Here is an 89,003-nt window from a genome sequence, read left to right as displayed (position 1 = left end):
CGATCTCGCCCAGCTCGATACGGAAGCCGCGCAGCTTGACCTGCTGGTCGGCCCGGCCCAGGTAGCGCAAGGTGCCGTCGGCCCGCCAGCAGACCAGGTCGCCACTGCGGTACATGCTGCCGCCGTTGAACGGGTCCGCCAGGAAGCGCTCGGCAGTTAGCTCAGGCTGGCCCAGGTAGCCCAGGGCCACGCCGTCGCCGCCGATGTACAGCTCGCCAACGGCGCCCACCGGCAGCAGTTGCTGACGGGCATCCAGCACATAGCAACGTGCGTTGCCAATCGGCTTGCCAATTGGAATGCTGCCCCCGCCTACCTGGGTGATCTCGTGGGTGGTGCTGAAGGTAGTCGCCTCGGTCGGGCCATAGCCATTGAGCAGGTGCTGCGGCGCACCGTCGCGCAGTACGCGGGCGATCACCGCCGGGTCCAGCACATCGCCGCCCACCATCAGGTAGCGCAGCTGCCTGAAGGCCGGCAGCAGGTCGTCGGCGAACTGGTGGAACAAGCCCGCCGTCAGCCACAGCACCGTCACGCCCTGGCTCAGCAGCGCCTCGCGCAAGGCCTGGCGCGACAGCACCTGGTCCTGCTCGATCACCACCACCGCGCCACCATTGAGCAGCGGCGCCCAGACTTCCAGGGTGCTGGCGTCGAACGCCGGGTTGGAGGCGAAGGCCACGCGGTCCTGGCTGTTGAAATCGGCAAAGCCGTTGTTGATCACCAGGCGCACGATGGCCCGGTGCGGCACCTGCACACCCTTCGGCGTGCCGGTGGAGCCCGAGGTGTACATGATGTACGCCGCACTGCCGGCGTCTGCCATGCGTTGCGGCGCTTGGTCCGGATAGCCATCGAGCACGAGCTGGTCGAGTTCGACCCGGCGCGCCACATCGATCACCGCCTGGTCGCTGTGGGTCAGCAGCAGCCGCGCCTGGCTGTCACTGACCATGAACGCCTGGCGCTCCAGCGGCGCATTGCCATCCAGCGGCACGAACACCGCCGCGCACTTGCTCACCGCCAACTGCGCCGCCAGCAGGTCGAACGAACGTGGCAACAGCAATGCCACCCGCTCGCCGGCCTGCACGCCCAGTTCCACCAGGTGCTGGGCCAGGCGATTGGCCTGGGTCTCTAGCTCGGCGTAGCTCCAGCAGCGCTCGCCATGCATCACCGCCAGCGCCGCTGGGGTGCGCACGCAATGGGCCTCGAACAAGCGATGCAGGGGCTGCTCGCGTGGGTAGTCGCGCGCCGTGGCGTTGAAACCACACAGGACCTGCTCGCGCTCGGCTTCGGGCAGGCCATGCAGGCTGTGCAAGGCGCTGTCGGGGGTCAGCTCCAACGCGGTGACCAGACGCACCAGGGCCATCTGCAACAGGTGGCAGACCTGCTCGCCATCGACCGCCGCCACGGCCTGGACGGACAGGCGCAGATCGCTGCCGTAGTCGTCGACGTTGACCACCAGCGGGTAGGTGCTGCGCTCCTCGGCGGCGAGCAACTCGATGCCTTGCCAGCGCGGGCCCTCGGCCTGCCCGGCGCTGCTGTGGCGGTAATTGAGCAAGCTGGTGAACAGCGCCTGCCCGGCCGCAACCCCACTGCAGCGCTGGGCCAGGGCCAGCGAGGCCTGCTCGCGTTCGAGCAGGCGCGCCAGGCGCTGGTGGGTCAGGCGTACGCCCTCGGCGACGCCGAGCGCGCCGACACTGACCCGCAGCGGCAAGGTGTTGATGAACATGCCCAGGGCCCGGTCGGCGCCCTCGCCGCCTTGCAGGCGGCCGAGCAACACGGTACCGAACACCACCTCCTCACGCCCGGACAACTGCGCCAGCACTTGCCCCCAGCCCTGGTGGACCAGGCTGGCGACACTCAGGCCCAAGCCCCGTGCCTGCTCGCGCAAGCGTCTGGCCAAGGCGGGGTCCAGTGCCAAGCGGCTATCGCTCAGCGGGCGGTCATCGACCTTGGCCTCGCGCAGGCCGTACACCTCGGTCGGCTCGTCGATATCGCCCAGCAACGCGCGGAACATCGCCTCGTCGGCCTGGCTATCGGCGCCCAGGCGCGCCTGGGCCACGTAGTTGCGATAGGGAATGCTCGGCGCCAGCTCGGCCTGGCCCTGCAGCAAGGCACCGACTTCGGCCACCAGCTGCTCCACCGCCGTGTGGTCGAGCAGGACATGGTGCAGCAGCAAGGTCGCCTGCAAGCGGCCGTCCACCACCTCGCGGCTCAAGCGCAGCAACGGCGCGCGGCCCAGGTCCAGGCGCGGCACCGCCAATGCCGGGCTCAGGCTCAGCGGCGCCTGGCGCCAGACCACCTGTACCGGCGCCTCCAGGCCCTGCCAGTGCAGGCTGGTGCGCAGGATGTCGTGGCGCGCGATCACCTGGTTCAGCGCCACGACGAAGGCGTGCAGTTGCCCTTGCCCGGCGAAGGCGAAGCGGGCCTGGACCACATAGGGGTCGGCGCCCGCGCTGGCCAGGTGATGGTAGAGGATGCCCTGCTGCAACGGCGCCAGGGCATAGAGGTCCTGGATATTGGCCACGCCGCCGGGGATCTGCGCCACCACCTGGTCGATGCCGGCCTGGTCGATGCTGGCCAGGGGCAGCAGTTGCGGGGTGATCCGCGTGCAACCGGCGACGATACGGTTGGCCGGCACCTCGATGCGCGCCTGGCCGGTGACGCTGGCGGCCAGCGCGGCCAGGGTCGGTTGGCCGAACAGCACGCGCACGTCGGCGTGCAAGTCCTGCCGGCGCATGCGCTCCACCAGGCGCACCGCCAGCAACGAATGGCCGCCGAGTTCGAAGAAGTTGTCGTCCCGGCCCACCCGCTCGACACCCAGCAGCTCGGCCCAGATCGCCGCCAGGCATTGCTCGACCTCGCCCTGCGGGGCCTGGTACTGGCGCAGCGGCGCCTCGGGCGTCGGCAGGGCCTTGCGGTCGACCTTGCCGTTGGCGGTCAGCGGCATCGCCGCCAGGTGGATGAACAGCGCCGGCACCATGTACTCCGGCAACTGGCCGAGCAAGGCCGCGCGCAGCTGCTCGGCGGCGTGCGCCGCGCCACTGTAGTAGGCCACCAGTTGCGGCCCGCCGTGGGCATGCTCATGCACCCGCACCAGCGCCTCGCGCACGCCGGCAACACGCGCCAGGGCCGCCTCGATCTCGCCTGGCTCGATGCGCAGGCCGCGCAGCTTGATCTGATGGTCGTTGCGCCCGAGGAACTCCAGCACGCCGTCGGCACGCTGGCGCACCAGGTCGCCGCTGCGGTACAGGCGCTCGCCGGCCACGAACGGGCTGGCGATGAAACGCTCGGCCTGCTGCTCGGGCAGCCCCAGGTAGCCCCGGGCCACGCCGGCGCCGCCGATATGCAGGTGCCCGGCCACGCCCCACGGCAGCGGCTGGTCGGCGCTGTCGAGCACATACACGCGGGTGTGGGCGATGGGCCGGCCAATCGGCAAGGCCGCGCTGGGCAGCGGCGCCTGAGGCTCCAGGGTCCAGGACGTGCAGTCGACCGTGGTCTCGGTGGGGCCGTAGACGTTATGCAGGCGCACCTGCGGCAGGCGCTCGCGCACCTGGCGCGCCAGGGCCTCGGTCAGTTCGCCGCCGCCGCAGACGATATCGCTGAGGCTCTCGCAGCAGGCGCTGTCGGGTTCGTCGAGGAACTGCTGCAACAGCGCCGGCACGAACTGCACCACGCTGACCTGGCGCTGGCGGATCAGCTCGATCAGGTAGCCGGGCTCGCGCTGGCCGTCTGGCCGCGCCAGCACCAGGCGCAAGCCGGTGCACAGTGGCCAGAACAGCTCCCACACCGAGGCGTCGAAGCTCACCGGGGTCTTGTGCAGCAGCGCCCCCTGGGGGTTGGCGGCGATCAACTGGTCGCTCCAGTGCACCAGGTTGACCACGTTGCGGTGCTCCACCATCACGCCCTTGGGCTGGCCGGTGGAGCCTGAGGTGTAGATCACGTAGGCCAGGTGCCGCGCAGTCAACCCCGGCACCTCAGGGTTGCTGGACGGCAGCGAGGCCCAGCTCGGCTGGTCGAGGTCGACCGTCGGCGCAGCCCCCTGGCCCACCCGGTCGCGGCTGGCGCCTTGCACCAGCACCGCCAACGGCGCGCTGTCGGCGAGCATGTGGCGGATTCGCTCGGCGGGGTAGCTGGGGTCGAGGGGCACATAGGCGCCACCGGCCTTGAGGATCGCCAGCAGGCCGACCAGCAAGGCCGGACCGCGCTCGACGCAGATCGCCACGCGCAGGTCCGGGCCGACGCCCAGGCCGATCAGGTGATGGGCCAGGCGGTTGGCCTGTTCGTTGAGCGCGCGATAGCTCAGTTCGCCGTCCTCGGCCTGCACCGCGATGGCTGCGGGACGCGCGGCGGCCTGCCGTTCGAACAAACCATGCAGCGGCAGGTCCGGCGCCGGCGCCGCGGCGCTGGCGTTGCAGTCGACCAGCAGCCACTGGCGTTCCTGGGCGGGCAGCACCGACAGCTGCAACAGCGGCCGCCCAGGCTCGCGCTCCAAGGCCTCGACCAGCTCGCCGAACACCTGCTGCAATTGCCCGCACAGGCGCTCGGCGCCCCAGGCGGCCAGGGCCTGGACGGTCAGGCGCAGGTCTTCGCCCAGATCATCGACCGCCACTGCCAGCGGGTAGTTGGTACGCTCCTGGGCACCGACCACATCGATGCCCGGCGCCACGGCGATCACCTCGGCGGCGTCGGCAGCGCCGCTGTGGCGGTAGTTGAGCATGCTGTTGAACAGCGGCGCCGGTGCCGCCACCGCGCTGCAACGCTGGGCCAGGGCCAGCGGCGCCTGTTCGTGGTCGAGCAACGCGGTGAGCTGGCGGTGGGTGGCCAGCAGGGCGTCGCGCACGCCCTGCCCGGCCAGATCGACGCGCAATGGCAAGGTGTTGATGAACATGCCCAGCGCCTGTTCGCCACCAAGGCCTGCGGCCATGCGCCCGAGCAGCACGCTGCCGAACACCACCGTGTCGCGCCCGGACAGCGCCCCGAGCAAGCGCGCCAGGCCCAGGTGCATGACGCTCGCCGGGCTCGCCCCCCACTGCCTGGCCTGGGCGCGCAGGCGCCGGCTGAGGGCCGTGGGCAAGGTCAGCCGCGCCTCTTGCACGGCTTGGCCGGCCAGCTCCGCCACGCCGAAGGCCAGGGTCGGCTCGTCGACATCCGCCAGCATGGCGCTGAAGAACGCCTCATGGGCCTGCTCGTCACGGGCCAGCGCTGTCCTGGCCAGCAGGTCGCGGAACGGCACCGCGGCAGGCAGGCGCTCGCCCTCGCCGGCCAGGCGCGCGTGGATCTCGCGGCGCACGATGTCCAGGCCGGTGTGGTCCATGACCGTGTGATGGAACAGCAACAGGGCCACCACCTCGCCGTTTTCGCCCCGGGCATCGACCAGGCGCAGCAGCGGCGCCTGGCGCAGGTCCATGCGGTAGTGGCCGCTGTCGAAGCGCGCACGCAGCTGGCCCAGCGGCGCTTCTCCCGCCGTCAGCTGGAGGCTTTCGCGGACCAGCGGGGCCTGGCGCCAGACCACCTGGCGCGGGGCATCGAGCAGTTCCCAGGCCATCGCCGTGCGCAGGATGTCGTGGCGCTGGATCACCCAGTCCAGGGCCTCGGCGAAGGCCTCCAGGTGCGCCGGGCTGGCGAAGCGCAGCTGCGCCTGGAGCACATAGGGGTCGCCGGCGCGGGCGCTCAGGTGGTGGTAGAGCATGCCCTCCTGCAGCGGCGCCAGCGGGTAGATGTCCTGCAGGTTGGCCACACCGCCGGGCACGCTGGCGACGATGCGGTCGATCGCCGCCTGGTCCAGTTCGGCCAGCGGCAGCATCTCGGGGGTCGCGCGCAGCGCCGGGCTGTGCCAGTCGTTGCCGTGGTTCGCGAGCATCTCCAGCAGGGCCGGTTTGTGGGCGGCCAAGGCGTCCCACAGGGCATCGTCGAGGGCATCATCGGCGCCGTCGACCAGCAGGTCGGCCTCCTCGCGCTGGAGTCGGATCGCACGGGTGGAAAGCGCTGCCATGAGTTCGCTGAAGAGCATCGGTAAGCATCCTGCTTTTGCCAATCGGAAATGCTCGGAACGCTAATGGATTGGGCGACAGACGGCTGACATGGGAAGGGGGGACAAAGGCTTGGAGGGGTTGGCTGGGATAGATGCAGCGCCGGTGGGACCGAGCGCTGCGGGCGGTCGTGACAGATGTTGCGTTAGATTTCATAGGCGCCAAAAGGCCCGCGACAAGCACCCCCAAGGCCCCGTCAAGCCAGCGGCCGCAAAAACCCCACCACCGCCTTCAGCACCCAATCCGCCTGCTCCCGATGCGGCACGTGCCCGCCCCCGGCCAATACCTGCACCTGCGCCGCACCCGCCGCCAGTTCGGCAAGCCGCTGCGGGTGCGCCAGGCTACCGAACTCATCCTGATCACCGTGCAGGCTCAGCAACGGGCAACGCAGTCCCGCCAGAACCTGGTCGAGGTTCCAACTGGCAAAATCCGCCGAGAGCCAGTTGTCGATCCAGGCCCGCAGCACCCACTCGGCCTTGTCGCCGTGGTAACGCCGCAATCGCTGCAGTTGGCCCGGTTCGGCGAACTGCTGCTCGGCGGCGCGAATCCCGGCCACGGTACGGGCCTCGACGAACGCCTGGGCCGACTCGCTGATCACGCCCAGGCAGCGTTCGGCATGGGCGGCGGCGCACGCAATGGCCATGCCGCCACCGACACTGTGGCCGAACACGATGTAGGGCCCGATCGCCCTCTGCGCCAGCAGCGCGGCGAAACCCTCGCCGGCTTCGGCTTCGACGAAGCCGGGCCGCAGGTTACCGGGATGGGCATCCGAGCGACCAAAACCAAGGCGGTCATAGGCGATGACCGGGTGGCCGCTGGCCAGGGCCAGTTGCTCGGGGAAGTCCCGCCACAGCGCCACGCAACCTAGCGAATCATGTATCAGGATGATGGGGACCGCGTGGGCCGTGGCTGGGGTCCAAGTCTGGGCGTAGAGGCGCCCTTGCGGGGTTTCGAGCCAGTGGCTTTGCACGGTGACAGCGGTCATGCGGGCTCCTGCGTCGGGTTGCGCTCGAGGCAGGCATGTTAATGGTTGCCGGCGGCGCTAAGCCATGGGGGGGGGGCGGCCCGCCCCCAATCAGGAGCGGGCGGTTTGGAAAGCAGGCAGGGTCGCGCTCCCTGAGCAGAGGCTGCCTAGACCATAGCAGCCCTCTATTGCCCGCGCAGGTCCTCGAAGAACGCCTGGCGCCCCTGCACCTGGCTCGAGGCGCGCGGTTGCGCGGCGGCCTCGGCGCCGGGCTTCTCGACATGCCAGTAGCAATGCTTCGCCGCCCGGGTCACCGCCACATAGGCCAGGCGCTGCACCTCTTCCTTCTGCGCCGTGTCGAAGGCCTGGGCATCGCCGGGCTTGCCCAGGCCGGCCAGGCGATAGACCTGGTTCTTGTAAGGCGAGCTGGTCAGGTACTGGCAGTCGCCGAGCATGAACACGGCGTCGGCCTGCAGGCCCTTGGCACTGTGATAGGTCAGCTGGCGCAGCCGGCGCTGGCTGGCTGGCAAGCTAGAATCAGCTTTAATAACATCAATTAAATGCTGTTCAATCAATAACTTATCGCTTGTTTTTCGAAACAACATCATCACTGATTCGCCTTGCTGGTAATGCTCGATGAGGGTCTGGGCCAGCGCCGCCTCGTCGCGCTCGAACACCTTCACCGGCGATAACGGCAACTCGGCCGCCAGGCCGCTGGCGCGGGCCTTCTTGCCGCTGATGGCCGCAGCGCCTTTGACCAGGTGCTCGGCGGCATCGATGATGTGTTGCTGGCTGCGGTAGTTCTCCACCAGCATCACCCGGGTGTTGGCCGGCGACGGGAAAGCCTTGGTGAACTCCATGAAGTACTTCGGTGAACTGCCGCGCCAGCCGTAGATCGACTGCCAGTCGTCGCCCACGCACATCAGTGACGAATGCTGCGCCACCCGACCACTGTGCATCGCCGGGCCACGTCGGCGAATCTCGGCAAGGCTGGCGCGCAGCCAGCTGACGATCTGCGGCGAGACGTCTTGGAACTCGTCGATCATCAGGTGCGCCAACGGGCGCAGCAACGGGTCGGGCAACAACGCCAGGTTTTCCGGGTTGTTCTCGCCGAACAGGGCGAACATGCGGTTGTAGGTCATCACCGGCGGCGACTGGGCCAGCAGGTGCGCCTCGAAGGCTTTCCAGTACAGGGCCAGGGCCTCGAAGAAGGCCGCGTCGCTGTCACCGGGCGGGAAGCTCATGGCAGCCACCGCAGTGCTGACCTCCAGGCCGAGGTTCTCGATAAAGCCTGCGGCGCTGACGAACGCATCGAGCAGCGGCGCCGGGGCCAGCTCGCCCTTGACCTTGTATTCAAAGCCGGGGCCGGCAACGGCGTCCCCCGCCAGGGACGCGGCCAAACGCTTGGCCGCCGAATAGTTATCTAGCCATATCAATGGCTTATCGCAAAAAGCTTGAAACAGGGTGCGTTTTACCGCCCATTCCGCACGCACCGCAAGCTTGGCGCCGGGGCGCTGGTACTGGCCGCTTTCGCTGGGGTCGAAGCCCAGTACCACCCAGGCATCCAACCCTTCCAGGCGCCCATGCACATGGAAGCGGCTGCCACGGATCTGCACGGTCTCGCGGCACGGCTCGATGCCCTTGATCGGCCAGGCGCCAGCGGCGAACCACAGGTCCTCGATCACATCGCACAGTTCCTCGTCACGCTGCGCCGCCAGCTGGGTGACCTGCGCGCGCTTCTGCACATCCGGATGCTCCGGGTCGAGGGGCTTGAGCAGCAGTGCCTCCTGACGCAAGCTACCGACCAACTCGGCGAAGCGTGGGCTGTCGGCCAGCAGGTCGCGGTAGCACAGGTTGAGTTGCTGGCGCTGGGCGTCGTTCAGGCGCAGGTCGAAGGGGTTGCTCTCGGCGTCGGCTTCGGCCCCGGCGGGCATCTCGTTGCCCAGGGTCTCGAAGGCGCGCACCTGGGCAAAGCCCGGCAGGCTGCGCACCAGCGGCAGGATGCGCGAGTGGAAAGTGCGCACCAGCTCGCGGCCCTGGGCCGGCGACAAGGCCACCTGCCACAGGCCGAACACCTGCAGCAGACGCTGGATGAAGTCCTTGCGCGACTCGCGGGTGAAGGTCACCACAGTCAAGGCGTCGAGCTCGAAGCCCAGGTAGTGGCGCAGCAGCAGGATACGCAGCACCAGCGAAGTCGACTTGCCGGCGCCGGCCCCGGCCACCACGCAGGTGGAGGGCGTGTCGCTGAAGATCAGCTTCCACTGCGCGGCGCTCGGCTGGGCGTCCGCCGGCAAGCGCTGGGCCACGTCGGCCTTGAAGCGCTTTTTCAACTCGGCAGTCAGCGGCAGGCGCCAGTCATCGAACAATTTGTCGTCCTGGCCTGGCACCGCGGCCTGCTCCGGGCGGGTGTCGCGGATGATCAGCACCTGGCGCCCGGCCTCGTAGCCCTCCACCCTGCCACGCTCATACCCTTCGCGCAGCCCATCGGCATGGCCACTGCGCTGGCCGCTGGCGTGCCCGAGGAACCAGGAGTCACGGTGCTGCGCCTGCAGGCGGCTCAAGCCACGACCCAGCAGGCGCGCGGCGAGGCGGCGCAGCCAGGGCAACTGGGCGGGCGGGGTCAGGTCGGCCGGGGCCTGGGGATGCGCGTGGGGCACGGTCACTCCATTGAAGATCGAAACAGCGAGCATGTTCGCCTCATCCACCAAAAAGCGCCAGCGAATGCTTATGGATCAGGGGATTAGGCGATGAATCGCAGGTAGCCTCGCAGCCATAACCATCCATTAAACTGATTAAATCAAGCCGATATTTACGCTTTTTTTCGATCTTTCAAGCCGCCATCATGGCCCCATTCCACCGATTCAGAGGAGCACCATCATGCTGCAACTGCGACCCTTCGAAAGCCTGGGCCATGCCAACCACGGCTGGCTCGACGCCCACCACCACTTCTCGTTCGCCGAATACCACGACCCGGCGCGCATGCACTGGGGTAACCTGCGGGTCTGGAACGACGACCTGATCGCCGCCGGTGCCGGCTTCCCGCCGCACCCGCACCGCGACATGGAAATCATCACCTATGTTCGCGAAGGCGCCATTACCCACCAGGACAGCCTGGGCAACAAAGGTCGCACCGAGGCTGGTGATGTGCAGGTGATGAGTGCCGGTAGCGGCATCGTCCACAGCGAGTACAACCTGGAGAAGGTCGATACACGGATCTTCCAGATCTGGATCATCCCCGAAAACGTCGGCGAAGCGCCGTCCTGGGGCACCCGGCCCTTCCCCAAGGGTGAGCGTGGCGAAGGCTTCGTGACCCTGGCCAGCGGCCGTGCGGGGGATCAGGGCAACTTGCGCATCCGTACCGATGCCCGCCTGGTGGCAGCTACCCTGAAGGCTGGGGAAAGCGCCGAGTATGCCTTCGACCCAGGGCGTCGCGGTTACCTGGTGCCAGCCAAGGGCCGGGTCGAGATCAACGGCTTGCAGGCCAAGGCCCGCGATGGCGTGGCGATCGAGCAGGAAAGCGTGCTGCGAGTGACCGCGCTGGAAGACAGCGAGATCGTCCTGGTCGATGTCGCCTGAGTACAAACCCCAGTTTGCTGGCGAACCGGGCGGCGTGGAGTCTCGCTGTTCGCCGGCAAGCCGGCTCCTACGCCGCCCGCGACCTGCCCGCCCGTAGGAGCCAGCCTTGCTGGCGAACCAGGCGACGCGGAGTCTCGCTGGTCGCCGACAAGCCGGCTCCCACGGCGGTTACGGCCGGTAGCCCACCCGCTCACTGCACCGGCAGGAAGTTCATCAGCAACAGGCTCTGCGCATAATTAAGGCCAATGCGCCGGTAGCGCTCATCGAGCATCTGCGCCAGCAGGTCGAGGCGCGCGACCACCTTGCCGAACTCCACGGCAAAACTCAGGTTGCTGCCCTGCTCGGAAATCTCGTTGGAGAACAGCAACAACACCCCGTTGGCATCCTGGCGCTGGCTGAGCATCCAGGTGGCCTTCTCGATATTGCGCGCCGCGTTATTGATGAACAGCGGGTCGATGGCGTCGGTCATGTAGAACTCGGTACGCCCGCCGTGGGCGGTGACCAGCATGCTGCCGATGGCATAGATGAACGCACCGACCCGGTCGCCGCGAAACTCCGGGCTCAGGGCATAGCTCAGGGCCGCCAGGTCGCGGCGCTCACCCAACTGCGGCAACGGTTGGCGCTGCTCGATGGCAATGCGAATCTGCCGCGCGGCGGTGGTGGCATCGAGGTAGCCAGACTGTTTCCACTGGTTGGGGTTGCGCAGGTACAGCTTGTTCATCAGCAGATACAGGCTCTGCAGGTTGTCGCGCATGGCCAGCGTCGCCATGCGGTCGACACTGGTCTGGAACAGCTCGTCGGGCTTGCCGTTGCGCAGCTGGGTGAACAGGTCGCTGCCCTGTTGCTGGCTGCAGCCACTCAGGGTCACCAGGGCGCCCGTCAACAGCAGGCATGGGGGGATCAGGGCAAGTCGTCGTACAGCCATCGGCACCGCTAGCAAGGGGCGGCCGCCACGGGAATCGCTGCGGCCTGGCCATGCATAGAACGCACAAATGCGAAAAAGTGCGATGCTGGCGCCTGTCACATGGCGTGACGCAGCATCGCCACCACCAGCGCATGCAGCGCCGGGTCACCGCACGCCACCACGCAACCGCCGTTCTGCGCGCTGCTGCCATCCCAGGCAGTGATCACCCCGCCCGCCCCTTCGATGATCGGCATCAGTGCTTGTACATCGTAGGGCTGCAGGCTGGCCTCGACGATCACGTCGACGAACCCCGAAGCCAACATGCAGTACGCGTAGCAGTCGCCGCCGTAGCGCATCAGCCGGGCCTGGCCGGCCACCTGTTCGAAGGCCGCCTTGCGCGCCGGGGTGTCGAACATGTCCGGGGTGGTGCACATCAGCGTGGCGGCGGCCAGCTCAGCGCAGGCCCGGGTCTTCAGCGGCGTGCCGCTGCGCCAGGCGCCTTCGGGCGTGCCGACGAAGCGCTCGCCGGTGAACGGCTGGTTCATCACGCCAATGACCGGTCGCTCGCCGTCGTTGAGGGCGATCAGCGTGCCCCACAATGGCAGGCCGGTGATGAAGGCGCGGGTACCGTCGATGGGGTCGAGCACCCAATGCAGCGGGCTGCTGCCTGCTAGCGTTCCTTGCTCCTCGCCGAGAATGCCGTGCTGCGGGTAGCGCGCCTGGATCAACGTGCGCATGGCGTCCTCGGCGGCCTTGTCGGCCACGGTGACCGGATCGTACAGGCGCCCGCCCTTGTCCTCGACCTCCAGGCTTGCGCGAAAGTACGGCTGGATCGCGTGGGCGGCGGCATCGGCCAGCTGTTCGGCGAAGGCGCGGAATTCGCCAATCTGTGCTGCGCTCAGGGACATGGGTCGGGCCTCGTTGGGGAAAGGGCTGGCATCATACCCGACTGCGTGGGCGTCGGTGAGACACGGGCACAAGTGATATTGTTATGCCATTATTCCAGCTTCATTTAACCGTCACTCAATCGTTGTACTAGGATAGCAAGCAGCGCCAACGGCCCCGCCGCCAGCCAAGGATGCTGGCTACAGGCGTGCATGGCCTTTCGTACCACCGTACCTCATGGATGACACGATGAATTCGCACCTGCTGTTTCCGCAGATCGGCAAAGTCATAGCCAGTACCGGCAGCCGCCACTTCCCCCGGCATCTGCACGACCTGATCCAGACTCACCTGACCATCGACGCCACCCATATTCGCCAATTACGCCTGGCGCCTGCCTGCTCGCCGCATGCCGACGCCACCCTGCTCTGCGAGACGGTGTTCAGCGCCGGCGAACCGAGCGAGACCTTCGACGACCCGGCACGCCTGCACCTGGCCCGGCGCAAGGATGGCTACCACTACGAAATCACCGTGCTGCGCGCCGATCCGCGCTACGGTTTCTCCGCCACCGAGCGCAGCCGACTGGAGGATATCTCGCCGTTGTTGTTGCCCATGCTGGAGAAACACATCAGCGCCTTGCAGCCGCCCGCGGCCCAGGCCAGCGAACCCGAAAGCCTCGAGCAGCGTTTCGTCGAACGATTACGCCAGACCGGCATCACCCTGTCCGAGCGCGAGATGCAAGTGTGCCGAGGGCTGCTGGCCGGGCATACGGCACCGCAGCAGGCCGCACGCTTGCAGTTGAAGGTCAATACCGTGGAGAGCTACCTGCGGCGCGCGGCAATCAAGCTGGGCATCGGCGGGCGCCATTCATTGATGCGCTGGATGTATGGCGAAAGTTGAAACAGGCGTGTCGTACCCACAGCCTGGCCCTCAGCCCTTGATCGCCTTTTCGATGGCGGCGATGTCGATCTTGCCCATGTTCATCATCGCCTCCCAGGCGCGCTTGGCCGCCGCCCGATCGCTACCTGCCACGGCCTGGGTGAGGAGGCGCGGGCTGATCTGCCACGACAGCCCCCACTTGTCCTTGCACCAGCCGCAGACGCTGGCCTGGCCACCGTTGTCGACGATGGCGTTCCAGTAGCGGTCGGTTTCCTCCTGGGAGTCGGTGGCCACCTGGAACGAAAACGCCTCGCTGTGGCGGAAGGTGTCACCACCGTTGAGGCCGAGGCAGGGTATGCCCATCAGGGTGAACTCGACGGTGATCACGTCGCCTTGCCTGCCGCTGGGGTAGTCCCCCGGCGCCTTGTGCACCGCAGTCACCCGGCTGCCGGGGAAGATGCTGGCGTAGAAGTTGGCGGCAGCCTCGGCGTCGTTGTCGTACCAGAGACAGATAAGGTTCTTGGGGGACATGGGGCCTCCGGGGTTCAAGGGGGTGACCGCAGTCTAGCCCCGGTTGCCGCCTGGACGGCCCGCCTGCGATCAGCGGTGGGGTATACCGACACGGCGTATCGCGCCCACCTCGGCGCCCAAGCGCCCGCTCAAGCCTCACCCATGCCCCCCCGGATCTCCTTCAAATTCGCCGTCGCCCCCCCAACCCCGGTACCGTCGAACGCGGAATGTCCACCTGCTGTACCTGGCGTTGCGTATGCGCCGCCAACCCCGCCAAGGTCGGCTGGTTGAACAACATCCGCGCATCGGCATGCAACCCCGCCTGGCGCATGCGCGCCACCAGGCTGACTGCCAGCAACGAATGCCCGCCCAACTCGAAGAAGTTGTCGTCGCGCCCTACCTGCTCGACCTTGAGCACTTCGCTCCATATCTGCGCCAGTGTCCGCTCCAGCGCATCCCGAGGCGCTGCATAGGCGCGGTTGATCAGGGCCTGCCCCCCGGGCGCCGGCAAGGCACTGCGGTCGACCTTGCCATTGGCGCTCAGTGGCAACACACCGAGCACCACATAAGCCGACGGCACCATGTAGGCCGGCACCCGCGCCAGCAGGTGGCTGCGCAGTGCCTCCAGCGCCGGCGCTGGCTGGCCTTCGCGGCAGGTCACATAGGCCACCAGGCGCTCGTCACGTACCAGCACCACGGCCTGGTCCAGCGCCGGATGGGCCACCAGCAGCGCCTCGAGCTCGCCCGGTTCGATCCGCAGCCCGTTGAGCTTGACCTGGAAATCATTGCGCCCAAGGAACTCCAGCTCGCCATCGGCGCGATAGCGCACCAGGTCTCCGGTGCGATACAGCCGGTCACCCGCCACGAACGGGCTGGCGATGAAGCGCGCCGCCTGCAGCGCCGGCAAGCCCAGGTAACCCCGGGCCACGCCGATACCGCCAATATGCAGCTCGCCACTGCAACCCAGCGGCACCGGACGGTCCTGGGCGTCGAGCACGTACAGCCGGGTATTGCCGATTGGCCGGCCGATCGGCGGCGCGGTGAGGGGCAGCGGCGCATCCGCCTCGAGGGTCCAGGCGGTGCTGTCGACGGTGGCCTCGGTGGGGCCGTAGACGTTATGCAGGCGCACCCGCGGCAAACGCTCACGCACGCGCCGGGCCAGGGCCAGGGTCAGCTCGCCGCCACCGCAGAAGATGTCGGTCAGGCTGGCGCACTGCGCCACCCCTGGGGCATCGAGGAAGGCATGCAGCAGGGCCGGGACGAACTTGACGATGCTCACCCGCCGCGCCTGGATCAGCTGCACCAGGTACTCCGGGTCGCGGTGCCCGTCAGGGCGCGCCAGCACCAGGCGCAGGCCGGCGCACAGGGGCCAGAACAGCTCCCACACCGAACCGTCGAAGCTGAACGGCGCCCGCTGCAGCAAGGCGCCGTCGGGCTGCGGCGGGCACAGGCTCGAGCCCCAGTGCATCAGGTTGCACAGCCCGCGGTGCGCGACCATCACCCCTTTCGGCGTGCCGGTGGAGCCGGAGGTATACATCACATAGGCCAGGTGCTCGCCGGTCAGCGCCTCGAGCGCCGGGGCCTGCGCGGGGTGAGCCTGCCAATCGGCGAGGTCGAGGTCGACCCGTGGCGTGGCCACGTCGCCCCACAAGCCTCGGGTGGCGCCATGCACCAACAAGGCCACGGGCGCGCTGTCGGCCAGCATGTAGTGCAGGCGTTCGTCGGGGTAGCCGGGGTCCAGCGGCACATAGGCGCCGCCGGCCTTGAGCACGCCCAGCAGGCCGATCAGCAGCTGCGCACCGCGCTCGATGCACACCGCGACCCGCAGGTCCGGCCCTACCCCCAGGCCGATCAGGTGATGGGCCAGGCGGTTGGCCTGGGCGTCCAGCTCGCGGTAGCTGAGCTGAGCGTCCTCGCCCTGCACTGCCACGGCATCCGGCGTGCGCCGCACCTGGGCGGCGAACAGGGCAGGCAGGTGCGGGCAGCCGGGGTCCAGCGCCACTTCGGTGTCATTCAGCGTGTCCAGCAAGTAGCGGCGTTCATCGTCGGGCACGGTGCTCAGGCTGTCCAGTGCCAGTGCCGGGTCGTCCGCCAGCGCCGCGGCCAAGGCCTGCAATGCGCACTCGACATGCCCCAGCACCCGCGCCGCGCCCAGTTCGCGGGGCGCACGCACGGCCAGGCGCAGGGTGTCGCCCTCATCGTCCACGGTCAGTACCAACGGGTGGCTGTGTACCTCGCTGGCCTCTTCCAGCGTCACGCCCGGCAACGTCAGGCGCTCGGGAGCCGGGCCATGGCGGTAATTGAGCAGGCTGTCGAACACTGCCACGCCAGCCGGCAGGCCGCTGCAACGCTGGGCCAGCACTCGCGGTGCATCCTCATGGGCCAGCAAGGCGGCCAGTTGCGCATGGGTCGCCGCCAGCGCCTGGCCGACACTGCATCCGCTCACCCTCACCCGCAGTGGCAGGCTATTGATGAACATGCCCAGCGCCCGGTCGGCCCCCTCGCCGGCCATCACCCGGCCCAGCAGCACGCTGCCGAACACCACCTCGTCACGCCCGCCCAACGCCCCCAGCACCAGGGCCCAGGCCAGGTGCAGCAGGCTGCCCAGGCCGACATCCTGCGCCCGGGCCAGGCGCCGCAGCGTGGCGGCGAGCGGCGCCGCGAGGATGACGGTGCGGCTGTCCGGCGTACCGCCCTCGCCCATCCCAGGTAGCCGCGCCGGGGCCTCGACACCGGCCAGGCTGGCCTTGAAGAACACCTCGTGGCTGGCCTGGCGGGCCGGGTCGCGGCTACGGGCGACATAGTTGCGGTACGCCACTGGCTCAGGAAGCGTGGTGGCCTGGCCAAGCATCGTCGCCCGCAGTTCATGGAGCAGCACCTGCATCGACACCGCGTCATTGACCAGGTGGTGGAAACGCAGCAAGCCCAGCCAACGCCCCTGGGCCTCGACGCAGGCCAGAGCCATCATCGGCGCCCTACGTAGATCCAGGGCCTGGCCCTGTGCACGCAATGCCGTCACGGCATCCCCAGGTACAGCCTCGAGCACGTTCAGCGGCAACCTGGCTTGGCGCCATACCACCTGCTGCGGCTGCTCCAGGCCCTCCCAGGCCAGGCTCGTGCGCAGGATGTCGTGGCGCGCGATCACCTGCTCCAGCGCCCGGCTGAAGGCATCCAGGTCCTCGCGGCGGGCGAAGCTGAACAAAGCGTCCTGTTGATAGGGGTCGCGGGCCTCGGTGAGGTGGTGGTAGAGCAAGCCCTCCTGTAGTGGGGCCAGCGGATAGATCTCCTGCACATTGGCCGCACCGCCGGGCACCGTGGCGACGATACGCTCGATGGCGGCCTGGTCCAGGCTCGCCAGGGCCAGCAGTTCGGGGGTTATCCGCGCGCAGCCCGCAGGCACCCGGTTGGCCGGTATCACCACGGCCTGGTCCGTGGCGACGGCGGCTGCCAGGCTGGCCAGGGTGGGTTGGCCAAACAGCACCTGGGCATCGACCTGCAGGCCCTGCTGGCGCATGCGCTCGATCAACTGCACCGCCAGCAGCGAATGGCCGCCCAGCTCGAAGAAATGGTCCTGGCGGCCGACTCGCTCGACCTGCAGCAGCTCGACCCACAGCGCCGCCAGGCGCTGTTCGAGCGGCCCTTGGGGCGGCTCGTGGGCACGGCGCAACTGGGTGTCCATGGTCGGCGCCGGCAAGGCGCGACGATCAAGCTTGCCATTGGCGGTGAGCGGCCAGCTCGCCACGGCCACATAGGCCGATGGCAACAGGGCCGCAGGCAGCCTGGCTCGCAGGTGCGCGTGCAAGGCCAGCGGGCTGGTGGGCCCGGCGTCGAGAAACCAGGCCACCAGTTGCCCGTCACGCAGCAGCACCACCGCCTCGCGCACCGCGTCGTGGCTGGCCAGGGCGGCTTCGATCTCGCCCAGTTCCACCCGCACGCCGCGGATCTTCACCTGGTCATCGTTGCGTCCCAGGTAATCCAAGGTGCCGTCAGCGCGCCAGCGCACCAGGTCGCCGGTGCGATAAAGGCGTGCCTTGGCCTGGCTGGCGAACGGGTCATCGATGAAGCGCTCGGCGCTTAGCCCGGGCCGGTTCAGGTAACCCCGGGCAACCCCCAGCCCACCGATATAGAGCTCGCCGACAGCACCGATCGGCAGCAGGCGCTGGCGCTCATCGAGCACGTACAAGCGGGTGTTGGCGATCGCCCCGCCGATATGCAGCGCTGCTCCCGGCTCGACCCGCCCCGAGGTGGCCACCACCGTCGCCTCGGTCGGCCCATAGTTGTTGACCACCTGATAGCCACCTTCACGGCCCAGGCGCCGCAAGCGGTCACCGCCCACCAGCAAGGTACGCAGGGTCGGGTGCGGCTGGCCCTGGGCGAAAGCATGTTCGGCCAGCGGGGTCGGCAGGAAACTCACCTGCAACGGCTGGGCGCGCCACCAGCGCAGCAGCCCGTCGATATCCTCGCTGCCCTCGCCCAGCGGCGCCAGGTGCAGGGTCGCGCCAGCGCACAGTGCTGGCCAGATTTCCCAGGCCATGGCATCGAAACCGAAGCCGGCCAGGCTCGAGACATGGCTGCCGGGCCGCACATCGAAGGCCTCGCAGTGCCAATCCACCAGGTTGGCGAGCATGCGCTGCTCGACCATCACGCCCTTGGGCTGGCCGGTGGAGCCGGAGGTGTAGATCACATAGACCAGGCTAGCGCCCGACAGGCCCGCCACCTCGGGGTTGCTCAGCGCCGACGCGGTCTGCTCCAGGCGGTCCAGCTCGATCACCGGCAGCGCGCATGCGCCCAGGCGTTGGCGCAGGTCGGACTGGGTCAGCAGTACCTGCGGCGCGCAGTCCTGCAACAGGTAGTCCAGGCGCTCGCGCGGATGCGCCGGGTCGATGGGCACGTAGGCGCCGCCGGCCTTGAGCACGGCCAGCAGGCCAACCAGGGTGTCGAGCCCGCGCCGGGCCATCACCGCCACGCGCTGCTCGGGCCCCACGCCCAGCTCGATCAGTTGCGCGGCGAGGGCGTTGGCCTGCTGGTTGAGGGCGCCGTAGGTCAGTTGCCGGCCCTGCTGCTCGGCGGCCACGGCATCTGCTCGGCAGGCGGCCTGGGCTTCGATGCGGCGGTGCACCAGGCACTGGGCCGGAGGCTGGGTGGCGGTAGCGTTCCATTGCTCGAGCAACTGCTGCTCGGCCGGCAACAGGATGTCGAAGGCCTCGACCCTGCGCTGCGGCTGTGCCACCCCTTGGGCCAGCACCCACAGCAGGCGCTGGCCCAGTGCCTGCACCTCGTCGCTGTCCAGCCAGGCCAGGTTGTAGACCAGGTGCAGCCAGGCCTTGCCGTTGTGGCGGTTGCTGCGCAGGTACAACGACAACGGCGTGGGTTCGTGGTCGTTGCTGACCTTCACCGTATGCGCCGGCAAGGCGCCATAGCGCAGGTCGCTGCCCTCCTCCTCGTAGGACACCGTCACTTCGAACAGTTGCGCGCGCTCCTCGCGCAGCAGGCCCAAGGCGCGGTTCAGCTCACTCACTGGCAGGCGCTGGTGGCGCAGGTCGCGCCGTAGTGTGTCGGCGATGGCGCCGACCAAGGCGGCGAAGCTCAGTTCACGACCGAAATCCATGCGCAGCGCGCTGACCTGGGCGAACAGCCCGAGCGTCGCCTTGTGCCGGGCGCCGCCGCGGTTACGCAGCGGCAGCCCCACCACCCAGTCGTCGCGCTGGGCGCTGCGGGTGAAGCAGACATGCAGCGCGGCCAACAGCACGTGCAACACCGAGGCCTGCTGCGCGCTGGCCAGCTGTTGCATGCGCGCCAGCAGTTGCCCATCGAACGGCTGCTCGTAGGCGTGGCTGGGCGATGCACTGGCCGCTCCGCGCTCGCGCGGACGCAGCAAGGCGTCGGGCAGCTGGCGATATTGCGCCAACCAGTAGTCACGGTCGCGCTGCTCGCGGGCCGAACCCTGGTAGGCGCGGTCTTCATCGATGTACGCGCGGTAGGAAGGCGCTGCAACCGGCAACGCCAAGCCCTGCTCGAGCAGCCCGTAATACTGCCCCAGTTGCTGGAAGAACTGCTCGAAGCCCCAGCCATCGAGGATCAGGTGATGGGCTTGGGCAGCCAGCCGGTAATGCTGGTCGGCCAGGCGGATCAGCGTCACCCGCAGCAATGGGCCCCGGTCGAGGGTGAACGCCTGGCGCATCTGCGCCTTGATCAGGCGTTGCGCGGCGGCTGGCGGGTCGTCCTCGCCGCGCACGTCGTGCTCGCCCAGAGGAACCACCAGGTCGGCGACGAAACGCTGGCGTGGCAGGCCGCTGCCCGCCGGGTCGTCGACCAGCACGCTGCGTAGCGCATCATGCACGTGCACCAGGTGGGCCAGGGCCTGGCGCAGCCGGAGCGGGTCGAGCGCCCCTGCCAGTTCGACGTAGCCGCCGATGTTGTACAGCGGAGAATCGCCATGGCTCAACTGGTCCAGCCAGATGTCGCGCTGGGCGCAGGTCAGGGCAAAGCTGTCGGCGGCGAGCATGGGGACTTCATCCTTGAAACGGGGGTCGTCCGCGTATTCAAGCATTGCCCCGGGGCGCCTGTATGGCCCGACAAACCCGGACAGCCCGGCCCAACCTCACCGGCGCCCCGGTACATCGCTTGAACCGTTGAATCAACGCACTGATTTTTTTGTAGGACATTGACCACCCGGCAACGTCCGCTGCGCCCTACCCGCAGCGCGTGTGGTGGCCATTGCCGGCGATCCAGTGGCTTTCTGACGGCAATTGTCCGACAAACCGACAGCCAAGTGCCCAGCCAGCGGCAAACCTGACGCCTTTTCCCGGCGTGAAAAATGGCCTTTGCTGTCCCCGGTTTCCATTACAGACGCAGGCTTGGAGCCTGCTATTCAATACCGCCAAACCCGCCCCGCAGAGAGGAAGCGCCCGCGAGCCCCACCCGCAGCGTTAGCGAATCAAGGAAGAAAGCACATGAAGCTGACCGACAGCCCCGCACACCGCCACGACCCGCTGCTGTACCTGCAACTGGGCGCGCTGGTCGCCAGCACCGGCGACAGCTCCTTCGCCGAGCAGATGTTCGAGCTGGTTGGCGACCTGGTACCGATGCATCGGCTCGACCTCAGCGAATGGACCCTCGACAGCCAGCAGACCCGCATCCAGGCGGTCAAGGTGCTGGGCAGCGCCGGTCATCCGCAGGCCGTCAACACGCGGCCGCTGCGCCATCCGTTGCTGCAGAGCATCATGCGCATGGAAGATCCGCTGCTGATCCAGATCAACACCCCGGTAGGCGCCCAAGGCGATGCCCACCAGTGCAAGCTGGTCTCGCGCAGCGGCAACCGCCGCTGGGTGATCTGCTGCTTTCGCCAGCCGACCCAGCGCGGGTTCTCCCTGGCCGAGCTGTCATTGCTCAAGACCTTGTCGGACACCTTGCTGCCGCTGGTCGAACACCACGCGCAGCTGCTCCAGGCGGGCGGCCAGCGCCGGCCTGGGCAACTCCTGCCCGATGAAGCGGGCACCCTGCGCCAACTGTTTACCGACCGCCTCGAACAGGAGGCCATTCGCCTGTCCAGCCGCGAACAGGAGGTCTGCATCGGCCTGCTGACCGGCGACACCGTGCCGCAACTGGCGCTGCGCCTGCACGTCAAGAACAGCTCGATCGAAACCTACCTCAAGCGCGCCACGGCCAAGCTGGGTGTCAGTGGCCGTCACGGCCTGGCCCGCTGGCTGGCCGGGCGCTGACCGCCGAGACCTGCCATGCCGCGAATCATCTTGCCCCTGCTGGCCACACTGTTGGCCGGCTGTACCCTGGCGCCGGACTACCAGCGCCCGGCCTCGCCCGCACCCGGCCAATATCCCGCCGGCGCCGCCTACCAGGACGCCGCGGCCTCGGCGCTGCCGCGCGACTGGCAGGCAGTGTTCCACGACCCCGCCCTGCGCCAGTTGCTGGCCAGCGCCATGGCCAACAACCGCGACCTGCGGGTGGCCGTGCTCAACGTCGAGGCCTACCGCGCCCAGTACCGCATCCAGCGCGCCGAGTTGCTGCCGAAGGTCTCCGCCAACGCCCAGGGCACTCGCCAGTACCTGCCGCGCCAGCGCACCGGGGGCGACGGCATGATCAGCAGCCAGCAATCGGCCACCCTTGGCATCAGCGCCTATGAGCTCGACCTGTTCGGCCGCCTGCGCAGCCTCAGCGACCAGGCGCTGCTCAACTACCTGGCCACCGACGAGGCCCGCCGCAGCGCCGAGCTGAGCCTGATCACCAGCGTTGCCGGTGCCTACCTCACCTGGCGCGCCGACCGGGAGCTGCTGGCACTGTCACAGCGGACCTTGCAAGCCGACGAACAAAGCCTGCGCCTGACCCAGCGCCAGCGCCGCACCGGCACGCTGTCGGCGCTCGACCAGATCCAGGCCACCACCCGCGTCGACAGCACCCGCGCCGCAGTAGCCCGCTACAGGCGCCTGGCCGCCCAGGACCTCAACCAGCTCGAGCGCTTGGTCGGCGTCGCCATACGCGACGACCTGCCGGCCATGGCCCTGGCCGACGAACAGATCGCCCGCGTGCCCGCCGGGCTGCCTGCCGAGCTGTTGCAGCGGCGCCCCGACATCCGCCAGGCGGAGTACCAGTTGCAGGCGGCCAACGCCAACATCGGCGCGGCGCGGGCGGCGTTCTTCCCAAGCATCAGCCTGACCGCCAATGCCGGCAGCAGCAGCCGCCAGCTCGCCGACTTGTTCGACGCCGGTTCCGGCAGCTGGCTGTTCCAGCCACAGATCAATCTGCCGCTGTTCAACGCCGGCAGCCTGCGTGCCGGCCTCGACTACGCCAAGTTGCAGAAGGACATGCAGGTGGCGCGCTACGAGAAATCGATCCAGACCGCGTTCCAGGAAGTCGCCGATGGCCTCACCGCGCGCAGCACCTACCAGCACCAGTTGCAGGCCCAGCGCGACCTGGTGGCGGCCAGCCAGCGCTACCACGACCTGGCGCAGAACCGCTACCGTAACGGCATCGACAGCAGCCTGACCTTCCTCGACGCCCAGCGCTCGCTGTTCAGCGCCCAGCAAGGCTTGATCAACGACCGCCTGGCCCAGTTGCTGGCCGAGGTCAACCTGTATGCCGCGCTGGGTGGTGGCTGGGAGCAGGCGTCGGCGCTGGCCTACCAGCGCTCGGCGGCCCTGCCGAAATAGACCGAGGGCGACACACCCAGGGTGCGGCGGAACATTGCGCTGAACGCGCTGGGGCTGTCGTAGCCCAGGTCCAGCGCCACTGCCAGCACCGATTGCCCGGCCGCCAAGGCGTCGAGGCTGGCCAGCAGGCGCATGCGCCGCAGCCACTGCACCAGGCTCAGGCCGGTCTCGCGCTGGAAGGCGCGGGTCAGGGTGCGCGGGTTCAAGCCACTGTGGGCCGCGGCACGGGCCAGGCTCCAGGCCTCGGCCGGGGCTTGGCGCAAGGCTTCGCACAGTGCCTGCAACTGCGCCGAGCGTGGGCTGGGCACATGCAGGGCGAACACCGGCAGCACGCGGATCTCATCGAGGATCAATTGCATGATCCGCGCCTCGCGGCCTTGCGGCGGGTGGTCGGCGGGGATGTCCATGGCCCGCACGATCAACTCGCGCAGCAGCGCCGAGATCTCGATCACCTGGCATTGGCGTGGCAGGTCGGGGCGCGCGGCGGGGTCGACGAACAGCGTGCGCATGCGCACCACGCCGGCCATGCGCAGTTCGTGCTCGGCCGCCGCCGGGACCCAGACCCCGCGCCCAGGCGGGACCACCCAGCTGCCTTCGCGCGCGTTGACCGTAACCACCCCGCTGATGGCATGGATCAGTTGCGCACGGTCGTGGCAGTGCGGGGCGATGTGCTCGCCGTGGCGGTAGTTCTCGGCGAGGGGCAGGATGATCGGCTGGGGCATGGCGCGGGCCTGGCGGTGGCAAGGGGTGGATTATTGGCGATTGGCGGCGATGGGGGCAGCCCTGGGTGGTTTTTTTCATGGCCAAGCGGGCTGTATGCCGCGTTTGCCTGCCATCTGTATCTGCCGCCTAGCCCGCAGCGCGCCTAGGATCGAAGCCTCCGTCCCGAGCGCCAGACATGCCCGACATTCCTACGCCCATCGACTGTGGCGGCCTGACATCCCGCCGCCTATCCCCACCCGACGAATCGATGATATGCACCCACCGCCAAGCCATGTTCCGTGAAGCCGGTGGCGATCCCGCACAACTGCGCAGCATGACCGAACATTTCGGCCCCTGGCTGCGACCCCGCCTGGCCGACGGCCGCTACTACGGCTTCGCCTTGCTCGATGGCCAAGCCGTGGTGGCGGCCATCGGCCTGATGGACATCGACTGGCCGCCGCACCCGGCACACCCCACCCAGGACCGGCGCGGCTATGTGCTGAATGTCTACGTCGAGCCCTCCCATCGCCGTCGCGGCCTGGCCACGGCCCTGATGCGCCTGGCCGAAGCCGAGTTCAGCCGGCGCGGGCTGGGGTTCGCCGTGCTGCATGCCACCGACGTCGGCCGGCCGGTGTATGCCGCACTGGGCTGGGCGGCCACCGCGGAAATGGCCAAGACCTTGCACCCGACGCCCTGATAGTTTTGCCAGTTGCGCGGTTTGACGGCGGATGCGACAACCTTCAAGGTCACAGCACTGCCTGACCCTTGCAAGGAGCCAAACGATGCATTTCGACCTGATCCAGACCCTGAGCCTGGCCGGCAAGCCTGACGTCCCCAACGACGACCGTATCGGCTGCGCCGATCGCCACGCCTGGGTGATCGACGGCGCCACCGACCTTGGCCAGCCCGGCCTGCTCGGGGCTCGGGGCGGCGCGGCCTGGCTTTCGGGCACCGCGCAGCGGGCCTTTGCCGGGGCATCGGGCAGCTTGCAGGACATCTGCACCAGCGTGTTCGAGCAAATTGCCCAGGCCTTCCAGCAGGATCGCCAACGCCAACCCGTGGCCCCCTGGGAATGGCCACGCGCGGCTTTCGCCGCCGTGGCGCTGGAGGGGCGCCAACTGGTCTGCGCGCACCTGGCCGATTGCGTGGTCCTGCATCGCAGCGCCAGCGGCGTGCGCTTCCTGACCCCCGAGCCCGACCACAAGGCCGAGCGTGCCGAAGCTGCCGCGCTGGGCCCCGGCACCGGTGCCCACGGCGTACGCACCGAGGCCGTGGTGCTCGACCGCCGCGCCTCCCGGGAGCGTGCCCAGGCAGTATTGGGGGTCGATGCGGCGCGGTCCGGGCAAGACACGCTCTACTCGCGTGCGCCAGCAGCACCTGGGGACGATGTGGTATTGATGAGCGACGGCTTCGCCGCGCTGTTCGACACCTATCAGGTCTGTGACCCCACAGCCTTCATCAGGCGCCTGCACAGCCACGGGCTTGCCGATCTGGGCAATACCTTGCGCACGATCGAGAACCTGGATGATGTCTGCCTGCGCTACCCACGGTTCAAGATGAGCGACGACGCCTCGGCAATCTGGCTGCGCATCGCCGGTCCCCTGTAGCCAGCCTTGCTGGCGAACCTGGCAACGCGGAAGATGGCACCGGCTGCGCCGGTGTTCGCCGGCAAGCCGGCTCCTACAGGTTTGCGGCGCACCCTGCCCCGTAGGAGCCCGCGCCCACCTTCGCGTCTCTGTGCGCCTGCCCAGCCAGCAAGGCTGGGTGATCGCCGGCGAGGAAACTCTCGGCGCACTGCACCGGTCACAGCCTTTGAGCATGCAACAAGGACCACAATCCAAAGGAGACTGGACATGCCCCATCCTCATCGCAAAACCCTGCTCCCGCTGGCCCTGGCCAGCGCCCTGCTGGCCGGTGCGCCGCAGGCCAACGCCGACGACATCCTGCTGGTCGGCAACAAGGCCGATGCCAGCGTCTCGGCCCTGGACACCCGCAACGGCCAGGAACTGCTCCGCCTGCCAGTGGGCAGCGGCCCCCACGAAGTGGTGGTCAGCGGCAACGGCCTGCTGGCAGTGGTGGGCAACTACGGCGCGCAAGGCACCGCCAACAACAGCCTGAGCGTGATCGACTGGCCCAGCCGCACGGTAGTGCGCACCATCGACCTGGGCCAGGATTCGCGCCCCCATGGCATCCGTTTCCTGCCCGACAGCCAGCGAGTGGTGGTCACCACCGAGGACAGCGAGCGCCTGCTGATCGTCGACCTGGCCCAGGGCAAGGTGCTCGACCGTATCGAAGTCGGCGGCGGCAAGCCGCACATGGTCGCGCTATCACCCGGCGCCGACCGCGCCTATGTCACCCACGTCGACGGCGGCAGCCTGTCGGTGGTCGACCTGCTGCACAAGAAGAAGATCGCCGAGATCCCCACCGGCCAAGGCAGTGAAGGCGTGGCGGTGACCCCCACCGGTACCCAGGTGTGGGTCAGCAACCGCGCCGGCGACGATGTGGCGATCGTCGACACCCAGCGCCTGGAGGTCACCGACCGCATTCGCACCGGGGTGTTTCCGATCCGCATCGCCATGACCCCGAACGGCAAGTACGCCCTGGTCACCTGCGCCAAGTCGGCGGAGCTGGCAGTGATCGATGTGGTCGCCAAGAAAGAGATCAAGCGCATCGGCCTGGCCCGCGAAGGCGCCGAGTACCGGCGCACGCAATTGGGCGAGGAAGCGCTGCCGATCGGCGCGGTGGTATCGCCGGACGGCCAGCGGGTCTACGTGGCGATCAGTGGCGGCGACGAAGTGGCGGTGATCGATACCGCCAACTGGAGCGAAAAGGCCCGTTGGAAGGCCGGGCCCGAGCCGGATGCCCTGGCGATCGTGATCCAGCCGAAGGAAAAGAGCTGACGACCAGTGAAAAGGCGCCTCGTACGAGGCGCCACGTCGTCTGCATCGCCCTGACCGCAGGCGAGCTTGCAGATCTGTAACCCCAGCGTCATGCCCCTGTTGGCCGGCCGTCGCTAGCCTGGACTGCGAACCCACCTGCGCAGACTCACACCATGTTACGACCGACCCTGCTTGCCGCCAGCGACACCTGGATGACCTGCCGGCCAAACGCCGCCAGGTCGATCAAGGCGGCGACGGTCAAGGCGAGGGTCAGGGTTGGCCTGGGGGAAGCGTCGAACGCCATGGAAGCTAACCTGTGCAATACGGTTCGCGGCAGAGGATCGTATGCGTTCGGTGACGGTTACGCAGAGCTGGATAGAATCCAAATGAATTCATTTATATAGAGATACTCTTCATACGGCATCCATCACTGCCCCGACAGGAAACTCACCAGCTGTCGCCCATGGCTGCTCAGCCGCTCCCAGCCACGGAAGCAGATACGCAGCTCCAGGGTCGCCCAACGCTCTTCCAGCACCACCCGGCGCACGGCCAACTCCTGCTCGGCGCGAATCGCCGCGGTTTCCGGGAGCATGGCGATGCCCGCGTGCTGGGCCACCAACTGGGCGATGGCCTCGAAGCTTGGCGCCCGTACGCGCACCTTCAGCGGCATGGCCAGGCTCATCGCCAACTCCTCGACGAAGCGCTGCATGGCCCGCTCGGCGGGCAGGCAGACGAAGGCGAAGCCCAGGGCATCGGCCAGGCGCAGTTGCTCACGGCTGGCCAGGGCATGCTCGGTCGGCACCAGCAGCACCAGGCGCTCGGTGCGAAACGGCAGCGACACCACGCCATCGTTGACCAGGTTGCCGTCATACACACCAATCTCGCAATCGCCCGCCAGCACCGCCCGCACCACATCGACGCTCTTGTGCTCGACCAATTGCAGGTCGACCTGCGGATAGTCGGCCAGGAACGGCCCGAGCACCGCGGGCAACAAGGTGCTGTTGGTCACCGTCGACACCGCCAGGTGCAGGTCGATACGCCGCTGCCCGGCCAGCTCCTTGAGCGTGTCGTGCAGTTTCTGCGCCTCGCCCAGCACGCCACGGGCCGACTCCAGCACCAGGCGCCCGGCGGGGGTCAACTGCATGCCGTCGGCCTTGCGCATGAACAACACCAGGCCGCTACGGGCCTCGAACTGCCGCAGCCGGGTGCTGGCGGCCGAAACCGCCACCGGGAAGCTCGCCGCCGCCTTGCTCAAGCTACCGGTGGCGGCGATGGCGGCGAGCAGGCGCAGGTCCGCCAGGTCGAAGTGCATGGTGCCTTCTCCAAAACAGAAGGGTATGTTCGAGAAAAAGCGATTCTAGCCCGTCATCCTTCTGTTCAGAATAAGCCGCGACTCATTTTGTTACGGACTGACCATGACCCACCTGCCCGCCCCGCTCCACCGCGCCCTCGCCAACGGCAGCCTGTACGCCGTGCTGGCGGCCCTGGGGTTCAGCTTCAAGGCCATCTTCGTCAAGCTCGCCTATGCCGCCGGCCCAGTGGATGCCATCGCCCTGCTGGCTCTGCGCATGGCCCTGGCCCTGCCGTTGTTCGCCTGGCTGGTGTGGTCCAGCCGTAGCCAGGGCGCCGCCGCCCTGACCCTGGGCGACGGCCTGCGCGTGGCCTTGCTCGGGCTGTTCGGCTACTACCTGGCGAGCCTGTTCGACTTCTACGGTTTGCAATACATCAGTGCCGGCCTGGAGCGGCTGATCCTGTTCACCTACCCCACCCTGGTACTGGTGATCCAGGCCGTGCTCCAGCGGGAACGCCCGACCCTGCGCACCTTGGCGGCCATGGGCCTGTGCTACCTGGGGCTGGGGATCGCCTTCGTGCATGACATCGGCAGCGCCAGTGGCGGCAGCCAGGTGCTGGTCGGCGCGTTGTGGGTGTTCGCCAGCGCGGTCACCTACGCGTTGTACTACGCCGGCACCGGCATGATGCTCAAGCGCATGGGCTCGATGCGCCTGGCCGGGCTGTGCGGCACGGCATCATCGCTGATGGTGCTGGCCCACTACCTGCTGGTGGCGGATGTCGCCCCCTTGCTGCAATTGCCGCGCGCGGTATGGGCCAATGCGGCCTTGATGGCGCTGTTTTCGACGGTGCTGCCGATCTACTGGGTGGCCCTGGCGATCCAGCGCATGGGCCCGACCCACACCGCGGCGGTGGGCAACCTGGGGCCGGTGCTGACGGTGCTGGCTTCGTGGGCGATTCTGAGCGAGGCGATCTCGCTGTACCAGGTGATGGGCCTGGCGCTGGTACTGTTTGGCGTGTCGCGCCTGAAACCGGCGAAAAAGGCCCAGCCGCAGGCAAGTGCCGGTCGAGCCTAGGCTTCACCTGTGCACGTGTTCGCCGGCAAGGCCGGCGCCTGCGGCGGTGCCGACAATGATGCCCTGTTCGCGCAATTGCTCCAGCAGCCTCAACCCCTGGCGCTGGACCTCGTCATTGCCCAGCGCCCGCAAACGCTCGTGGCCGCTGCCGGGCAGACCTGCCAGCAGTTGCCAGGCCATCGGCGCCAGGCGCGCGAAACGCACCTGCAGGCCAGCATCCCGATACACCAGCAACAAGGTGCAGGCGGCGGGCACCTGGTCAGGCTGGTAGCCCGGCCCGATCCGCTCCACCGGCCAGCGATAGGCCAACACCCGGGCCACGCACGACAACAGCGGCTCACCTTCGAGCAAATCACCGGCAGGGTCATGGCAAGGATCCTCGGCGTCGCTCAGGAACAACTGCGCCTCGATCCATTCGTAGTGCGCCAGCTCGAGCTGCCAAGGGGCATCCAGCTCAATATGTTGCAAGTAGTCGATGAACGCTTCGGCGATTTCCGTGAACAGCGGCGTCTGGCTGCGGTAATGGGCATAGAAGTCAGCGACCCGGGCATGCCAGCGCCGCTGGCCGAGGGTTGCGCGCAGCACCGGGAAGCTGCCCGCCAGCAGCCCTTCGATGGCGCCATAGAACAGCTCGCGGTAGATTTTCAAGCGTCGGGCCTCGATGCCCGGCGGCGCAGGATTGACGGCCGGATCACGCAGATGACGGGCCAAGGTGAATTGTTGCGCACGTAAGGTCGCAGGCATGTCAGCAGCCTCCATGGGCCAGTTGCAGCGCACGGATGCGCGCGGTCTCGGCCAGCAGCTCGGCCAGGGGCGGATAGTTGAAGTCACGCTCGAGCACCGTCGGCTGTGCGCCGAAGCGCTGGCAGGCACTGGCGAACAGGTTCCAGACAGCCTCATCGACCGGCGCGCCATGGGTGTCGACCTTGAGGTCCAAGGCTTCGTCGTAGTGGCCGGCCACGTGCATGCCCACCACCCGCTCCCGCGGGATGCCGGCGAGGAAAGCCTGGGCGTCGTAGCGGTGATTGCAGGCATTGACGAAGACGTTGTTGACGTCCAGCAGCAGATCGCAGTCGGCCTCGGCGAGCACGGCGCGGATGAAGTCGAGCTCATCCATGGCCTGGTAGGGCGCGGCGTAGTAGCTGATATTCTCGACCGCGATGCGCCGCCCGAGCATATCCTGGGCCTGGCGAATGCGCGCGGCCACATGGTGCACGGCTTCCTCGGTGAACGGGATCGGCAACAGGTCGTAGAGGTGGCCGTCGTCACAGCAGTAACTCAGGTGCTCGCTGTACAGGCGTACCCGGTGGCGCTCCAGGAACTGCCGGGTTCGACCGAGAAACGCCGAATCCAGCGGCTGTGTCCCGCCCAGGGATAACGACAGGCCGTGGCAGGCCATGGCAAAGCGTTCCGCCAGGCGTTCCAGGCCTTGGCCAAAGGTGCCGCCGACGCCGATCCAGTTTTCCGGGGCGCACTCGAGAAAATCCAGCTCGGCGCTGTCCATGCGCAGCAGTTCGGGCAGCAAGCCCCGGCGCAGGCCGAGCCCGGTGTACAAGGGGGTGGGATGAGTCATTGCCAGGTCTCTCGCAAGGTCTTGCGGATGTAGGCGCCTGCCTTGCCGGCGAACCAGGCAGCGCGGTGCATGGCACCGGCTGCCCCGGTGTTCGCCGGGCGGCGCCTAGGGCGAGCGCGTCAGGATTTGTTGCTCAGGTGGCTGAACAGCCCATCAGGCATGGCCTTGCCATTGGCCTTGAAGATCCCGGCCAGGTGGTCATAGGCTTCCTGTTCGGAGATGAAGCCATCGTGATTGCGGTCGATCTTCTCGAAGTCGGCGGCGCGATCCTTGGCCACGGCAAGGAACTCCTCGCGGGAAACCTTGCCATCGTGGTTGCTGTCGGTGCGGGCGAACGAGGCGTCGCCGCACTTGCCTTCCCCGCACTTGCCCTCGGCACCAGCCTTGGCGCTGGCACCACACTTGCCCTCGCCACACTTGCCTTCGCCCTGGGTGGCTTTGCCGCTGGCGCCGCACTTGCCCTCGCCGCACTTGCCCTCCCCCGGGGTCTTGGCAGCAGCCAACTGGTAACCCTGGACCAGCGGTTCCACGGCAAAGGCAGTGTTCCCCAGGACCATGCCGCCGATCAGGGTGGCGCCGAGCAGGCCGAGCGTATTGCGCGTTTTCATGGTGTTGCTCCACTTGGTTGGAAAGTGGAGCCATTTGGCCGCAGCAGTGTGTCGTCGGTGTATCGCGACAAAGGGGGTTTTGTATGTCAGTCGGTCGTGGCGGCGGGTAGATACACAGTGATACAGAGCACGGCCCGCCGCGGGGCGAGCCGCGCCCTGGCGGTCAATCCTCGAGAGGCTTGGGCGGCGCGGCAGGCTTGGCGGGCTTGCCAGGTTTGGCCTTGCTGTCCTTGGCCTTGGGCTCGGCGGGGGCGGCAGCTACCGGCTCTGGCGCGGTCACCGCCTTTTCGCTGGCCGGCAGCTCATCGACAGCCTTGAAGATCACCTGCGGGTCGAGCTTCTCGCCGCTGTCGTCGTCCTTGAGCACATGCCGCTCACCGTCCTTGCCCACCAGGATGACCTTGGTGCCCTTGCTCGCGCCCAGCTTGAGTTCGCGGATCAGGGCCATGGTGGCCTGCTGCTCGAGGTTCTTGTCCTCGCGCTTGCCCATCATGTTGGCGACGCTGAACAGCACCAGGTTACGCTCGGTGAAAGAGGCCTTGGTAGCGGGGTCTTCCAGCGCCTGGTTCAAGCCACGCAGGGTCGGATCGGCGCTACTGGGCGCGATCACCACCAACGGCCTGGCCTTGCCCAGTTCCTTGGCCAATGGTGCGTCACTGTCGGCGGCGTACAAAGGGCCGGCTACCGCGAGCAAGGTGGCGAGGGTCAGTGACCGGACGAGCATGCGCATCTCCTTGTGTTGTCGATAAACCAAAAGACTACGGATCCGGGAGAAAGATCCGACGCGGGAGCCTAAACCAGCTGACCAGCCTTCGGCGCGGGCAAAAGGTTACTGGCCATTACCGGCTCCTGCGGCAACGCCTTTACGCAATGAGCATAGTCCAACTGACCGCACGGGTGCGTCCTAGGGCCAGCGGTTCAACGCCTCGATCGTCAAGGAGTACTTCTGCTGGTAAGTCCACTGCTCGCTCTCTTCCTGCAACGCCTCGTACGCTGAATCCGGCGCGGCTTGGGCAGCCAGCGCCGCCGACCTGTCGTGGAACGACTGGGGGAGCTTCAGTCGATCACCGTATGTCTCAGCGACATGGTCTTGCCAGAACGTGCGCTCTAGCATCCAGACCGCCAGCGTATCCGGCGTCTCTGCGCTCAGGACCAGTTGCCGGGTTTGCGCGATATCTTCAGCCGCGACCACCACGGCATTGGCGAAACGCATGGTGCGCACGCCGATGGGCAAGTCCAGCGCATCACGCAATTGCAGGCAGTAGATCAGCGCCACTTCGAGGGACTCGCGCTGCCCCTGCAGGGTACGCGATGCATTCAGCCAGGCGTAGTGCTTGACCATTTCCAGCCGCCATAGCCGGCGTGACAGCCTGACCAGGGCCTGGCCGCGCTGCGCCTTGGGCAAGTCGTGTACGGTCTGCCACAACAGCTTGCGCACTTCCAGGTCACTGAACACCGCCGTCGAGTTGTCCGCGCAGTTTTCCACCACGGCGTTGTCGAACAGCTCCTTGGCCAGCGGGGCATTGCCGATCATGCTTTCCATCAGATCCAGGACCCGCGCGGCCAGGTACTTGAAGGTGTCAGCGCCCTTGAAGTCGGCAGAACGCGTCAATGCAGCCAGCAACTGCAGAAAGTTGTCCGAACCGTCCATGATTTCGATACTCGCCCAGGCAGCCGCGAGGGTATCGCGCAACGCAACGTCCATGCGGTCAAGCCAGTGCAAGTGATAAGGGACCTGGCTGTCATAGGGCGTCTCCCATTCTTCCTGCCAGCTGGTGTTCTGCCGGACAGTCACCGGGTTGCCCGTCAAGTCCACGTAGCCTTCGCGCCACAAGGCCGACCTCAGGAAGTCCTCGGGCAGCTCGCCGATGTCGTTGCCTGTCAAGTCGAGCAGATACAGACTGGGATTGGCCAGCACGCCCAAAGGCAGCTGCTCGAGCTGCGTTCCACGCAAGTGCAGTTCGCTCAACCGTGTCATGGTGGCCACTGAGAGTCCGTCCCCCAGGGGGTTGCCCGACAGATTGAGATAGACCAGCGACCTGCACCCACCGAGCACCGCCGCCTGAGCCCCATCCAACGTGATGCGGTTATCCGAAAGATCCAGCACCCGCAGGGCAGGCCTCAGGATCAAGCTGACCGGCAGGCGCTGCAGCTTGCTGCCTGTCACTTCCAAGGCGCGCAAGTTCGGGAAGGCGCGCAGAAAATCATCGGGCAGCGCCCTGAGCTTCAGGGCGCGCAGGGCGATGTTGCGCACATGGGGGAAGCTCACCTGTGCCGGCAACGGCGGCAGCGAACGCAACGGTTCTCCGGTGAAGGTCCAGGTGACCTCCACTTGCAGATCATCGGCATTGATACGCCCCGGGATGACTTCCCGCCAGCATTCCAATGTCGCCTTCCTGAAACGACCCCGAGCTTGCCGGTCGCCGCCCAGAAGCCCTCCTCTCTCCCACTGTTTCAAGCTGTCGTCCAACAACTGGGCCTGCTGCTCGAGCACGGTCAGCTCCTCGCTGGCCGCACGCCTTGCCAGGTGCATCCGCAGCAGCCACTGCTCGATCTGCGCAGCGCTGTACGCTGGGTACAAGTCACGCAACCGCGCCGCCAGCGAGCGTGGACGGCGGCCCGCCCGGCCCTGGCGACTGAGGGTATTGCCGCCCAGCGGATAGCCAAGCCTGCCATCGTCGAGCCGTTGAGGCGCGACGAAGCTCGTTGCTGCCTCGTCCTTGCCCAGCTGCTTTGCGATCAATGGCCTTTGCGCGGGCAATTGGCGTGCCAGCATCCGGCGCAAATTGAGCGCATAGGGCGCGTCCACGCCCAATGTCGAAAAGTCCTCGGTTTGCAGGGCGCCGACCAGCACGTTGAACAACTCGTCCGGCCCCGCCAGGCCAATACCCAGGGCATCCTCCAGGCTGAACAGGCCATTGTCGTGGATCAGTCGGTAGCTGCGTCCAGCGCCAGCCATGGTCTGCAACGGTTGCAACGCCTGGCCGTCGAACAGCCGCACGTGCGGCCTGCCCGCCCATGCGCTTCGGGCCTCCAGCATGGCCAGGACGGTCCTGGCCAGATCGAGGTCCTGTGGCACGTCGAAGTACAGCGCTTCACAGGCACGGGTGACCCTGATGCGCAGCATGCTGGCCCGCGCGGCCTGGACCAGCTGGAATGGCAGCTTGTGTGTAGTGTCGAGGTAGTCGCGGTCGGCCTGCGTGGCTGCGCCCAGCAATTGCCGGACGGCGAACCGGTGCAGGCGGGGAAACACCTTGCGCAGTGTCAGGGTCGCCTGATCCTCGGTGGCCTGTGTTTCATCGTACAGTTGACGCAGTAACGTTCGCCGCTGTTCCCAGGCGTGTTCGGCCAACGCTTGCCCTTGCTTGCCCGCCGCGCCCGGCAGCGCCTTGACCTTGGCCAGCAGCTCGGGATCGTCGGTAGCCTGCGCGGCGCGCAGCGCGCTGACCAGATCCTGCACCCGGCGCTCGATCAACAGGCGGCTGACAGTGTCCGCCAGCTCGGGCTCCGGTGCCTTGCCGTACACATGCAAAGCCCGCAGGTGCTCGGTATTCAAGCCATGGATGCTCATCGCTTGATCGATCTGGGCATCGTCCAGCTGGCGAAACGGCCCCTCGAGGCGGCGAAACATCTGGTAGGGGTCATCCCACTCGACCGGTTGCTCGCTCCATACCCGCCAGGCCCCCGCCCCGTTGCCACGCAGCACTGGGCCATGCCCCTGGCGCGGCAGCAGTTGCCATTGCTCGTCGCTGGCGCGCTGGCGCACCTCGTAGTAGTAGCCCTGCATGCTCACCCAACTGCGTTCGCCGAGCCGATACACACCTTGCTCGTCGAGGGTGGCAAGGGCTGGCGGTGGCGCACCGCGAAACGGCGTCACATCACCGCTCCACAGCTTCTCCCCCCCTGCTTCCAGGCGCGCAGGCACCAGCTTGTCCACGGCGTTCCAAGCACGGCTCACGCCCCCCACCAGCGCGGCGGTCGCGCCGATCATCGCCACGCTCCTGGCGATGTTCAGCACATGTTCCAGGGCGTCATGCGTATCGCCTTCTCGCCAGTCCTCGACGGCCTGGAACAGCTCATCGAGTAGGTCCCAGACCATGACTGCCAGCAACAGGGCGCCCAAGGCCGGGACGAACAACGCGGCCAGGCCCAGCAGTGTCCAACCCTCGGTCTCCAGTTGCTGGCGATGTTCACGCTGAAGTTGCCGATCGATCTTGCCTGCGGGCACGGCGATCACCTCGGCATCGTCCTTGATCTGCACGATATAGGCCTTGGCCAACTGTTCGAACAGCGTCGGCGCATACGCGCGCATATGCTGATCCATCTCGCGGGTGGCGAAGTCGGCGACGCCCTCCAGTTTCGCCGCCACCTTGGCGAAGAACTTGCGGCTGTCGCGACGACGCACGAAGCGGGCGAAGAACTGCTGGTAAGGTTTGTTGCGCAAGCGCTTGCCCAGCACTTTGCGGGTGAACGCCTCCAGGTCGTCGCTCACGCTCCAGGGACCATGGGGGTCGCCGGGGATGTACACCAGTACCTTGCGGCTGAAATTGAACAACCAGCCCTCGTGTATCACATCCAGTACCACGATCTGCTGCAGGTCACAGCCAAACGCCTGCATCTGCTTGGCAATTACCGGCGCGTCGTCCAGGGTGCCTGGCTTGCCCTTCTGGCACAGCTCGATGATCAGCGCCAGTTCGCCGGCCTGCAACACGCCTTCCGACTTGGCCTTGCACGCGGCAATCAACATCTCGCTGCTGTACCGGTCCTGCAAGCTTGCGGCGACGGCATGGCCGCTGGCGGTTCGCTCGGCAGGCGCCTGGAGAATGCCAGCGAGGTGCTGCTGGTAGCGCTCGCCCAGGTCCAGTACCCGACAGAGCCCGGCGAACTCGATGGCGGTCGGTCGCTGCTGCTTGGCGCCCTTGCTGTCGACCACACAATTGTCCCGCGGCTGGCCGCTGGGCGTCGTTTCAACCTGGGAAAAGTTGTACAACGCCGCTTCAAGCAAGGGAATGTCGTAGTAGTCCTTCTCCATCTGTGGCTGACGCCCCGTAGCCCCCTGCGTTTTGGATGAGACCGCAAAGTAATAGACACGCAAGAACAGCTGATCGATTTCCACCAACGTGCCGAACCGCTCGAGCATTTCACGCTGCAGCAGCGGCTTGGCAAACAGGTCGATACCCTGTATTCGCTTGAGCTCGGCGGCCAAGCGGTGGCGACAGCGCAAGCTGGTCTTGAAGGCCTCGTGAAGGGCTGTGTGTTGCGATGGGTAAAGGCCGCTGGCGGGAATGTTCTGGTCCGTTGGCTTGGCCATCGTCAGTTTGCCGATCCAGTCCGGCAAGCGCTTCACGATCATGCCATCCTGATACGCCTGTTCCAGTGCGAGCGTATCCACCGCTTTGCTCAGCGGGTCGAGCGTGCTGGCCATTTCGCCTTCTCCTCAATGATTGAGGAGCAAAACTAAAGGCTGGCTGTCTTTTGAGGGTGCTATAGGGTTACCACCCGTTCAGAACAGCGGCAATTGCTGATCGATCAGGGCACTGAAGTCATCACCGACAAAGGGCAGAATGGCATCGGCCACCGGCTGCAATTGCCGAGTCAGGTAGTGCTCGTAGTCGATCGGCGCCTGCAGGTTCTCCAGCGGCTCGGGCCCGGCCATGGTGACCAGGTAGCTGATCCAGCCGCCGCGTTGATACTGCCTGGGCCGCCCCAGGCGGCTGTTGTAGTCGTCCGCCAGGCGCGCGGCGCGCACATGCGGCGGCACATTGCGCAGGTAATCGGCCAATGGCCGGCGCAGGCGCTTGCGATACACCAGCAGGGCATCCTGTTCGCCCGCCAAGGTGCGGTGCACGTACTGGCGCACATACTCGCGATAAGGCTGGCCGCGGAAGATTCGCCCATAGAGCTCCTGCTGGAACTGGCGGGCCAGTGGCGACCAGTCGGTACGCACCGACTCCAGGCCCTTGAACACCATGTCGCCGTCGCCTTCGCCACGGCGCACCAGGCCGGCATAGCGCTTCTTGCTGCCCTCCTCGGCGCCGCGAATGGTCGGCATCAAGAAGCGCGCGTAGTGGGTCTCGAACTGCAACTCCAGCGCGCTGTCCAGCCCGAGGGTCTCGCGCAGGTGCTGGCGCCACCACTGGTTGACCTGCGCGACCAGCGCGCGACCAATGCGCGCGGCGTCGTCTTCGGCCTGCGCGCCCTTGAGCCAGACGAACGTGGAGTCGGTGTCGCCGTAGATTACGTCGTAGCCCTGCGCCTCGATCAAAGCCCGGGTCTGGCGCATGATCTGGTGCCCACGCAGGGTGATCGACGACGCCAGGCGAGGGTCGAAAAAGCGACAGCCGCTGGAACCGAGCACCCCGTAGAAGGCATTCATGATGATCTTCAGCGCCTGCGAAAGCGGCGCGTTGCCGTCACGCTTGGCTGCCTCGCGGCCCTGCCACACGCGCTCGACGATGGCCGGCAGGCAATGCGCGGTGCGGGAAAAACGCGCACCGCGAAAGCCCTCCACCGAATGAGCGTCTTGCGGCTGGTGCAAGCCCTCGACCAGGCCCACCGGGTCGATCAGGAAGGTCCGGATGATCGAGGGGTACAGGCTCTTGTAGTCCAGCACCAGCACCGAGTCGTACAGGCCTGGCCGCGAATCCATGACGAACCCGCCGGGGCTGGCCTCGTCCGGGCGGCTGCCAAGGCTGGGAGCGACATAGCCCAGGCGGTGCATGTGCGGTATGTACAGGTGGCAGAACGCGGCCACCGAGCCGCCACTGCGGTCCACCGCCAGGCCCGTGACCGACGCGCGCTCGAGGAGGAAGTCGAGCAGCCGGGTATGGGCGAAGATCCGCGTGACCAGTTCGCAGTCCTTGAGGTTGTAGCGGGCCAACGCCGGCTTGTCCTCGGCGAACATCCGGTTGATCTCCTCCATGCGCGCGTACGGGGTGTCGATGGCCTTGCCTTCACCGAGCAACTGCTGGGCGACGCTTTCCAGGCTGAAGGATGGAAAGCTCCAGGTAGCCGAGCGCAACGCCTCGATACCGTCGATCAGCAAGCGCCCGGGCGCTTCGGCGAAAAAGTGATGGCGACTGCCATGCTCACGCAGGTGCAGCGGCGCGCCATCGCGGCCCAGGCACAGGGGTACCTCGAGCTGGCGGGCATGTTCGAAAAGCAGGCGCAGGTCGAACTGCACCAGGTTCCAGCCGATGATCGCGTCCGGGTCGTGCAGGGCCAGCCACCGGTTGAGGCTGTCGATCATGGCCGCGCGATCGGCGCAATAATGCAGTTCGAAATCCACCGCAGGGTGTTCACCCGCGGCCGCACCGAGCATGTACACCGTGCGCTGCCCGCAGCCTTCCAGGGCGATGCTGTACAGCTCGCCGCGCTCGCTGGTCTCGATATCCAGTGACACCAGGCGCAGTGGCGGGCGGTAGTCGGGGTCAGGCTTGAGCTGGGCGTCGCACCAGGTACCTTGTGCATCGGGATGGCCGACAAAACGTACCGGGGCGGTAATGAAGCGCTCCATCAGGTAACGCTCGGGCGGACGGATATCGGCCTCCAGCACCTCGATGCCGGCGCCGCGCAGGCGCTTCTCGAGGGCCATCAGCTGACGGTGCTGGCGGCAGTACAGGCCGAGCACTGGGCGCTGGTCGAAATCACGCAAGTGCAGGGGCTTGAGCTCGACGCCCGGCTCGTTGGCCAGTAGCGCCCGGGCGTGATCGGCCTGGGCAGCCGGAATGAACGCCACCGAAGGCTGGGGCGCCAGGCGTAGCCGCCTGGGGCCCTGGTCGGTGGCCAGCCAGAATTCCACGCTGGCGCCTTCGGGCGTGTCATGCCAATGACGGGTAAGGACAAAGCCCCGTTGCAACTGCACCGCGTGAACCTCGCAAAGCTGGAGCGCAAATGCCGATTCTACCGTGCCGGCAAGCCGGCTCCTACAGCATTGCCCTCCCAGCCCGTAGGCACCAGCCTGGCCGGCGCGCATCATCCCCGCCGGGCGCCACTGGCGAACCCGGCCCGGCGCCCGCCGAACACCAGCCACCCGGCCACGGCGAGCAACCCCAGCACCACCGCGCCAAAGGATGCCACCCCGGCCCCGGTCAACAACAAGCCGCCGATGATCCCGCCCAGGGCGATCGCACTGTTCCACACCGTCACCAGCATCGACTGCGCCACATCGCCGCCCTCGCCCGCCGCATCGGCACAGGCGGTCTGCAGCAAGGTCGGCGCGCCACCATAGGTCAAGCCCCACAGCGCCACGCTGGCATGCACCAGCCACGCCGAGCCCTGCACCTGGCCCAGCGCCAGGGTGGCCAGGGCAAAGCCTGCCAGGCATGCCAGTACCAGCGCGCGCAGGTGACGGTCCACGCCCAGGCCAACCAGCACGATGCCAACCAACGATGCCAGGCCGAAGGTCATCAGCACCTGGCCGACCTCGCCCGCCATGCCCAGCGCCGCCAACAACGGCACGATGTAGGTATAGAGAATGTTGTGTCCCAGGATCCACGCCAGGATCACCAGCAGCACCCGCGCCACCCCGGGTGTGCGCAACACCCCCAGCGCCGCCGGCCGCCGGCCCGCCACCTGGCCGGGGAAATCCGGCACCGCCCGCAGCACCCAGCCCACCAGCAACAGTGCCGCCAGCGTCACCACCACGAACGTGGCGCGCCAGCCCAGCAAGGCGCCTAGCCAGGTGCCGATCGGCAACCCCAGCGACAGCGCGATGGGCTGCCCCAGCATCGCCACTGCCATCGCCTTGCCCTGCTGCGCCGGCGCCACCATGCGCCGGGCATGGCCGGCGATCAGGCCCCAGGCCAGGCCGGCGGCGGCGCCGGTCAGAAAACGCAGCAGCAAGGTCAAGGTGTTATCCGCTGACACAGCGGTCAACCCGTTGCCCAGCACGAAACCACCGATGGCCAGCAACAAGGCCCGGCGCCGAAACCAGCCCTGGGTCAAGGTCACCAGCGGAATCGCCGTGAGCAACGAACCCAGCGCGTAGGCGGTGACCCATTGCCCGGCCATGGCCTGGCTGATGCCCATGCCCGTGGCGACCTGGTCGAGCAGGCCGGCCGGCAGGGTCTCGCTGAGGATGGCGATGAAGCCGGTCAGGGCCAGGGCCAGCAACCCACCCAAGGGCAGCCGCGCCGCCTGGGCACTAGGTTCGGCGGCGCATGCCGCGGGGGAAGGTGTATGCATGGATGCCTCCAACTGTCGATCAAGGCCGGTATCTTGTGACAACGGGGCATTACGGAAAAAGACGGTTAGAATGCCATTCATACCGGACACTAATGTCCGCAATAGGAGCGAGATATGGACAGCCTCAGCGGCTTCGTGGTGTTCAACCGAATCGCCGAAGCCGGCAGTTTCGTCGCCGCCGGCCAGTCCCTGGGGATCAGCGCCTCGGCGGTGGGCAAGCGCGTGGCGCGCCTGGAGCAACGCCTGGGGGTGCGCCTGTTCCATCGCAGCACCCGCAGCATTACCCTGACCGCCGAAGGCGCGTTGTTTCTCGAGCGCAGCCAGCGCATCCTGGCCGAGATCGAAGCCACCGAGCAGGCGCTGTCCCAGGCCAGCAGCACCCCACGCGGGCGCTTGCGGGTCAGCCTGCCGCAGGTCACCGGGCTGGTGATGCCGGCGCTGGCCGAATTCATGGCGCGCTACCCGGACATCGAGCTGGACCTGGACTTCAGCGACCGCATGGTGGATATCGTCGGCGAAGGCTTCGATGTGGTGATGCGCGGTGGCCAGCCGCTGGATTCGCGCCTGAACGCCAAGTTTCTCGGGCACTTCCAGCACCGCCTGGTCGCCTCCCCGGCCTACCTTGCCGCACACGGCATACCGCAGCACCCGCGCGATCTGGCCGGGCACCGCTGCCTGCACTACCGCTTTCCCAGCACCGGCAAGCTGGAAGTCTGGCCGCTGCGCCGGGAGCACCCCGAGCAGGACTACGCCATTCCCATCGCCATGGTCTGCAACCATGTCGAAACACGCATCTGCTTCGCCCTCAATGATCGCGGCATCACCTGCCTGCCGGACTTCAGCGTGCACAAGGAGCTGGCGGCCGGCAGGCTGGTGAGCGTGCTCGAAGGGTTCATGGAGCGGCGCGGCAGTTTTTACCTGCTGTGGCCCTCGGGCGGGCAGATGCCGCCGAAGTTGCGGGTGTTCATCGACTTCATGGTGGAGCAGCTATTGCTGAAAAACGGCCGTGATCAGGCGCGGCGGTAGAGTTGCAGGCGCTTGGAGCGGTAGCTCGGCACTTAGCCTGCGCGGTGGCAGAAGCTTGCCCTTAGTCATTCCTTGCCGACATTCACCTCGCCTGATCACTGCCTGGAGACTGTTCATGAAACCTTCTTCTACAATTAAGTGGCAGACAACCCATCACCCTGTCTATTCTCGGCCACAGAATAGACAGCTTTTTTGTCGGAAGAGCTGAAAACAACCTTCATACTAATATACAAACCACCATTTTCCAGATACTCCACCTCATATAAAAACTCAGCCCTAAGATTGTATAACCCCGACAGAGAGGAAAGCGCCTTATGGGCTGGATGATCATGATCATCCAAAATACTTTTTACTGACACCCCGGAGTACGCCCCAACTATTTCCTCATAGCGGCTTTTAGAGTTTTTTTCAACGATCACCATATCCATTGGGGAAATAAGCACTTCTCTATCATCAGCCTCACACATCAAATGAGAGCTCAACGTCAGCACATCTTTCTTAATATTGAGCGGCCCAGGTACTTGATGTGACGGATTGGCAATACTTCTCGCAGGCCCAAACTCGTAAAACCTACATACTCCCCAAGCCTCATAAGTATCCACAACCTGGTAATTAACATATTTCTGATCCCCCCTGGGTATAGTAGTTACCGAAGCGATCTGTCCACTTTTTAACTGTATTTCGCTACGCCAAAATGAGCCATTGCTCGTCGCCAGCTCCTCATAAGTAATTTCGAAAGGAAAATCATCATCCACTTGCCAAACCCCACGTACACTCCCTTCATCGGATGCTGTAACAGACTTCGTTTCACGAGCCATATTCGTACCCTCTCATCGCATTCAGCCCAATGCCGATTCAACGCTATTGTCACGCCGAAAAGGGGGATCAGAAACTAGTAAAGTTAACAGGTGAACCGTTGTGAGTACGGGAAGAGCAGACGTTGTACGCACCAAACGCCCGGCAAGATCAAGCAACGCACGGTATAGCATTAGACACTACGGCCTAGAGCCGATAGCCGTCACTACGAAGCAGTATCACCCATACAGATAACTGATGTCCTTGTGCGCCAACGCCGGCACCTGCGCCACCAGATAATCCCGCAGCTTGTGCATCTGGTGGGCCTTGGGGCTGGCCTTGAGCCAGGTCATGTAGTAGCCGTCGCCGGTGGCCACCGCCTGGGGGAATGGCGTGACCAGGTTGCCCGCCGCCAGGTCGGCGCTGGCCAGCACCAGGTCGACCACCGAAATGCCCAGGCCTTGCTGGGCCGCCGAGATGCCCTGGTCGAGGGTGTCGAACACCTGGCCCTGGTCGATGCCGATCTCCAGGGCGTCCAGGCGCGCCAGCCAGCGCCGCCAATCACGCCGGTCCGGCGAGGGGTGCAGCAGCTCGCAATCGTCGAGCACCGACAGCGGCGGCGCGGGGTTGCCAAGGTAGCCGGGGTGGCACACGGGGATCAGCCACTCGTCGAACAGCTTGAGGCTCTCGACCTCGGCCGGGAAACGGCCGTTGCCCAGGAGGATGGCGCAGTCGTAGGGCTCGGAATAGAAATCCACCGCGTCGATGTCCATCCACACGCTGGACAGCTGCACCGCGCAGCTGTTGTCGGCCTTCTTGAACCCGTCCAGCGCCCGCAGCAGCCAGCGCACGGTGAGCGTCGACGGCGCCTTGAGGCGGATGCCGTAACGGTCCTGGCGCAACAGCGCGCAGGCGTTCTCGATGATCTTGAAGCCGACTTTGAGCTCCTGGGCCAGCAGCCGGCCGTGCTCGGTCAGGCGCAACTTGGGGCCGCGGCGCTCGAACAGGTCGCAACCGAACAACGCCTCGAGGGTCTTGATGTGATGGCTGACCGCGCCCTGGGTCAGGGCCAGTTCCTGGGCGGCGCGGGTGAAAGAGCCGTAGCGCGAGGCCACTTCGAAGGCCCGCAGGGCATGCAAGGCTTGAATCCGTTCTGACATGAGCGCCTTCCAGAGCATTAGCAAGGCTCATAGTAGGTCATAGTTCCAGGCGTTTTACAACGCAGCTACCCTCACGGAAAATGCAGCTAAATAACAATTTTATATAGCCAACCCGCATGGATATGACGGAAAAATCACCTTGACGTGGTCACATCGATAGACCTGGGGAAATCATGTTTACAGGGTATGGAAACTGCTACCGCCTGGATGCGCTAGAGCTGGCCGATGAACATGTGCACAACCGGCACCACTGGACGCACAAGACCATAGAACACTTCAAGCAGACCCTGGCCAACCCCGACTTCCCTTGCCTGTTCGGGCGCAAGGCGGTCACCGCGCGCACCTGCCATGTGATTTTCGCCCGTGCCGAGCGCTTGGCCGACGATATCGCCCGGGGCCTGGCCGACTACATCCGCACCGTCGAACCGCTCCCGCTCAAGCAGCGCATCGGTCACCCGCTGCTGGTGTTTCTGCAAACCGACCCGGCCACCACGCTCGCCGCCCAGCAGGGCCTGGCCTGGGAGGTGTTGCACCAGGTTCACGCCCGCGACCCGCAACCCTGGCCAGCCGAGGTGCCGCAAGACCCCCACGACCCCCGCTGGGCGTTCTGTTTCGCCGGCATGCCGCTGTTCGTCAACATGAGCTTCCCCGGCCACCAGCTGATGAAAAGCCGCAACCTGGGCCGGCACATCACCTTCGTCATCAACCCCCGGGAAAGCTTCGACGAAGTGGCCAGCGCGGGTACCGAAAGCGGCCAGCGCATCCGCGCGCGCATTCGCGACCGGGTGCACCACTACAACGACGGCGTTATGCCAGACTCCCTTGGTTTCTTCGGCCAGGACGACAACTTCGAGTGGCGCCAATACCAACTGCAGGAGCCCGGCTCGCTGAACCCGGCGCGCTGCCCGTTCCATACCGCAACTGCTGCCCCCCTGATCGAGAACTGAACGTGAATACCGCACTGACCGCCACCTACGCCCTCACCGTCCTGCTGCTGATCGCCACCCCTGGCCCGGTGGTGGCACTGATCGTCAATACCGCCGCCGCCTCGGGCTCGCGCAAGGCGCTGTTCACCGCCGTGGGCACCAACTGGGCGTCACTGGTGCTGATCGGCGCCGCGGCCTGGATCATCATGACCAGCGCGGCCATCGACAAGACCTGGCTCAATGGCATGAGCCTGCTGGGCTGCCTGTTCATCGGCTACATCGCCCTGGGCACCCTGCGCGAAGCCATGCAACCCGCGGCCGACAGCCCCGCAGCGGATACGCCGGTGGCGCAGCCGGGGCGTGGCGGCATGCTGCAGGGCTTCATGGTGGGTATTTCCAACCCCAAGGACATCATCTTCTTCATTTCCTTTTTCCCGCAGTTCATCCAGATCACCGAATCGTTCGGTAAAAGCATGCTGGTGCTGTCGTTGCTGTGGATCGCCATCGACTTCGCCGTGCTCAGCCTGTACATCTTCGCCATCGGCAAGCTCGCCTCGCCGCGCAGCAACCGTGTCATCAGCCTGGCCTCCGGCGTGGCGCTGCTGCTGATCGCAGGCGTTGGCCTGGCTTACAACCTCAAGGCGCTGGCGGCCTGAGCCGAGCACCGTCCAAGGAGCGCCCGTGACCCCGATCGACGACACCCCGCCAGGCAGCCCACTGCCCCAGGACTACCAGCACTTTCTGCAACGGGGCAGCCGGCGGGCGCCGCAGATGCTCTACCTACACGAGCGCGGCTACCGCTCCGGCACCATCAACACCGATGCCCTGGGGCTGCGCTACAGCTACTGCGCCGGCAAGCGCTTCTCGGTGGCCGAGCGCGGTGGCGCGGCGCGGGTCAATGTGCTGGTGGGCGGTTCCACGGCCATGGGCATCGGCGCCAGTTCCGACCAACACACGGTGGCCTCATACCTGTCGCAGCTGACCGGCGAGGTCTGGCTGAGCCTGGCCGGTTGCGGGCTCAACGCGACCCAGGAGCTGCTGTTGTTCCTCACTCACCAGCACCGCTTTGGCCAAATCGGTCATGTCGTGCTGCTCAGCGGCCTGAATACCCTGGCCCAGGAGACCCTCGGCGAAGTGCTGGCTGGCAGCCAGGACCCGCACAGGGCGCAGGCCTACCAGGACTTCCTCAACCGCTTCAACGAAGGCGTGCCGGCGACTGACCCACCACGCCGCGAATCGCTCTGGCAACGCCTGGGCCAGGCCTTGGCTCCACGCCGCTTGCCGCCATGGCCAGACATCGAACCGCTGTCGAGCCCGGATAAACGCCTGGTCCGCGCCGCCGACAGCATCGGCCGCACCTTGCGGCAATGGGACCGCTTGCTGGCCGACGGCCATACCACCCTCACCTTCATCCTCCAGCCATTGCTGCCCTGGTGCCGGGAAACCCTGCCGGGCGGCGAGCAGGCCATGCTGGCCGCGCTCGAGCGCCACCCGTCGAACTTCGACCGCCTGATCGGCAGCGCTTTCGACAACCAACTGCGCATGGCCTTTTTCCGTCGTATCAAGAGCCAGGCCGAGCCCATCCCCTGCTACGACATGAACTGCATGCTCGGCAGTTCGCCGGCCTTCGCCCAGGACTTGTTCGTCGACCGCCTGCACTTCAATGACCTGGGCAACAATGCCTTGGCCAAAGTCATCACCGCCAAGCTCGGCCTGGCCCAGGAAAACCACGCCCTGCGCAAGGTTTCACCGATCAAGCCGGCCTGATGGCGACATGCCGGGCTTTCGGCGAAGCACGCTGGCTGGCTAGAATACGCCGTCGTCGCTCCTGATCCGCCTGAGGCACACGCGTACCTGCCATGACTTACCCTGTCGTCCCCCAGCTGTTGGCCATGCGCGCAAGCCGTGCCACCCTCTTGCCCCTGTTGCTGGCGGCCTTTGGCGTGCAGGCGCTGGAGGTAAACATCGATCCCCATGCCGACCTGCTGTATCGCCAGGCCCTGCCGTTGCTGGAACTGGCCGACAGCCAGGAGAACAGTGCCAGCCCGCTGCGCGCCTCGGCCAGGGATCCGGAGCTGAGCCGCCAGGGCCAGGCCATGGCGCATACCCTGCCGTCGGCCGTGGCGCTGCTCAAGCGTTCGGTCGCCCTTGGCCATCCGGTAGCCCAGTATCGCCTGGCGCTGTACTACACCACCTACCTGCCTGCCGGGCAGATCGCCGATGCTGCTTGCCCCTTGCTGGAGGCCAGCCTCAAGCAGGGCTTCGCGCCGCCAGCCCTGGCCATCGCCCGGTGGTGTACCCCCTACAATGCCAGCCCGGCCTACCGCGAGGCGTTGGAAGCGGTCCCCAGCATGGCCACCTTGTATGCCCCCTACTACCCACAACCGGCGACGCGCCTGGCCTGCAGCCGCTCCCGACCGCAGGGGTTGCAGATGCAGTGGGGGCGCCAACGCGACTATCAAGCGGAAATCTACCGCTTGCTTGGCGAGCTCGACCCCCAGCAACGCCAGGGTTTCCTGCAAAAGGCGGTGGAGATCAACGGCTGCGCCGCCGCCCAGCAACGCCTGGCCAGCCAGCGCTAAGTGAGCGCCCGCACCCGCACCAACCTCCCGCAAGCGCCAGTCTTGCTGGCAAACCCGGCGCCGCGGTGGATGGCACCGGCTGCGCCGGTGTTCGCCGGCAAGCCGGCGCCTACACAGTGATACAGAACCCCCTGTAGCGCGACACACTGCAGATACCCCGCCACCGCACACTCCCGGCCACCATAGCGCGAAGGCAGCCCGCCCTCGCCGCCTGCTCCGGGAAAATTACCCATGAAAGCCCTGCCCTCCGGCTGGAAGCTGTTCACTGCCCTTGCCGCCCTCACCCTGCTGATGACTGGCGCAGTGCTGCTCAGCCAACCGCTTGGCGTCGAAGGCCTGCGCAGTGCCATCCGCGCCACCGCGCGCAGTTCCTTCGCCTTGTTCCTGGCGGCCTTCCTCGCCTCGGCGCTGGTCACCCTGCTGCCGGGCGCGGCCAGCCGCCAACTGCTGCGTGAGCGGCGCTACATCGGCCTGGCCTTCGCCTTCTCGCACAGCGTGCATGGGGCACTGATCTACCTGTACGCGCAACGCTACCCCGAGCTGTTCTGGGCAGGTCGCACCGCCGTGGCGAACATCCCCGGATCGCTAGGCTATCTGTTCATCCTGCTGCTGACCCTGACCTCGTTCAAGGCGCCCATGCGCCTGCTCGGGCCACGCCTGTGGAAGCGCCTGCACAGCACCGGCACCTGGGTGCTGGCCGCGGTGTTCTGCCTGTCGTTCTACAAGCGCATTCCCCTGGGCGGTTGGTATCCCCTGGCCTTCGCCCTGATGTTCGCCGCCATCGCCCTCAAGCTGATCGCCAAGCAAGCCCAGCGCCTGCGCCGCGCCGCCCCCTCGTTGTCCCACTGACTCAATGCAAGGAGCCTCGACATGCTGACGCAAACCCTTACCCGCCCTTTCAGCGCCCTCGAGCGTGCCGGCAACTGGGGCGCCGACCTGCCACTACGGCTGTTCCTGGCCTGGGAGTTCTTCGAATCGGGCCTTGAGAAGTTCAACGGCAACAACTGGTTCGCCGACCTGCAAGGCAGTTTTCCATTCCCTTTCGACCTGCTGCCGGCCGGATTGAACTGGCAACTGTCGATGTGGGCCGAGTTGATCTGCCCGCTGCTCTTGCTGCTGGGGCTGGGGACCCGACTGGCGTCGGCGGTGCTGATGGTGGTGACGATGGTGGCGATTGCCGCGGTGCACTGGCCAAGCCAATGGTCGAGCCTGGCGGAACTGGGCCGCGGCTATGCGATCACCGACCAGGGGTATGGCAACTTCAAGCTGCCGTTGATCTACCTGGTGGCGTTGTTGCCGCTGCTGTTGAAAGGCGCCGGAAGGTTGAGCCTGGATCACTGGCTGCGGCGCCGGCGCTGACTCAAGGGCACCCTGCCTGTAGGCGCCAGCAAGGCTGGCGCCTACAGCGTTGCCGGGTCAGGCAGGCTCGGTCTCGTCACGCCGATGCGCCCATTGGTACAACGCTGGCAACACCAGCAAGGTCAGCGCCGTCGACGACAGGATGCCGCCGATCACCACCGTCGCCAGCGGCCGCTGTACCTCGGCGCCGGTACCGGTGGCCAGGGCCATCGGGATGAAGCCCAGGGATGCCACCAGCGCAGTCATCAGCACCGGGCGCAAGCGGGTCAGCGCGCCCTCCTCGACCGCGGCGCGCAGGCCGCGCCCCTCTTCGCGCAGGCTGCGAATGAAGGCGATCATCACCAGGCCATTGAGCACCGCCACCCCCGACAGCGCGATAAAGCCCACGCCCGCCGAGATCGACAACGGGATGTCGCGCAGCCACAACGCCAGCACGCCACCGGTGAGGGCGAAGGGAATGCCGGTGAAGACCAGCACCCCGTCCTTGAGATTGTTGAACATCATCAGCAACAAGGCCATCACCAGCAGCAGTGACACCGGCACCACCACCCGCAGGCGCTCGGCAGCCGACTGCAACTGCTCGAACTGGCCACCCCAGCGGGTCCAGTAGCCGGGTGGGATCTGCACCTGGTCGATCAAGGTCTGCGACGCCTGCTCGACGAACGACCCCAGGTCACGCCCGCGCACGTTGGCGCTGACCACCACCACGCGCTTGCCATCCTCGCGGCTGACCTGGTTCGGGCCCAGCTCGAGGTTCAGCGTGGCCACCTGCGCCAACCGGATGAAACCGATCTGCGTCGCGCCGCTCGCGGCATTGGCGGGCACCGGGATCAGCAGGCTGGACAGCCCATCGACATCGGTGCGCAGCGCTTCGGACAGGCGCACCACCATGTCGAAGCGACGGTCGCCCTCATACAGCGTGCCGGCGCTGCGCCCGCCCACGGCGATGGCGATGGCGTCCTGCACATCGCCCACGTTCAGACCGTGGCGCGCGGCCTTGTCCCGGTCGATATCGATGGTCAGCACCGGCAGGCCAGTGGTCTGCTCGACTTTCACCTCCGAAGCCCCCGGCACCTGCTGCAGGCTGGCGGCGATCTGCGCGGCGGTGCGGTTGAGCACCGCCATGTCATCACCGAACACCTTCACCGCAACATCGCTGCGCACCCCGGAAATCAACTCGTTGAAGCGCAGCTGGATCGGCTGCGACAGCTCGTAGTTGCTGCCCGGCACGCTGGCGGCGGCCTTTTGCACCTCGGCGATCAGCGCCTCGCGCGGCTTGCCAGGGTCCTGCCACTGCTCGCGCGGCTTGAGCATCACATAGGCGTCGGAGATGTTCGGCGGCATCGGGTCGGAGGCGATCTCGGCGGTGCCGGTACGGGCGAACACCCGCTCGACTTCGGGCACCTGGGCGATGATGGCCTGTTCCAGGCGCTGCTGCATGTCCACCGACTGCGACAGGCTGGTGCCCGGCACGCGCAGGGCCTGCAAGGCGAAATCGCCCTCGCTGAGGCTGGGGATGAACTCGCTGCCCATGCGGCTGGCCAGCACGCCCGACAACAGCACCACCGCGGCAGCTGCGGCGAACGCCAGGTTGCGCCGGCCCAGCACCCAGTCCAGCACCGGCGCGTAACGGCGGCGAGCGGTGCGCATGACCACGCCCTCCTCTTCCTTGACCTTGCCGGTAACGAACAGGGCAATCGCCGCCGGGACGAAGGTCACCGAGAGGATCATCGCCCCCAGCAGCGCCATCACCACGGTGAACGCCATGGGGTGGAACATCTTGCCCTCGACCCCGGTCAGGGCAAAGATCGGCAGGTACACCACCATGATGATCAATTGCCCGTAGATCAACGGTCGACGGGCCTCGCGGGCGGCGGCGAACACCTCGTGGAAGCGCTCGGCGCGGGTCAGCATGCGCCCGTGGCGCTGCTGGGCATGGGCCAGGCGGCGAATGGCGTTCTCGACGATCACCACCGCGCCGTCGACGATGATGCCGAAATCCAGCGCCCCCAGGCTCATCAGGTTGGCGCTGACCTTGTTGCCGAACATGCCGGTGAAGGTGAACAGCATCGACAGCGGAATGACCATGGCGGTGATCAGCGCCGCGCGGATGTTGCCCAGGAACAGGAACAAGACGGCGATGACCAGGATCGCGCCTTCGATGAGGTTCTTCTTCACCGTGGCGATGGCCTTCTCGACCAGGTTGGTGCGGTCGTACACCGTGATCGCCACCACGCCCTTGGGCAGGCTGCGGTTGATTTCCTCGAGCTTGGCCGCCACCGCCTGGGACACCGTGCGGCTGTTCTCGCCGATCAGCATGAACACCGTGCCCAGCACCACCTCGCGGCCGTTCTCGGTGGCGGCGCCGGAGCGCAGCTCCTGGCCCAGGCCGACCTGAGCCACGTGGCTGACGCGAATCGGCGCGCCGTCGACGCTGGAAATGACGATGTTGGCAATGTCCTCGGCCGAGGCTACCTGGCCTGGGGCGCGGATCAGCAACTGCTCGCCGTTGCGCTCGATGTAGCCGGCACCGACGTTGGCGTTGTTGCGCTCGAGCGCCGCGATCAGGTCGTTGAGAGTCAGCTTGTAGGCCGCCAGGCGCTTGGGGTCCGGGGCGATCAGGTACTGCTTGGCGTGGCCGCCGATGCTATTGACCTCGGCCACCCCCGGCACGTTGCGCAGCTGCGGCTTGATGATCCAGTCCTGGATCACCCGCAGGTCGGTGGCGGTATAGGCCGTGCCATCGTCCTTGAGCGCGCCGTCCCTGGCCTCGACCGTCCACAGGAAGATCTCGCCCAGGCCCGTGGAGATCGGCCCCATGGCCGCCTCGATGCCCTCGGGCAACTGTTCGCGGGCCACCTGCAGGCGTTCGTTGACCAACTGGCGGGCGAAGAAGATATCGGTGGCGTCATCGAAAATTACCGTCACCTGCGACAACCCCGAACGCGACAGCGAACGGGTCTGCTTGAGGCCGGGCAAGCCGGCCATGGCGGTCTCGATGGCGAAGGTGATGCGCTGCTCGGTCTCCAGCGGCGAATAGCCGGGCGCGGCGGTGTTGATCTGCACCTGCACGTTGGTGATGTCAGGCACCGCGTCGATGGGCAGTTTCTGATAGCTGTGGATGCCCACGGCGGCCATCAGCAGCACGGCGAGCATCACCACCAGGCGCTGCTCGATGGCGAACTGGATAAGGCGTTCGAACATGAAAGGTGTCCCCGGTCAGTGGCTGTGTTCGGCCGAGCCTTTGCCCAGCTCGGACTTGAGGACGAAGCTGCCGGCGGCGGCAACCACCGTGCCGGCTTCGAGCCCCTCGCGGATCTCCACCTGGTCGCCATCGCGGCGCCCGGGCGTGACCGCACGGGCCACGAAGCCCTCGGCGGTGCGGGCGAACACCACGGTCTGCGCCGCCCATGTCTGCAAGGCGCTTTGCGGCACCACCACGGCGGCATCGAAACGCTCGACGGTGACCGCGATATTGACGAACAGGCCCGGGCGCCAGGCGCCGTTGGGGTTGTTCAGGGTGGCGCGTACGGTGGCGGCGCGGTTCTGCTCGCCGAGCAGGCTGCCGACATAGTTGACCTTGCCCTGCACCTGGGCACCGAGGTCCGGGGCGCTGACGGTGACGCCGCGGCCACTGACCATCTTGTCCAGGTCACGCGGGGCCACGGCGAAGGTGGCCCAGACCCGGTTCAGGTCGGACAGGGTGAAGGCGTTGCTGGTCTCGTCCACCACCTCGCCCACGGTCAGGTGCTTTTCCACCACCACCGCGTCGAAGGGCGCGCGCAACTCGAAGCGGTTGCCCTGGCCGGCCGGGGCCACGGCGGCCACCTTCTGCCTGGCGTTGGCGGCGGCGATCTCGGCCTCCTGCAAGGCCTGGCGGGCTTGCAGGTAGTCCTGCTCGGCGCTGATGCGCTCCTGCCACAGTTGCTGTTCGCGGCTGAAGGTCAGCCGGGCCAGCTCCAGGCGGCGCTGGGCGGCCTGCTGCTCGCTGCGCAGTTCGGAGATCTGCTGGCTGGCGATCACCGCCAGCACCTGGCCGCGCTTGACTGCCTGGCCGAGTTCGGCCTGGACCGACTCGACCACGCCTGGCACCCGGGGCACCACATGGGCGGTGCGGTCTTCGTCGAAACGGATCTCGCCGGGGAAGCTGATGGCGGTGCCCAGGGTCTGCGGGCCGGCGGTGCTCAGCTGCACGCCGGCGGCCTGGATCTGCTCGGCGCTGAGGTGCAGCTTGCCCTCTTCCTCGGCGTGGTTTTCGCCCTCCTCTGCAGCGGCGCCGTGGCCGTGTCCGTCGTCCTTGCCTTCGCCAGGGCCGTGGTCGTCGTGCTGGGCCTGGTCACTGGAGGCCTGGCCGAGATTGCCGGTCCAGGCCAGGCCACCCAGGCCGAGGGCGGCAATGGCGGCGGCGAGGATGGCGAGTTTGCGTGGGTTGGTCATTGTTGCTCCTGGTTCCAGGCTGGGGCGTTACCTCGTCGGGGCCGCTGTGCGGCCCATCGCGACACAAGGCCGCTCCCACAAGGTTTTGGTATCGATCGTCAGTTCTGCGCGTTCCCTGTGGGAGCGGCCTTGTGTCGCGATGGGCTGCGTAGCAGCCCCCTTTCACAGCGCGTCCGAGAGCTCGCCGTAAATCCGCTCCACCTGCGCCCGCGCATCGGTGGCCGAAGCCAGTGCGTCCAGGTACAGCCCCCGCGCCTCGATCAGCGTGCGCTGCGCATCGAGCACATCGAGGAAGGCGAACTTGCCCATCTCGAAGCCACGGGTGGCGGTATCCACCGCCTGCTGCGCCGACGGCAGGATGGTGCGGTCGTAGGCCTGCACCTCGCCCATGGCCGTGGCCCATTGCTCGAGGGCGCTGCGGGTGTCGCTGCGCAGGCGCAGCTCGACGGCGTTGCGCAGGTCGCGGGCCTGGTCGCTGCGCCGCGCAGCCGCCAGCACGTTGCCCTGGTTGCGGTCGAACAACGGCAGTGGCATCGACAACCCCACCACGTTGACCCGCTCGCGGTCCTCGCGGCTGTACTGGCTGCCCAGGCTGACGGTGAGGTTGGGGATCCGCTGGGCCTTTTCCGAGCCCAGGCCGGCCTCGCCGCGCTCGACCTGCGCGGCAGCCAGGCGCCAGTCGACGGTTTGCTCGACCTTGGCCAGCAGCAGCTCGGCACGTGGCGCCGGGCCAGGCGAAAGGCTGGCACTGTCGAGGCGGTCGAAGCCGACCTCGGCGCTGCCGGTCAGCCGTGCCAGGGCTTGCCGGGCGACGCTGCGTTCGGCCTGGGCGCGGCGTACCGCTGCCTGGGCCTGGGCCAACTGAACCTGGGCACGGGTCGCTTCCACCGGCGAAGACTGGCCAGCCCGCACCCGCCCTTCCACTACCCGCAACCCGCGCTCGGTCAAGGCCTGGGACTGCTGCGCCAGCTCCAGCGCAGTCTGCGCGCGCAGGGCCGCATGGAAGGCCTGGATCACGTCGGCGCGCAGGCCGTTGCGCTGGCGCTGCAGCTCAAGCCGGGCCACGGCCTGACCGGCCTCGGCGACCTCGATGCGCGCGCCGCGCTTGCCGCCCAGTTCCAGGGCCTGGCTGAGGGTCACGGTGGTGGTGCTGGTGTTGCGCCGGGTGTCCTCGACCTCCCAGGCCAGCTCGGGGTTGGGCAATAACCCGGCTTGGCGGCGCTCGCCCTCGGCAATGCCGATTTCACGACCGACAGCGGCCAGTTCGGGGTTTTGCGCGAACGCGGCGCTGAGCGCCTGGTCCAGGCTCAGGCTCTGGGCGCTGGCGGGGCCAGCCAGGAGCAGGCAGAGCCAGGCGATCTTGCGGGGGATGGGCACGGCGGAAGTCCTCGTCGGCAAGCGGCGGAATGCTTTGGCGTGGGACTTTAAGGAGCGCAGGTTATCGGGGCGGTGGCATGAACATTACAATTCTGTCATCAACACCCCGCCTACGATGTGCGATTACCGCCCGAATCATGGCAGCAGCAATTGACGAAACTAACCAGGTAGTACAAATATTCAAGGCATCCAACAACAACAAAGCGATGCCCGCCATGCCCCCCCGAATCCTCGTGCTCAACGGCCCCAACCTGAACCTGCTGGGCTGCCGCGAACCCACCCAATATGGCCAGCAAAGCCTCGCCGACCTGGCCAGCCTGTGCGCCGCCAGCGCCCGCGACCAGGGCCTTGAGCTGGAGTTTCGCCAGACCAACCACGAAGGCGAGCTGCTCGACTGGATCCACGCTGCCCGTGACCGCTGTCACGGCATCGTCATCAACCCCGCCGCCTGGACCCACACCTCGGTGGCCATCCGCGACGCCCTGGTCGCCGCCGAACTGCCGGTGATCGAAGTGCACCTGTCCAACGTGCACAAGCGCGAGCCGTTCCGCCATCTGTCGTTCGTCTCGGGGATCGCCGTCGGGGTGATCTGCGGCCTCGGCAGCCAGGGCTACGTCATGGCCCTGAGCTACTTGCGCCAGGCCCTGAAGGAGCAAGCGGCATGAGCAGCCAAGGCATCCTCGCCGGCCTGATCGGCCGTGGTATCCAGGCCTCGCGCACGCCAGCGCTGCACGAGCACGAAGGCGACGCCCAGGCCCTGCGCTACCTGTACCGGCTGATCGACGCCGACCAACTGGGGCTACCCGACAGCGCCCTGGCGCAGTTGCTCGAGGCGGCGCAACGCACCGGTTTTACCGGGCTGAACATCACCTTCCCGTTCAAGCAGGCGATCCTGGCGCTGCTCGATGAGCTGTCGGACGAGGCCCGCGGCATCGGCGCGGTAAATACCGTGGTGCTGCGCGATGGCAAGCGGATCGGGCACAACACCGACTGCCTGGGGTTTGCCGAGGGCTTTCGCCGCGGCTTGCCGGATGTCGCCAGGCGCCAGGTGGTGCAACTGGGCGCGGGCGGTGCTGGCGCGGCGGTGGCCCATGCGCTACTGGGCGAAGGGGTCGAGCGGCTGCTGGTGTTCGAGGTGGACCTGGCCCGCGGCCAAGGCTTGGTCGATAACCTTTGCCAACGCTTCGGCAGCGGCCGGGCCATGCTTGGCAGCGACCTGGCGGGCGCCCTGGCCGAGGCCGATGGCCTGGTCAACACCACGCCGGTGGGCATGGCCAAGTTGCCAGGCACGCCACTGCCGCCGGCCCTGCTGCATGCCGGGTTGTGGGTGGCGGAGATCATCTACTTCCCGTTGCAGACCGAGCTGCTGCGCCACGCCAGGGCGCTGGGCTGCCGCACCCTCGATGGCGGCAGCATGGCGGTGTTCCAGGCGGTCAAGGCGTTCGAGCTGTTCAGCGGTCGGGCAGCCGATGCCGGGCGCATGCAGGCGCACTTTGCCCACTTGCAGCGTGGCGGCGTGTAGGCGCCCTGGCTCACCCCGTAGGCGCCAGCCTCGCTGGCGCGTTCAGGCCTTGATGTAACGCATCACCGCCTCGCAGATCATCTGCTTGTGGCGGTCCTTGACCTGCTCGTCGGCCAGGTCGATCTGGAAGATATCGCCAAAGGTGTGGCGATTGGACACCCGGTAGAAGCAGAACGAACTCATCAGCATGTGCAGGTCGATGACCTCGATGCCAGGCCGGAACACCCCCTCCTGCACGCCGCGCGCCAGGGTGCGGCCCAAGGCCTGCAGCACCAGGCTGCTCATCTCGCGTATGGCCGGGGACTGCTTGACGTATTCGCCGTAGTGAATGTTCTCGGTGCAGACGATGCGCACGAAATCGACGTTGCGGTCATGGTGGTCGAAGGTGAATTCCACCAGCCGCTGGATCGCCTGCTCGGCGGGCAGCGACTCCAGGTCAAGGCTGTGCTCGGTCTTGCGGATGTCGCCGTAGAGCTTGACCAGGCACTCGACGTACAGCTGCTCCTTGCTGCCGAAGTAGTAGTAGATCATGCGCTTGGAAGTGGCGGTGCGCTCGGCGATGGCATCGACCCGGGCGCCGGCCAGGCCCTGCTGGACGAACTCGGTGATGGCGGCCTGGAGAATGTTCTCGCGGGTCTTTTCCGGGTTGTTCTTGCGCGATTTGCGCAGCCCTTCGACTTCAGGCTTGGCTACCGAATCACTCATACCGACTCACAGGCTCGTTTTGGGAATCCGGGCGATTATCCGTGAGCACGGCGATGCAGGGAAGCGCGGTGTTGGCCGGCCCCTGCGGTGCAGGCGCCAGCCTTGCTGGCGAACAGCGTCTAGGCGATGCCCTTGCGTGCTTTGGCCATCGCCGCCAAACGCACCGCCACGTTGGCCGCGCCATAGCCGGCATAGCCGCCCTTGCGCTGCAGTATCTCGAAGAAGAAGCGCCCCTCGAACGCCTCGGTGTACACATGGAACAGCTCGCCGCCCTGGGCATCGCGGTCGTACAGCACGTTGTAGTACGCAAGCTCGCTGAGAAACTCGTCATCGAACTCGAAGCACGCCGCCAGGTCGTCGTAGTAGTTCAGCGGGATCTCCAGCAATGGCACGCCAGCATCCTTGGCCCGCGCCACCTCGCCGAAGATGTCGTCGCAGGCGAAGGCAACATGGTGCACGCCCGAGCCTCGGTAGCTGGACAAGGCGTGGGCAATGGCGGTGTTGCGGTTCTCGGAAATGTTCAGCGGCACGCGCACGCTGGCGCAGGGGCTGCGCAACGCCCGGCTCTTGACCAGGCCGTAAGGGTCGGGCAGTACCACTTCATCGTCGGCGGTGAAGTCGAACAGGCTCTTGTAGAACAGCACCCAGCTGTCCAATGCCTCGGCCGGCAACGCCAGGGCCATATGGTCGATCCGCAGCAGACCGCCGCTGGCCTGGGCGGCGCCGTCCAGGTGGAAGTCGCTGTGGTAGATACCCTGCCCCGCGCCCTCCCCTTGCACCAGGTACAACAGGCTGCCATCCGGCGCGCGCACCGCCGGGATCTCGCGCTCGTTGGGGCCCACCAGGCCACGGAACGGCTGGCCCCGATAGGCTGTGGCGCGTTGCAGCGCCCCCTGGGCATCGCTGACCCGCAGCGCAGTGGCGCACAGCGACGGCCCATGGGCCTCGAAGAAGTTGTGGGCGAACGAATAAGGCTCGGCATTGAGCACGATATTGATATCGCCCTGGCGCAACAGGCTCACGGCCTTGCTGCGGTGGTGGCCGGCCGTGGCGAAACCCAGGCGCTTGAGCCAACCCTGCAGACGCGCGCCGACGGCTTCGTCGACCGCGAACTCAAGGAATTCCACGCCTTCGTAGCGGCTGGCCGCAGGCGGCGCGAACAGCACGTCCGGCACCAGGCTGCGCGCCTCGCGCTGCAGGTGCAGGCGGGTCTTTTCTTCCAGGTACAACAAGGAGCGCAAGCCGTCGGCCGCCGTCTGCCGGGGGGGCGCTGCGCGAAAGCCATCGTTGAAGATCTCCAGCGACAAGGGGCCACGGTAGCCGCTGGCCAGGATCGGCGCCAGAAAGCCTGCCAAGTCCAACTCGCCCTGCCCTGGAAAACAGCGAAAATGCCGGCTCCACTCCAGCACATCCATGGCCAGGATCGGCGCATCGGCCATCTGCACGAAGAAGATCTTCTCGCCGGGGATGTCGCCGATGGCCCCTGGGTCGCCCTTGAGCGACAAGGTGTGGAAGCTGTCGAGGATCACCCCCAGCGCCGGGTGGTCAGCCTGGCGCACGAGGTTCCAGGCCTGCTGGTAGGTATTGACATGACGGCCCCAGGCCAAGGCCTCATAGCCGATGCGCAAGCCGCGTGCGCCGGCGTGCTCGGCCAGCAGGCGCAAGTCGTCGACCAGCAGTTGCTCATCGCCCAGGGCATCGGCCTGCACATTGCTGCACACCAGCACCAGGTCGGTGCCCAGCTCGTGCATCAGGTCGAACTTGCGCTCGGCGCGGTCCAGGTGCTTGCGCAGTCGCTCGCGCGGGCAGCCTTCGAAGTCGCGAAACGGCTGGAACAGCGTGATGGCGATACCCAGGTCGGCGCAGCGCTGACGGATCTCGCGGGGGCTGCCGGCGTAATACAGCAGATCGTTCTCGAATATCTCGACGCCATCGAAGCCCGCGGCAGCGATGGCCTCGAGCTTTTCAGGCAGGGTGCCACTCAAGGACACGGTTGCAATCGAACGCTGCATGGGGGAGTTCCTTGTTGTTGGGGAGGGCCAGTGGCGCGTTGGCCTTGTCACCGGGCTAGCCTGCGCGCCCAGGAAAAAGACCCGGACCTGCCACGTCGCGCCTGGCACGATCGATTATTCGCAGGTAAAGTCGCCGTCGCAACGAACTTTGTACGGAACAGTTAGTTTTCGTTCGATTATCGAACACAACCCCGTCTGGCGAATTGCTTCCGCGGCCCTCGTGCACAACCATGAGCAGCAGTCGCAGGTCAGTCCCGGTCATTCGGCGGGCCCTGCGCTGCAACGCCCAACGTCACCACATAATAAGTTCAAGAAAACGGGTACCGACCTATGCACACCTTGCTCGCCCTGCGATCCGCAATGCCTCGTTGGTCTTCTCCCCATAGCCGTCGTTCGTGCCCCCAGCACTGACCCACCGGCCCCTGACAAGAACAACGGAGACAACATGGCTCATTCAAGCGCCCAAGCGCGCAAAGCCACTGCCAGCGGCTGGATCGGTTCTGCCCTGGAGTACTACGACTTCTTCATCTATGCCCAGGCCGCGGCGCTGATCTTCCCGCAGATCTTCTTTCCCTCCAGCGACCCGAAGATGGCCATCATCGCCTCGCTGGCCACCTACGGCGTCGGCTACCTGGCGCGCCCGGTCGGCGCCTTCGTGCTCGGCCACTGGGGCGATACCCGCGGTCGCAAGAACGTGCTGCTGCTGTGCATGTTCCTGATGGGCCTGTCGACCATGGCCGTGGGGCTGTTGCCCACCTACCACGACATCGGCCTGCTGGCCCCGGCGCTGCTGGTGGTGCTGCGGCTGATCCAGGGCTTCGCCGTGGCCGGCGAGATTGCCGGGGCCAGCTCGATGATCATGGAGCATGCCCCGTTCGGGCGCCGCGGCTATTACGCCAGTTATACCCTGCAAGGCGTGCAGGCCGGCCAGGTGATGGCGGCGGCGGTGTTCCTGCCGTTGGCCTATTTCATGCCCAGCGAAGCCTTCAACGAATGGGGCTGGCGTATTCCCTTCCTGATGAGCGCGGTGGTGCTGATCGCCGGCTTCATCATCCGCAAGGAGGTGCACGAAACCCCGGCGTTCGTCCAGCAAGAGCAACAGGCCAAGGTGGTCAAGTCACCGATCAGCGAGGCCTTGCGCCACAGCTGGCGACACATGCTGCTGGTGATGTTGATGGCCCTGATGAACGTGATCCCGGTGGTCGCCACCATCTTCGGCGCCGCCTACGCGGTACAGCCGGCCTACGGCATCGGCTTCGACAAGAGCGTGTACCTGTGGATCCCGGTAGTGGGCAATATCGTCGCGGTGCTGGTGATACCCTTCGTCGGCAACCTCTCCGACCGGATTGGCCGGCGCCCGACCATGATCGCCGGCTGCCTGGGTTCGGGGCTGCTGGCATTCGCTTACCTGTACGCGATCAGCATCCAGCACGTGCCGCTGGCGTTCGCCGCCTCGATCGTCATGTGGGGCATGGTCTACCAGGGGTACAACGCGGTATTCCCCAGCTTCTACCCAGAGCTGTTCCACACCCGCCACCGGGTCTCGGCCATGGCCATCGCCCAGAACATCGGCACCATGGTCACCGCCATGCTGCCGGCGCTGTTCGCCACCGTGGCGCCACCTGGGTCGGATAACATCCCGCTGGTGGTCGGTGGGCTGACGTTGGTGATCACCTGCGTGTGCGCCTTCGCCGCCTACCTGGCGCCGGAAACCCACCGGTTGGCGATGGAAGACCTGGGTAACCCGCACGCGCGGCCGATGGCGCGCGAGGCCTATGAGGCCAATCGCCAGGAACAACTCAAAGCCCTCGGCCATTGAACTGAACGCGTGCGAACCAAGGTTCGTGCTCGTCAATGAGCCGATCCCCGGGGCACCCTGCGAGGCCTGAACGTTCGCAGGGTGCTGCAACTTCCAAGGCCTCCCAGCAGCCACTCGCCCCCGTCAAAGCAAGTTCCCTCGTTCTTCCTCGGTCAACTGCGCCTTGGCCCGTTCGTCCAGCACACCCGCGCCCAGCACCTGCACAGGGCTGTGGCGGTTGTACTGCGGGTTCAGGCTGGCGCCATCCTGCCCCGGCACCAACCGCTCGCCACCAAAGCCCAGGACCTGCACGGTAATCACCGACGGTTGCCGCTGCCGCGCCGCTGCCTGCTGCTGACGCCCTGCCTCCTGTGCCGCCTGGGTTGCCGACGACGCCGCCGCGCTGGCCGAAGCGATCGCGCCGGTATTGACTGCGGCCACCACCGGCATGCCCTTGGCATCGCCCTGCACCTGGATATTGGCGGCGTTGACCACCTGCAAGGCGGCGATGTTGACGTTGCCCGACACGCGGATCCCCGCCTCGCCAGCATCGATGGTGCCCAGGGGTGCAATCAGGTCGATATCCCCCGGTGGCACTTCGGCGATCGGGTTGAGCGTGGCGATCCCGGCACCGGTACTCGGCACGCTCGGCGCCAGCCCGACGTTGCCCCACAGGTCGTAGGTACGCTTGGGCGGGGTATACACCACGGTGGTCTTCGAGCCGCGCCCGGCGTTGATGTCGCCACTGGCCGACCAGCCGAGGATCGAGCCGCCGAAAGTGGTCATGATCCGGCTCTGGCCGAGCAGGATACTGCCCTGGGAGTACAGCTGGATATCGCCGCTGCCTTGGCTGATCACTCCCGCCGTGGCGGGCGGCGCCTCGCCCTCGATGCCGAACACCTGCTGGCCGCCTGGGGTGAGCACCTGGATGGCGCCGCCGAAGTCGGTGTGGATACCGGCGCCGCCATGGAAGGTGGCATTGCCGCTGTAGCTGATCGGGTTGCCGGCCACGTCCTTGCTCGGGAACAAGGCGGCAATGGCCTGGCGGCCACGCAAGTAGCTGCCGGTGCGCGGGCCGTCGGCGTCGTTGTACTCGCGCCCGCCTTCGCGCAGCTCGGCGAAGTACAACTGGCGGGCGAAAATGCGCTGCTGCTCGGCAGGCAGCGCGGCAAAATAGCTATTCGCCGCCTCGCCGTCGCCGTCGAAGGCAAAGCCCTCGCGCAGCCAGGCCAGCAACGCCTGGTCATACACCTTGGCCACCTTGCCCGGCTGGCTAGCCAGCGACCGCGACGGGTCGGCCAACTGCTCCTGGCCCAGGTAGCGCGCCAGCAGCCCGGCGTAGTCCGGCCCCTGGCCTGCGCCGACAACGAGGGCGATGGCTGCGCCATCGTTGCCCGCGCCGCCGCCACCCACCCGGCCGATGCTGGTGATCGCCGCTTCCTGGTAGGCCGAATTCACCCCCGGACCGGACTGGTACATATTGCGCCCGGCGAGCACCTCGAGCTGGCCGGGGCCGGCGACATTGAAGCTGCTCAGGCGGATGTCGCGGCCAGCGCTGACCAACGACACGTCGTGACGCTCGCCATGGATGAACAGGTTGCCGGCAGAGCGGCTTTCGCCGCCACCGCGGGTCTCCACCAGCCCAGCCGCGGCCTGGCGTTGGCTGTCCAGGGTGGTACCGGCGTTGACGATGTCGCGGCCAGCGATGATGCGCACCGGGCCGCTGCCCTGGTAGAGCTTCAACCCGAGCAAGGGGTACTCGATGATCTCGCCGGTGTTCAAGCCGACGATATCGCCGTCCAGGGCATAGAAGCGCACCGCGCTGGCCGGCCGCCCGCCCCGCTCGCTGTAGGTGTTGACGCCGAAGCTGTACAACGGCGCCGACCAGGGCTCGCGCGGCAGGTCGCCGTGCAGGTTGCTCGACAGCACCAGGTTGCCTGTACTGGTGCCCACGAACGCCGGGCGCCACGGCGTGGCCAGCGCGCTGTCGTCGGTGCCGCCCTGGCTGACCACGTAGCCGCCGGCATAGATCGAGTCCCCGGCCAGCAACTGCAAGCGGGTCTTGGCCGAAGGCGCGGTCATCAGGCTGTACAGCGAGGACGGCCCGTCGCTGTCGCGCACCGAGTCGCCGTAGTACAGGCTGCCGTTGACCGCGGTGGCGCTCAGTGCGGTGGGGTAGAACACCCGGCCACCATAAATCGCCAGGTTGCGCGTGGGCATCGTCACGTTGTTGTAGGCGTTGGGCGCCAGGTTACCGCCCAGGCTCATCAGCTCGACCGAGGTCTGCGGCGTCCACAGCGTGAACCAGCTATTGCCGCGCCCCGCCATCGACGCGCCACTGTCGGCGCTGAACGGCGTGCTGTTGAACTGCGGTACCCGCCCCGGATCGCCAACGCCCTTCACCACCAGGTCGCCACGGCTGCGCAAGCGCACGCCGCTGTCGCCCGGCATCAGCGTGATGCCGCCCAGCGCCTGGGCACGGGTGGCGGTGTAGGGGTCATAGGCACGGGACTCGCTGTTGTCGTGCTGGAAGCCGTAGCTGCCGTAGATCGACTTGAGCAGCCCGATGCTGGCGGCGTCCACCTGCAAGGCGCCGCGCAGGTTGACCAAGGTGCCTTGCAGGTCGACCAGGGCATCGGCGGCGGTGGCGGCGGCCAGCATCGGGTTGAGCCCGCCGCCGACCCGCAGGTCGAGGTCACCGCCACCGGTTTGCACCAGGCGCCCTTCGGCGCTCATCCGGCCGCTGCTGGCCACCACCAGGTTCAGGCCCTGGCTGCGCTCGACATCGCTGGCGGCGGCGCTATTGGCCTGCAGCAGGCCGGCCGCGCCCGCGACCCGAACGTCCAGGTTGCCGCCGCCCAGCGTACCGAGGCCGGTGAAGCCGACCAGGTAAGGCAAGCCAGGGTCGCTGGCCGGGTCCTGGGCGAAGCTGGCGAAGTTGAGCCACCAGGCGGCCGGGGTGCCGGCATCGCTCTGGCCCTGGCGCCACAGCCAGTTGCCGACCGCGGCCGAGGGCACCTGACGGCGCGTCAGGCGGTCATTGCTCTTGGCACCGACCAGGTTGCCGGTCAGGTCGCCACCGGCCACCACCCGCAGGTTGCCGCCCTGGTGCGGGTACCAGGCGCGGTAATCGCTTGTGCTCGCCTCGTAGGCCGCCCCCAGCGGGCCCAGCACACTGCCGTTGGCCTGGCGGCCACGGGCCAGCTGGTGCGGGTCGCGGCCCTCGGCGAGCAGCGCCGGCGCCTGGGTACCGGCGGTGTACACGCCATACAGCGAGTCCATGCGCCAGTCGCCGGCGCTGAGCAACTCGAGGTCGCCGGTGCCGGTGCGCAGTACGCTGAACAACTGGGTCTGCGGAGTGATCTGGGCCTTGGTGATCCCGCCAGGGGTCTCGATCTTCTGGCACCAGGTCGGCCGCGCGGTGCACAACGGCAGCAAGTTGGCCGGCACCGGTTGGCCGGGCACCCGGCCCACGGCCAGTTTAGTCCACACGTAGCTGATGGTCGGCGGCGTGGTCTCGATCACCCGCGTGGCGATGTAGTGCTGGTCGGCCAGGCGCAACGCGCCGGCCTCGGGCTCGACCTGGGTGGTGCGGCTGTCGGCCGCGCCCAGGTCGGCGCCAGCCACCAGGCGTATCGACCAGGACTGCGAGCCCTCCGCCAGCATCTGTCCCAGCGCCCAGTTGCGCCCCTGCTGGCCGGCGATTTCCTGGCGCAGGTCGACCCAGAACACGCCGCTGGGCAGCTTGACGTCGGTGTCGGCCGGCAGCAGCGCGCCAACCGCCAGGAACAGGCTGCCACGCTGGGCAAGGCCGCCGCTGGGCAACACCGTGCCCTTGCGCCAGACCCCGCCGTGCACGGCGATCTCGACCGGCAGGCGGCTGCCGGCGTCCAGCTGGGTGTCGGCAGCCAGGGTCACCGCCTGTTCGAGCAAGGTGCCCGCCGCGTACAGCACATTGCCGGCAGCGTCGCGCACGGCGGCGTCGAGCACGGTGCCGGCCGGCAAGGTCAGCGCCCTGGCCAGGCTCAGCGGGTTGCTCAAGCGGGTATTGGCCGGCAGCGCGGTAGCGGCGAACGGCAGGTCGAAGTTCAGGCTGCTGCCACCCGGGTAGCGGGTACCCTCGGCCAACTCGACGCCACTGCGCGGGATGACCAGGTCGCTCTGGAACGGCTGCTTGCCAGGGACCAGGATCCAGCCACGGCCGTCCAGGCGGTCACTGCCGCTGGCCAGCTCCGGCGGCAGGAAGCCGTCGCTGATACTGCCATGGACCTCCAGGTTGCCACCGGCACGCAGCACCAGGTGGCCGACCTCGCCCGAGCCTCGGACCGGGGTCTGTGGCGTGCTGGGGTTGAGGCTGGCATAGCGGTGGCCAGACAGGTCGAGGTCACCGCGCACCACCAGGTCGGTGCCGGCATCGCGGCTGGCGATTTCCAGGCCCGGACGCAGGTGCAGGGCCTGGGCGTAGCTGGCGTTGGTCAGGCCGGCAAGGCGCTCGTCGAGCAAGTCGCGATTGGCCAGCGCGGCATCGACGAACAGCAGGCTGCGCGCGTGCTTGGCATCCAGATAGGCCTGGTCGATGTACTGGTAGGGCCGGCCGCTGGCCGCGGTGCCACCGTCCGCGGCGTCGCTGTAGCGCTGGTTGCCGACCACGGCGATGGTCTTGGCGCCGAGGATGTCCACCCGGCCACGGGCGTCGATGGCAATATCGCCGGCGATATCGCCCCCCACCCGTGGCGCCGTCAGCACCAGCGAGCCACGGGCTTTACCATCCTGTTGGGCGGCCGCCGCCGCGGTGCCGTGGCGCAGGTCCAGGCGCGCGCCGGGGCGCAGGGTCAGCAACCCGTCGCCGCTATCGAGTTCGATCAAGGCACGGTTGGGCGCATCGATGATCGCGCCTTGACTGTCGACCCGCAGCAGGCTGCCATGGGCGTCGAGCAGCGCATCGGCGGCCAGGGTCAGGCCATGCTTGGCCGCCAGGCGAATACTGCCGACCTGGGCACCACTGGCGTCGACGGTACCGGCCACGGTGAGGTGGCCGTTGTCCAGCGAGACGCTGATCTCCCGTGCCTTGAGTTCGTTGCCGATCAGCAGGTCGCCCTGGCTGATCTGGAAACTGCGCGCGCCGAACACCTGGTCACGGTTCAGGCGCTGGTTGAACCTGGCAAAGTCGTCGAGCTGGCGGGCACGCACCTGCACCGCGCCCTGGGCATAAGGCACCCAGGCGCCACCGGCATCGTACTCGCCGCTGGCAGCGCCGAGAATCTGCCCCAGCAAGGCCACCTGGCCACCCTGCGCGCCTTGGGCGGTGGCGCTCAGGCGCCCGGCACGGTTGTTGCGGGCGCTGAGGTCGACCAGGCTGCCGGCCGCCTGGTGAATATCACCGTCGCGGCTGCTCAGCAGCAGCTCGCCGCCCCAACTGTACTGGGTCACGTCGTTGAAGCTCAGGGTTCGCCCGGCCAGGTCGATGCGCGCTCGCTCGCCCAGCAGCAGGTTGTCCTGGGCGGCGACGCTCAGCTTGCCGCTGGGCAGGCTGAAGGTGCCGTCCAGGCTGACCTGGCGAGCATTGAGCGCCAGTTCCGCGCCCAGCCCGTCGCGCCCACTGGCCAATGCCGCGCCGCCGCCGGTCACGCGCAACTGGCCGCCGGCGCTGATACGGTTGATCGACCCGGCACTGCCGGTCCACAACGGCGTGTCCACCAGCAGATCGCCGCCGCTGTACTGGAAGCCGCCCTCGGCCTGCCAGGCACCACGCTGGTGGTAGACCTGCAGCGCGCCGGCATGGTTGGCGCTGACCTGGTGGCTGGCACGGATATTGACCTGGCGGAAGCCCAGGGTCTGGCGGCTCATGCTGGCGGTGCCGTCCGGCTGGCTGGCCGGGCCGTAGCCGAAGGTCAGGTCCGCCACCTGCAGGTCGAGCACGCCGTCGCCGCTGCCGGCGCCGCCAGCAATCGGCGCGCCGGGCAGCGTGCGGGCACCGTTCCACACCAGGTTGCCGGTGCGGATCAGCGCCCGCTCATCGGCCTGGCCCAGGCCATACAGCGCCGGCGCGCCGAGGATCAGTTGCTGCACCCGGTTGCGTCCGGTCAGCGGGTCGTAGGTGTCGAGCTGGCTGTTGCCGAAGAAGTTCAGCGAGTCCGCCGCCGTCAGCGTCAGGCTCTCGAGTGCCGGCACACCCTGCTCGGCGCTGCCTTGGAACAGGCGGTCGAGTACCTGCTGGTTGAGCGTCAACCCCTGCCCCAGTACCCCGGCGTTGGCCGCGGCCGCCAACGCGGCCGCCGAGCCGACGTTGATGCGCCCCACTGCCAAGCCCAGGTGGCGCGAGCCAAAAAGCACCTGGTCATCGAGGTTGAAGGTGCGGTCGGTGGCGGCGAACAGCGAGCCCTCGGCGTACAGGCGGGTCACGCCATCACAGCGGCTCGATACGCAGCCACCGATCAGGATGCTGCCTGGGGCGAAGAAGTCGTCGGCCAGCGACGGCAGCACGTCGAGGCGGCCATTGGACAGCGCCAGCAAACCATGGGCATTGGGGTCGAGCAGGTAGCCGTCGTTGGCATCGAACGGCACCTTGCCCTGGCCCAGGGTGATGATCCCTGCGCCTTGCTCGACGACGATCGCGCCCTGCCCCTTGTTGGTCGCCAGGAACACTTCGGCGGCCCGCAGCTCGGCGCCACTGCGCAGCAGGATGTCGGTGGACGACTCCATGAAGCGCAGCATGTTGCCGCCCTGGCCGTAGCGCACCTCCGGGCGCGCGCCGATGCTCAGGCGTGGCGCCTTGAGCGCGCTGAGGTCGCTGGCCCGCAGGGCCACGCGGTTGGGTTGCGCCCAGGTGCTCGCCTGGCCATCGGCAAGCAGCTCGATGGCATCGAGCCCCAGCACCGTGACGCTGCCGCCGCGCCCGCCGCTGGCGGCGTCGAAGCGCGCCTGGCCGGCGAAACGGAAAGTACGTTCAGGGTCGCTGTTGGGCTTCAGGCGCAAGGTCAGCCATTTGCCGTCGGCCTCCAGCGCCGCCCGCGGCACACCCTTGGCAAGCGCATCGGCCTTGACGAAGCCGGCGTAGGACATCTCGTTGTACTGGCTGTAACGGCGCAGGGTATCGGCGGCGGTGAGGATGACCTGCCCCGACAACGGTTGCGCGATAGCGGTATTGGCCACCGACAGCCTGCCCGAGGTAGTCCAGGAGCCGTTGCGCATGGCCTGGCTGGCGTTGCGCTGGCCGGCCATGGCCAGGCCGTTGAGCTCGAGGCGCAAGGCGCCCGGCAGCAGGGCATAGCTGGCCGGCAGCAAGGTATAGGTGCCCGCCGCCAGGCCTGGGATGCCCTGGTCGAGGGTGATGCGCTGGCCGATGGCCGGGTCGGCTACCCCGGCCTCGCCCGCCAGGGGCGCATAGTCACCGGCAAGCCCCGGGACGATGGCGTACACCGGGTTGCTCGAGAGCGTCGGCAACACCAGGCGGCCATTACCGTCGAGTTGCAGCAAGGGGTGGTAGCGGGCATCGGTGGAGCCCCCGCGCCCGGACACGAAACCGGCGCCGTGCAGTTCACCGCCACCGGTCAGGTCGATCAACGCCCCGGCCTGGACCTCGACGCGCTTGCCAGCCAGCACCACGCCATGGTCGTTGTCGCCACTGCCGCCGAGCAGTTCCACCGGCTTGCCGCCATAGAGGTAGCTCAAGCCGTCGGCCGTGCCGCCATAGGGCATGCGCAAGCCTGCCGCGCTGACCGAGGTGATGCTGCCGGGCAACAACCGCAGGTCCTGGCCCGCTTCAAGGGTGTCGCCCAGCAGCACCTGGCCGAGCGGCGCGCGCACCACCCCGCCCTGCTCCACCGTGCCGGCGCTCAGGTGCAGGCGGCCGAACACCGACAGCGGCAGCGCCGGTGTGCCTTCGCCAACCTTGCCGATGCGCAGGCTGGCCTCGCCGCCGGTCTGGACCCGGGCGTAGGCGCCAGTCACCGGGTACAGCTGGGCGGCCAGCAGTTCCAGGTCGGCATTGCTGCTCAACGTGGTCGGCCCTGCGGTGGAGTCGCGGCCAAGGAAGCGAATGTCGCCTTCGCTGCGCAGCCGAGCCAGGGCAAAGCCCCGGCGATCGAACGTCAACGGCTGGCCGTTGCCCAGGGCGAGACTGCCATGGGCACCCAGGCTCAGTTCGTCACGCACTTCGAGCAGGTTGGCCTCGACCTGCAACAGCGCATCGGACGCCTGTTGCGACAAGCCACCCTTGACCGTCGGACGCAGGGTGAAATCGCCACTGAGGTGGTTGCTGCCGGCCAGGCGCACGTAGGGCGCGCGCAGGTGGATGCGCGCATCGTCGGCGCTGCCTTCGGCCAGTACCAGCGAGCCGGCGTACAGTTGCAGGCTTTGGGCCATGGCCAGGTCCAAGCCACCGTCGAAGGCCAGCACGCCGTCGCTGAGCAGGGCCAGGCTGGTGAAACCGGCGCGTTCGACCCGATCCAGGTCCAGCCGGCCATGGCCGTAGCGCAAGCCGTCATCGCCGGCCCCGCGCCCCAGGACCAGTTCGCGGGGCGCGTTCAGGCCATCTTCGAGCCCATCCTTGTAGTACAGGCCGGTGTCGAGGGCGACGCCGAGGCTGCCCCCGGCAGCGTTGGCGCCGCCGGCCAGCGCGCTCAGGCTGCCCTCCAGGCGCAGGCCATAGCTGGAGGCCAGGCTGATGCTGCCACCGGCGCTGGCCACCCTCAGCGGCCCCTGTTCACGGATATCCAGCACCGCGCTGGCGCCATCGGCGCGCAAGCGGGCGCCACGGGCGATGTCGACGAACAGATAGGCGCCGTCACTGATGCCCTTGGCGTGGTCGATCTGGCCACCAATGACAATGCTGCCGCCACTGATCACCTGGCCATAACGCCGACCTTGGCTGTCGAGGGCGGTGAAGGCCTGGCCGGACACATCGATCGATGCCGCCTCGCCCAGGCGAATGGCGCGCGCGTGCAGGCGCTCGCGCACCCCGGAGGCGGCGCTTTCCGGTAGCGCCTGGCGCAGGCTGACCTTGCCGCCAACGGCCTGCAAGGCACCCTCTAGGTTCAGTTGCGCGGTGCTGCTCAGCTCGATCGCCTGCAACGGGTCGACACTGATGCGCGCGCCACGCTGCACGTCGAGCACGGCGGCCTCGCGCTGGGCCTGGGCCTGCCGGGTATCGCCCGCGGCCAGGCTCAGGCTGGCACCGCCGCGCAGGCCCAGCACGCCCTTGACTGCGTCGTCCTGCTGCAGCGGTGGCAGCCATGTCCTGGCCTGGTCGCTGACGAGCTGGCTGCCATCGAGCCATTGCATCGGCCGCGTGACCTGCACCTGGGCGCCCTCGGCCACGGTCAGCTGGCGCGCGGCGCGCACGCTGTAGCGGGCAAAGCCGCGGCTGAAGAAATCTTCACCCAGGTGCAGACCGGCGCCATCGGCTGGCCCGCCAATGCGCACCGTGTCCGCCTGCAGGTCGAGGGTGCCGGCGCCTTGGCTGCCATGGCCACGCAGTTCCCCAGCCAGTTGCAGGCGCCCGCCCTCGCCGGGGTTGTAGGCACTGGCGTGCAGCGTCAGGTTGCCGCCATGGCCGCCGTTCAACTGGTGGCGCGCGCCGCGCACGACCCCGGCGGCCACATCCAGCACACTGCCCTGCCCCAACAGCACGTCGCCAGAACTGCGCAGCGACAGGTTGCCGCCATGGCGCCAGGCCATGGCCGCGGCATCGTTGCGTTCGCTGCGCACACCGCTGACATCCAGGCGCACGCCATCGTCCACCACGACCTGCGCGCGCACCCCGGCAGGGGTGGCCAACACGCGGTCGCGCAGGTCGGCGCCGTCGCGCTGATACAGCACATCGCCCAAGGTTATCTGCCCACCCTTGGCGGTGAGGTCGGCAGCTACCCGTACCTGCGTGGCATACAGGGTCAACTGGCCGCCATCGGCCAGGCGCAGCGCCTCGTCGACCTGCACCGACTCGCTGGCGGCCACGCTCAGGCCGCCCAGGGCAAAGCCGTTGAGCAGGCTGCTGTCGAGCAACAACTGGCCACGGCGTTGCTCGTCCAACGGCGCCTGCAACAGCACCTGGGCACTGGCGCCACGACCGCCCGCGCCGAGGGTGACCTGGCGCAGCACCGGCGACAGGCTGAAGGCCAGGTCCTTGCTGGCGCTGAGATAGCCTGGGAGCTGTTGGCCAATGACCAGCTGGGCGCCCTGGGCACGGGCGCTGTGCACCTGCTTGTAGCCATCCAGGCCGGCCACCGGGGCCTGCAACTGGCGCTCGTCCTGCCAGGTTTCACCGATCAATTGGCCATCGAGCACGGCGCTCTGGGTGGCCACCACCAGGCTACCGGCGTCGCGGCCAACGCTGTAGCCCTGTTCGAAGCGCTGCTGCGGCGCGATCAGCGGGTTGTAGAACAGGCGGGTCTGGTTCCAGCGCGTGGAGCTGTCCTCGAAGCCTTGGTAGACGCCGCTGTAGAGCAAGTCGCCCGGCGCCTTGGACAGCTCGTACAGGCGCCCGTCGGCGCCGCGCAGCCAGCTTTGCCGGACATAACCATCCTGCACCGCCAAAGTGCCGCCGGACAGGTTGATCTGCGCGCCGGAGCGGGTCACCAGGTCCTGGCCGGTGAAGGTCAGCGTGCCGCCCTGGGCCATCCACTCGCCCACGCCGTGGCTGCGCGTGCCCAGGTAACCGCCGACCTCCAGCAGGCCACCGGCGGTGTACCAGCGCTCGTTGGCATAGCCGTTGACCCCCGCCGCCACGTGCACCAGTTCGCGCACATCGACCCACACATCGCGATTGCCCAGCCCGCCCTGGTCCCGGTTGCCCGCCGCATCGCGCTGCTCGTTGCCCTGCACGTTGACCTTGATGACGTTGCTTTCCATCGCCACCTTGACCCCGAGGGCGCCGGCCACATCCAGGCGCGCACCGTCGTCGACCAGGCTGCGCCGGCCCGCGCTCACCGCCACCTGGCCACCACTGGCCAAGGTCAGCGAACCGTCCTGGAAGTGCACCGTGCCGCCGCTGACCACCTCGATCCGCGACTGTTCCGGGCGGTCGATGACCGTGCTGAGGTTGTCGAAGCGCCCGCTGGCCAGGTTGCCGTTGCTGCCGTTGACCACGGCCCGCGAAGCTTCGCGCTGGCTGTCGAGCGCCGCGCTGTCGTCGAGTAACACGGCGGTGACGCTGCCCTGCCCGAAACCGACACTGCCGCTGGTGTCGCTGGCAGCGTTGAGCAGGTGAATGCTGCCGCGTCGGTCCACCGAGGTACTGGCCAAGGCCACGCCCTGCTGGCGTACCTGGTGCCCAGTCAGGGTGATGTCGCCGCCGGCAGCCTGGATCAGGCCATTGTTGACCACCTTGCCGGCGCTGCTGCCGGCCGTGAAGCTGCCGGCCACTTCGTTGCCGCGGGTGGTCGAGTAGCGGTTGGCCTCGGTGCCCTGGCCGCGGCGAATGTAGAAGTCGTCCGCCGCCGCCAGGGTTGCCTGGCCCTTGCTGGTGATGATCTGGCCCTCGTTGTCCACCTCGCTGCCCAGCAGCAACACGTAGCCGCCGCCGCTGGTGGAACTGGCCGGTTCCTGGGTGCGGATCTGCGCGCCGCGTTCGACCAGCACCTTGCCGGCGGCCTGGGTGAAGGTGGCCTGGCTGCCGTTGTTATCGACATACAGCCCGCGCTGGCTGAACTGCTCGTCGCTGATCTGCGCGGCCGCGGCCACCAGGTTGCGCACGTTGACCTGGCTGGTGCCGTTGAACACCACGCCGTTGCGGTTGATCAGCATCACCGTGCCCGGCGCCTCGATCTGGCCATGGATCTGGCTCGGGCGGGCAGCCGGGTCGTTGACCCGGTTGAGCACGGCCCAGTCGGCCTGCTGCTCGAAACGCACGGTAGTGTCGCGCCCGACGTTGAAGGTCTCCCAGTTGAGGATGGCCTTGTCGGCCGTCTGCTCGATACGCACCTGGGTCTTGCCCCCGGCCTGGCTCTGCTGTGGCGCCTTGGCATTGCGCCAGCCCTGGGTGAGCGGGTTCTCGTCGACCTTCAGGCCGCCCTCGCCCAGGCCGTTGGGGATCACTTGCGGCTGCACCTGGGCCAAGGTCCGGCCATTGGCCTGGGCCGCCTGCTGGGCGGCGATGGCGGCCACCGTGTTATTGAAATTGCTCACCGTGCGCTGGAACTGCTGGTTCAGCCGTTGCTGCTGGGCCAGCGGCGGCGGCGAGCCCGGCAGCACCTGCCCGGCCCCGCCCGCACCGCCGCTGCCGGCCGGCGCGCTGGAGGCACCCTTGGCGGCGAACCAGGCCGAACTGAACGGTTGCCCGGCATGGGCGCTGCCGGCCAGCAGCAACAAGGCGATGGCCTGGGCCAGGGGCTTGAGCAGCAGCGGCTCGCCGCCGGCAGGCTTGCCGCGACGCAGTACGGCGGTGGCTGGGAGGGCGTTCTGGGGCAGGCCGCGCGACATCGCAGGGTTCCTTGTGCGGGTTGTCGAAAATCGTCAGGCGGCGCTGATGCCGCTTTGCCATAAGGCGCTCCGGCCCCAGGGCGACCGAAGCTTTGTCATGCAAAGTTCATCTGGCTGGGGTATGGCGACCAGGCCGGTCAGCTCATGAAAAAACCCCGGCGGCGCCCACGGGCACCGCCAGGGTCATGCCCTCATCCGGCGGATGCGGGCCAACGGGGAACAGCCGTATTACGAGCGACCGATACCGTTGCAGACGTTGCTGTTGCCGATATCGAGGCCTTCATTGCCAGCGTTGCTGATGAAGGCTTTCTTGATTTCGGCGGCAAAGGCCGGTGGCACCGGTACGAACGAGTGGATGCCGATGGCCAGGTCGTGGTTGCCGCTGTACAGGTCGTCGAGGAAGCCGCGCACCGCGGTGGCATCGGCGGCGTCCTTGTAGCACTGGCCAACCAGCAGGTTGGTGTAGCCGACGATCGGGTAGCCGGTGGTCGGGACCGGTTTGTCGGTGGCACCACGGCCGAAGGTGACCGCCCAGCTGGCTGGGTTGGCACGGTCGGCGCTCGGCGCGGTGGCGCTGCCCAGGGCGATCTGCGCCTGGTCGACGGTCGGCAGCACGGCGGTGCCGGTGGCCAGCTTGCTGACACGGGCGACCTGGGCGTTGTTGGCGGTGTCGACGAAGTCAGGGCTGACGTAGCCGATGGCACCATCGGTGGCGTTCACCGCATTGACCACATCGGCGCTGCCGGCCACGGCTTGCCAGGTGCTCGGCTCGGCGCCGACGTTGGCGCTGGTGAAGGTGCTGCTGACCGAGAAGGCGGTCGGGCAGGAGTCGTTGAGGAAGCGCGCCAGCAGTTCGGTGGTGCCGCTGCTGCCGGCACGGTAGATCACCTTGATCGGGGTGGTGTCGCCGTTGCCCAGCAAGGCGCCCCAGGTGGCGATGCTGCCGGAGAACACACCGCACAGTTGCGCGGCGTTGACCTGCAGGTTGCTGACACCGTTGCGGTGGTAAGGAATGGTCACGCTGGTGCCGACCGCCGGTACCTGGACCAGCTTGCCCCAGGCAGCGGCACGGGTGCTGTTGTAGGTCGACAGTTCGCTGGCGCTGAGCACCGAGTCGGAACCGGCGAAGTCGACGTTGGTGCCGGCAGGCTGGTTGATCGACGCAGGCGCGTTGGTCAGGAAAGCGGTCTTGCCACCGCCGCTGCCCACACCGGTGTAGCTGAAGCCGCTCGGCAGGATGCCTTCCCAGGTGGCGTTGCCGTTGTACAGCGGCTCAGGCAGGGTGGCACCGCCGCCGACCACCGCGGCCATGGATTGGGCCGAAGCCAGGGTAGCAGCCACCAGGGAGGCGGCGATCACAGTACGCTTAAACATGAAGCAATCTCCTATCGTCGTGTTCGTACGTTGAGTGGGTCGCGCATTGCTGTGGCCAAGGCCGTACACCCTGATCCAGAGGGGCTGGTGGCCTGTCCACGAAGGCAACATTCGCAGCTTGTGGTGACAGGCAAAGGAAAAAACATCGGGAGTTCGACGGGGAAAAACTCGGGTGTCGCGGGGTGGATCTGGCGGTTTTGCCGGGGCGTGATGGAGGCAGGCCAACGGTTATGGGTAGTGGTGATCTGGAGGATTGCCCGCACGTCACTCGGGAGGTTGGCCAGGCGGCGAAAAAAGTTTCCGTGCACGGCGACTGGGAGCCGTGTTCGCCGTGGGTGATGCAGCGCCAGAGAGACCAGCTATTCAGGCGCCAATAAAAATGTTATACAATAACATTTCATTTTAACGCCATTCCTGCCTACGACTCCTACCAATGACCCGCGCAACTGCCCCCTCCCCCCAGCCCAGCCAACGCCTGCAAAGCATCGACGCCCTCCGCGGCCTGGTGATCCTGTTCATGCTCCTGGACCACGTGCGCGAAACCTTCTTTCTGCACCGCCAGGTCAGCGACCCGATGACCATCGACGCCACCGACCCCAGCCTGTTCGCCAGCCGCACTTTGGCGCACCTGTGCGCCCCGGTATTCGTGCTGCTCACCGGGCTGTCCGCCTGGTTGTACGGCGAAAAGCACCAGGGCCGTGGCGATGTCTCGGCGTTTCTGTTCAAGCGCGGGCTGTTCCTGGTGGTGCTGGAGTTCACCCTGGTCAACTTCGCCTGGACCTTCCAGCTGCCACCCACCGTGATCTACCTGCAGGTGATCTGGGCCATCGGCCTGAGCATGATTGCCCTGGCGCTGCTGGTGTGGTTGCCACGTCCGGTGCTCATCGCCCTGGGCGGGTTGATCGTCGCTGGGCACAACCTGCTCGATGGCCTGCACTTCGAACCGGCATCGGCCCTGCATGTGCCGTGGGCGGTCCTGCACGATCGCGGCTGGTTGGTGGTCTGCGACAGCCTGCGGCTGCGCACATCCTATCCGTTGTTGCCGTGGATCGGCGTGATCGCCCTGGGCTATGCCCTTGGCCCATGGTTCGCCCGCGCCAGCCAGGCCGATACCCGCCAACGGCGTCTGCTGCTGGCCGGGGCCGGGGCCCTGCTGGGTTTCGTCGCACTGCGCCTGCTCAACGGTTACGGCGAAACGCCCTGGAACAGTTACCCCAATGTCACGCAGACGCTGATGAGCTTCTTCAATATCACCAAGTACCCGCCTTCGCTGCTGTTCCTGGCCCTGACCCTGGGCGTCGGGCTGCTGTTGCTACGCGGCTTCGAGCGTGCCGGCAGCGCGCGCTGGATCGGCGTGCTGGCGGTGTTCGGGGCGGCACCGATGTTCTTCTATCTGCTGCACCTGTATGTGCTCAAAGGGCTGTACCTGGCCAGCGTCGCCCTGTTCGGCCGCAACCAGGGCGACTATTTCGGTTTCGAAGGTATCGCCGCGGTCTGGCTGCTGGCCATGTTGCTGGCCGCCGCGCTGTACCTGCCGGTGCGTGGCTTTGCCCGGCTGAAGGCGCGGCGCCGCGACCTGGCCTGGCTCAAGTACCTGTAAAGGCGTTTCGCCCGGCGGTGCGATGGTCTACCATGCCGCCCGCCGGTTTCCACACGGAATCAAAAGGGAATCCCGGGCGTGCCCAGCGCGCCGAACGGAACTGCCCCCGCAACTGTAGGTGCCGAGCCCACGCCATCGATGCCACTGGATGATCCATCCGGGAAGGCCGGCGCCGGGCCTGGACGCACCAGTCAGGAGACCTGCCGGCACGTGTTCACCAACCGGCGGGGTGTCCGGGATGGTCATCCGCCTTGCGCTTGCAGCCTCTGGCTCGCGCCCGGCGATGCCTGTCCGTGCCCATGACCGCACAGCGCAAGACAGGAGACCGCCCACCATGTTGCCCCACCTCGCCACTGTAGTCGCCGGCTTGACCCTGTCCGCGCTGGCCCAGGCCGATAATGGCCAGGCCAGTGCCACCCAGTATCCGTTGACCCTCGACAACTGCGGCGTGCCCCAGACCTTCGCCCAGGCGCCCGAGCGCGCGGTGACCATCGGCCAGGCCGGCAGCGAACTGCTCTATGCCCTGGGCCTGGCCGAACGCCTGGCCGGCACTTCGCTGTGGTTCAACAACGTGCTGCCCGAATTCAAGGCGCAGGACGACAAGGTCGAGCGCCTGGCCGACAACGAACCGAGCTTCGAGGCGGTGGTGGCCAAGCGTCCGCAACTGGTGGCGGTGCAGTTCGAATGGATGGTCGGCGCCCAAGGCGCGGTCGCCACCCGCGAACAGTTCGCCGAATTGCAGATTCCCACCTACCTGCTGCCCTCCGATTGCGAAGGCAAGGACAACCTGGTGGGCGCCGATGGCACCCGCCTGCAACCGTTCAAGGTGCAGAGCATCTACAAGAGCATCAGCCAACTGGCCGAGATCTTCGACGTGCAGGCGCGCGGCGCCGCCCTCAACGCAGCGCTCCAGGGCAGCCTGCAGCAAGCGCAGCAACAACTGGCGGGCAAGGACCTGACGCACACCAGTGCGTTGTTCTGGTTCTCCAGCGCCGACCTGGCGCTCGACCCCTACGTCGCCGGCCGCCAGGGCGTGGCCGACTTCATGCTGCAGACCCTCGGCGTGCGCAACGTGGTCGAGTCCCGCGAGGAATGGCCGACCGTCGGCTGGGAAACCCTGGCCAAGGCCAATCCCACCTGGCTGATCATCGCGCGCATGGACCGGCGCCGCTACCCCGCCGATGACTATCGCAAGAAACTCGAGTTCCTGCGCAGCGACCCGCTGACCCGCAACATGGATGCGGTGAAACAGGGCCGCATCATCGTCCTCGACGCCGACGCCATGCAGGCCGGCATCCGCCTGTTCCGCGGGCTGCAAGTGCTGTCCACGGCCTTCGCCAGCGGTAGTGCGGCGCAACCATGAGTCGCCTGCTGCCCCTTGGCGCCTTCGCGCTGCTCGCCCTGAGCCTGGCCATGCTCGCCGGGATCGCCATCGGCGAAACCCCGGTGAGCGCCGAAGTGGTCTGGCAGGTGCTGGCCAATCACCTGTGGCAGGCGGGCTATCCGCTCGACCCGATCGACGCCGGCATCGTCTGGAACTACCGCTTGCCACGCACCCTGGTGGCCGCTGCCTGCGGCGCCGGCCTGGCCACCTGCGGGGTGGTTCTCCAGGCGTTGCTGCGCAACCCGCTGGCCGAGCCGTATTTGCTGGGTCTGTCCGCCGGGGCCTCGACCGGTGCCGTGGCGGTCGGCCTGCTCGGCCTGGGTGGCGCGGCGCTGTCGCTGTCCGGCGGCGCCTTCCTCGGCGCGCTGGCGGCCTTTGCCCTGGTGCTGGCGCTGTCGCGGGCCAGCGCCAGCCACCATGACAATGCCCAGGTGATCCTTGCCGGGATCGCCGGTTCGCAATTGTTCAACGCGCTCACCGCGTTCCTGATCACCAAGTCCGCCACCGCCGAACAAGCCCGCGGCATCCTGTTCTGGCTGCTGGGCAACCTCAGCGGCGTGCGCTGGCCGGCGGTGACCCTGGCGGTGCCGGTGGCCGTGCTGGGGCTGCTGGTCTGCCTCGGCCATCGCCGGGCCCTGGATGCCTTCACTTTCGGCGCCGATTCCGCCGCCTCCCTCGGCGTGCCGGTGCGCCGCACCCAACTGCTGCTGATCAGCTGCGCGGCGCTGGTGACCGCGGTGATGGTGTCGATCGTCGGCGCCATCGGTTTCGTCGGGCTGGTCATCCCCCATGCCCTGCGCCTGTTGCTCGGCCCCGGGCACAGCCGCCTGGTGCCGGCCAGCGCGCTGGGCGGGGCGTTGTTCCTGATCGTCGCCGACATCCTGTCGCGCACGCTGATCGGCGGCCAGGTGATCCCTGTGGGGGTGGTCACCGCACTGATCGGCGCGCCGCTGTTCGCCCTCATCCTGGTCAGCCGTCGGGGGCGCCCATGACCGCGCTGCACAGCCCCGCAATGGCCCCCGTCAGTTGCCAGGGCCTGCGCCTGCGCCTGGGCGGGCGCGAGGTGCTGCACGGCATCGATCTGGCCGTCCAGCCCGGCGAGACCCTCGGCCTGGTCGGCCCCAATGGTTCCGGCAAATCCACCTTGCTCAAGCTGCTGGCCGGGCTGCGCGCGCCCAGCGGCGGCAGCGTCCAGTTGCTCGGCACCCCCCTGGCGGCCCTGCCCCGCCGACGTATCGCCCAGGCGCTGGCGCTGGTCGAACAACAAGCCGACACCCTGGATGCGATCCGCGTGTTCGACGCCGTCGCCCTGGGCCGCACCCCCTGGTTATCGGCCCTGGCCCCCTTCGGAGCAAGCGACCGCGCCATCGTCGAGCAGGCACTGGCCGACGTCGACGCCAGCCACCTGGCCCAACGCCGCTGGGCTGAGCTGTCCGGCGGCGAACGCCAACGCGTGCATATCGCCCGGGCCCTGGCGCAACGCCCGCAGGTGTTGTTGCTGGATGAACCGACCAACCACCTCGACATCCAGCACCAGTTGAGTTTGCTCGGCCAGGTCCAGGCGCTGCCGATAACCACCCTGGTGGCGTTGCACGACCTCAATCAGGCGCTGACCTGCGACCGCCTGGCCGTGCTCGATCAGGGCCGCCTGGTGGCCCTCGGCAAACCGGCGGCGGTGCTGACAGCCGAACGTCTGCTCAGCACCTTCGGCGTACACGCCCACTACCTCATCGACCCTTTCGACGGCGCGCGCATCCTGCGCTTTCGCGCCCCTGAGCGCGGAAACCGCCCGTGAAGCCCCTCGCCCTGGCCCTGCCCCTGTTGAGCTTGACGCCGCTGGCCCTGGCCGATTCCAGCCAGTCGCAGGGCAAAGGCTGGCTCGCCGACAGCCGTTGGCAGTTGCTCAACCGCAGCGTCTTCGACCAGCGCGACTATCGCCATGGCGGGCGCAACAGCGGCGCGCGCAACGCCTACAAGCCGCGCGCCGAGCGCAACGGCAAGGCCGAGGAATGGGCCTATGGCGTGATGGGCACGTTCAACTCCGGCTTCACCCAGGGCCTGGTCGGTGTCGGCGTGGATGCCCATGCCTACCTCGGCATGCAACTGGACAGCGGCGGTGGCCGTGCCGGCAAGGCGCGGCTGCTGGGGCTGGACAACCAAGGCCACCCCAAGCGCGACTACAGCCGTGGCGGCGCGGCGCTGAAGCTACGGGCCTCCAACACCGTGCTGTCCTATGGTGAGCAGCGGGTCAAAACGCCTGTGTTCAGCTCATCCGACAGCCGCCTGCTGCCCGAGACCGCCACCGGTCTGTTCCTCACCAGCCAGGAACTGGATACCCTCAAGCTGGTTGCCGGGCACTTCAGCGCAAGCACCGATCGCAACGCCTCCAGCCACGACCAGGGCTTCGTGGTCAACTACTCCAATGCCCGCCAGGGCCAGCAGTTCGACCTGGCCGGCGCCGTATGGAGCCCGTCCGCCACGCTCAGCGCCAGCCTCTACACCTCGCGTTACCAGGACAGCTGGAACCAGCATTATTTCGCCAGTACCCTGAGCCACGCCCTGGACGCGCGACGCAGCCTCAGCCTGGACCTCAACCTGTACCGCACCACCGACACCGGCAAGGCGCTGTCCGGGCGTATCGACAACACCACCTGGAGCCTGGTCTCGCGCTACGCCGAGGGACCGCATGCCTTCAGCCTCGGCTGGCAGCAAGTAAATGGCGATACCCCGTTCGACTACGTGACCCGCGGTGCGATCTTCCTCGGCAACGCGGTGCAGATGTCCGATTTCAATGCGCCGAACGAGAAGTCGTGGCAGGCGCGCTATGACCTGAACATGGCCGGGTATGGCGTGCCGGGGTTGAGCCTGACAGCGCTGTATGTGCGGGGGTTCGCCATCGACGGAACGCACCTGGACCCAGGTGGCGGCTATGCCTACCTGGGCTATGGCAAGGACGGCCGGCATTGGGAACGTGACCTGGAGGCGCGCTATGTGGTGCAGGACGGCAAGGCCAAGGGGGTCGCGTTTTCGTTGCGGCACAATGTGCACCGGGGCAACACCGCGCAGGCGGAACTGGATGGGGACCAGATCCGCCTGGCGGTGGAGTGGCCACTGACGGGGGGATGGTGAATCAGCCCGCTGGAAACCGGGCCAGGTCGAGGTGTGTCGGGATCATGCCGGCTCAGTCGCCTGGGGTAGTTGCCAGTACGCCAGTTCCTGCGGCGTCAAGCTGGCCAGTACCTGGAGAAAAACCTCGGTGAACTCGCTGCTGACATTGCCGAACGCTTTGTAGTTGCTGAGCAGGTAGCGCTTGACCGTGTTCGGCCAGTTTCCGGCCTTGTGCGCGGCGATGATGATGCCTTTGGCGTCCTGGTAGTAGGCTGCTGGCTTGACCTCGGTCAGGCGCCGCTCGAAATGCCCGCAGGTCCATTCATCTGCACGGGCCTCGAATTCGTCCAGCAGTTTCACTTTGTATAACGCAAGATCAGGCATGGGTTCGCTCCTTGGCGTGGACGGGAAGGAGACGGTAGGCGATCGCGCTTGGGCTGGAAATGAACGCGGTGTTGAGGGATGCAGCCTGATACGGGAAGGGTCTGACAAACGAGCTGGCGGAGCTGCCCATGCTGCCTGCTGGCGCACTGGCGACGCCGCCCTCGTTGATCGCCCCAAGCGTCGCGACTGATCAGCCACCGGCGTCGACCTTCCACCAGGCCGGCCGGCTGCCTTCGAACGAATGCGCAACCGGTCTAAGGCCCGCCGCCTTTGGGTCGTCGAAGCAACCCAGCAACAAGGCCACGCTTGGTCCATCGTCGATAGCGCCCAGGGAACTGCCGCAGGTGGCGCAGAAGGCACGGCTGGACGCTGACGAGGAACGGTACAGCGCAGGCGCACGCCCCTCCCCGACCCAGCTGACCGCTGCCTTGTCGAACTCGACCCAGCACAGGGTCAAGCCACCCGAGTGCCGCTGGCACTGGGAACAGGAACAGGTATGGGGAAAATCGGCCTCGCCCTCGGCGACAAAACGGATGCGGCCACACAGGCAGCCGCCAGTAAAGCGGGTCATCGAACGCACCTCCTGCAGTGACTGGAGTTGCCACGATAGCCAGGGGCGCAGCGATTGTTGGACGGATAAAGTGTTACACCATATGGCATGGGCGCATGCGAGGACTGCACCCGGCATAACCCGCTGCTAGAGTGCCCGGCCTGATACCCACAGAGACAGTGGAACCTGCTTGATGGACAGAATGATTCAATTTGTTGCCGTGGTCGTATTGTGCACGCTCATCGGCATCGCTTGCGAGTACTACGGGGTGAATCAATACCTGAAATGGTTGTTGATGGCGCTGCCAGCCATCGTCTGGGTACGCCTGCGCAATCCATTGCAGCGCTGAGTGCAACCGACCGGCACAGGTGTCTCGGGGCCTGGCTTGCAGTAAACTCCCAGGCCTCCCCGCACCCAAGGCCCACCCATGCCCCGCCTGCGCATACTGCTGCTCCCCGCCCTGCTGCTCGGCGCCCTCGCCGGCTGCGACCAGCCCCCCAGCCGCGAGGAAAAGATCCTCGCCGAGCTGCCCTTGCAGGACGCCTACCGCCACAACATCGAGCGCATGGCCGGGCTGCTGGCGATGACCCATCGGCAAGTGCCCAAGGACAAGATTCGCGAGGTGCTGCGCAAGCACCTGACCGTCGAGGACCAACGCCAGGACCTGTTCAGGCTGTACAGCGAGCAGCACTTCACCGATGCCGAATTCGCCAGCATCGTCGCCGCCACCCGCGACCCGGCCAAGGCCAAGGCGCTGGGCGAAACCGATGCAGGCAAGCGCCTGAGCGAGAAGCTGACCGGGTACATGCGCGAAAGCGCCAGCGACCCGAAAGTGCAAGCGCTGGCCGAAGAGCGTATGCGCCAGGTGGACGATGACCTGCGCGCCTTGGCGCGAGCCGCCCCCTAAGTGCGGCGCGGCCCCGACCGCGCGGGGCATTGCTAGCGCAGCAACGCCTGGATCTGCTCGTGCAAGGTGTCCAGGTCGAACGGTTTGGCCAGAATCGGTGCCTTGCGCGCGATCGGGCTGCCGGATTCGAGGATTTCGGCCGGATAGCCACTGATGAAGATCACCTTCAAGTCCGGCCGCAGCTTCACCGCCGGCTCGGCAATCTCTACCCCTGAAATGCCGCCCGGCAGACGGAAGTCGGTGACCATCAGGTCCAGGTGCGGCTTGCTGGCGAGAATCGCGAACGCCTGCTGCCCGTCCTCGGCCACCAGCACGTGGTAACCCTCGCCCGCCAGGTAATCGCGCAGGATCATGCGGATCGCCGGTTCATCCTCGACCACCAGAACAACATCTTGTGCATCTTCACTCATGACTACGCCTTCGAATTCAACGGATTGGCCATCAGACCGCGGCGCTACACAGAGGTTGCCCGCGCCTGATCGCATGGTTGCTGCACCTGCGGCAGCGGCAGATAAACACTGAACGTGGCGCCCTGGCCTTCCTGGCTGTGGACCTGGATACGGCCCCCGTGGGCGAGCACGATCTGCTCGGAAATGTACAATCCCAGGCCCAGCCCACCGCTGGCCTGCTGGGCGGCGACGCGCTCGAACTGCTGGAAAATCCGTTGCTGGTCCTGCGCGCTGATACCGATGCCCTGGTCTTTCACTTGCACGCAGGCCATTGCCTCGTGGGCGAAGACCCGCACCTGCACGGGTTTGCGTTCACCGTAGCGCAGGGCATTGGACAGCAGGTTCGCTATCACCTGCTCGATGCGGAACTCGTCCCATTCGCCCAACAGCACGTTGCAGCGCTCCAGCTCTATATACGTTTCCAGGGCGCTGGCCTGGGCGCTGAAGTTCTCCACCAGGCCCTGGACCAACAGCGCCAGATCGAAGGCCTTGGGCCGAATCGACAGCTTGCCGGTGCGGATGCGCGAGACATCGAGCATGTCCTCGACCAGACGGATCAGGCTGTTGATCTGACGCTCGTCGCGCTCGACCATGGACTTGAGTTTTTCCTCGCTGAATGCCGCCAGGTTGCCCCGAGACAGGTGCATGCGGCGCAATTGCGCCTCGAGGATCAGACCGTTGAGCGGGGTACGCACCTCATGGGAGACGATCGACATGAAATCGTCGCGCATGCGCACGGCCCGCTCGAGTTCGCCACGGGCCACCTGCAATTGCGCCAGCAATTGCTCCTGCTCGGCGCGGCTGCGCTCCAGGGCCTGTAGCTGGCGGTCGAGGGCCTTGCGCTGGCGGAACAGGTCGACGAACACCGACACCTTGCTCTTCACCGCCAGGGTGTCGAGCGGCTTGTGCAGGAAGTCCACGGCGCCGCTTTCGTAGCCTTTGAAGGCGTAGTTCATCTCGCGGCCAGCGGCGCTGACGAAGACAATGGGAATGTTGCGTGTTTTTTCCGTGCCGCGCATCAACTCGGCAAGTTCGAAACCGTTCATGCCTGGCATCTGGACGTCCAGGATCGCCAACGCGAATTCATGCTCGAGCAGCAGCGACAACGCTTGCTCGGCGGACAAGGCCTGGTGTACCTCGCGGTCCTCGCCCTTGATCAGGGCCTCGAGGGCCAGCAGGTTTTCCGGCAAGTCGTCGACGATCAGCAGTTTGGCGGTGATATGGCTTAGCATGCGCTGGGTTCCAGGGTAGCGAGCAACTGCCCGATACCGCTCAGGGGAAGAATGTGGTCGGGGCTGTGCAGGGCCAAGGCGGCCTCCGGCATCAGCGCGACCTGTGCGTCGCGAGGGTCCTGGACCACGGTCCGGCCTCCGCTTTGTCTGATCCGCAGCAGTCCGCGGGCACCGTCCTCGTTGGCACCGGTGAGCAGCACGCCGAGCAGCGCCGGGCCATAGGCATCGGCCGCCGACTCGAACAACAGATCGATTGCCGGTCGCGAGAAATGCACCGGCTCCTCCTGGCTCAGGGAAAAGGTCAGGTCACGCTCCACCGACAAGTGATAGCCCGGCCCGGCCACGTAGATCAGGCCAGGCTCGATGGCGGCCTTGTCCTGCGCCTCGCGCACAGGTCGGCGCAGACGCCGCTGCAGCACCTCGGCCAGTTGGCTGTGGCGGTCGTCCGGCAGGTGCAGCACGCACAGCACCGGCACGGCGAAGCCGGCCGGCAGCGCGCCGAGCACGCTGAACAACGCCGCTACGCCCCCCGCCGAGGCGCCGATGACGACCGCGCGCACGCCGCTCATACCTTGCGGTAGATCCGCTCGGGCCGCACCAGCGGCTCGAAGCGCTCGCCATAGGCCGAGAAGTCCACCGACTCCTTGCTGCCCAGCGCCAGGAAACCCCGGTGGCACAGCGACTCGTGGAACAAGCCCAGGGCCCGGTCCTGCAGGCCCTTGTTGAAATAGATCAGCACATTGCGGCACGACACCAGCTGGGTCTCGGAAAACACGCTGTCGGTGGCCAGGCTGTGGTCGGCGAAGGTGACGTTCTCGCGCAGGCTGGAATCGATGATGGCGTTGCCATAGGCGGCGGTGTAGTACTCGCTGAAATCCCGGCGGCCGCCGGCCTTGCGGTAATTCTCCTGGTACTCGCCCATGCTCTGCATCGAGTAGATGCCTTGCTTGGCGCGCTCCAGCGAATGTGGGTTGATGTCGGTGGCATAAATGATGGTGCGCTCCAGCAGCCCCTCCTCGCGTAGCAGGATGGCCATGGAGTACACCTCCTCGCCCGTGCTGCAACCGGCGATCCAGATCTTCAGTGACGGCCAGGTGCGCAGCAGTGGCACCACCTCGTTGCGCAGCGCCAGAAAGTGCCCTGGGTCGCGGAACATCTCGCTGACCGGAATCGTCAGGAACTGCAGCAGCTCGAGGAACATGCCCGGGTCATGCAGCACCCGCTCCTGCAAGGCCGACACCGTGCGGCAATCGAACTGGCGCAAGGCATGGAGAATCCGGCGCTTGATCGATGCGCCGGAGTAATCGCGAAAATCGTAGCTGTACTTGAGGTAGATCGCCTCGATCAGCAGCCGGATCTCGATATCGGTGTTGCGTTCGCTGGTCAAGATTTCAGATTCGCTCCAGTTGCGGCAGCCAGACCCGGATCAACGAGAACAGGCGGTCCAGGTCGATCGGTTTGGCCAGGTAGTCGTTGGCGCCGGCCTGCAGGCAACGCTGCTGGTCGTCCTTCATCGCCTTGGCGGTCACGGCGATGATCGGCAACTTGCGCCAGCGCGGCTGCTGGCGGATAAGCCGGGTCGCCTCGTAGCCGTCCATCTCCGGCATCATCACGTCCATCAGCACCAGGTCGATGTCGTCGTTGGCCTCCAGGCATGCGATGGCCTCGCGCCCGTTGCGGCCGATCTCGACGATGGCGCCCTTGTGCTCCAGGGCGCTGGTCAGGGCAAAGATGTTGCGCACATCGTCGTCCACCAGCAGGATCCGCCGCCCCTCGAACACCTTGTCGCGGCTGCGCGCGGTCTTGAGCATGCGCTGGCGTTCGTTGGACAGCTGCGACTCGACCTTGTGCAGGAACAGCGTGACCTCGTCGAGCAGGCGCTCGGGCGAGCGCGCGCCCTTGATGATGATCGAGCGCGAGTACTTGAGCAGGTCGGCCTCCTCCTCGCGGGTGAGGTTGCGCCCGGTGTAGACGATCACCGGCGGGAAACTGCGGATGTCCTCGGCGGTCATGCGCTTGAGCAGCTCGTTGCCGAGCATGTCGGGCAGCTTGAGGTCGATGATCATGCAGTCGTAGATATTCTCGCGCAGCAGCGCCAGGGCATCCTGGGCCAGGGCCACGGCGGTGATCTCGATGTCGTCGTCGCCGATCAGGCGGGCGATGCTGTCGCGCTGCAGGTCGTCATCCTCCACCAGCAGGATGTGCTTGAGCTTCTGCGTGAGCTTGGCCTCCAGGCGGCCGAACACCGCCTTGAGCTCCTCGCGGCTGGTGGGCTTGACCGCATAGCCCACCGCGCCCATGTGCATCGCCGCCTCGACCCGGTCCTCCACGGAAATGATGTGCACCGGGATATGCCGGGTGCTGGCCTGCTCCTTGAGCCGTTGCAGCACGGTCAACCCGGAATGGTCGGGCAGGCGCATGTCCAGCAGGATGGCGTCGGGCAGGTATTGCGCGGCCAGCTCGAAGCCCTCGTCGGCGGCGTGGGCGACCAGGCAGCTGTAGCCCAGTTCATGGGCCAGGTCGTAGAGGATGCGGGCGAAGTTCGGCTCGTCCTCGATCACCAGGATGCAGCGGTTGCCGAACGGCGCTCGCTCACGGTCGTCGGCGAAGGTCGGGGTCGGGCGCTCGGTCCTGACCGGGGCACTGGCCGGCGGTACCGGCGGCAGTTCGTCGACCGCCGGGCGCAGGCTGTGTACCTCGGCCTGTTGCGCGCTGGGCTCGAAGTGCTCGGGCAGGATCAGGCTGAACACGCTGCCCTGGCCCGGGCTGCTGTCGACGCTGATCTGGCCGCCGAGCAGGTGCGCCAGGTCGCGGGAGATCGACAGCCCCAGGCCGGTGCCGCCATAGCGGCGGTTGCTGGTGCCGTCGACCTGGTGGAAGGCGCCGAAGATCGCCTGCTGCTGGTCGGCGGCAATGCCGATGCCGGTGTCGCGCACGGCGAACACGATGCCCATGCCGTTCTGGTGGCTGATGCGCAGGCTGACCTGGCCGCGCTCGGTGAACTTGATGGCGTTGGACAGCAAGTTCTTGAGGATCTGCTCCAGGCGCTGGCGGTCGGTGAACAAGGTCGGCGGCAGCGGCTGCTCGAGTTCGACAGCGAAGTCCAGCCCCTTGTCCCGGGCCAGTGGCTGGAACATGCCTTGCAAGCCTTCGACCAAACGCTCCAGCGGCGTGGTCTCGGGACGCACCTCAAGCTTGCCGGCCTCGACCTTGGCGATATCGAGGATGTCGTTGATCAAGTTGAGCAGGTCATTGCCGGCCGAATAGATGGATTCGGCGAACTTGACCTGATCGGCACTGAGGTTGCCCTCGCCGTTCTCGGCCAGCAGCTTGGCCAGGATCAACGAGCTGTTGAGTGGCGTGCGCAGCTCGTGGGACATGTTGGCGAGAAACTCGGACTTGTATTTGCTCGAACGCTGCAAGTCCTCGGCCCGCGCCTGAAGCTCCACTTGAGCCTGGTTGAGCTCGCTGTTCTTGCGGTCCAGGGCGTCGGTGCGCTCGGCCAGTTGTTCGTTGGTCTGCTCCAGTTCCGCCTGCTGGGTTTCCAGGTGGGCCTGGGACTCCTTGAGCACACGGGACTGTTCTTCCAGCTCCTCGTTGGCAGTCTTGAGTTCTTCCTGCTGGACTTGCAGTTCTTCGTTCAACTGCTGGGTTTCGGCCAACACCTCCTGCAAGCGCTGGCGGTAGCGCGCACTTTCGATGGATATGCCCAGGTTGTCGGCGACCCGCTCCAGCAGCTCGCCATCACGCTCGCTCAGCGCACGCAGGAACCCAAGTTCGAGCACGCCATTGACCTGCCCGTCGTTTCTGGCGGGGATCATCAGGCCGCTGCGGGGCAAGCCGCGACCCAAGCCGGAGCTGAGCTGATAATAGTCCTCGGGCAGCGCATCCAGGCACAGCAGGCGGTTCTGCAGCACCGCCTGGCCCAGCAGGCCATCGTGGCCGGGCAGCCGCTGATCGCGGGCCTGCTGTTCGGCATCCAATCCATAGCTGGCGACACGTACCAGATTGCCTTGTTCATCGCGTACATATAATGCCCCCACCACGCTACCCAGATAGGCGGCGAAGAAGCGCAGTATGTTTTCCCCCAGCATCGGCAAGGTGAGTTGCCCCAGCACCTGTTCCGCCAGTTGGGTCTGGCCGGTGCGCAACCAGGCTTGGTGTTCAAGGCGCTCGGCGCTGCGCTGCTGGGCTTGGAGGTTGTCGACGTAGCTGGTCGAGAGCGCCAGCAGGTCGCGGCGCCCCAGGTAGGCCAGCAAAGCGCTGAGGGCCACGATGAATAGCACGAAAGCCGTGATGGCAGTAATCGTCACCCGGCTGACCGTTTCGTTGCGTGCCATGCGCAGTTGCTGCTCGGTGGCGACAAAACCGTCGAACTCCTTGCGGATCTCATCGGTGATGCGTTTACCCCGGCCATTACCAATGGCTTGCCGATACTCGCCGTCATTGCGCCGCGAGTTGATCAGCTCGCCAGCGAAGTCGTTCCAGGCCCTTTGCAACGCGGTCAGCCGGTCGATGCGCTCAACCTGCGGGGGGTTGTCGGCGACCATCCCCCGCAAGCTGTCCAGGCTGCTGAAAATGCGTGGTTTGGCTACCTCATAAGGGTCGAGAAAGCGCTCGTCGCCGGTGATCAGGAAGCCGCGCATGCCGGTTTCCATGTCGATCGACAGCTTGACCGCTTCATTGGCGCTACCGATGACCCGGTCGGTGTGCTCCACCCATTGCATGGCCGAAAGCAGGTAGTTGATCACCGCGACGAACGCCACGGCGCCCAGGAGCCCAACCGCCAGGGGCAAACCAACGTTGCGCTTGAGCAGCTTGCCAAAGCTGCGCTGATCCATCGAGGCTGCTTGAATCATCTGAAAGTGCCCGCGTAAAAAAGTCCATTGAACAGTGTGGCGATACGTCGTGTGGTAAATGCCTTGCGCCAGACCGACCGGGAATAGAGCAAGTCTACCCAGCTTTAACCTTTCTGGCAGGGCATTTAGCCAGTATTTGAAGGCGCAGGTCATCAATCGTTCCATCTATTTGCCCACGCCGGTAAGCTTGGGAACTTCTGCCCTTGCCGCGGGCACAGAGTAGAGACCATTCACCGAAACAGGATCCACCCATGCACCTTCTGGTAGTCGAAGACGACGACATCGTTCGCATGCTGATAGTCGAAGTGCTCGACGAACTGGGCTACACCGCCATCGAGGCGGACAGCGCCAGCACCGCCCTGACGATTCTCCATGACCCCGAGCAGCCCCTGGCATTGTTGATGACCGACGTCGGCCTGCCCGATATGCGCGGCGAGGAACTGGCGGGCAAGGCGCGGGAAATCCGGCCGTTGCTGCCAGTGCTGTTCGCCAGTGGCTACGCCGAGAGTGTCGAGGTACCGCCGGGCATGCACCTGATCGGCAAGCCCTTCAGCATCGAGCAATTGCGCGACAAGGTCGTGGGTATCCTCGGCGCGCCTTGAACCCGCCCGTGTTTAAATGGGCGCTTTTGCCTCAAGGCCCTCTGCCATGCCTCATCTTCTGGTCATTGCCCATGCCTGGCCCTCTCCGTGCGCCGGCAGCGCCGGGCTTCACCGGTGCCATGCTGCGGCGCTGTAGGCCCCTGTAGGCACCTACAGCGCGCGGCGCAGCAGGTAAGTGTCCATGATCCAGCCCTTGCGCTGCCGGGCGGCCTCGCGCAATTGCAC

General features: G+C 67.0%; 60 protein-coding genes and 1 riboswitch (1 of these 61 cut by a window edge). Of the genes, 26 read left to right on the top strand and 34 right to left on the bottom strand.

Annotated features, from left to right (window positions below; genetic code table 11):
* The 3 genes from NJG22_RS09725 to NJG22_RS09715 all read right to left on the bottom strand — a co-directional run.
* On the bottom strand, window positions 1-6,001 hold a 6,001-nt coding region (locus NJG22_RS09725; protein WP_253094096.1), incomplete at its 3' end, for a non-ribosomal peptide synthetase.
* Window positions 6,002-6,216: 215 nt separating this feature from the next.
* Window positions 6,217-7,005 (bottom strand): alpha/beta hydrolase, encoded by a 789-nt coding sequence (locus tag NJG22_RS09720; protein ID WP_253094094.1) that lies wholly within the window; start codon window positions 7,003-7,005, stop codon window positions 6,217-6,219.
* Between the two features lie 164 nt (window positions 7,006-7,169).
* Window positions 7,170-9,674 carry a UvrD-helicase domain-containing protein gene (locus tag NJG22_RS09715; protein WP_253094092.1) on the bottom strand — a complete coding sequence of 835 codons (2,505 nt, stop codon included), beginning with the start codon at window positions 9,672-9,674 and terminating at the stop codon, window positions 7,170-7,172.
* A gap of 187 nt (window positions 9,675-9,861) precedes the next feature.
* Between NJG22_RS09715 and NJG22_RS09710 the strand changes: the two genes are divergently transcribed.
* Window positions 9,862-10,560 (top strand): pirin family protein, encoded by a 699-nt coding sequence (locus tag NJG22_RS09710; protein WP_253094090.1) that lies wholly within the window; start codon window positions 9,862-9,864, stop codon window positions 10,558-10,560.
* Window positions 10,561-10,750: 190 nt separating this feature from the next.
* On the opposite strand, the gene NJG22_RS09705 is transcribed toward NJG22_RS09710, so the two are convergent.
* Both NJG22_RS09705 and hisN read right to left on the bottom strand, forming a co-directional pair.
* A complete protein-coding gene (locus NJG22_RS09705) occupies window positions 10,751-11,485 on the bottom strand; it encodes a hypothetical protein (protein WP_253094088.1) in 735 nt (244 codons plus the stop codon).
* A 95-nt stretch (window positions 11,486-11,580) separates the two neighbouring features.
* The gene (gene hisN / locus NJG22_RS09700) at window positions 11,581-12,372 is read right to left on the bottom strand and encodes a histidinol-phosphatase (RefSeq protein WP_253094079.1); all 792 of its coding nucleotides are present in this window, start codon (window positions 12,370-12,372) and stop codon (window positions 11,581-11,583) included.
* A gap of 226 nt (window positions 12,373-12,598) precedes the next feature.
* Here hisN and NJG22_RS09695 point away from each other — a divergent pair, with 226 nt between their 5' ends.
* Window positions 12,599-13,246 carry a helix-turn-helix transcriptional regulator gene (locus NJG22_RS09695; RefSeq protein ID WP_253094077.1) on the top strand — a complete coding sequence of 216 codons (648 nt, stop codon included), beginning with the start codon at window positions 12,599-12,601 and terminating at the stop codon, window positions 13,244-13,246.
* Window positions 13,247-13,276: 30 nt separating this feature from the next.
* On the opposite strand, the gene NJG22_RS09690 is transcribed toward NJG22_RS09695, so the two are convergent.
* On the bottom strand, window positions 13,277-13,756 hold the full coding sequence (locus tag NJG22_RS09690) for a VOC family protein (RefSeq protein ID WP_253094075.1): 480 nt from the start codon (window positions 13,754-13,756) through the stop codon (window positions 13,277-13,279).
* A 160-nt stretch (window positions 13,757-13,916) separates the two neighbouring features.
* Window positions 13,917-20,285, bottom strand: coding sequence for a non-ribosomal peptide synthetase (locus tag NJG22_RS09685; protein ID WP_290444609.1), 6,369 nt, complete (start codon window positions 20,283-20,285; stop codon window positions 13,917-13,919).
* A 403-nt stretch (window positions 20,286-20,688) separates the two neighbouring features.
* Here NJG22_RS09685 and NJG22_RS09680 point away from each other — a divergent pair, with 403 nt between their 5' ends.
* Together NJG22_RS09680 and NJG22_RS09675 are read left to right on the top strand one after the other, a co-directional pair.
* Complete coding sequence (locus NJG22_RS09680) at window positions 20,689-21,456, top strand: LuxR family transcriptional regulator (RefSeq protein WP_253094073.1); 768 nt, start codon at window positions 20,689-20,691, stop codon at window positions 21,454-21,456.
* A 15-nt stretch (window positions 21,457-21,471) separates the two neighbouring features.
* On the top strand, window positions 21,472-22,899 hold the full coding sequence (locus NJG22_RS09675; RefSeq protein ID WP_253094071.1) for an efflux transporter outer membrane subunit: 1,428 nt from the start codon (window positions 21,472-21,474) through the stop codon (window positions 22,897-22,899).
* Here the strand turns inward: NJG22_RS09675 and NJG22_RS09670 are convergent.
* Complete coding sequence (locus NJG22_RS09670; protein WP_253094069.1) at window positions 22,869-23,621, bottom strand: helix-turn-helix transcriptional regulator; 753 nt, start codon at window positions 23,619-23,621, stop codon at window positions 22,869-22,871. The genes NJG22_RS09675 and NJG22_RS09670 overlap by 31 nt on opposite strands.
* A 176-nt stretch (window positions 23,622-23,797) precedes the next feature.
* Here NJG22_RS09670 and NJG22_RS09665 point away from each other — a divergent pair, with 176 nt between their 5' ends.
* The 3 genes from NJG22_RS09665 to NJG22_RS09655 all read left to right on the top strand — a co-directional run bounded on the left by NJG22_RS09665 (window position 23,798) and on the right by NJG22_RS09655 (window position 26,501).
* The gene (locus NJG22_RS09665; protein WP_253094067.1) at window positions 23,798-24,298 is read left to right on the top strand and encodes a GNAT family N-acetyltransferase; all 501 of its coding nucleotides are present in this window, start codon (window positions 23,798-23,800) and stop codon (window positions 24,296-24,298) included.
* A gap of 85 nt (window positions 24,299-24,383) precedes the next feature.
* Entirely contained in the window at window positions 24,384-25,208 is an 825-nt protein-coding gene (locus tag NJG22_RS09660) for a protein phosphatase 2C domain-containing protein (RefSeq protein WP_253094065.1), read from the top strand.
* A gap of 246 nt (window positions 25,209-25,454) precedes the next feature.
* Window positions 25,455-26,501 (top strand): cytochrome D1 domain-containing protein, encoded by a 1,047-nt coding sequence (locus tag NJG22_RS09655; RefSeq protein ID WP_253094064.1) that lies wholly within the window; start codon window positions 25,455-25,457, stop codon window positions 26,499-26,501.
* A gap of 145 nt (window positions 26,502-26,646) precedes the next feature.
* Here the strand turns inward: NJG22_RS09655 and NJG22_RS09650 are convergent, their stop codons facing one another.
* Window positions 26,647-26,784 (bottom strand): hypothetical protein, encoded by a 138-nt coding sequence (locus tag NJG22_RS09650; RefSeq protein WP_253094063.1) that lies wholly within the window; start codon window positions 26,782-26,784, stop codon window positions 26,647-26,649.
* Between the two features lie 123 nt (window positions 26,785-26,907).
* Window positions 26,908-27,792: a LysR substrate-binding domain-containing protein gene (locus NJG22_RS09645; RefSeq protein ID WP_253094062.1), complete on the bottom strand. Its 885-nt coding sequence runs from the start codon at window positions 27,790-27,792 to the stop codon at window positions 26,908-26,910.
* A 103-nt stretch (window positions 27,793-27,895) separates the two neighbouring features.
* On the opposite strand from NJG22_RS09645, the gene NJG22_RS09640 reads away from it, so the two are divergent.
* A complete protein-coding gene (locus NJG22_RS09640) occupies window positions 27,896-28,846 on the top strand; it encodes a DMT family transporter (RefSeq protein WP_253094061.1) in 951 nt (316 codons plus the stop codon).
* Window positions 28,847-28,849: 3 nt separating this feature from the next.
* On the opposite strand, the gene NJG22_RS09635 is transcribed toward NJG22_RS09640, so the two are convergent.
* The 7 genes from NJG22_RS09635 to NJG22_RS09605 form a co-directional block, all read right to left on the bottom strand.
* Complete coding sequence (locus NJG22_RS09635; RefSeq protein ID WP_253094060.1) at window positions 28,850-29,590, bottom strand: putative DNA-binding domain-containing protein; 741 nt, start codon at window positions 29,588-29,590, stop codon at window positions 28,850-28,852.
* Window position 29,591: 1 nt separating this feature from the next.
* Window positions 29,592-30,419 (bottom strand): DUF692 domain-containing protein, encoded by an 828-nt coding sequence (locus tag NJG22_RS09630; RefSeq protein WP_253094059.1) that lies wholly within the window; start codon window positions 30,417-30,419, stop codon window positions 29,592-29,594.
* A gap of 119 nt (window positions 30,420-30,538) precedes the next feature.
* Window positions 30,539-31,027, bottom strand: a complete 489-nt coding sequence (locus NJG22_RS09625; protein ID WP_253094058.1) for an EF-hand domain-containing protein — start codon at window positions 31,025-31,027, stop codon at window positions 30,539-30,541.
* 163 nt (window positions 31,028-31,190) lie between these two features.
* Window positions 31,191-31,751 carry a DUF4174 domain-containing protein gene (locus NJG22_RS09620; protein WP_253094056.1) on the bottom strand — a complete coding sequence of 187 codons (561 nt, stop codon included), beginning with the start codon at window positions 31,749-31,751 and terminating at the stop codon, window positions 31,191-31,193.
* A gap of 180 nt (window positions 31,752-31,931) precedes the next feature.
* Entirely contained in the window at window positions 31,932-36,452 is a 4,521-nt protein-coding gene (locus NJG22_RS09615) for an NEL-type E3 ubiquitin ligase domain-containing protein (RefSeq protein ID WP_253094053.1), read from the bottom strand.
* 78 nt (window positions 36,453-36,530) lie between these two features.
* Window positions 36,531-38,891, bottom strand: a complete 2,361-nt coding sequence (locus tag NJG22_RS09610; protein WP_253094051.1) for a DNA polymerase II — start codon at window positions 38,889-38,891, stop codon at window positions 36,531-36,533.
* 110 nt (window positions 38,892-39,001) lie between these two features.
* Window positions 39,002-40,213 carry an MFS transporter gene (locus tag NJG22_RS09605; protein ID WP_253094049.1) on the bottom strand — a complete coding sequence of 404 codons (1,212 nt, stop codon included), beginning with the start codon at window positions 40,211-40,213 and terminating at the stop codon, window positions 39,002-39,004.
* Between the two features lie 114 nt (window positions 40,214-40,327).
* On the opposite strand from NJG22_RS09605, the gene NJG22_RS09600 reads away from it, so the two are divergent.
* Window positions 40,328-41,239 (top strand): LysR substrate-binding domain-containing protein, encoded by a 912-nt coding sequence (locus NJG22_RS09600; protein WP_253094047.1) that lies wholly within the window; start codon window positions 40,328-40,330, stop codon window positions 41,237-41,239.
* Between the two features lie 134 nt (window positions 41,240-41,373).
* Here the strand turns inward: NJG22_RS09600 and NJG22_RS09595 are convergent, their stop codons facing one another.
* Both NJG22_RS09595 and NJG22_RS09590 read right to left on the bottom strand, forming a co-directional pair.
* On the bottom strand, window positions 41,374-42,057 hold the full coding sequence (locus tag NJG22_RS09595) for a hypothetical protein (protein WP_253094046.1): 684 nt from the start codon (window positions 42,055-42,057) through the stop codon (window positions 41,374-41,376).
* Between the two features lie 216 nt (window positions 42,058-42,273).
* Window positions 42,274-43,194 carry a LysR substrate-binding domain-containing protein gene (locus NJG22_RS09590; RefSeq protein WP_217847774.1) on the bottom strand — a complete coding sequence of 307 codons (921 nt, stop codon included), beginning with the start codon at window positions 43,192-43,194 and terminating at the stop codon, window positions 42,274-42,276.
* Window positions 43,195-43,367: 173 nt separating this feature from the next.
* Between NJG22_RS09590 and NJG22_RS09585 the strand changes: the two genes are divergently transcribed.
* From NJG22_RS09585 to NJG22_RS09560, 6 genes are all read left to right on the top strand, one after another.
* Window positions 43,368-44,141: a YqcI/YcgG family protein gene (locus tag NJG22_RS09585; RefSeq protein WP_253094043.1), complete on the top strand. Its 774-nt coding sequence runs from the start codon at window positions 43,368-43,370 to the stop codon at window positions 44,139-44,141.
* A gap of 2 nt (window positions 44,142-44,143) precedes the next feature.
* Window positions 44,144-44,776 (top strand): LysE family translocator, encoded by a 633-nt coding sequence (locus tag NJG22_RS09580; RefSeq protein WP_253094041.1) that lies wholly within the window; start codon window positions 44,144-44,146, stop codon window positions 44,774-44,776.
* Between the two features lie 25 nt (window positions 44,777-44,801).
* Window positions 44,802-45,887, top strand: coding sequence for a hypothetical protein (locus NJG22_RS09575; RefSeq protein WP_253094040.1), 1,086 nt, complete (start codon window positions 44,802-44,804; stop codon window positions 45,885-45,887).
* A 125-nt stretch (window positions 45,888-46,012) separates the two neighbouring features.
* Entirely contained in the window at window positions 46,013-46,702 is a 690-nt protein-coding gene (locus NJG22_RS09570; protein ID WP_253094103.1) for a sel1 repeat family protein, read from the top strand.
* Between the two features lie 231 nt (window positions 46,703-46,933).
* Complete coding sequence (locus NJG22_RS09565; RefSeq protein WP_253094038.1) at window positions 46,934-47,551, top strand: ferric reductase-like transmembrane domain-containing protein; 618 nt, start codon at window positions 46,934-46,936, stop codon at window positions 47,549-47,551.
* Window positions 47,552-47,572: 21 nt separating this feature from the next.
* Window positions 47,573-48,061: a DoxX family protein gene (locus NJG22_RS09560; RefSeq protein WP_253094035.1), complete on the top strand. Its 489-nt coding sequence runs from the start codon at window positions 47,573-47,575 to the stop codon at window positions 48,059-48,061.
* A 57-nt stretch (window positions 48,062-48,118) separates the two neighbouring features.
* Here NJG22_RS09560 and NJG22_RS09555 read toward each other — a convergent pair whose 3' ends face one another.
* From NJG22_RS09555 to NJG22_RS09545, 3 genes are all read right to left on the bottom strand, one after another.
* Window positions 48,119-51,265: a CusA/CzcA family heavy metal efflux RND transporter gene (locus NJG22_RS09555; RefSeq protein ID WP_253094033.1), complete on the bottom strand. Its 3,147-nt coding sequence runs from the start codon at window positions 51,263-51,265 to the stop codon at window positions 48,119-48,121.
* 15 nt (window positions 51,266-51,280) lie between these two features.
* A complete protein-coding gene (locus NJG22_RS09550; protein ID WP_253094032.1) occupies window positions 51,281-52,498 on the bottom strand; it encodes an efflux RND transporter periplasmic adaptor subunit in 1,218 nt (405 codons plus the stop codon).
* Between the two features lie 162 nt (window positions 52,499-52,660).
* Window positions 52,661-53,875, bottom strand: a complete 1,215-nt coding sequence (locus NJG22_RS09545) for a TolC family protein (protein ID WP_253094029.1) — start codon at window positions 53,873-53,875, stop codon at window positions 52,661-52,663.
* 215 nt (window positions 53,876-54,090) lie between these two features.
* Here NJG22_RS09545 and aroQ point away from each other — a divergent pair, with 215 nt between their 5' ends.
* Entirely contained in the window at window positions 54,091-54,540 is a 450-nt protein-coding gene (gene aroQ / locus NJG22_RS09540) for a type II 3-dehydroquinate dehydratase (protein ID WP_253094027.1), read from the top strand.
* A complete protein-coding gene (locus tag NJG22_RS09535) occupies window positions 54,537-55,397 on the top strand; it encodes a shikimate dehydrogenase (RefSeq protein WP_253094025.1) in 861 nt (286 codons plus the stop codon). Before aroQ ends, NJG22_RS09535 begins: the two co-directional genes overlap by 4 nt.
* 42 nt (window positions 55,398-55,439) lie before the next feature.
* Here NJG22_RS09535 and NJG22_RS09530 read toward each other — a convergent pair whose 3' ends face one another.
* Both NJG22_RS09530 and quiC read right to left on the bottom strand, forming a co-directional pair.
* Window positions 55,440-56,102 (bottom strand): TetR/AcrR family transcriptional regulator, encoded by a 663-nt coding sequence (locus NJG22_RS09530; RefSeq protein ID WP_253094023.1) that lies wholly within the window; start codon window positions 56,100-56,102, stop codon window positions 55,440-55,442.
* A gap of 119 nt (window positions 56,103-56,221) precedes the next feature.
* On the bottom strand, window positions 56,222-58,114 hold the full coding sequence (gene quiC / locus NJG22_RS09525; protein ID WP_253094021.1) for a 3-dehydroshikimate dehydratase QuiC: 1,893 nt from the start codon (window positions 58,112-58,114) through the stop codon (window positions 56,222-56,224).
* 445 nt (window positions 58,115-58,559) lie between these two features.
* Between quiC and NJG22_RS09520 the strand changes: the two genes are divergently transcribed.
* The gene (locus tag NJG22_RS09520; RefSeq protein WP_253094019.1) at window positions 58,560-59,933 is read left to right on the top strand and encodes an MFS transporter; all 1,374 of its coding nucleotides are present in this window, start codon (window positions 58,560-58,562) and stop codon (window positions 59,931-59,933) included.
* A gap of 123 nt (window positions 59,934-60,056) precedes the next feature.
* On the opposite strand, the gene NJG22_RS09515 is transcribed toward NJG22_RS09520, so the two are convergent.
* Both NJG22_RS09515 and NJG22_RS09510 read right to left on the bottom strand, forming a co-directional pair.
* The gene (locus tag NJG22_RS09515; RefSeq protein WP_253094018.1) at window positions 60,057-72,329 is read right to left on the bottom strand and encodes a filamentous hemagglutinin family protein; all 12,273 of its coding nucleotides are present in this window, start codon (window positions 72,327-72,329) and stop codon (window positions 60,057-60,059) included.
* Window positions 72,330-72,557: 228 nt separating this feature from the next.
* Window positions 72,558-73,703, bottom strand: coding sequence for a substrate-binding domain-containing protein (locus NJG22_RS09510; RefSeq protein WP_253094012.1), 1,146 nt, complete (start codon window positions 73,701-73,703; stop codon window positions 72,558-72,560).
* Window positions 73,704-74,136: 433 nt separating this feature from the next.
* Here NJG22_RS09510 and NJG22_RS09505 point away from each other — a divergent pair, with 433 nt between their 5' ends.
* The 5 genes from NJG22_RS09505 (at window position 74,137) to NJG22_RS09485 (ending at window position 79,816) form a co-directional block, all read left to right on the top strand.
* On the top strand, window positions 74,137-75,303 hold the full coding sequence (locus NJG22_RS09505; RefSeq protein ID WP_253094011.1) for a DUF1624 domain-containing protein: 1,167 nt from the start codon (window positions 74,137-74,139) through the stop codon (window positions 75,301-75,303).
* 26 nt (window positions 75,304-75,329) lie between these two features.
* Window positions 75,330-75,526, top strand: a riboswitch (cobalamin riboswitch).
* Window positions 75,527-75,637: 111 nt separating this feature from the next.
* Window positions 75,638-76,666, top strand: a complete 1,029-nt coding sequence (locus NJG22_RS09500) for an ABC transporter substrate-binding protein (protein ID WP_253094010.1) — start codon at window positions 75,638-75,640, stop codon at window positions 76,664-76,666.
* Window positions 76,663-77,679, top strand: coding sequence for an iron ABC transporter permease (locus tag NJG22_RS09495; RefSeq protein ID WP_253094008.1), 1,017 nt, complete (start codon window positions 76,663-76,665; stop codon window positions 77,677-77,679). The genes NJG22_RS09500 and NJG22_RS09495 overlap by 4 nt, the downstream gene beginning before the upstream one ends.
* The gene (locus NJG22_RS09490; RefSeq protein WP_253094006.1) at window positions 77,676-78,482 is read left to right on the top strand and encodes an ABC transporter ATP-binding protein; all 807 of its coding nucleotides are present in this window, start codon (window positions 77,676-77,678) and stop codon (window positions 78,480-78,482) included. The genes NJG22_RS09495 and NJG22_RS09490 overlap by 4 nt, the downstream gene beginning before the upstream one ends.
* The gene (locus tag NJG22_RS09485; protein WP_253094004.1) at window positions 78,479-79,816 is read left to right on the top strand and encodes an OprD family porin; all 1,338 of its coding nucleotides are present in this window, start codon (window positions 78,479-78,481) and stop codon (window positions 79,814-79,816) included. The genes NJG22_RS09490 and NJG22_RS09485 overlap by 4 nt, the downstream gene beginning before the upstream one ends.
* Window positions 79,817-79,858: 42 nt before the next feature.
* Here NJG22_RS09485 and NJG22_RS09480 read toward each other — a convergent pair whose 3' ends face one another.
* Together NJG22_RS09480 and NJG22_RS09475 are read right to left on the bottom strand one after the other, a co-directional pair.
* Window positions 79,859-80,179, bottom strand: a complete 321-nt coding sequence (locus NJG22_RS09480) for a hypothetical protein (RefSeq protein ID WP_253094002.1) — start codon at window positions 80,177-80,179, stop codon at window positions 79,859-79,861.
* A 190-nt stretch (window positions 80,180-80,369) separates the two neighbouring features.
* Window positions 80,370-80,750, bottom strand: coding sequence for a GFA family protein (locus NJG22_RS09475; RefSeq protein WP_253094000.1), 381 nt, complete (start codon window positions 80,748-80,750; stop codon window positions 80,370-80,372).
* 172 nt (window positions 80,751-80,922) lie between these two features.
* Here NJG22_RS09475 and NJG22_RS09470 point away from each other — a divergent pair, with 172 nt between their 5' ends.
* Window positions 80,923-81,078, top strand: coding sequence for a hypothetical protein (locus NJG22_RS09470; RefSeq protein WP_253093998.1), 156 nt, complete (start codon window positions 80,923-80,925; stop codon window positions 81,076-81,078).
* A gap of 78 nt (window positions 81,079-81,156) precedes the next feature.
* Window positions 81,157-81,636 (top strand): hypothetical protein, encoded by a 480-nt coding sequence (locus tag NJG22_RS09465; protein WP_253093996.1) that lies wholly within the window; start codon window positions 81,157-81,159, stop codon window positions 81,634-81,636.
* Window positions 81,637-81,668: 32 nt separating this feature from the next.
* On the opposite strand, the gene NJG22_RS09460 is transcribed toward NJG22_RS09465, so the two are convergent.
* Genes NJG22_RS09460 through NJG22_RS09440 form a run of 5 tightly spaced genes read right to left on the bottom strand, consistent with a single transcriptional unit; the run spans window position 81,669 to window position 88,176 of the window.
* Entirely contained in the window at window positions 81,669-82,046 is a 378-nt protein-coding gene (locus NJG22_RS09460) for a response regulator (RefSeq protein WP_253093994.1), read from the bottom strand.
* Between the two features lie 44 nt (window positions 82,047-82,090).
* Window positions 82,091-83,317 (bottom strand): hybrid sensor histidine kinase/response regulator, encoded by a 1,227-nt coding sequence (locus NJG22_RS09455; RefSeq protein ID WP_253093993.1) that lies wholly within the window; start codon window positions 83,315-83,317, stop codon window positions 82,091-82,093.
* A complete protein-coding gene (locus NJG22_RS09450) occupies window positions 83,311-83,886 on the bottom strand; it encodes a chemotaxis protein CheB (RefSeq protein ID WP_253093987.1) in 576 nt (191 codons plus the stop codon). The genes NJG22_RS09455 and NJG22_RS09450 overlap by 7 nt, the downstream gene beginning before the upstream one ends.
* Window positions 83,883-84,704, bottom strand: a complete 822-nt coding sequence (locus tag NJG22_RS09445) for a protein-glutamate O-methyltransferase CheR (RefSeq protein ID WP_253093986.1) — start codon at window positions 84,702-84,704, stop codon at window positions 83,883-83,885. The genes NJG22_RS09450 and NJG22_RS09445 overlap by 4 nt, the downstream gene beginning before the upstream one ends.
* Before the next feature lie 4 nt (window positions 84,705-84,708).
* Window positions 84,709-88,176: a response regulator gene (locus tag NJG22_RS09440; protein ID WP_253093985.1), complete on the bottom strand. Its 3,468-nt coding sequence runs from the start codon at window positions 88,174-88,176 to the stop codon at window positions 84,709-84,711.
* A gap of 251 nt (window positions 88,177-88,427) precedes the next feature.
* Between NJG22_RS09440 and NJG22_RS09435 the strand changes: the two genes are divergently transcribed.
* A complete protein-coding gene (locus NJG22_RS09435; RefSeq protein ID WP_253093984.1) occupies window positions 88,428-88,778 on the top strand; it encodes a response regulator in 351 nt (116 codons plus the stop codon).
* Window positions 88,779-88,928: 150 nt separating this feature from the next.
* Here NJG22_RS09435 and cobF read toward each other — a convergent pair whose 3' ends face one another.
* Window positions 88,929-89,003 carry the final stretch of a precorrin-6A synthase (deacetylating) gene (cobF, locus tag NJG22_RS09430; protein ID WP_253093982.1) on the bottom strand. 675 nt of this gene lie beyond the right edge of the window, so the window shows 75 of its 750 coding nt (coding positions 676-750); its start codon lies off the right edge, out of view — the gene reads right to left on this strand; the stop codon is at window positions 88,929-88,931.

The organism is Pseudomonas sp. VA159-2, from assembly GCF_024126635.1.
Lineage (GTDB): Bacteria > Pseudomonadota > Gammaproteobacteria > Pseudomonadales > Pseudomonadaceae > Aquipseudomonas > Aquipseudomonas muyukensis.
This window is presented reverse-complemented; position numbering and strand designations above follow the sequence as displayed.

What these genes read in the sequence shown, in the direction of transcription:
- NJG22_RS09715 (WP_253094092.1), bottom strand. Translation starts at nt 9,674, where the DNA reads ATGCTCGCTGTTTCGATCTTCAATGGAGTGACCGTGCCCCACGCGCAT.
- NJG22_RS09590 (WP_217847774.1), bottom strand. Translation starts at nt 43,194, where the DNA reads ATGTCAGAACGGATTCAAGCCTTGCATGCCCTGCGGGCCTTCGAAGTG.
- NJG22_RS09465 (WP_253093996.1), top strand. Translation starts at nt 81,157, where the DNA reads ATGCCCCGCCTGCGCATACTGCTGCTCCCCGCCCTGCTGCTCGGCGCC.
- NJG22_RS09490 (WP_253094006.1), top strand. Translation starts at nt 77,676, where the DNA reads ATGACCGCGCTGCACAGCCCCGCAATGGCCCCCGTCAGTTGCCAGGGC.
- NJG22_RS09695 (WP_253094077.1), top strand. Translation starts at nt 12,599, where the DNA reads ATGAATTCGCACCTGCTGTTTCCGCAGATCGGCAAAGTCATAGCCAGT.
- NJG22_RS09630 (WP_253094059.1), bottom strand. Translation starts at nt 30,419, where the DNA reads ATGACTCATCCCACCCCCTTGTACACCGGGCTCGGCCTGCGCCGGGGC.
- NJG22_RS09515 (WP_253094018.1), bottom strand. Translation starts at nt 72,329, where the DNA reads ATGTCGCGCGGCCTGCCCCAGAACGCCCTCCCAGCCACCGCCGTACTG.
- NJG22_RS09690 (WP_253094075.1), bottom strand. Translation starts at nt 13,756, where the DNA reads ATGTCCCCCAAGAACCTTATCTGTCTCTGGTACGACAACGACGCCGAG.
- NJG22_RS09495 (WP_253094008.1), top strand. Translation starts at nt 76,663, where the DNA reads ATGAGTCGCCTGCTGCCCCTTGGCGCCTTCGCGCTGCTCGCCCTGAGC.
- NJG22_RS09620 (WP_253094056.1), bottom strand. Translation starts at nt 31,751, where the DNA reads ATGCTCGTCCGGTCACTGACCCTCGCCACCTTGCTCGCGGTAGCCGGC.
- NJG22_RS09720 (WP_253094094.1), bottom strand. Translation starts at nt 7,005, where the DNA reads ATGACCGCTGTCACCGTGCAAAGCCACTGGCTCGAAACCCCGCAAGGG.
- NJG22_RS09470 (WP_253093998.1), top strand. Translation starts at nt 80,923, where the DNA reads ATGGACAGAATGATTCAATTTGTTGCCGTGGTCGTATTGTGCACGCTC.
- NJG22_RS09670 (WP_253094069.1), bottom strand. Translation starts at nt 23,621, where the DNA reads ATGCCCCAGCCGATCATCCTGCCCCTCGCCGAGAACTACCGCCACGGC.
- NJG22_RS09595 (WP_253094046.1), bottom strand. Translation starts at nt 42,057, where the DNA reads ATGGCTCGTGAAACGAAGTCTGTTACAGCATCCGATGAAGGGAGTGTA.
- hisN (WP_253094079.1), bottom strand. Translation starts at nt 12,372, where the DNA reads ATGTCCCTGAGCGCAGCACAGATTGGCGAATTCCGCGCCTTCGCCGAA.
- NJG22_RS09450 (WP_253093987.1), bottom strand. Translation starts at nt 83,886, where the DNA reads ATGAGCGGCGTGCGCGCGGTCGTCATCGGCGCCTCGGCGGGGGGCGTA.
- NJG22_RS09665 (WP_253094067.1), top strand. Translation starts at nt 23,798, where the DNA reads ATGCCCGACATTCCTACGCCCATCGACTGTGGCGGCCTGACATCCCGC.
- NJG22_RS09510 (WP_253094012.1), bottom strand. Translation starts at nt 73,703, where the DNA reads ATGTTTAAGCGTACTGTGATCGCCGCCTCCCTGGTGGCTGCTACCCTG.
- NJG22_RS09615 (WP_253094053.1), bottom strand. Translation starts at nt 36,452, where the DNA reads ATGGCCAGCACGCTCGACCCGCTGAGCAAAGCGGTGGATACGCTCGCA.
- NJG22_RS09555 (WP_253094033.1), bottom strand. Translation starts at nt 51,265, where the DNA reads ATGTTCGAACGCCTTATCCAGTTCGCCATCGAGCAGCGCCTGGTGGTG.
- NJG22_RS09535 (WP_253094025.1), top strand. Translation starts at nt 54,537, where the DNA reads ATGAGCAGCCAAGGCATCCTCGCCGGCCTGATCGGCCGTGGTATCCAG.
- NJG22_RS09455 (WP_253093993.1), bottom strand. Translation starts at nt 83,317, where the DNA reads ATGCTAAGCCATATCACCGCCAAACTGCTGATCGTCGACGACTTGCCG.
- quiC (WP_253094021.1), bottom strand. Translation starts at nt 58,114, where the DNA reads ATGCAGCGTTCGATTGCAACCGTGTCCTTGAGTGGCACCCTGCCTGAA.
- NJG22_RS09570 (WP_253094103.1), top strand. Translation starts at nt 46,013, where the DNA reads ATGCGCGCAAGCCGTGCCACCCTCTTGCCCCTGTTGCTGGCGGCCTTT.
- NJG22_RS09565 (WP_253094038.1), top strand. Translation starts at nt 46,934, where the DNA reads ATGAAAGCCCTGCCCTCCGGCTGGAAGCTGTTCACTGCCCTTGCCGCC.
- NJG22_RS09685 (WP_290444609.1), bottom strand. Translation starts at nt 20,285, where the DNA reads ATGCTTGAATACGCGGACGACCCCCGTTTCAAGGATGAAGTCCCCATG.
- NJG22_RS09675 (WP_253094071.1), top strand. Translation starts at nt 21,472, where the DNA reads ATGCCGCGAATCATCTTGCCCCTGCTGGCCACACTGTTGGCCGGCTGT.
- NJG22_RS09550 (WP_253094032.1), bottom strand. Translation starts at nt 52,498, where the DNA reads ATGACCAACCCACGCAAACTCGCCATCCTCGCCGCCGCCATTGCCGCC.
- NJG22_RS09500 (WP_253094010.1), top strand. Translation starts at nt 75,638, where the DNA reads ATGTTGCCCCACCTCGCCACTGTAGTCGCCGGCTTGACCCTGTCCGCG.
- NJG22_RS09710 (WP_253094090.1), top strand. Translation starts at nt 9,862, where the DNA reads ATGCTGCAACTGCGACCCTTCGAAAGCCTGGGCCATGCCAACCACGGC.
- NJG22_RS09560 (WP_253094035.1), top strand. Translation starts at nt 47,573, where the DNA reads ATGCTGACGCAAACCCTTACCCGCCCTTTCAGCGCCCTCGAGCGTGCC.
- NJG22_RS09660 (WP_253094065.1), top strand. Translation starts at nt 24,384, where the DNA reads ATGCATTTCGACCTGATCCAGACCCTGAGCCTGGCCGGCAAGCCTGAC.
- NJG22_RS09435 (WP_253093984.1), top strand. Translation starts at nt 88,428, where the DNA reads ATGCACCTTCTGGTAGTCGAAGACGACGACATCGTTCGCATGCTGATA.
- NJG22_RS09645 (WP_253094062.1), bottom strand. Translation starts at nt 27,792, where the DNA reads ATGCACTTCGACCTGGCGGACCTGCGCCTGCTCGCCGCCATCGCCGCC.
- NJG22_RS09475 (WP_253094000.1), bottom strand. Translation starts at nt 80,750, where the DNA reads ATGACCCGCTTTACTGGCGGCTGCCTGTGTGGCCGCATCCGTTTTGTC.
- NJG22_RS09680 (WP_253094073.1), top strand. Translation starts at nt 20,689, where the DNA reads ATGAAGCTGACCGACAGCCCCGCACACCGCCACGACCCGCTGCTGTAC.
- NJG22_RS09440 (WP_253093985.1), bottom strand. Translation starts at nt 88,176, where the DNA reads ATGATTCAAGCAGCCTCGATGGATCAGCGCAGCTTTGGCAAGCTGCTC.
- NJG22_RS09505 (WP_253094011.1), top strand. Translation starts at nt 74,137, where the DNA reads ATGACCCGCGCAACTGCCCCCTCCCCCCAGCCCAGCCAACGCCTGCAA.
- NJG22_RS09605 (WP_253094049.1), bottom strand. Translation starts at nt 40,213, where the DNA reads ATGCATACACCTTCCCCCGCGGCATGCGCCGCCGAACCTAGTGCCCAG.
- NJG22_RS09520 (WP_253094019.1), top strand. Translation starts at nt 58,560, where the DNA reads ATGGCTCATTCAAGCGCCCAAGCGCGCAAAGCCACTGCCAGCGGCTGG.
- NJG22_RS09705 (WP_253094088.1), bottom strand. Translation starts at nt 11,485, where the DNA reads ATGGCTGTACGACGACTTGCCCTGATCCCCCCATGCCTGCTGTTGACG.
- aroQ (WP_253094027.1), top strand. Translation starts at nt 54,091, where the DNA reads ATGCCCCCCCGAATCCTCGTGCTCAACGGCCCCAACCTGAACCTGCTG.
- NJG22_RS09460 (WP_253093994.1), bottom strand. Translation starts at nt 82,046, where the DNA reads ATGAGTGAAGATGCACAAGATGTTGTTCTGGTGGTCGAGGATGAACCG.
- NJG22_RS09650 (WP_253094063.1), bottom strand. Translation starts at nt 26,784, where the DNA reads ATGGCGTTCGACGCTTCCCCCAGGCCAACCCTGACCCTCGCCTTGACC.
- NJG22_RS09530 (WP_253094023.1), bottom strand. Translation starts at nt 56,102, where the DNA reads ATGAGTGATTCGGTAGCCAAGCCTGAAGTCGAAGGGCTGCGCAAATCG.
- NJG22_RS09480 (WP_253094002.1), bottom strand. Translation starts at nt 80,179, where the DNA reads ATGCCTGATCTTGCGTTATACAAAGTGAAACTGCTGGACGAATTCGAG.
- NJG22_RS09655 (WP_253094064.1), top strand. Translation starts at nt 25,455, where the DNA reads ATGCCCCATCCTCATCGCAAAACCCTGCTCCCGCTGGCCCTGGCCAGC.
- NJG22_RS09600 (WP_253094047.1), top strand. Translation starts at nt 40,328, where the DNA reads ATGGACAGCCTCAGCGGCTTCGTGGTGTTCAACCGAATCGCCGAAGCC.
- NJG22_RS09625 (WP_253094058.1), bottom strand. Translation starts at nt 31,027, where the DNA reads ATGAAAACGCGCAATACGCTCGGCCTGCTCGGCGCCACCCTGATCGGC.
- NJG22_RS09585 (WP_253094043.1), top strand. Translation starts at nt 43,368, where the DNA reads ATGTTTACAGGGTATGGAAACTGCTACCGCCTGGATGCGCTAGAGCTG.
- NJG22_RS09635 (WP_253094060.1), bottom strand. Translation starts at nt 29,590, where the DNA reads ATGCCTGCGACCTTACGTGCGCAACAATTCACCTTGGCCCGTCATCTG.
- NJG22_RS09640 (WP_253094061.1), top strand. Translation starts at nt 27,896, where the DNA reads ATGACCCACCTGCCCGCCCCGCTCCACCGCGCCCTCGCCAACGGCAGC.